This is a genomic window from Actinomadura sp. NEAU-AAG7 (assembly GCF_018603865.1).
Taxonomy (GTDB): Bacteria; Actinomycetota; Actinomycetes; order Streptosporangiales; family Streptosporangiaceae; genus Spirillospora; species Spirillospora litoris.
This window is the reverse complement of sequence record NZ_JAHFZY010000001.1, coordinates 1-112,796: the sequence shown is the minus strand read 5'-3', so window position 1 is coordinate 112,796 and position 112,796 is coordinate 1. Positions and strand designations below refer to the sequence as shown.

101 protein-coding genes are annotated in these 112,796 nt (G+C 72.8%); 51 read left to right on the top strand and 50 right to left on the bottom strand.

The genetic code is table 11. The features are described from left to right. Positions 1 to 497 precede the first annotated feature (497 nt). Together KLI87_RS00500 and KLI87_RS00495 are read right to left on the bottom strand one after the other, a co-directional pair. The gene (locus KLI87_RS00500) at positions 498 to 1,205 is read right to left on the bottom strand and encodes a VWA domain-containing protein (RefSeq protein WP_214615415.1); all 708 of its coding nucleotides are present in this window, start codon (positions 1,203 to 1,205) and stop codon (positions 498 to 500) included. 422 nt (positions 1,206 to 1,627) lie between these two features. Next, positions 1,628 to 4,081, bottom strand: a complete 2,454-nt coding sequence (locus KLI87_RS00495) for a hypothetical protein (protein ID WP_214615414.1) — start codon at positions 4,079 to 4,081, stop codon at positions 1,628 to 1,630. A gap of 129 nt (positions 4,082 to 4,210) precedes the next feature. On the opposite strand from KLI87_RS00495, the gene KLI87_RS41375 reads away from it, so the two are divergent. Together KLI87_RS41375 and KLI87_RS00485 are read left to right on the top strand one after the other, a co-directional pair. After that, positions 4,211 to 6,082 carry a histidine kinase gene (locus KLI87_RS41375; protein ID WP_214615413.1) on the top strand — a complete coding sequence of 624 codons (1,872 nt, stop codon included), beginning with the start codon at positions 4,211 to 4,213 and terminating at the stop codon, positions 6,080 to 6,082. Beyond that, the gene (locus KLI87_RS00485) at positions 6,079 to 6,756 is read left to right on the top strand and encodes a response regulator transcription factor (protein ID WP_156217444.1); all 678 of its coding nucleotides are present in this window, start codon (positions 6,079 to 6,081) and stop codon (positions 6,754 to 6,756) included. The genes KLI87_RS41375 and KLI87_RS00485 overlap by 4 nt, the downstream gene beginning before the upstream one ends. A gap of 507 nt (positions 6,757 to 7,263) precedes the next feature. Here KLI87_RS00485 and KLI87_RS00480 read toward each other — a convergent pair. Further along, a complete protein-coding gene (locus KLI87_RS00480) occupies positions 7,264 to 8,445 on the bottom strand; it encodes an MFS transporter (RefSeq protein WP_214615412.1) in 1,182 nt (393 codons plus the stop codon). A gap of 213 nt (positions 8,446 to 8,658) precedes the next feature. On the opposite strand from KLI87_RS00480, the gene KLI87_RS00475 reads away from it, so the two are divergent. Together KLI87_RS00475 and KLI87_RS00470 are read left to right on the top strand one after the other, a co-directional pair. After that, positions 8,659 to 11,451 (top strand): hypothetical protein, encoded by a 2,793-nt coding sequence (locus KLI87_RS00475; protein WP_214615411.1) that lies wholly within the window; start codon positions 8,659 to 8,661, stop codon positions 11,449 to 11,451. Next, a complete protein-coding gene (locus KLI87_RS00470) occupies positions 11,448 to 13,211 on the top strand; it encodes a hypothetical protein (RefSeq protein WP_156217446.1) in 1,764 nt (587 codons plus the stop codon). Before KLI87_RS00475 ends, KLI87_RS00470 begins: the two co-directional genes overlap by 4 nt. A gap of 4 nt (positions 13,212 to 13,215) precedes the next feature. On the opposite strand, the gene KLI87_RS00465 is transcribed toward KLI87_RS00470, so the two are convergent. Continuing rightward, positions 13,216 to 14,412: an FAD-dependent monooxygenase gene (locus tag KLI87_RS00465; RefSeq protein ID WP_214615410.1), complete on the bottom strand. Its 1,197-nt coding sequence runs from the start codon at positions 14,410 to 14,412 to the stop codon at positions 13,216 to 13,218. A gap of 94 nt (positions 14,413 to 14,506) precedes the next feature. Here KLI87_RS00465 and KLI87_RS00460 point away from each other — a divergent pair, with 94 nt between their 5' ends. After that, positions 14,507 to 15,019 (top strand): MarR family winged helix-turn-helix transcriptional regulator, encoded by a 513-nt coding sequence (locus tag KLI87_RS00460; protein WP_214615409.1) that lies wholly within the window; start codon positions 14,507 to 14,509, stop codon positions 15,017 to 15,019. A 192-nt stretch (positions 15,020 to 15,211) separates the two neighbouring features. Then, positions 15,212 to 16,078 carry a helix-turn-helix transcriptional regulator gene (locus KLI87_RS00455; RefSeq protein WP_214615408.1) on the top strand — a complete coding sequence of 289 codons (867 nt, stop codon included), beginning with the start codon at positions 15,212 to 15,214 and terminating at the stop codon, positions 16,076 to 16,078. Between the two features lie 8 nt (positions 16,079 to 16,086). On the opposite strand, the gene KLI87_RS00450 is transcribed toward KLI87_RS00455, so the two are convergent. Then, positions 16,087 to 16,917, bottom strand: a complete 831-nt coding sequence (locus tag KLI87_RS00450; RefSeq protein WP_308165791.1) for an SAM-dependent methyltransferase — start codon at positions 16,915 to 16,917, stop codon at positions 16,087 to 16,089. A gap of 69 nt (positions 16,918 to 16,986) precedes the next feature. Continuing rightward, positions 16,987 to 17,808 carry a DUF5753 domain-containing protein gene (locus KLI87_RS00445; RefSeq protein ID WP_214615407.1) on the bottom strand — a complete coding sequence of 274 codons (822 nt, stop codon included), beginning with the start codon at positions 17,806 to 17,808 and terminating at the stop codon, positions 16,987 to 16,989. A 475-nt stretch (positions 17,809 to 18,283) separates the two neighbouring features. On the opposite strand from KLI87_RS00445, the gene KLI87_RS00440 reads away from it, so the two are divergent. Continuing rightward, entirely contained in the window at positions 18,284 to 19,048 is a 765-nt protein-coding gene (locus KLI87_RS00440; protein ID WP_156217450.1) for a hypothetical protein, read from the top strand. 37 nt (positions 19,049 to 19,085) lie between these two features. On the opposite strand, the gene KLI87_RS00435 is transcribed toward KLI87_RS00440, so the two are convergent. The 5 genes from KLI87_RS00435 to KLI87_RS00415 form a co-directional block, all read right to left on the bottom strand. Then, positions 19,086 to 21,110: a SpoIIE family protein phosphatase gene (locus tag KLI87_RS00435; RefSeq protein ID WP_214615406.1), complete on the bottom strand. Its 2,025-nt coding sequence runs from the start codon at positions 21,108 to 21,110 to the stop codon at positions 19,086 to 19,088. Positions 21,111 to 21,192: 82 nt separating this feature from the next. After that, a complete protein-coding gene (locus KLI87_RS00430; RefSeq protein ID WP_214615405.1) occupies positions 21,193 to 22,365 on the bottom strand; it encodes a cytochrome P450 in 1,173 nt (390 codons plus the stop codon). Then, positions 22,362 to 23,195, bottom strand: a complete 834-nt coding sequence (locus tag KLI87_RS00425) for an SAM-dependent methyltransferase (RefSeq protein WP_214615404.1) — start codon at positions 23,193 to 23,195, stop codon at positions 22,362 to 22,364. Before KLI87_RS00425 ends, KLI87_RS00430 begins: the two co-directional genes overlap by 4 nt. A gap of 74 nt (positions 23,196 to 23,269) precedes the next feature. After that, complete coding sequence (locus KLI87_RS00420) at positions 23,270 to 23,497, bottom strand: hypothetical protein (RefSeq protein ID WP_214615403.1); 228 nt, start codon at positions 23,495 to 23,497, stop codon at positions 23,270 to 23,272. A gap of 20 nt (positions 23,498 to 23,517) precedes the next feature. Continuing rightward, entirely contained in the window at positions 23,518 to 23,925 is a 408-nt protein-coding gene (locus tag KLI87_RS00415) for an ATP-binding protein (protein WP_214615402.1), read from the bottom strand. Between the two features lie 113 nt (positions 23,926 to 24,038). Between KLI87_RS00415 and KLI87_RS00410 the strand changes: the two genes are divergently transcribed. The 3 genes from KLI87_RS00410 to KLI87_RS00400 all read left to right on the top strand — a co-directional run bounded on the left by KLI87_RS00410 (position 24,039) and on the right by KLI87_RS00400 (position 25,960). Further along, positions 24,039 to 25,190 (top strand): hypothetical protein, encoded by a 1,152-nt coding sequence (locus tag KLI87_RS00410; RefSeq protein ID WP_156217455.1) that lies wholly within the window; start codon positions 24,039 to 24,041, stop codon positions 25,188 to 25,190. Positions 25,191 to 25,253: 63 nt separating this feature from the next. Further along, positions 25,254 to 25,739 (top strand): DUF2975 domain-containing protein, encoded by a 486-nt coding sequence (locus KLI87_RS00405; protein ID WP_214615401.1) that lies wholly within the window; start codon positions 25,254 to 25,256, stop codon positions 25,737 to 25,739. Next, positions 25,739 to 25,960, top strand: a complete 222-nt coding sequence (locus KLI87_RS00400) for a helix-turn-helix transcriptional regulator (protein ID WP_156217457.1) — start codon at positions 25,739 to 25,741, stop codon at positions 25,958 to 25,960. The genes KLI87_RS00405 and KLI87_RS00400 overlap by 1 nt, the downstream gene beginning before the upstream one ends. A gap of 45 nt (positions 25,961 to 26,005) precedes the next feature. Here the strand turns inward: KLI87_RS00400 and KLI87_RS00395 are convergent, their stop codons facing one another. After that, complete coding sequence (locus KLI87_RS00395) at positions 26,006 to 26,650, bottom strand: fasciclin domain-containing protein (protein ID WP_156217459.1); 645 nt, start codon at positions 26,648 to 26,650, stop codon at positions 26,006 to 26,008. Between the two features lie 42 nt (positions 26,651 to 26,692). Beyond that, entirely contained in the window at positions 26,693 to 28,213 is a 1,521-nt protein-coding gene (locus KLI87_RS00390) for a molybdopterin-dependent oxidoreductase (RefSeq protein ID WP_308165790.1), read from the bottom strand. Positions 28,214 to 28,311: 98 nt separating this feature from the next. On the opposite strand from KLI87_RS00390, the gene sigK reads away from it, so the two are divergent. Together sigK and KLI87_RS00380 are read left to right on the top strand one after the other, a co-directional pair. Continuing rightward, positions 28,312 to 28,902, top strand: coding sequence for an ECF RNA polymerase sigma factor SigK (gene sigK, locus KLI87_RS00385; RefSeq protein WP_156217460.1), 591 nt, complete (start codon positions 28,312 to 28,314; stop codon positions 28,900 to 28,902). After that, positions 28,899 to 29,603, top strand: coding sequence for an anti-sigma factor domain-containing protein (locus KLI87_RS00380; RefSeq protein ID WP_156217461.1), 705 nt, complete (start codon positions 28,899 to 28,901; stop codon positions 29,601 to 29,603). Before sigK ends, KLI87_RS00380 begins: the two co-directional genes overlap by 4 nt. A gap of 50 nt (positions 29,604 to 29,653) precedes the next feature. Here KLI87_RS00380 and KLI87_RS00375 read toward each other — a convergent pair whose 3' ends face one another. Further along, a complete protein-coding gene (locus tag KLI87_RS00375; RefSeq protein ID WP_214615400.1) occupies positions 29,654 to 30,622 on the bottom strand; it encodes an NmrA family NAD(P)-binding protein in 969 nt (322 codons plus the stop codon). A gap of 91 nt (positions 30,623 to 30,713) precedes the next feature. Between KLI87_RS00375 and KLI87_RS00370 the strand changes: the two genes are divergently transcribed. Further along, on the top strand, positions 30,714 to 31,280 hold the full coding sequence (locus tag KLI87_RS00370) for a TetR/AcrR family transcriptional regulator (RefSeq protein ID WP_214615399.1): 567 nt from the start codon (positions 30,714 to 30,716) through the stop codon (positions 31,278 to 31,280). Here the strand turns inward: KLI87_RS00370 and KLI87_RS00365 are convergent, their stop codons facing one another. Next, the gene (locus KLI87_RS00365; protein ID WP_214615398.1) at positions 31,281 to 31,826 is read right to left on the bottom strand and encodes a 4Fe-4S cluster-binding domain-containing protein; all 546 of its coding nucleotides are present in this window, start codon (positions 31,824 to 31,826) and stop codon (positions 31,281 to 31,283) included. A gap of 180 nt (positions 31,827 to 32,006) precedes the next feature. On the opposite strand from KLI87_RS00365, the gene KLI87_RS00360 reads away from it, so the two are divergent. Next, entirely contained in the window at positions 32,007 to 32,837 is an 831-nt protein-coding gene (locus KLI87_RS00360) for an FHA domain-containing protein (RefSeq protein ID WP_214615397.1), read from the top strand. Positions 32,838 to 32,848: 11 nt separating this feature from the next. Here KLI87_RS00360 and KLI87_RS00355 read toward each other — a convergent pair whose 3' ends face one another. Then, positions 32,849 to 34,813, bottom strand: a complete 1,965-nt coding sequence (locus tag KLI87_RS00355; protein WP_214615396.1) for a serine/threonine-protein kinase — start codon at positions 34,811 to 34,813, stop codon at positions 32,849 to 32,851. 1,003 nt (positions 34,814 to 35,816) lie between these two features. Here KLI87_RS00355 and KLI87_RS00350 point away from each other — a divergent pair. Continuing rightward, on the top strand, positions 35,817 to 37,370 hold the full coding sequence (locus tag KLI87_RS00350) for an acyl-CoA dehydrogenase family protein (protein ID WP_156217467.1): 1,554 nt from the start codon (positions 35,817 to 35,819) through the stop codon (positions 37,368 to 37,370). A gap of 20 nt (positions 37,371 to 37,390) precedes the next feature. Here the strand turns inward: KLI87_RS00350 and KLI87_RS00345 are convergent, their stop codons facing one another. Genes KLI87_RS00345 through KLI87_RS00325 form a run of 5 tightly spaced genes read right to left on the bottom strand, consistent with a single transcriptional unit; the run spans position 37,391 to position 41,015 of the window. Next, a complete protein-coding gene (locus KLI87_RS00345) occupies positions 37,391 to 37,966 on the bottom strand; it encodes a GAF domain-containing protein (RefSeq protein ID WP_214615395.1) in 576 nt (191 codons plus the stop codon). 25 nt (positions 37,967 to 37,991) lie between these two features. After that, positions 37,992 to 38,579 (bottom strand): ATP/GTP-binding protein, encoded by a 588-nt coding sequence (locus tag KLI87_RS00340; protein ID WP_156217468.1) that lies wholly within the window; start codon positions 38,577 to 38,579, stop codon positions 37,992 to 37,994. After that, positions 38,560 to 38,949, bottom strand: coding sequence for a DUF742 domain-containing protein (locus KLI87_RS00335; protein WP_246249895.1), 390 nt, complete (start codon positions 38,947 to 38,949; stop codon positions 38,560 to 38,562). Before KLI87_RS00335 ends, KLI87_RS00340 begins: the two co-directional genes overlap by 20 nt. 8 nt (positions 38,950 to 38,957) lie before the next feature. Next, positions 38,958 to 39,392: a roadblock/LC7 domain-containing protein gene (locus KLI87_RS00330; protein ID WP_242883750.1), complete on the bottom strand. Its 435-nt coding sequence runs from the start codon at positions 39,390 to 39,392 to the stop codon at positions 38,958 to 38,960. Between the two features lie 30 nt (positions 39,393 to 39,422). Continuing rightward, positions 39,423 to 41,015: a sensor histidine kinase KdpD gene (locus tag KLI87_RS00325; RefSeq protein WP_214615394.1), complete on the bottom strand. Its 1,593-nt coding sequence runs from the start codon at positions 41,013 to 41,015 to the stop codon at positions 39,423 to 39,425. Between the two features lie 692 nt (positions 41,016 to 41,707). On the opposite strand from KLI87_RS00325, the gene KLI87_RS00320 reads away from it, so the two are divergent. From KLI87_RS00320 to katG, 5 genes are all read left to right on the top strand, one after another. Next, on the top strand, positions 41,708 to 43,147 hold the full coding sequence (locus KLI87_RS00320) for a hypothetical protein (protein WP_214615393.1): 1,440 nt from the start codon (positions 41,708 to 41,710) through the stop codon (positions 43,145 to 43,147). A 103-nt stretch (positions 43,148 to 43,250) separates the two neighbouring features. Then, the gene (locus KLI87_RS00315; RefSeq protein ID WP_214615392.1) at positions 43,251 to 44,819 is read left to right on the top strand and encodes an alpha/beta hydrolase; all 1,569 of its coding nucleotides are present in this window, start codon (positions 43,251 to 43,253) and stop codon (positions 44,817 to 44,819) included. Then, positions 44,816 to 46,015, top strand: a complete 1,200-nt coding sequence (locus KLI87_RS00310) for a serine hydrolase (protein ID WP_214615391.1) — start codon at positions 44,816 to 44,818, stop codon at positions 46,013 to 46,015. Before KLI87_RS00315 ends, KLI87_RS00310 begins: the two co-directional genes overlap by 4 nt. 144 nt (positions 46,016 to 46,159) lie before the next feature. Further along, on the top strand, positions 46,160 to 46,591 hold the full coding sequence (locus KLI87_RS00305) for a Fur family transcriptional regulator (RefSeq protein WP_308165789.1): 432 nt from the start codon (positions 46,160 to 46,162) through the stop codon (positions 46,589 to 46,591). Between the two features lie 27 nt (positions 46,592 to 46,618). Next, entirely contained in the window at positions 46,619 to 48,847 is a 2,229-nt protein-coding gene (gene katG, locus KLI87_RS00300) for a catalase/peroxidase HPI (RefSeq protein ID WP_156217476.1), read from the top strand. A gap of 58 nt (positions 48,848 to 48,905) precedes the next feature. On the opposite strand, the gene KLI87_RS00295 is transcribed toward katG, so the two are convergent. Continuing rightward, positions 48,906 to 49,340, bottom strand: coding sequence for a Fur family transcriptional regulator (locus KLI87_RS00295; protein ID WP_214615390.1), 435 nt, complete (start codon positions 49,338 to 49,340; stop codon positions 48,906 to 48,908). 142 nt (positions 49,341 to 49,482) lie between these two features. Here KLI87_RS00295 and KLI87_RS00290 point away from each other — a divergent pair, with 142 nt between their 5' ends. After that, the gene (locus tag KLI87_RS00290) at positions 49,483 to 50,907 is read left to right on the top strand and encodes an AAA family ATPase (protein WP_214615389.1); all 1,425 of its coding nucleotides are present in this window, start codon (positions 49,483 to 49,485) and stop codon (positions 50,905 to 50,907) included. Next, entirely contained in the window at positions 50,904 to 51,773 is an 870-nt protein-coding gene (locus KLI87_RS00285) for a hypothetical protein (RefSeq protein ID WP_214615388.1), read from the top strand. Before KLI87_RS00290 ends, KLI87_RS00285 begins: the two co-directional genes overlap by 4 nt. Positions 51,774 to 51,776: 3 nt before the next feature. Here KLI87_RS00285 and KLI87_RS00280 read toward each other — a convergent pair whose 3' ends face one another. The 5 genes from KLI87_RS00280 to KLI87_RS00260 all read right to left on the bottom strand — a co-directional run bounded on the left by KLI87_RS00280 (position 51,777) and on the right by KLI87_RS00260 (position 57,800). Further along, on the bottom strand, positions 51,777 to 53,063 hold the full coding sequence (locus KLI87_RS00280) for a serine/threonine-protein kinase (protein WP_214615387.1): 1,287 nt from the start codon (positions 53,061 to 53,063) through the stop codon (positions 51,777 to 51,779). A gap of 3 nt (positions 53,064 to 53,066) precedes the next feature. Further along, a complete protein-coding gene (locus KLI87_RS00275; protein WP_214615386.1) occupies positions 53,067 to 55,079 on the bottom strand; it encodes a PQQ-binding-like beta-propeller repeat protein in 2,013 nt (670 codons plus the stop codon). Between the two features lie 183 nt (positions 55,080 to 55,262). Further along, complete coding sequence (locus KLI87_RS00270) at positions 55,263 to 56,237, bottom strand: alpha/beta fold hydrolase (protein ID WP_214615385.1); 975 nt, start codon at positions 56,235 to 56,237, stop codon at positions 55,263 to 55,265. A gap of 85 nt (positions 56,238 to 56,322) precedes the next feature. Next, the gene (locus KLI87_RS00265; RefSeq protein ID WP_214615384.1) at positions 56,323 to 56,808 is read right to left on the bottom strand and encodes a flavin reductase family protein; all 486 of its coding nucleotides are present in this window, start codon (positions 56,806 to 56,808) and stop codon (positions 56,323 to 56,325) included. Beyond that, positions 56,805 to 57,800, bottom strand: a complete 996-nt coding sequence (locus KLI87_RS00260) for an LLM class oxidoreductase (protein ID WP_156217480.1) — start codon at positions 57,798 to 57,800, stop codon at positions 56,805 to 56,807. The genes KLI87_RS00265 and KLI87_RS00260 overlap by 4 nt, the downstream gene beginning before the upstream one ends. An 84-nt stretch (positions 57,801 to 57,884) precedes the next feature. On the opposite strand from KLI87_RS00260, the gene KLI87_RS00255 reads away from it, so the two are divergent. Continuing rightward, complete coding sequence (locus tag KLI87_RS00255) at positions 57,885 to 58,478, top strand: TetR/AcrR family transcriptional regulator (RefSeq protein WP_156217481.1); 594 nt, start codon at positions 57,885 to 57,887, stop codon at positions 58,476 to 58,478. Here KLI87_RS00255 and KLI87_RS00250 read toward each other — a convergent pair whose 3' ends face one another. Further along, complete coding sequence (locus tag KLI87_RS00250) at positions 58,479 to 59,339, bottom strand: formylglycine-generating enzyme family protein (RefSeq protein ID WP_250903514.1); 861 nt, start codon at positions 59,337 to 59,339, stop codon at positions 58,479 to 58,481. Between the two features lie 139 nt (positions 59,340 to 59,478). Here KLI87_RS00250 and KLI87_RS00245 point away from each other — a divergent pair, with 139 nt between their 5' ends. After that, positions 59,479 to 59,865, top strand: coding sequence for a VOC family protein (locus KLI87_RS00245; RefSeq protein WP_214615382.1), 387 nt, complete (start codon positions 59,479 to 59,481; stop codon positions 59,863 to 59,865). Between the two features lie 19 nt (positions 59,866 to 59,884). On the opposite strand, the gene KLI87_RS00240 is transcribed toward KLI87_RS00245, so the two are convergent. Genes KLI87_RS00240 through KLI87_RS00215 form a run of 6 tightly spaced genes read right to left on the bottom strand, consistent with a single transcriptional unit; the run spans position 59,885 to position 67,301 of the window. After that, positions 59,885 to 60,877, bottom strand: a complete 993-nt coding sequence (locus KLI87_RS00240; protein WP_214615381.1) for an NAD(P)-dependent oxidoreductase — start codon at positions 60,875 to 60,877, stop codon at positions 59,885 to 59,887. Further along, a complete protein-coding gene (locus KLI87_RS00235; protein WP_214615380.1) occupies positions 60,874 to 62,205 on the bottom strand; it encodes a nucleotide sugar dehydrogenase in 1,332 nt (443 codons plus the stop codon). Before KLI87_RS00235 ends, KLI87_RS00240 begins: the two co-directional genes overlap by 4 nt. Before the next feature lie 8 nt (positions 62,206 to 62,213). Then, on the bottom strand, positions 62,214 to 63,455 hold the full coding sequence (locus KLI87_RS00230; protein WP_156217486.1) for a cytochrome P450: 1,242 nt from the start codon (positions 63,453 to 63,455) through the stop codon (positions 62,214 to 62,216). A 19-nt stretch (positions 63,456 to 63,474) separates the two neighbouring features. Next, complete coding sequence (locus tag KLI87_RS00225) at positions 63,475 to 64,569, bottom strand: hypothetical protein (protein WP_214615379.1); 1,095 nt, start codon at positions 64,567 to 64,569, stop codon at positions 63,475 to 63,477. Positions 64,570 to 64,596: 27 nt separating this feature from the next. Continuing rightward, complete coding sequence (locus KLI87_RS00220; protein WP_156217488.1) at positions 64,597 to 65,964, bottom strand: condensation domain-containing protein; 1,368 nt, start codon at positions 65,962 to 65,964, stop codon at positions 64,597 to 64,599. Positions 65,965 to 66,017: 53 nt separating this feature from the next. Further along, on the bottom strand, positions 66,018 to 67,301 hold the full coding sequence (locus KLI87_RS00215; RefSeq protein WP_156217489.1) for a cytochrome P450: 1,284 nt from the start codon (positions 67,299 to 67,301) through the stop codon (positions 66,018 to 66,020). Positions 67,302 to 67,927: 626 nt separating this feature from the next. Between KLI87_RS00215 and KLI87_RS00210 the strand changes: the two genes are divergently transcribed. Continuing rightward, positions 67,928 to 68,476, top strand: a complete 549-nt coding sequence (locus KLI87_RS00210; RefSeq protein WP_246249896.1) for a helix-turn-helix domain-containing protein — start codon at positions 67,928 to 67,930, stop codon at positions 68,474 to 68,476. Between the two features lie 87 nt (positions 68,477 to 68,563). On the opposite strand, the gene KLI87_RS00205 is transcribed toward KLI87_RS00210, so the two are convergent. Next, the gene (locus KLI87_RS00205; protein ID WP_173390796.1) at positions 68,564 to 69,022 is read right to left on the bottom strand and encodes an enediyne antibiotic chromoprotein; all 459 of its coding nucleotides are present in this window, start codon (positions 69,020 to 69,022) and stop codon (positions 68,564 to 68,566) included. A gap of 510 nt (positions 69,023 to 69,532) precedes the next feature. Between KLI87_RS00205 and KLI87_RS00200 the strand changes: the two genes are divergently transcribed. Both KLI87_RS00200 and KLI87_RS00195 read left to right on the top strand, forming a co-directional pair. After that, a complete protein-coding gene (locus tag KLI87_RS00200; RefSeq protein ID WP_214615378.1) occupies positions 69,533 to 70,843 on the top strand; it encodes an NAD(P)/FAD-dependent oxidoreductase in 1,311 nt (436 codons plus the stop codon). 42 nt (positions 70,844 to 70,885) lie between these two features. Beyond that, positions 70,886 to 71,278, top strand: coding sequence for an SgcJ/EcaC family oxidoreductase (locus KLI87_RS00195; protein WP_156217492.1), 393 nt, complete (start codon positions 70,886 to 70,888; stop codon positions 71,276 to 71,278). 32 nt (positions 71,279 to 71,310) lie between these two features. Here KLI87_RS00195 and KLI87_RS00190 read toward each other — a convergent pair whose 3' ends face one another. Together KLI87_RS00190 and KLI87_RS00185 are read right to left on the bottom strand one after the other, a co-directional pair. Beyond that, positions 71,311 to 72,195, bottom strand: a complete 885-nt coding sequence (locus KLI87_RS00190) for a DMT family transporter (protein WP_156217493.1) — start codon at positions 72,193 to 72,195, stop codon at positions 71,311 to 71,313. A 22-nt stretch (positions 72,196 to 72,217) separates the two neighbouring features. After that, positions 72,218 to 72,940, bottom strand: a complete 723-nt coding sequence (locus tag KLI87_RS00185; protein ID WP_214615377.1) for an iron-containing redox enzyme family protein — start codon at positions 72,938 to 72,940, stop codon at positions 72,218 to 72,220. Positions 72,941 to 73,629: 689 nt separating this feature from the next. On the opposite strand from KLI87_RS00185, the gene KLI87_RS00180 reads away from it, so the two are divergent. The 3 genes from KLI87_RS00180 to KLI87_RS00170 are packed head-to-tail and all read left to right on the top strand — an operon-like array spanning position 73,630 to position 77,206. Beyond that, a complete protein-coding gene (locus KLI87_RS00180) occupies positions 73,630 to 73,800 on the top strand; it encodes a hypothetical protein (RefSeq protein ID WP_156217494.1) in 171 nt (56 codons plus the stop codon). Further along, the gene (locus KLI87_RS00175; protein WP_308165788.1) at positions 73,797 to 74,672 is read left to right on the top strand and encodes an ABC transporter ATP-binding protein; all 876 of its coding nucleotides are present in this window, start codon (positions 73,797 to 73,799) and stop codon (positions 74,670 to 74,672) included. The genes KLI87_RS00180 and KLI87_RS00175 overlap by 4 nt, the downstream gene beginning before the upstream one ends. Further along, a complete protein-coding gene (locus KLI87_RS00170; RefSeq protein WP_214615376.1) occupies positions 74,669 to 77,206 on the top strand; it encodes an ABC transporter permease in 2,538 nt (845 codons plus the stop codon). The genes KLI87_RS00175 and KLI87_RS00170 overlap by 4 nt, the downstream gene beginning before the upstream one ends. 65 nt (positions 77,207 to 77,271) lie before the next feature. Here the strand turns inward: KLI87_RS00170 and KLI87_RS00165 are convergent, their stop codons facing one another. Next, positions 77,272 to 77,925, bottom strand: a complete 654-nt coding sequence (locus tag KLI87_RS00165) for a TetR/AcrR family transcriptional regulator (RefSeq protein WP_156217496.1) — start codon at positions 77,923 to 77,925, stop codon at positions 77,272 to 77,274. A 161-nt stretch (positions 77,926 to 78,086) separates the two neighbouring features. Here KLI87_RS00165 and KLI87_RS00160 point away from each other — a divergent pair, with 161 nt between their 5' ends. Beyond that, positions 78,087 to 78,794 (top strand): hypothetical protein, encoded by a 708-nt coding sequence (locus tag KLI87_RS00160; protein ID WP_214615375.1) that lies wholly within the window; start codon positions 78,087 to 78,089, stop codon positions 78,792 to 78,794. Positions 78,795 to 78,863: 69 nt separating this feature from the next. Here the strand turns inward: KLI87_RS00160 and KLI87_RS00155 are convergent, their stop codons facing one another. After that, entirely contained in the window at positions 78,864 to 79,127 is a 264-nt protein-coding gene (locus tag KLI87_RS00155; protein ID WP_156217498.1) for a hypothetical protein, read from the bottom strand. A 466-nt stretch (positions 79,128 to 79,593) separates the two neighbouring features. Between KLI87_RS00155 and KLI87_RS00150 the strand changes: the two genes are divergently transcribed. The 3 genes from KLI87_RS00150 to KLI87_RS00140 all read left to right on the top strand — a co-directional run bounded on the left by KLI87_RS00150 (position 79,594) and on the right by KLI87_RS00140 (position 82,855). Further along, a complete protein-coding gene (locus tag KLI87_RS00150; RefSeq protein WP_214615374.1) occupies positions 79,594 to 80,640 on the top strand; it encodes a hypothetical protein in 1,047 nt (348 codons plus the stop codon). A 247-nt stretch (positions 80,641 to 80,887) separates the two neighbouring features. Then, complete coding sequence (locus tag KLI87_RS00145) at positions 80,888 to 82,153, top strand: chaplin family protein (protein WP_214615373.1); 1,266 nt, start codon at positions 80,888 to 80,890, stop codon at positions 82,151 to 82,153. Positions 82,154 to 82,303: 150 nt separating this feature from the next. Continuing rightward, a complete protein-coding gene (locus tag KLI87_RS00140; protein ID WP_156217501.1) occupies positions 82,304 to 82,855 on the top strand; it encodes a class E sortase in 552 nt (183 codons plus the stop codon). 9 nt (positions 82,856 to 82,864) lie between these two features. Here the strand turns inward: KLI87_RS00140 and KLI87_RS00135 are convergent, their stop codons facing one another. After that, positions 82,865 to 83,278, bottom strand: coding sequence for a hypothetical protein (locus KLI87_RS00135; RefSeq protein ID WP_156217502.1), 414 nt, complete (start codon positions 83,276 to 83,278; stop codon positions 82,865 to 82,867). A gap of 287 nt (positions 83,279 to 83,565) precedes the next feature. On the opposite strand from KLI87_RS00135, the gene KLI87_RS00130 reads away from it, so the two are divergent. Both KLI87_RS00130 and KLI87_RS00125 read left to right on the top strand, forming a co-directional pair. Continuing rightward, positions 83,566 to 84,573: a DUF2382 domain-containing protein gene (locus KLI87_RS00130; protein ID WP_214615372.1), complete on the top strand. Its 1,008-nt coding sequence runs from the start codon at positions 83,566 to 83,568 to the stop codon at positions 84,571 to 84,573. 526 nt (positions 84,574 to 85,099) lie between these two features. Beyond that, a complete protein-coding gene (locus KLI87_RS00125; protein WP_156217504.1) occupies positions 85,100 to 85,516 on the top strand; it encodes an RNA-binding S4 domain-containing protein in 417 nt (138 codons plus the stop codon). 19 nt (positions 85,517 to 85,535) lie between these two features. Here KLI87_RS00125 and KLI87_RS00120 read toward each other — a convergent pair whose 3' ends face one another. Beyond that, positions 85,536 to 86,180: a class I SAM-dependent methyltransferase gene (locus KLI87_RS00120; RefSeq protein WP_308165787.1), complete on the bottom strand. Its 645-nt coding sequence runs from the start codon at positions 86,178 to 86,180 to the stop codon at positions 85,536 to 85,538. Between the two features lie 89 nt (positions 86,181 to 86,269). Here KLI87_RS00120 and KLI87_RS00115 point away from each other — a divergent pair, with 89 nt between their 5' ends. The 4 genes from KLI87_RS00115 to KLI87_RS00100 all read left to right on the top strand — a co-directional run bounded on the left by KLI87_RS00115 (position 86,270) and on the right by KLI87_RS00100 (position 89,398). Then, positions 86,270 to 87,352 carry a DUF6745 domain-containing protein gene (locus KLI87_RS00115; protein ID WP_214615370.1) on the top strand — a complete coding sequence of 361 codons (1,083 nt, stop codon included), beginning with the start codon at positions 86,270 to 86,272 and terminating at the stop codon, positions 87,350 to 87,352. Between the two features lie 9 nt (positions 87,353 to 87,361). Continuing rightward, entirely contained in the window at positions 87,362 to 87,817 is a 456-nt protein-coding gene (locus KLI87_RS00110) for a hypothetical protein (protein ID WP_250903441.1), read from the top strand. Between the two features lie 110 nt (positions 87,818 to 87,927). Continuing rightward, positions 87,928 to 89,055 carry a zinc metalloprotease gene (locus KLI87_RS00105; protein WP_214615369.1) on the top strand — a complete coding sequence of 376 codons (1,128 nt, stop codon included), beginning with the start codon at positions 87,928 to 87,930 and terminating at the stop codon, positions 89,053 to 89,055. A gap of 16 nt (positions 89,056 to 89,071) precedes the next feature. Further along, positions 89,072 to 89,398, top strand: coding sequence for a hypothetical protein (locus KLI87_RS00100; RefSeq protein ID WP_214615368.1), 327 nt, complete (start codon positions 89,072 to 89,074; stop codon positions 89,396 to 89,398). A 7-nt stretch (positions 89,399 to 89,405) separates the two neighbouring features. Here KLI87_RS00100 and KLI87_RS00095 read toward each other — a convergent pair whose 3' ends face one another. After that, positions 89,406 to 89,999: a helix-turn-helix domain-containing protein gene (locus tag KLI87_RS00095; RefSeq protein WP_214615367.1), complete on the bottom strand. Its 594-nt coding sequence runs from the start codon at positions 89,997 to 89,999 to the stop codon at positions 89,406 to 89,408. Positions 90,000 to 90,092: 93 nt separating this feature from the next. Here KLI87_RS00095 and KLI87_RS00090 point away from each other — a divergent pair, with 93 nt between their 5' ends. After that, positions 90,093 to 91,049, top strand: a complete 957-nt coding sequence (locus KLI87_RS00090; RefSeq protein WP_214615366.1) for an NAD(P)/FAD-dependent oxidoreductase — start codon at positions 90,093 to 90,095, stop codon at positions 91,047 to 91,049. Between the two features lie 7 nt (positions 91,050 to 91,056). Here the strand turns inward: KLI87_RS00090 and KLI87_RS00085 are convergent, their stop codons facing one another. Next, positions 91,057 to 92,643: a glycosyltransferase family 39 protein gene (locus KLI87_RS00085; protein WP_214615365.1), complete on the bottom strand. Its 1,587-nt coding sequence runs from the start codon at positions 92,641 to 92,643 to the stop codon at positions 91,057 to 91,059. 105 nt (positions 92,644 to 92,748) lie between these two features. Here KLI87_RS00085 and KLI87_RS00080 point away from each other — a divergent pair, with 105 nt between their 5' ends. Beyond that, entirely contained in the window at positions 92,749 to 93,525 is a 777-nt protein-coding gene (locus KLI87_RS00080; protein ID WP_214615364.1) for a hypothetical protein, read from the top strand. On the opposite strand, the gene KLI87_RS00075 is transcribed toward KLI87_RS00080, so the two are convergent. The 5 genes from KLI87_RS00075 to KLI87_RS00055 all read right to left on the bottom strand — a co-directional run bounded on the left by KLI87_RS00075 (position 93,522) and on the right by KLI87_RS00055 (position 97,903). Further along, the gene (locus KLI87_RS00075; RefSeq protein WP_214615363.1) at positions 93,522 to 94,499 is read right to left on the bottom strand and encodes an LLM class flavin-dependent oxidoreductase; all 978 of its coding nucleotides are present in this window, start codon (positions 94,497 to 94,499) and stop codon (positions 93,522 to 93,524) included. The two genes, KLI87_RS00080 and KLI87_RS00075, sit on opposite strands and share 4 nt — an antisense overlap. Positions 94,500 to 94,552: 53 nt before the next feature. Further along, positions 94,553 to 95,623, bottom strand: a complete 1,071-nt coding sequence (locus tag KLI87_RS41365; RefSeq protein WP_214615362.1) for an NAD/NADP octopine/nopaline dehydrogenase family protein — start codon at positions 95,621 to 95,623, stop codon at positions 94,553 to 94,555. A 90-nt stretch (positions 95,624 to 95,713) separates the two neighbouring features. Then, positions 95,714 to 96,934 carry an RNA polymerase sigma factor gene (locus tag KLI87_RS00065; protein WP_214615361.1) on the bottom strand — a complete coding sequence of 407 codons (1,221 nt, stop codon included), beginning with the start codon at positions 96,932 to 96,934 and terminating at the stop codon, positions 95,714 to 95,716. Then, complete coding sequence (locus KLI87_RS00060) at positions 96,931 to 97,266, bottom strand: YciI family protein (protein WP_156217512.1); 336 nt, start codon at positions 97,264 to 97,266, stop codon at positions 96,931 to 96,933. Before KLI87_RS00060 ends, KLI87_RS00065 begins: the two co-directional genes overlap by 4 nt. 10 nt (positions 97,267 to 97,276) lie before the next feature. Continuing rightward, complete coding sequence (locus KLI87_RS00055; RefSeq protein ID WP_214615360.1) at positions 97,277 to 97,903, bottom strand: dihydrofolate reductase family protein; 627 nt, start codon at positions 97,901 to 97,903, stop codon at positions 97,277 to 97,279. 118 nt (positions 97,904 to 98,021) lie between these two features. Between KLI87_RS00055 and KLI87_RS00050 the strand changes: the two genes are divergently transcribed. Beyond that, positions 98,022 to 99,698 carry an SWIM zinc finger domain-containing protein gene (locus tag KLI87_RS00050; protein WP_214615359.1) on the top strand — a complete coding sequence of 559 codons (1,677 nt, stop codon included), beginning with the start codon at positions 98,022 to 98,024 and terminating at the stop codon, positions 99,696 to 99,698. A gap of 7 nt (positions 99,699 to 99,705) precedes the next feature. On the opposite strand, the gene KLI87_RS00045 is transcribed toward KLI87_RS00050, so the two are convergent. Then, positions 99,706 to 100,794 carry a helix-turn-helix transcriptional regulator gene (locus KLI87_RS00045; RefSeq protein WP_214615358.1) on the bottom strand — a complete coding sequence of 363 codons (1,089 nt, stop codon included), beginning with the start codon at positions 100,792 to 100,794 and terminating at the stop codon, positions 99,706 to 99,708. Between the two features lie 142 nt (positions 100,795 to 100,936). On the opposite strand from KLI87_RS00045, the gene KLI87_RS00040 reads away from it, so the two are divergent. From KLI87_RS00040 to KLI87_RS00015, 7 genes are all read left to right on the top strand, one after another. Continuing rightward, complete coding sequence (locus tag KLI87_RS00040; protein WP_214615357.1) at positions 100,937 to 102,334, top strand: FAD/NAD(P)-binding protein; 1,398 nt, start codon at positions 100,937 to 100,939, stop codon at positions 102,332 to 102,334. A 117-nt stretch (positions 102,335 to 102,451) separates the two neighbouring features. Continuing rightward, on the top strand, positions 102,452 to 102,805 hold the full coding sequence (locus tag KLI87_RS00035) for a CU044_2847 family protein (RefSeq protein WP_214615356.1): 354 nt from the start codon (positions 102,452 to 102,454) through the stop codon (positions 102,803 to 102,805). After that, positions 102,768 to 104,612, top strand: coding sequence for a trypsin-like peptidase domain-containing protein (locus tag KLI87_RS39595; RefSeq protein ID WP_250903440.1), 1,845 nt, complete (start codon positions 102,768 to 102,770; stop codon positions 104,610 to 104,612). The genes KLI87_RS00035 and KLI87_RS39595 overlap by 38 nt, the downstream gene beginning before the upstream one ends. Then, a complete protein-coding gene (locus tag KLI87_RS00030) occupies positions 104,609 to 105,604 on the top strand; it encodes a MoxR family ATPase (RefSeq protein WP_250903439.1) in 996 nt (331 codons plus the stop codon). The genes KLI87_RS39595 and KLI87_RS00030 overlap by 4 nt, the downstream gene beginning before the upstream one ends. A 2-nt stretch (positions 105,605 to 105,606) precedes the next feature. Further along, complete coding sequence (locus KLI87_RS00025) at positions 105,607 to 109,431, top strand: SAV_2336 N-terminal domain-related protein (protein WP_250903438.1); 3,825 nt, start codon at positions 105,607 to 105,609, stop codon at positions 109,429 to 109,431. A 143-nt stretch (positions 109,432 to 109,574) separates the two neighbouring features. After that, positions 109,575 to 109,997, top strand: a complete 423-nt coding sequence (locus KLI87_RS00020; RefSeq protein WP_156217520.1) for a hypothetical protein — start codon at positions 109,575 to 109,577, stop codon at positions 109,995 to 109,997. Between the two features lie 32 nt (positions 109,998 to 110,029). Then, complete coding sequence (locus KLI87_RS00015; protein WP_156217521.1) at positions 110,030 to 110,533, top strand: DUF1269 domain-containing protein; 504 nt, start codon at positions 110,030 to 110,032, stop codon at positions 110,531 to 110,533. A gap of 61 nt (positions 110,534 to 110,594) precedes the next feature. Here the strand turns inward: KLI87_RS00015 and KLI87_RS00010 are convergent, their stop codons facing one another. Next, complete coding sequence (locus KLI87_RS00010) at positions 110,595 to 111,533, bottom strand: sulfotransferase (RefSeq protein ID WP_214615354.1); 939 nt, start codon at positions 111,531 to 111,533, stop codon at positions 110,595 to 110,597. Between the two features lie 338 nt (positions 111,534 to 111,871). Between KLI87_RS00010 and KLI87_RS00005 the strand changes: the two genes are divergently transcribed. Next, the coding region (locus KLI87_RS00005) for an acyl-CoA dehydrogenase family protein (RefSeq protein WP_214615353.1) at positions 111,872 to 112,796 on the top strand (925 nt) is incomplete at its 3' end.

Below are 112,796 nucleotides of genomic sequence, written 5' to 3'. Positions count from 1 at the left end.
CCGACGCTCGCGCCTCCCGGCCCGCATGCCAACCGGCCCGCATGGCCTATGGTCCGCACATCGCACCGCCTCCCGTGCGCCGCCTCCCGTGCGCCGCCTCCCGTGCGCCGCCTCCCGTGCGCCGCCTCCCGTGCGCCGCCTCCCGTGCGCCGCCTCCCGTGCGCCGCCTCCCGTGCACCGCCTCCCGTGCACCGGCTCCCGTGCACCGCCTCCCGTGCGTGTCGCCGCCGTCCGCCTCGCTTGCGGACCGTGGACCCTTCCCGCGCGCTCTCCCACGTGCGCAGCACACGCCGCTTCGCGCCATCACCCTCCCGCTTTGACACATGCCATGCGGCCTCATCCCGCCCGTGTGCGTAACGCCAGCTGCGTACCACTTATGGCGCGCCGCTCACGGCGCACGTCCCGGCACCTGACACAGCCCCCAGCTCAACGCTCGGGCAGTTGCCTGGTCTCCTCGGCTTCTTCACCTCCGGCACTGGCCTCTGCGGCGTGGCCTCCTACTTCACGATTCCGGCGGCGCGTGCGTCGGCGGGCCATGAGGGGAACTCGGTCATCAGTTGGTGGTAGAGGTCGTCGTCGGCGATCGCACGCGGCTCGGGGCCGGCGGGGAAGAACGCCGCATTGTCGATCATGCGCTTCTGCGGGACGGGAAGGTCGTCGAGCTTGTGCAGGAACCGGAACTCGTCGTTGCCGAAGCCGATGAAGTGCCAGAAGATCGGCAGCGTGGACGCGCCGCAGAGGACCTTCTCCGCCGCCGTCTTCGAGTCCGGCGACCCGTCCGTCTGGAAGATCACGAACGCCGGTGCGGCGGGGGCGGTCCCCTGGTAGTGGGCGATGACCGCCTCCATCGCGGCGGCGTAGTTCGTGGTGCCCATGTGCCCGAGGCGTTCGTGCTCCTCGTTGATCCGGCCCTGGTACCGGGTGAGGCCGACCTCCACCGGCGGGTACGCGGACTTGTCGAAGAACACCACGGGGACCTTGCCGTCGTCGTCCAGGTGCGCGGCGAGCGCCAGGGCCTGTTCGGCCAGGTGCTGGACGGTGCCGTCCTTGTAGTAGCGCCGCATCGAGCCGGACCGGTCGAGCACCAGGTAGACGGCGGCGCGCTCGCCGCCGAGACCACGCTTTTCGAGGTTGACTCTGGCGGTCTTGTAAAGGTCGACCAAGCCGGGGGCCGTGGCATTGACCTTCTCCAGGCTGATGGGCATCGAGTAACGCTCCTAGCTGGGGTGGGACGGTTCGGAGCCTCTCAGCATGCACTCGTCGGCGATCTTCTGAGGCGCGATGGCCGACTGCGGCTAAAACGGTCCAACCGGGAGTTCCCGAGTGGTTGGAGCCGCGATGGTCAGCTGGGGCAAGAGCGGTCGGACTGCGCATCCCTGGGTGTAGTCGGGGTTGCGATGGCTGTTCGTAGTGGTCGGACTGCCGCTGCTGTGTGATTGAGGCGATGGTCGTCGTCGACAAGGGCGGTTCGATCGCTCGTTTTTGGGTGTTGGGGCCGCGGTGGGTCGGTTTGGTTTGGGGCTGTCGAGCCGCTCGTCCATGTGTGGTTGGGATTGTGTGCTGGTTGGGCATGGGCGGGGCCGTTGGATCGCTGGTTCTTGTGTGGTCGGGGTGATCGTGGGCGTGGTCATCGTTTGAGTTGGATCCAGGAGGCCGAAGGCGGGATCGGACGGCCCGCGAGTGTGCCGGTGAAGGTGAGGTCGTAGTCGATGCCGGGGCGGGGACGGGTACCTGCGGTGATGGTGAAGGGCACGCTGACACGACCCTGTGGGGGGATCGTGATCGTCGTGGCGGCACCGGGGCGGATCGTCCAGCCGTTGGAGACACGGCCGGACAAGCTGATCTTTTGTGGACGGTCACCGAAGTTGTAGGCGTCGAGCCACATGCGCGTGGTGGTGCCCATTCGGTAGCCGACGGGCGGTTCGGTGTTGCCGTTGTCCTTGCCGGGGGCGGCGTTGGCGGCGGCGTACCGCTGGCTGAGCACGACCTGCTCCGCCGCAGACGGGACGCGCCGGAGCCGCTGCTCGCCGTGCGGACGGTGCGGTCGGCGTTCGGTGCGTTGCGACACCAGGTAGATCGGGTCGGGTGAGGCTGTGATGTGCAGGGTTCCGTCCGTGGCGCGCTCGGCTGGGCCCTGCGGGGCGCCCATCAGGTCGTAGCGGTCCACCCGTCCGGATATCGGGAGTTTCACCTGGGTGGGTTTGGCCGCCCACAGCACCGTGACGTTCTGCGTACCGCTGTCGAAGACGTGCCCGCTGGCTCCCGCGGGCAGGCCCGGCAGCCGCCGGACGAAGTCCGCCCTTCCCAGCAGTCCGGTGAGGGCGGCGTGCGCGCTGTAGGCGGGCAGCGGCTGAAAGGCTCGGCTGAACATCGAGAACGTGAACCCGTCATCGGTCAGCGGCGGCCCGGCGAACCAGAAGTGCTTGTCCACCCCGTCGGCGAGATCCTCGACGGCCGAACGGACCAGGTACCGCGCCTGCTCGGACTGCCGCGCCCCGGTGGGATCCTGCCCGGGCTGGACCGGCAGGAAGATCCCGGATTCGGTCATCCACCTCGCGGTCCCCTCACCGTGGCGCCGCCAGAGTTCGTGTTGGTCGCCGGCGGAGCTCGGGACATCGGGGTCGGGCGTTCCTGGAGGCCAGGGGTAGCCGTGGAATGACCAGATGTCGGCGTACCGGACGACGTCGCTCCGCAGCATCAGCTGTTGGTAAGGCCCTATGTCCGCGATGCCCGGCAGTGCGATGAGCGGACGGTCGCGGCGGGCCGCCACGCCGAGGGCGGCCGCTTTCACGTAGGCGGCCTGCTGGTCGCCGGTGCTCGCGGTGTCGTCCACGTCGGGTTCGTTCGACATCTGGACCACGTCGGGCCGGACCCCGGAGGGTTTGCCCGCGACGTGCCGCCCGTATCTGTAGGCGTCGCGCAGGTCGGCCGGGAGCGGGACGGAGGTCGGTGTCATCGCCCACTCCGGCGGACCCTCGATGACCTCCAGCGACTTGAGGCCGTGGCGGTGCATCGCGGCGATGACGCCGTCCTGCGGGGTCGGAGCGTAGCGGCCCCGGCGCGGCTCGGTGGCGGGCCAGGACCGGCCGTCGCGCACGTAACCCGCCCCCATCTGCCGCAGCGCGTCGGCCAGCGCGTCCCTCCGGGCCGACGGCACCACCGCGTGGGCCCAGGTGTTCACGCCGAACCGATTGCCGGAACCCTGGACGGGTCGCTGCTCCGGCAGCCTCGCGAAGCGTCCGACCAGTGTCTTCCCGGAAAGCGTCGCGCTCGCTGTGTAGTGGCCCGGCGGCAAGTTCGGCAGCGCGAGGGTCACCGTCGTGGCTCCGGCGGGGATCGTGGCGGTCCCCGAGGCGACCTGGGAGGAGCGGTGGTCACGGATGTCGTACCGGACGGTTTGGGGGGCCGCCGTGTGCGCGTTGAGGCGGAAACGCAGATCCGCCTTTGAGCGGTAGATGCCGAGATTGGTGGCGGGATCCTGGATATGGACGTCCGACAGGGCGAGCGGCGTCGGCGTCAGCGTGAAGGAGTCGAGGAGGAAGCGGTGGAGCACCGCCCCCTCGAAGGCGACGGGCTCGTCGATCCTGAAGGTGATCTCGTTGACGCCGCGATGCAGCTCGACGTCGCCGAGGCCCAGCCGGTAGAGGTCGCCCCAGGCTCGGGGGGCGTCCGACCAGTACGCCTGGGATTTGGAGACCTGGGTGGAGGGACCGCCGTTGACCGCCAGGTTGATCGGGGAGCCGGTCTCGGTGTCCTCCGCCTGTTCCAGCGGGGAGGACATTGTCGCCTCCAGGCGGTAGGGGCCGGCGGCCGGGGCATGGACGGTGTAGGTGGCGTACCAGCCCCGTCCGTCCGGACGGCGGGCCGTGGCCAGCGCCAGATATCTGCCGCCCGACGCCCGCCGGTCGGACGCGGACGGGATGTCGGCCCGGGTCGGAGCCTCGCCCTCGATCTTGATCGCCGTCGCGGCGGCGCGTGCGTCCGCCTGCGGCCCGGCCGTGCCGATCAGGCCGAGCGCGAGCGCCACAGTGATCGCGGCGGCCACCTTGCCGTGGGCGCCGGGTGTGTTGATGACCTTCATGCCGTCGAGCACACCACCGGGGTCCGGGTCGCGTCCTCGGCCAGGCGGCCATCGATTCTGGCCAGGTGGCCACGACCAAAGGCCGATCGGCTACTGCCCGTCCGCTCGGACCGTCCCTAGGCTCGGCTCATGCACCGAATTCGCGAAGCCCTCGCCGCTACGGGCGGGACGTGGTGGACGCCGCCCGCCGGGCTCAGGCACCGCCGCGTCATGCGGGACTGGGCGGTCGACATCGCCCTGCTCGGCGGCGCGTGGCTGGTGTGGGCGGATGTCCAGCGGACCCTTCCGCAGCAGGACGGCCTGCCCGGCTGGACGGTCACGGCCGACCCCTGGTTCGGCGCCGTCGCCTGCTTGGCGCTGTGCCTGCGGCGACGCTTCCCGCTGGGGCTGGCCCTACTGATGGCGCCACTGCTCGCGGTGACGGCCGCCGCGACCGGTGCCGCCGCCGTCGCCGTGCTCACCGTGGCCGTCCACCGGGAATGGCCCGCCGCCGCGCTGGCCACCGGCCTCAACCTGCTGGTGGTCGTGCCCTTCGGGCTGCTGTTCCCGCCGCCGGGCAGCTCCGGCGGGCAGAACGCGGTGGCGCTGTTGCTGATCTTCACTGCGCCGCTCGGGTGGGGCGTGGCCGTCCGGGCCCGGCGCCGCCTGGCGGAGGGAGCGCGCCTGGAGGAGGAACGGCGACGGCGCGAGCACGCGCTGCGGCTCGCCGACGCCCGCCGGGCCGAGCGTGCCCGGATCGCCCGCGAGATGCACGACGTGCTGGCGCACCGCGTCTCCCTGCTGGCGATGCACGCCGGAGCGCTGGCCTACCGGACGACCCAGGCCGAGACGGGGAAGGGGCCGCCGCTTGAGGCCGCCGAGGTGCGGGAGGCGGTCGAGGTCATCCGCGGCAACGCCCGCCTCGCCCTCGACGAACTCGGTGATGTCCTCGCGGTGCTGCGTTCGGACGACGCCGAGGATCCCGACGACGCCTCCGCGTCCCTCGCGCGGCCACAACCGCGCATGACGGAGATCGCCGGTCTGGTCGAGGAGGCGCGGGCCGCCGGGCAGCGGGTCGCGTTCGACGGCGGGGACGTCCTCGACGCGCCGGTCCCGCCGCGTCCGCAGGTACAGCGCACCGCCTACCGCACGGTCCAGGAGGGCCTGACCAACGCCCGCAAACACGCCCCCGACGCCCCGGTCACCGTCCGCCTCACCGGCCGACCCGGCACCGGCCTAGAGGTGGTGGTCACCAACCCGATACCCGACAACGCTTCCATGCTGACTGAGCCCGCCCCCACGCTGACCGATGGCGCCCTGGTGGTGGCGGGCTCCATCCCTGGGTCGGCGGAGGCTGCCGCTGTGCCGAGGGTTCCCGGTGCCGCGCTAGGGGATGCCGCTGCTGCGTTGGAGGAGATTGCACCCGCGCTGGCGGTGTCTGGCCCTGTGACCATCGGCGCCACGTTGACGGATGGCGCCTTGATGGTGACGGCCTCCACCCCTGCGGCGGTGGAGGCTGCCACCGTGCCGGCGGAACCCGCTGCCGTGTTGGGGGATGTCGCTGCTGTGCTGGGGGAGGCCGTATCTGCGTCGGCGAAGGCCGTCGCTCTGCCGAAGGACCCCGCTGTCTCTTCGGCGGATTCGGCTGCTGCGGTGGAGGTGGCTGTACCCGGGGTGGCTGAGGCTTGCCCTGCGGCGGTCGACGTCGCGTTGGCCGGTTCCGCTGGCGCCGCGATACCGGGATCGACGACGGGACGGGGCGTGCCGGCGAATGCTGCCGCTGTCAGGGGGGAGGCTCGGGCGACCGTGGTGGCCGAGGCTGTGACGGCGATGACCGGGGCGGCTGTCGGGTCGACAGGTGAGGGCGCCGCGTTGGTTGATGCTGGCAGCGTGGTTCTGCCTGGTGCGGGGCGGGGGCTGGCCGGGTTGGGGGAACGGGTGGCGCTGGACGGTGGGACTCTGGAGCATGGGCCGCGCGAGGGGGGTTTCCGGTTGGCCGTCCGGTTACCGTGGCCGGCATGACCGATCGGCCGTCCGCCCCGGTACGGGTACTTCTCGTTGATGACGACCCGCTGGTGCGCACCGGGCTGCGGCTGATGCTGCGCGGCGCCACTGACCTGGAGGTGGTGGGGGAGGTCGCCGACGGTACCGGCGTCGTCGATGCGGTGTCCCGCCTGCTGCCCGATGTCGTCCTCATGGATGTGCGGATGCCGTATCTGGACGGCATCGCCGCGACCCGAGCGCTCTCCGCTCGTGGGGACGGTGCGCCAGCGGTCATCGTTCTGACGACGTTCGGTGACGACGCCAACGTCGTGGCCGCGCTGCGCGCCGGGGCGGCGGGCTTCCTGCTCAAGCACGCGGGGCCCGACGAGATCGTCGACGCCGTGCGGCGGTCCGCCAGGGGCGAACCGGTGCTCTCCCCGACCGTGACCCGCACGCTGATCGACCGGCTCACCACGGGACCGGTGGAGAACGTCCGCTCCGCTGAGGCGCGCAAGCGCATGTCCGCGCTGTCGCGGCGCGAACGCGAGGTCGCCGCCGCCGTCGCCGAGGGACTCGCGAACTCCGAGATCGCCGAGCGCCTCTACATGTCGGTGAGCAGCGTCAAGGCCCACATCTCCAGCGCGCTGACGCGGCTGGATCTGTCCAACCGCATCCAGCTCGCCATCCTCGCCCACGACGCCGCCGACCACTGAAGACCACGCTCCGGCGAGGAGCGAGGAGCGAGGAGCGAGGAGCGAGGAGCGAGGGGGCGGTGCGAGGGGGCGGTGCGAGGGGGCGGTGCGAGGGGGCGGGGTGATCAGGGTGCGGGGCGTTGTGATGGTCGATAGGTGGTTGTGGTGATGGCGGCTCGGTTCTAGAGGGCGCGCGTCTGTGGGTGGGGGTTGGGTGGTCGGGTGAGTCGTGGTGGGACGGGTTGTGGTGGGGCGGGGGGTTGATTCACAGCAGGTGAGGTTGTTGGGCGCGGGGCGAGGGTTGTGGTGGGCCAGCGCGAGCGCAAGAAGGCGGCCACCCGCCGCTCGATCGCGGACACGGCGCTCCGGCTGTTCCTGGAGCGCGGCTACGACGGGGTGGGTTGTTTATCGCGGGGTGAGTTTTTGTGGGGCGGGGTGGGGTTGTTTGGTGTTAGGGAGGTTGCGGGGCGGGGCGGGGGAGGTGGGGTGGGGTGGGTTTTGTGGGGCGGTTGTTTGTTGTTGTTGGGGTTAGGTGGGGGTTCGGATTGGGGTTTTTAGGGCGGTTAGGGCTGTCAGGGTGCAGAGGGTTCCGGCTGTTAGGCAGGCTGGTTTTATGCCGTAGCGGGAGGCGGCGCCGGTTAGGGCTGCTACGCCTAGGGGGCCCAGGGTGTTGTGGATTGTCCAGAAGGAGGCGGTGACGCGGCCTAGGAGGTGGTCGGGGGTTACCTCTTGGCGGAAGGACATTGAGCAGATTCCGGCTGTACCGGTGGCGAACAGTTGGACGACCGCGAGGGCGCCGACCAGGAGGACGCCGGGGGACAGGCCCAGGAAGGCGATCGCGGTGCCGCACAGGGCCCATGAGCCGATCCAGCAGGCCGCGAAGCCCAGGTGGCGGCGTGCGGACGCGACGGTCGTCGCGGCCAGGAGGGAGCCCAGGGTCGCGGCGGCCAGGACGTAGCCGACGGTCCTGTCGGAATGGCCGAGGTCGTGCTTCAGGTAATAGATGATGAGGTCGGTCAGGCCGTAGGTGATGAAGATGAGCAGTGAGAGCAGGGCTGTGAGGGCGCGTAGTGCTGGGTGGCGCCAGAGGAATTCGGCTCCTGCCAGAAAGTCTTTGAGGGGGGTTTGGTGGGGTGGGGTTTGGGGTGTGGCGCGGAATTTTATGAGGGTCAGGACGGCGGCGGAGAGGGCGAAGCTGGTCCCGTCCACGGCTATTGCCATTGCGGGGCCTACGAGGGCGGATACCAGGCCGGCGAGTAGGGGGCCGGCGACGCCCGCTACCGAGTACGCCGAATAGAGGTGGCCGTTCGCCTTGGTTATCTGGTCCTCCTTGACCAGGCCGGGCACCACCGTGACGTAGGTGACCTGGAACTGCATCGCGAAGGCGCCGGTGAGGGGCATGATCGCGTAGAGGAGCCAGACCTGGGGGGAGAAGAGCCAGACCAGGGGGATCAGGCCGTAGAGCAGGCAGCGGGCGATGTCGCAGGTGATCAGCAGGGCGCGGCGGTCCACGCGGTCGGCGAGGTATCCGGCGAAGAGGCCGGTGAGGATGGAGGAGGCGCCGACCAGGGCGGTGACCGCGCCCATCTGGACGAGTGACCCCGTCGCCCGCAGCACCAGCAGCGGAATCGCCACGAAGGAGAAGGCGTCGCCGAGGGCGGAGAGGGTCTGCGCGGTGAGGAAGATCCGGAAGTCCCGTCCGGAGTGCATTCGGCTCCCGTCGTGGTGATCAAGCCGCCCACGAAGAAGTGGAGCAAGATCGCGTCGCGTTGTCGAGGGGGCGGTGGCCGGGAGTGGTCGCGGGACCCTGTGAAGCGTGATCGTCACGCTACGGTGCGTGCAGGCTCTGGCAGGGGGTTCGCTATGGCGTTGGTGGTCACGTTCGCCGGCAAGGCGCCTTTGGGCGCGGATTCGTCTCTTCAGGTGTGGTCGTACACGGTGGCGGGGAGCCCGCCGGATCTGATCCCCGGGCAGCGGATCGCGATCGCGCTCCCGGCGGACGTGGACGTGCGCGACCCCGCGTCCTATCCCGCCGTGCCCGCGCTGCGCGGCATGTTCTTAGAACGGTCCGCCGCGATCAGCAGGCAGTACGCCGGACGGACGATCTCCCCCGGCGGCGGCCAGCAGACGATCGCGTTCGTCGCGCCGCCCGGCCAGGCCGACCGGGAGCTGTTCGTGGTGACCGCCCAGGGCGGGCGGCCGTGGGCGGTGCAGCCGTTCGCGACGAGTGCGGGCGGGACGTCCGACAACGTCCAGACGATGGCCTCTCCGGCGCGGGCGTCCGGCACGGGGAGCGGCAGGCCGGTCGGGGAGTTCACCGGGACGCTGCCCTATGCGAGCGAGGTCTTCGGCGTGTACCAGCCGCTGGCCGGGTGGTTCGGCAACGACGCCTCGCTGCGGGTCGCCGCCGCGCTCGGCCTCGACGTGGGCAGGGACGCCTTCGCCGGGGACGCGGCGCGCGAACTCGCCCATCCGGCCCTCGCGGAGCTGGCCGCGCAGGACCCGCCCACGGACGGCATCCTGTCGCCGGTCGGGCTGGTCAACCTGTTCCGGCAGTACTTCTTCGAGTTCGACACCTTCCTCGGCCCGCCCGCCGGGCACCTGTGGCTGAGCCCGGGCGGCACGGTCGAGGTCGTGGAGACCAGCACGCGGCGCACGCTGGTGGAGCGGACGGCCGAGCAGTCCGAGGAGGCGACCCGCAAGTCCGAGGAGAGCCTGACCTCGCAGGACGACGTCGCCGACGCGGTCAAGGAGGAGAACGCGAACGACACCAAGCTCGGCGCGAGCGTCAGCGCGGGCGGGAAGTTCGCCGGGATCTACCACGCCGACGCGAGCGCGAGCTTCAGCACCGAGAACACCACGAAGCGGTCGTCGGAGGAGACGCACAAGCACACCAGGACGCAGAGCTCCAAGGTCAGCAGCGAGATCAAGCGGAACTTCAGGACGACGTTCAAGACCGTCACCGAGACCACCGACACGACGAGCCGCCGCTACGTCGTGCAGAACACCACGGGCAAGCTCCTCAACTACGAGCTGCGCCGCAAGATGCGCAAGGTCGGGGTGCAGGTCCAGCACATCGGCACGCAGCTGAGCTGGCAGGTGTTCCTCGGGCCGGGCGCGGCGCCGTCCCCGGGCGCGCCGTCCCCGGGCGCGCCTGCCCCGGGCGCGCAGCCCCCGGGTGCGCCGTCCCCGGGCGCGCCCGCCCCGGGCGCGCCGCCCCGGACCGTCGTCGCCCCCGGGCGGCTGCTCGGGCTCGGCGAGCTGGTCCACGTCGTCCCGGCGCCGGACCTCACGTCGCTGCGCGAGCCGGTGAAGCCGCCGAAGCTGGAGCGCAAGGAGGTGAACTACACCTGCGTCTACAACATCCAGATGTTCCCGATCGCCAACAACAACCCGCCCCACAACGACGCGTTCTGGAGCCGCATCGACGAGAACACCGGACGGATGGGACGCGGCGAGGAGGACGAGTACATCGTCGGGAACCTCCAGGTCAGGCCGAGCCCCCCGGCCCCCGGCTACACCCTCGACCCGAACACGGCGCTGATCCGGTTCATCTCGTGCAAGTCGGCGAACGGCTCCGACACCGCGTTCGACGCGCACTACAGCATCGACGGCACCGACCCCGCCGCGATCACGATCAAGTGCGACCATGTGAGCTTCGGCGGCACCGGCGCGGTCACGCTCGTCCACTCCCTGACCTGGAACCCGCCCCGCGTCGACCCGGCGCAGCAGGAGTACGAGGCGGCGAAGAAGCTCTACGACGAGCAGGTCGCGGAGTTGCAGCGCAAGGCGTACGGGGAGGCCGTGCGGACCCGGCTGAACCTGGTGAGCGGGATCCGGCCCCGGCCCGCCGCCGAGCTGCGCGAGGAGGAGCGGCAGGCGGTGTTCGCCAGCCTGATCAGGCAGCTCCGGTTGATCCCCTCCGACCCGCATCTGGAGTCGGAGATCATCCGGCAGATCTTCGACATCGACCAGATGCTGTACTTCGTGGCGCCCGACTTCTGGCGGCCCGACTACCTGTCCGACCCGGCCGGGCCCGACACCTCCGGCCGCTACCCGGTGCCCCAGCCGGTCTGGACGACGACCGCCGCCGATCCGCTGGCCGGGGAGACGGTGCTGAGCTGGTACTCCCACACCAGTTCCGACACGCTGCCGCCGTCCGCGCCCGCGCCGCCCGCGCCCGGCGAGCCGCCCACGCCGCCGCCCGCGCAGCAGAAGGAGTGGCGCGTCAACTACCTCGTCACCGAGAACACCCAGCCCGCGCCGATGGGCAGCTCGCTCGGCTGGCTGATCCAGGCCGACGGCGACGAGCGCCGCAACGAGTTCCTGAACGCGGCGTGGGTGAAGGCGGTGCTGCCCGTCCGGCCGAGGCACGAGCTGGACGCGCTGTCCTGGCTGTCGAAGGCGAACGTCGAGGGGGAGGCGGGGCTCGGCCGTCCCTACCCGTGGCAGCCCGGCGACCCGGACGAGTACCGGGGCAAGAAGGTCGGCGAGGTCCTCGTCCTGCTCGCCAAGGAGCTCCAGACCAAGAACGGCGACGTGGCGGTGACGCTGGCGACGGAGAAGGTGTTCGAGACGGGCTTCGACCCGCTGGACGGCGGCTTCCGGCCCGCGGAGCCTTACCAGATCTTCGACCAGTGGGTCGAGGTGCTGCCCACCGACCAGGTCGTCGCGGTGGAGGTCGAGTACGACCCGAAGACCGGCCAGCAGCGGTGAGGCTGCGGGTGGCGTGGGCCGACAAGGCCCACTTCCTCCTCGACCGCCGCTCCCCGGCGGGCAGGCCCGACGGCGCCGTGTCGCTGGAGGTGTTCGGCGACCTCCCGGCGGACGCGCCCTGGCACACCCCGGGCAGCGGCCTGCCGTCGCTGGCGGTCGATCCGGGCGACACGGCGGTGGCGTTCGACGTTCCGGCCGACACCCCGCTGCGGCTGGAGTTCACCGTCGACACGGTCGTGGACGGCAAGCAGTGCCGGTCGCTGGAAGTCGTGCAGTTGTTGCGCGTCTCGCCCGATGGGGCGGTCACCTTCGTCGAGCACGCGCTGACCCGGTTCCATGTGGACCTGCGCCCGTCGGGCGGGCCGGGGACGGTGCCGGGGCGCAGGCCGTTCGTGCACGCCGGGGGGACGTCGCTGTTCACCGGCCGCCACCCGCTGCTCACCACCGACGGGCGCGGCCAGCCGCGCGTGCGCGCCGACTTCCTCGACGTCACCGCGCTCTGGTGGGACCTGCATTTCCAGGACACCACCGTGCCGCCCGGCCAGGGCGTCTCCACCTGGGACTTCTGCCCCTGGTACCTCGACCCCGCCTGCGCCGGACGCCCCGACGGCCTGCGCGTGCTCGCCAGCACCTGGGGCGCGCCGCTGGTGTGGTTCGCCGTGATCCCGCCGTCGGCGGGGAAGGAGCTGCCGCCGCGGACGAGGCTGGGCGGCGCGGTCCTCTTCCGTCCGGTGGCGAGCGCCTACGCCTATTCGTCCACCGACAAGTCCGGGCTCGGCGACCGGACGCACGCGAAGCTCGGAATGGAGCAGCTCGCGCATTACCTGTTGCGCGGGCGCAACCGGCAGCAGGCGGCGAGCATCGTCCACTACAGCCCGCGTTCGCCGGAGCTGTACGACTTCGCCTCGGCGTTCCACAAACCCGAGGAGCCGTTCCCGAGGCCCAGCGACCGGCTTCCCTCCCTCCCGATCGGCGTGGAGGACAACCTCGCGAGGTCGGCGGCGCGGCTGCTGCCGGAGGCCGGGGAGCAGCGCGTGCTGTTCCTGCCGTGGCCCACCGCGCGCGGCCTCGACCCGGCCTACGCCGCCGCGCTCGCGCCCGGCCTGTCCGCGCGCGTCGAGCGGGCGCTGCACCTGCTGGCGGCGCGCGGCGCGGTCGGCGGGCGGAACCAGGCCATGGCCGGACGGGACGGCATCGCGCCCATGTCGCTCGGCGGCGCGTCCCCCGCGTTCGCCCTCGACCCGCTGCTGTGGATCGCCGGGTACAGCCTGGGCGGCGCGGCCGCGAGCAAGGCGGTGGCGGCCAACCCCGCCGACGTGGCCCGCATGATCTCCCTCGACGACGGCCGGCTCGCCGAGCACGAGCAGGGCCTGGTCAACGCGGCGCGGCAGGCCGCCCGCGCGGGGCGCCGGATGCGGGCGATGATCGTGCATTCGCCCTACACCGGCGGCCCGCCGCAGGCGACGATGACCGCGCTGCGCGGTGCCGGGGCCGAGGTGACGATGCTGCCGCGCGGCGACTACACCGCGTTCTGGGCGGCGCCGCCGTTCACCGCGCCGTCCTGGCGGCAGTACGTGCTCGCGGAGTGGGACAAGCAGCCCGATGTCGTCCGCAAGGACGTCCGCGAGCAGGCGGGGAAGGAGGCGAACCGCTACGCGGCCTGGCAGCACGAGGTCGCCGCCTACGGCGGGGACGTGTTCGCGGTGGAGCCGCAGAACCCGGGCAGCCGCGCGTTCCTGGAGGAATGCCTCGGCCCCTGACCCCTTACAGGGCGGGCGCGGGGTAGTCGGGGAGGACGTAGGAGTCGTTGGCGCCCCGCACCGCGTTCCCCGAGGGGATGCTCGACGGGTCGCGCAGCGCCCGGTCGCGGAGCGCCAGCTCCTCCTCGGTCGCCGGGTTGAGGACGGGGCGGGAGACGTCGGCGATCGCCTGGTTCCTCTCCACGAACGTCCGGAGCCCGCTCTCGTACGCCTCGAACGCCTCGGTGTGGGAGGGGCGGGCGGCCAGCTCGTTCGCGAGCACGTACGCGCCGATCAGCGCGATGCCGGTGCCCTGCCCCGACAGGAACGAGGGCGCGTAGGCGGCGTCCCCGACCAGCGCGACGCGTCCGCCGGACCAGCGCGGCATGTGGATCTGGCCGACCGAGTCGTAGAACAGGTCGCCCGCCGCGCGCATGGCCTCGACCAGGCCGGGGATCCGCCAGCCGAGACCGGCGAACGCCTCGGCGACGACGGCGCGCTGCGCGTCCGGGTCCCGGTGGACGGCGGGCGAGGGCGAGCTGAAGCCGAGGATCGCGAACACGCGGTCGCCGTCGCCGGGCGCGTAGAGCGCGGCCATCCGGCCCGGCGTGTTCCAGATCAGGCTCTCGTGGGCGAGGCCCAGCTCGTTGGAGGAGCTGAAACCGGCGAACGACCAGCCGAGATGGCGGTGGAAGCGCTCCTCGGGCCCGAACGCCAGGCGCCGGGTGCGGGAGTGGACGCCGTCGGCGCCGACGACGATGTCGAAGGTGCGCCGCGTTCCGCCGCGGAACGTCACGTCCACGCCGCCGTCGTGGTCGTGGAGGGTCTCGATGGAGTCGTCGAAGATCAGCTCGACGCCGTCGGGCACGGCCGAGTGCAGGGCGGCGGCCAGCTCGCCCCGGGGGATCTCCAGGTCGCGTCCGTGTACCCCGCCGACGAGGTCGCCCGTGTCGATGACGGCGACCGGACGGCCGTCCGCGTCGAGGAAGGTGCTCTGGCGCGTGTCGACGTGGAGGGCCTCCAGCCGCTCGATCAGGCCCATGCGGCGGACGACGTCCAGCGCGGGCCCCCGGATGTCGACGGGGTAGCCGCCGTCGCGGATCGCGGGCGCCTTCTCGACGAGCGTGACGTCCCAGCCGTGGCGGCCGAGCCAGTAGGCGATCACGGGTCCGGCGATGCTGGCCCCGGACACCAGGGCCGTGCGGCGTGCGGTCGAGTCCATCGTGGTGCCTCCTCCGGAACTAGATACCTACCTTAGGTATCTTTCTGCCGTCTCGGCTACCATATACCTAACTTAGGTATGTATTGGAGTGACGATGGACACCCGCGACCCCGGGACGGGAGGCGACGACGCCGGACGCGACCGCTACCTGCGAGAACTGCTCCCCCGCCTGACCCAGCTCAGCAACGCGCTCAACCGCGGCCGGCTGACCGAGCGCGCGCTGGAGGCGGCGGGGGGCTCGGTGGACCGCCCGGCGATGTCGGCGCTGCTCGTCCTGCATATGGCGGACGAGCCGCTGCGCGTCGGCGAGATCGCCGCGCGGATGCAGGTCGTCGGGCCCCACGTCACGCGGCAGGTGAACGAGTTGGAGCGGCGCGGGCTGGTCCGCCGCGTCACCGACCCCGGCGACCAGCGCGCCCGCCTCGTCGAGCCGACCGGGCAGGGCCGCGAGGTGACCGACCGCTACATGCGCACCATCTTCGGCTGGTTCGGCGACGCCCTCGCGGGCTGGCCCGAGGACGACCGCCGCGCCTTCGAGCGCCTCCTCGGCCGGTTCGTCGACGACCTCACCGTCCACCTGGCGACGCTCGACGACGACGCGACCTGACGTCCGGAGCCCGGGCCCGAGGGGGCGGAGAGGATCGTCGCCTCCGCGGGGGGCACCGGTCCTCAACGCGCCCAGGCCCGCCGTCGTGACCAGGACGTTCAGTCCCGGGTGCGGCCTCGGCGCTCACCGGGCCCGCTATCGGGGGATCCGCGCTCCCTGGTTCGCCCGCGCCGTCCGCGGATAATGGAGCGCATGGACCGTGCAGCGATGGCCGACTTCCTGCGGCGGCGGCGCGAGGCGCTGCGACCCGAGGACGTCGGGTTCAACCCGGGCCCGCGCCGCCGGACCCGGGGACTGCGGCGCGAGGAGGTCGCCTCGCTCGCGGTGATGTCGACCGACTACTACACGCGGCTCGAACAGCGGCGCGGCCCGCAGCCGAGCGAGCAGATGCTCGGCTCGCTGGCCCGCGCGCTCCGGCTGAACGCCGACGAGCGCGACTACCTGTTCCGGGTGGCCGGGCACAGCGCCCCCGACGCGGTGTCGGTCGCGACGCACGTCGCCCCCGGGCTGCTGCGGGTGATGGACCGCCTCGCCGACACCCCGGCGCTCATCCTGTCGAACCTCGGGGAGGCGCTCGTCCAGAACCGGATGGCGGACGCGCTGCTCGGCGACCGGTCGTCCTACACGGGCCTCGCCCGCAGCTCGACGTACCGCTGGTTCACCGACCCGCGGGCGCGGCGGGTCTACCCCGAGCGCGACCACGCCCGGCACTCCCGCTCGCAGGTCGCGAACCTGCGCGTCGCCTACGGGTCGATGGGGGCGAGGTCGCGCGCGGGCGACCTCGTCCGCGCGTTGCAGAAGGAGAGCGCCGAGTTCTCCGGCCTGTGGGAGCGGCACGAGGTCGGCAAGCGGTTCGAGGAGCACAAGACGCTCGTCCACCCCGAACTGGGCGAGATCGAGCTGGACTGCCAGTCCCTGTTCACCGAGGACCAGTCGCAGGTGCTGCTCGTGCTCACCGCCCCGCCGCGCACCGAGGGCCACGAGAAGCTGCGGCTGCTCTCGGTGCTGGGCGGGAGCCGCTTCCCCGACACGACCGCCGCGGCCCAGGAAGCGCACTGACCCTTTTCTCAGGCGTTTTTCCGTGCGATTCCCACCAGCGGCTGGACGGTGGGCGGCGCCGCCACGGGGGCGACCTCGGGACGCCATTCCAGGCACGGGACGAGCCCCGGCTCGACCAGCTCCAGCCCCGAGAAGAAGCGGCGGACCTGGTCGGCCGACCGCAGTTTGTAGGGGACGGAGCCGCCCTCGTCATAGTCGTGCTGCGCCTGGGAGAACTCGGTGGAGATGTTGTTGGAACCGTCCGCGACGGCGAGCCAACTGCCCGGGGCGAGACCGTCCATCAGCCGCGCGACGATCGCGGCGGCCTCGTCGTCGTTCTCGATATGGCCGAGCACGCCCATGACCGTCAGCCCGACGGGGCGCGAAAGGTCGAGGGTCCGGTCGGCGCCCTCCAGGATCGCGTCCGGGTCGTGCAGGTCGGCCTCGACGTAGTCGGTGGCCCCCTCGGGCGTGCCGGTGAGCAGGATATGGGCGTGCAGCAGGACGAGCGGGTCGTTGTCGACGTAGACGACGCGGGCGTCGGGCACCAGGCGCTGCGCGACCTCGTGGGTGTTGTCGACGGTCGGCAGCCCGGTGCCGACGTCGAGGAACTGGTCGATCTCCGCCTCGTCCGCCAGGAAGGCGATCGAGCGTTTGAGGAAGTAGCGGGTGAGGCGCGCGATGTCGATGATGCCAGGGAATGTCTGGACATACTGGTCTCCCGCCGCGCGGTCCACGGGGAAATTGTCCTTGCCGCCGAGCCAGTAGTTCCATATCCGCGCCGAATGCGGGACGGAGGTGTCGATACCGCCGGCATGCTCCTTCGCCGCCTCGCTGAAGAACTCTTCTTCGCTGCCCACGTCGCCTCCCCAGGTTCCGCTTCCATACTGGGCTTGTCCGTGGGTGCGGGCAACTCGCGTAGCGAGAGTTCAGAGTTCGTTCTCGATACTGCGCAGCAATGCCCGGGACGGTTCGGGCAGTAGCGCCGCGAGGCCGAGTTCCTGGATCTTCTTCTGGTAGCGCGCGCGATCTTCCTCGTCCGACGGGTAGAGCGCGCTGTCGGGGTCCTCGATAAAGATCAGGTCCTGGAGCTTGAAGGAGCCGAAACGCAAGATCGTGATGGGCTTGGCGGCCTCGTCGTGGGCGGGGTGGGAGATCGGCAGGATCTGTAGGCGGACGTGCGGCCCGCTGTGGAGGAGGCGCCGGACCTGGCCCCGCATCGTCGCCGGTTCGACCAGGGGGTTCCGCAGGGCGCCCTCGTTGATGATCGCCCACATCTGCGGGCGCCCGTTGGTGCGTGCCAGGTGCTGTTGGCGCAGCATCCGGAGTTCGATGCGCTGGAGGAGGCGGTCGGCGGGCTCATGCCCGTAGGTGCCGCTGATGACCTCGGTCGCGTACTGGCGGGTTTGGAGGAGGCCGGGCACATAGAACGGCTCGTAGCCGATGATCAGGTCTGACAGCGGCTCATGGGTCAGGTAGCTCCTGAACCAGGGCCGTACGACACCGTGGAAGCGGTACCACCAGGTCGGCGGGCCGGTGACCACGGATCCAGGGGCGCCGGTGTCCCCCGTGGCCGGCACGGGCGTCAGATCGGGGCTGGACGCCGGGGTCAGGCGGTAGGCGGTCACGGCCACCTCGTGGCGGGCCTTCCACTCGGCCAGCGTCCCCACCTCCTCGACGGGAATACGCCGCTCGACGGCGGCCGCCTGGAACACGCGCGCGAGCAGGGAGACCTGGTCCCAGGACGGCATGCGCTTGCGCCTTCCCCGGAGAATCGCCCAGGCGGCTGTCCGGCTCAGGTGGGTCCTCCGGCCGGGCTGGTCCGCGGCCTCGACCTTGTCGAGCCTCCTCGCCAGCTCCCGGTAACTGCTGATTGCGGCCCTGTGGTAAGCCGCTTCCAGTTGACGTGAGAAAGCTTCGACGATACGCACGCGCTCATCCGGCATAGGTGTGCCTTTCTAGCGATCTCCACGGCCGCGCTGGGGGGCAACAATACCGTGCAACCGTACACGGGGTGCAACTGTGTGATAAATCAACAAACGACTCTTTCGTCCGAGTTGCCGAACGAGACTCGGTTTATGACCATTCAGTCATGATCGGATTCAGGGGTGCGGCGGGTTTGGCGTTCTTCTTTGTCCGAGGTTGCTCCAGTCGCCCACATCCGCTCCTTCGTATGAGCAGGATCTGTCTTGTAAGGCCGATCCGCCCGGAGGGGGAATTCGACCGATGCCGCGTTCACTACCGATCTTCGATGAGGACGACCCCGTATGGCGTGAGGCGGCGAAGGCGCTGTTCGTGGTCTGGGCGACCCGGACCGGGCGGAGGCTGCGGCACGTGCCCGTCGAGCACCTCAGCGCCTGGGAGCTGGAGGACTTCTGGGCCGACGACCAGCTCGACGACGTCCCCCTGCCGCGTCCCACGCACAAGGCGCTGGTCGCCGTCGACATCGTCGCCTTCGGCGCCCCCGGCCGCGACACCCGCATCCAGATCAGGCTGCGCGAGAACATGTACACGCAGGTCGAACGCGCGCTCGGCGCCACCGGTCTCACGCTGTCGGACTGCCACCACGAGGACCGGGGCGACGGCGCGTTCATCGTGGCCCCCGACGACGCCGACCCCTGCGACCTGCTGGACCCCTTCGCCCACGACCTGGCCGCCCACCTGCGCCGCGAGAACCGGGACGCGGGCCCCGACCTGCGGCTCCGGCTGCGCGCCGCCGTCCACTACGGCCATGTCGACCACGACGCGCACGGCGTCGTCGGACGCGCGCCGGTCGACCTGTTCCGCCATCTGGAGGCCCCGGCGTTCCGGCGCGCGATGGCCGAGACGCCGAGCGCCGACCTCGGTGTGATCGTCAGCGACTCGCTGTTCCGCGAGGCGGGCCACCGGGACGGCCGCGTCGACCACGACGCCTACCGCCCCATCCGGGTCAGGGTGAAGGAGACCCGCACCCGCGCCTGGCTGTGGCTCCCCCCGGCGCGACCCCGGTGACCCCGACGGTCGCCTCCTCGACCCGGCCGGGGCCTGATCACGGCTCCGCCGGGATGCGGAGGGCGATGGCGGCGATGTCGTCGATGCCGGTGGTGGGCAGGCCCTCCAGGATGCCGTCGCAGAACAGCGGCAGCGGCTCGGCGGCGAGCCGGGACGCCTGGCGGAGGAGCCGCTCCAGCCCCCGGTCCAGGTGCTCGCCGGGGTGCTCGACCAGGCCGTCGGTGTAGAGGAACAGGGTGCAGCGGGGCGGCAGCGCCTCGACGGCGCTGCGGTAGGGGCGGTCGACGAGGAGGCCGAGCAGGGGGTTGCCCGCGTCCTCCAGCAGGCGGGCGTCGCCGTCGGCGGTGACCAGGAGGGGCGGCGGGTGCCCGGCGACCGAGTAGGTGAGCCGCCACCCCTCCGCCTCGGCGCACACCCGCGCGAGGGCGCAGGTGGCGGTGCTCTCGGGCGACAGCGTCTCCATCGCGATGCACAGCCGGCGCAGGACGTCGCCCGGGGCCTCCCCGCGGTCGACGGCGAGGGCCCGCAGCATGTTCCTGAGCTGGCTCATCGCGACCGCCGCCGCCAGGTCGTGCCCGGCGACGTCGCCGATCGCGAGGACCGTCTCGCCGCCGGGGAGCACGAACGAGTCGTACCAGTCGCCGCCCACCTCCGCCGCCGCCGGGCTCGCCCGGTACCGGGCGACGATGTCCAGGCCCGGGACGTCCGGCGGCTCGGCCAGCAGCCCGTGCTGGAGCGCCAGCGCGACCCGCTGGGTGCGGTGGTAGCGCAGGGCGCTGCTCAGCGCGTCGTGCGCGTGGTCGAACATCTGCCCGATCAGCACGACGTCCTCCGGGCTGATCGGCGGGCGGTCGCCGCAGGACGCGGCGGTCACCACGGCCGCGACCTCCCCGTCCACGGTCACCGGCAGCAGCACGACGCTGTTGGCGCCCGCCCGCGTCAGCCAGCCCGCCGTGCCCTCGGGCACGATGTCGGCCGGGGGCCGCCCCGCCTCGAACGTCCGGTACACGGGCCGCCGCCGCTCGACCGCCCGGGTGAAGCCGCTGTCGGCCGGGAACGACTCCTCGCCGCCCGGCGGCAGCCTCGGCAGCCCCTCCCGCGCCCCGGTCGCGATGCGCTGCGCGGTGACCGGCCCGCCCTCGGGACGGTCGGTGAAGTCCGGCAGCAGGTGCACGCCGCAGCCGTCGGCCAGCGCGGGGACGAGCACGTCCGCGAGCGCGCCGAGCATCTCCCGCAGGTCGGAGTGCTCGGCGGTCGCGGCGGCGGCCCGGTCGAGCACCTCCCGCCGGTGCCGCTGGAGCCACTTCTGCTCCACGTCGGTGCAGGTGCCGACCCACTCCAGCACCACGCCGTTCTCGTAGACGGGCGCGGCGTTCACCTCGAAGTGCCGGTACTCGCCCTTCGGCGTCCGGAGCCGGTAGACGTGCCGCCACGGCCGCGAGAACCGGCGCGACTCGGCCCACGACCGCACCGTCGGCTCCTGGTCGTCGGGGTGCAGGGCCCGCACCCAGCCCATCCCGCGGAACTCCTCCCAGGTCTGCCCGGTCACCCGCTCCCATCCAGGGCTCGGCTCGATCGGCGTGCCCTCCGGCCCCGTCACCCACACGATCTCCGCGCTCACCCGGACGAGGCTCTGGAACCTGCGCAGCATGCGCCGCTGCGCCTCCGCCGCCCACCGGGCCTGCCGGTCCGCCGTCACCCGCTCGGTGACGTCGACGGCGACGATCAGCACCCCGGGCTCCCCGGTGATCCGGGAGAGGCCGAAGGAGAAGAAGCGCTCCTCGCGTCCGGCGCCCGGGTAGGCGAGGCTCACCGGCACGTCCTCGCGGCTGACCGCCTCCCCGGTGGCGAGGACGTGGTCGAGCATCTCGAAGTAGTCGCGCTGGAGGAGGTCGTGGAAGGCGTCCCGCATCGGCCGCCCGAGCGGCCGGTCGCCGAAGCTCGCGCGGTAGGCCATGTTGGCGTAGACGAGCCGGTGGTCGCTCCCGCTCGTCACCGCCACCCCGACCGGCGCGAGATCGAAGACCTCCAGCGTCAGGTCGCCGCCGCCGGCGCCCTCCATGCAGTCCCCTCCTGACCTGCGCTCCCCCCTTGTTCGCCTACCCGGGAGAAAACCCAGTATGTGTGGACAGGGGTGCGCGCGGTCAGCGGGCGGGCGGCCAGCTCAGCGGCAGGGCGTCGAGGCCAAGGACGAGGCTCGCGTGCTCCGTCGGCCGCGCGCCCGGCGCGATGCCGTAGTCGGGGATGCGGGCGTGCCACTCGGTGAGCGCGACCTGGAGCTCCAGCCGGGCGAGGTGCGCGCCGAGGCAGCGGTGCGGGCCCGCGCCGAAGGCCAGGTGCGGCGCCGGTGGCCCGCCGATGTCCACGGACGCGGCGCTCGGGAACGCCCGCGGGTCGCGGGTGGCCATGGAGATCGGCAGCATGACCATCTCGCCCGCCCTCATCGGGCATCCGTGCAGGTCGACGTCCTCGGTGAGCCTGCGGGCCGGGAGCGGCAGCGCGTAGACGCGCAGGAACTCCTCGACCGCGCCGGGGACGACCGCCGGGTCGGCGGCGACGCGGGCGCGGTCGTCCTCGTGCGTGGCCAGATGCCAGAACGTGTAGGAGAGCTGCGCCGCGACGGTGTCCAGCCCCGCGAGGAACAGCAGCACGCACAGTTGCAGCAGCTCGGCGTCGGTCACGGGACGCCCGTCCAGGACGAAGGTGGTCGCGGCGCTGACCAGGTCGTCGCGCGGGTCCGCGCGGCGGTCCCGGATCAGCTCGGTGAAGCAGTCCGCGACCTCCCGCAGCGCCTCGGCCCGCCCGGCGCCGGACGGCGGCGGATGCAGCACCGCGTCCTCCCAGGCCAGGAACTCCTTCAGCCGCCCCGTCGGCAGGCCGACCAGCTCCAGGAAGATGATCGTCGGGAACAGCCGGGCGAAGTCGGTGACGAAGTCGCACGACCCCCGCCCGGCCAGGTCGCCGATCAGCGCCGCGCAGTGCCGGGTGATCCGCTCCCGCATCGCCCCGGCGGTCGCGGGCGTGAACAGAGGGCGCAGCAGCCGCCGCCACGCCGTGTGGAGCGGCGGGTCCAGCATGACGGGAATCCACTGGTAGGCCGGGTCGGGGTCGATGACGGCGATCGCGCGGCTGGAGAACGTCTCCGGGTTCTGGAACGCCGCGAGAATGTCGTCGTGCCTGGTGAGGACCCAGAATCCCTGCTGCCCCGTACTGCGGAACGCCTCGTGGCGCTCGCGCAGGCCGTCCAGCATCGCATGCATGCGCCCGGCGGGCCCGGACTCCGCGAACGGGTCGAAATCGATCTGCGGCACGCTCACCGCGTGATCATACGCGCCACTCCGCAGAGATAGGTGGCCGGAAGCTCGCACATCGACGTCGGCTCCGGACAGGGGTCGGGCCGCCAGTCCGGCAGGTTCACCAGCCCCGGCGGCAGCACCTCCCAGCCCCGGAAGAGCTCGACGAGCTGCTCCCTCTCCCGGAACGTCATGCTCATGTTGACGCCCAGGTCCTTGTAGGTCCGCGCGCCCTGCTCGGCGTTCCGCCGGTACGCCGAGGACGCGGTCGGACGGGTGATGTGCGAGACCGCCAGGTAGCTCCCGGGCGCGAGCACCTCGCGGAACCGCCGGACCGACCGCCGGACCGGCTCGTCGTCGGGGACGCAGTGCAGCACCGACAGCATCAGCAGCGCGACCGGCCGGTCCAGGTCGAGGACGGACCGCAGCTCCGGATCGAGCAGGATCGCGTCGGGGTCGTGGAGGTCGCCGCCGATGACGACCGTCCGGGGCTGCGTCGCCAGGAGCGCCCGCGCGTGCGTGAGCACCATGGTGTCGTTGTCGACGTACACGACACTGGCGTCCGGCCGCGCAGCCTGCGCCACCTCGTGCACATTGTGCTGGGTCGGCAGCCCGCACCCGATGTCGAGGAACTGGTCGATCCCGGCTTCGAGTGCGAGGAACCGCACGACACGGGCGAGAAAATGGCGATTCGCCCAGGCCGTGGCACGGGTGGCGGGCGCGGCCCTGATGATCTGCTCCGCCGCCTCGCGATCGGCCGCGAAGTTGTCCTTGCCGTTCAGGAAGTAGTCGTAGATCCGCGCGACGTTGGGAGTGCTCACGTCAACGCCGGTCGGCGCTGCTTCCAGGGTCATGGTGCCCTCAATCTCGGCGACGGAGGCCCATGATGATACGCAGACCCCGGTGCCGGGGGGAGCCCCTCGCGGCCCTACTTCACCCCGCGATTTCGTTCGTCCTGCAACAATCCGAGGTGAAAGCAGTAGTCGACCGCCATGATCTCCCGCCGCACATCATCGGCGCTCCCCAGGACATACCGCCGGGCGGGCTCCCGGACCGCCCGCCAGGCCCCCTTCGCGGCCTGCGTGATCTCCCAGTGCGGAAACTCGCGCCGCAGGCGCAGCAGCTCCTGCTCCCTCCGCCGCCGTATCGCTTTCAAGGAACCCGCCCTTCTACTAACTAGCGAACCATGAATTCGAACCAGGAGTTCTGGCCCTCGGGATCGGTGAACGTACCCCGCGCGGCGCACAGCCGCTCCACGATGAACAGCCCCCGCCCGGTCTCCGATCCGAGGTCCACCCCCACGCCGACGCGCGGCCTGTTCACCGTGGATCCGGAGTCCAGGACCTCGACCCGCACCCGGTCCGGATACTCGATGGCCAGGACCATGATCGTGTCCCCCTTCGCCCCGGTATCGGAGTGAAGGATCGCATTCGTAACCAACTCGGTCGCGCACAACTGGATCAGATAGGTGAGATTCTCAGAAAGGCCCGGAAGGGCGGCATGGACGAAGCGGCGCACCACTCTGAGTTCGGCGAGATCGCAGCCGACTAGTATCCCTGTCATGCGGGGCGCCGACGTTTCCATGATCGCTCCTGTGTGATCTTTCCTAACCCTCTGGCCGGTCGATGCCCGGCATCCTGACAAGCGGCGAAAACAAAACGTAGGCGCGCGGTCGCGGCGTGTTATAGCGTGGCCGCATGGACGGATCGATCATTCCGGCGCCGCTAAAAGCGATCATGGCCGAGCGCGAGTGCAGCCAGGTCGTCCTGGCCGAGGATCTGGGAATCAGCCAGGCGTTCGTGTCGCAGTTAGTGGGCGGTAAGCGGGACTACGGAATCAACAAGATGAACCGCTGCCTGGCGAGCGTAGGGTGGGAGGTACGCATCGAACCCAAGGCCAAGGAGAAGGTCCCCGTGGAACGACGCCGGTTCATCGCAGGTGCCGCGTCCGTGACGTTTGTGGCCGGTCCGAAAACCTTCCCGTTCCAGAACCCCGATTATGTGCATGGTTTGGCCGTCCGGCTAACGGATTCGACGGAGCAGCTCGGCGGCACCTCACTGGTTCCGACGGTGCTGCGCTACATGGGCAACCTGCGCCGCATAACGAGCAGCCGCGATGAACGGCTTCTGGAGGCGGCGGCCGAACTCAGTCGAGTCTCGGCCCACGCCCTCTATGACGCCCGGCAGCGGAACTCCGCCGAAGAGGCGGGCAGGCTCGCACTCGTGTTCTCGCGTCGTTCCGCCGACCCCGCGGAAATCGCGCAGGCGTACGAGAGTCTGTGCCTCATGACCACGGCCCTGGACGCGAACCGCGCGGCGCACTATGCGCAGCTCGGCCTTCAAGTCCCCGATGTCCCGGAGGAGCAGCGCGCCCGCCTCAACGCGCGGCTCGGAACCGCGCTGGCGCGCAACGCGCACACCTCCCGCATCGCCGCACGGTCGGTATGCGCCGTGATCGACAAGGCGTGCAGTGTCAGCGGGCTGCCCAGCGAATCGACCGCTCTGATCCTCGGAAGCGCTGGGATCTCCAACGCGAGCCTTCACCGCTACGAAGAAGCGGACGCCGCACTGGCGGCCTCCGTGCGCACGTTCGGCGAGCGCCCGCTATACGTCGCGCTCTGGCGCGCACGCCAGATCATGACGACTCTGAGTGCGGGGGATGTCGCGAAGGCGGCGCACCAGATGTCGGCCCTCTCCGGAGTCGTCCCCCTGGTGGCCTCCGGGCGCCTCGACACCAAGGTCCAGCAGATCCTGACCGTCGCGGAGCGCTGGAAGCGCGTCCCGGAGATGAAGGACGCGACCCTCCAGCTCCGCTCGGTGGCGCCCCCGACCCCTGCCCGGTCCGTCTGACGCCCTTGTCTCACCTATCGAACTTCGATAGATTTCCATCGTGATTCGATGGAAGGGTGGGTTATGGGAAACCTGGCAGTGCGCGCGCTGCGCGCCGTGCTCGCGGTGGTGCTCATCGGCACCGTGCTCGTCCAGATACTGATGGTGTGGGCGCTGGCCACCGACCCGGAGGACGGGTCGCTCCCGCTGACGCCGCTGCGCGTGATCACGATCGTGGGCATCGGGACCGTTCAGGTCGCCCTGGTCTGCGTATGGCGGCTGGTGGCGATGGTGCGGCGCGGGACCGTGTTCTCCGACGCCGCCTTCCGGTACGTGGACGTCATCATCGGCGCGATCGTGGCGGCGGCCCTCGTGTGGTTCACGGTCACGGCCGTCAACGCGCCGGACCAGCGGGACGACCCCGGCGTCACCGTCATCATGGCCGGGGTCGGCGTGGCCATCCTGGGCGGCGCGCTGCTGGTGCTCGTGCTGCGGATGCTGCTCGTCCAGGCCGTCGCGCGCGATGTCGAGGCGACGCGGATGCGGGCCGAGCTCGACGAGGTGGTCTGATGCCGATCGCCGTCGACATCGACGTGATGCTGGCCAAGCGCAAGATGTCGGTGGGCGAGCTGGCGGACCGCGTGGGGATCACGCCCGCCAACCTGGCGGTGCTCAAGAACGGCCGCGCCAAGGCCGTGCGCTTCACGACCCTCGCCGCGCTCTGCGAGGTGCTGGAGTGCCAGCCGGGCGACCTGCTGCGCTGGGAGGCCGAAGTCCCCGTGGACGGATGACGACGGCCGAGACCTGGTGAGGTCTCGGCCGCCGTCCGTGCCGGGTCACTTGGGCGGCATCAGGACCGTGTCGATGATGTAGACGGTGGCGTTGGCGGTGTGGACGTTGCCGCAGACCACCCGCGCGGTGCCGCCGACCGTGAACGACTCGCCGGAGCCGCTGGTCTTCAGGGTCGCGCCGTTCAGGGTCTTCTCATCGGCGTTCGCGAGGGCGCTCGGCGTGATCGGCTGCCCGACCACGTGGTAGGTCAGGATCGCGGTGAGGGCCTTCTTGTCGTTCATGACCTTGTCGAGCGTCGCCTTCGGGATCTTCTTGAACGCCTCGTCGGTGGGCGCGAACACCGTGATGTTCTTCGCGGAGTTGAGCGTGTCCACGAGCCCGGCCTGCTTCACGGCGCCGACCAGCGTGGACAGCACCGGGTTGTTGGACGCGGCGGTCGCCACGGGGTCGGCGGACATGCCGCTGAAGCTGCCCTTGCCGGACGTCGGGACGGCCGAGCAGGCGGGCCCGAACGGCTGGTCGGCGGACGGCGCGGCGGACGGCGCGGCGCTCGTCGGGGCGGCCGGGGTCGCGGGGGCGGCGGCGGTGCCGCCGTCCTTGTCGTCGTCGGAGCAGGCGGCGGCCGTGGTCACGACGGCCGCGGCGGCCAGGACGCAGGCGGCGACGCGGGTGTGCGGGATGCGGTACATGGTGACTCCTTGGATCCGGTGTTGTCGTTGGCGGATGTTCGGTCAGGTGACGGTGACCACCACCGAGTGCCAGCCCGTCGCGCCGTCGGGGAACGGCGGGGTGCGGTGCTCCGGCTGGGTGTGGCCGGTTCCGTCGGTGGCGCGGCAGCGCAGCGTGTGGGAGCCGGGCGCGGCGTCCCACTCGGCGGTCCACTGCCGCCAGGTGTCCAGGCCGGGGACGGGCGCGAGCCGCGCCTGCCGCCAGGGCCCGTCGTCCACCTGCCATTCGACGGCGGCGACGCCCCGGTGCTGCGCCCAGGCGGTACCGGCGACGGCGACCCGTCCGGCGCGTACCGTGGCGAGCGGCTTGGGGACGTCCACGCGGGAGAACGTCTTGACCGGGGCGCGGTCGGCGTAGCCGCGCCTGGTCCAGTAGGCGTGGTCGGTCGCGAACCGGGTGACCTTGAGGTCCACGACCCACTTGGTGGCCGACACGTACCCGTACAGGCCGGGGACGACGAGCCGCGCGGGGAAGCCGTGGGCGATCGGGAGCGGCTCGCCGTTCATGCCGACGGCGACCATCGCGTCCCGGCCGTCCAGGACCGCCTCGATCGGGGTGGACAGCGTCATGCCGTCCGCCGAGCGGGACAGGATCTGGTCGGCGCCGGAGGTGACCCCGGCGCGGCGCAGCAGCGGCGCGAGCGGCGCGCCGAGCCAGCGGGCGTTGCCCGCGAGGTCGCCGCCGACCTGGTTCGACACGCACGACAGCGTGATGTCGCGTTCGATCAGCGCCAGGCGCAGCAGGTCGTCGAAGCCCAGCTCGACCGGGCGGGCGACCATGCCGTGGATGCGCAGCGTCCACTCGCGCGGGTCGACCTGCGGCAGCGTGAGCGCGGTGTCGACCCGGTAGAAGTCGCGGTTGGACGTGCGGAACGGCGTCATCCCGGGCGCCCGCGCCTGCGCGGCCGGGGGCACCGGACGCGCGGGGCTCGCCGGGCGCGGCAGCCGGGTGTCCGCGCGGACGGCGGAGACGTCGCCGCGGCGCAGCAGCCACCGGCCCGCCGTCCCGCTCGCGGCGGCGACCGCGACCACCCCGGCGCCGGTCAGCAGGGCGCGGCGGTCGGGGGCCTCGCGTGCGCCGCCGCGCACCAGCACGACCAGGGCGGCCATACCGGCGAGCGCGCCGATCGCGGACGGCGCCGCGTCCGCCGGTCCGGCGACCGGGCGGGTCAGCGCGGCGGCGACCCCGGCGGCGCCGAAGGCGGCGAGCCCGGCCAGCGCGTAGCCGAGCCGGATCCGGCTCACCAGCCCGACGGCCAGCGCGGCGAGGGTGACTCCGACGCCGAGCCCGACCAGCAGGGCGGTCTTGTCGTCGTCGCCGAAACGGCGGATCGCGAAGTCCTTCAGCCACACCGGGGTGAGGTCGATGAAGGCCGCGCCGACGGCGAGCAAGGGGGAGGACGAGGCGCGTCCGAGCAGACCGGCGGCCAGCTCCGCGACCCCCAGCGCGGCCACGGCCGCCAGGAGCCCGCGCAGCGCGGCGGTCACCCACCGCGTCGGTCCGATCGCTCGTTCGGCTGTCACGACCGGTGTTCGGGGCGGGACGGGCGGTGGATGGGTCGAATTCTTGACGGTCCCGACCCCATCCGCCGAGCCGTCCGCGCCGAATCACTTGTGTGGAGATGAACGAGCCAGGCGGCGGCCGGCGGGGGGCGGGGGCGGTCGGCGCGGAGCCGCCGGACCTCGCCGAGCTGCTCGGCCGCGTCGCGCGCGGCGACCAGGACGCGTTCGGGCAGGTGTACGAGCGGCTCTCGGGGCCGGTGTACGGGATCGCGCTGCGGGTCGTCCGCGACCCGGCGCAGGCGGAGGAGGTCGCGCAGGACGTGCTGGTCGAGCTGTGGCGCAAGGCGTCGCACTACCGCCCGGACCGGGGCGGCGCGACGGCGTGGGCGCTGACCGTGGCGCACCGCCGCGCCGTCGACCGGGTCCGCTCCAGCCAGGCCGACCGCGACCGGGAGGAGCGGGCGGGGGCGCCGCCGCGCGAGTACGACGAGGTGGCCGAGGAGGTCGGCACCCGGCTGGAGCACCAGCAGGTGCGCCGCTGCATGCGCGGCCTGACCCCGACGCAGCGCGAGTCGATCACGCTCGCCTACTACGGCGGCTACACCTACCGCGAGGTGGCCGAACTCCTCGGCGTCGGCCTCGCCGCCGTCAAGAGCCGGATGCGGGACGGGCTCATCCGGCTGCGCGACTGCCTGGGGGTGCAGCCATGAGCCACGAGCCGCACGACCTCGCCGGGCCGTACGCCCTCGACGCGCTCACCGAACCGGAACGGCGCCGCTTCGAGCGCCACCTGACCGGCTGCGCGGCCTGCGCGGAGGAGGCCGCCGGGCTCCGCGAGGCCACGGCGCGGCTCGCGCTCGCCGCGTCCCGCCGTCCGCCGGAGCGGCTGCGCGGACGGGTGCTGGCCGAGATCGCCCGGACGCGGCAGTCGCCGCCGCCGCTCGCGCGGCGCCTGCCGTCCCCGCGCACCCGGGGACCGGCGTGGCTCGCCGCCGCGGCCTGCCTCGTCCTGGCGCTGACCGGCGGCGGCGCGGCCTGGCACTTCCACCGGGACGCCGAGCACGCGCGGGCCCTGAACCGGCAGGTCGCCGCCGTGCTGACCGCGCCGGACGCCCGCACCTCCACGGTCTCGGGCCAGGGCCGCGTCACCGTCGTGTCGTCGCGTTCGGCGGGCAAGGCGGTCGTCACGGCGTCGCGGCTGCCGCGCCTGCCGTCCACCCGGACGTACCAGATGTGGTGGCTCGGCCCCTTCGCGCCGCGCTCGGCCGGGACGCTGGACCCGGGCGGGGAGGCGCGTCCCGTCGTCACGGCGGGCCTCGGCGACGCGCGGCGCTTCGGCGTCACGGTCGAACCGGCGGGCGGCTCGCCCCGGCCGACCGGCGCGCCGATCCTCACCCTTCCGCTGGGCTAGGCCGTGCCCTGGCGGGCGCGGCATCGCTTCGCGATCCTCCGGCGTCACCCTCACCGGTCAGCCGGCGCGCCCGCGGGACGGCCGAGGCCACTGCGAAACGCGCCCTGGCGCATGTGCTCGCGGGCCCAGGGCTCGAAGCCGGTCGGCGGGAGGCCCAGGGCGCGCGCGTACTCGGGGCGGGCCGGCTGCCCGGCCGCGTTCAGCCATTCGTGCGTGGCGCCCATCGGCGGCATCCCGGCGGCGAGCGCCTCGTCCACGGTCATGTCGGGGGCGGGCAGCCGCCTGCCCAGGACGCGGGAAAGGGTCTCGGCGATCCGCTCCATCGTCAGGTGGTCGCCCGCCAGTTCCAGTTCGACCCGGTTGAAGCCGTCCGGCGCGGTGAGGGCGGCGGCCGCCGCGGCGCCGATGTCGGCGACGGCCACCAGGGACAGGTGGGTGCCGGGCTTCAGGACGCTGACCAGGCCGCCCTCGATGCCGCGCGGGAACAGGAACGCCATGGAGGGGAGGAAGTTCTCCATGAAGAAGCCCGGCTTGAGGAGCGTCCAGTGCGGGAACCCGGCCGCGCGGACGTGGTCCTGGACCGCGGTCTTGGCGCCGAGCGTGGGCTCCAACGCGGACCAGCGGCCCTCGGCCCAGCCGGGGACCCCGGTGTGCTGACCGGCGCCGCTGACCGAGGTGTGCACGAACGTCGGGACGCCGGCGGCCTTCGCGCCCTCGACGAGGTTGACGCCCTGGGCCACCTCGCCCGCGAAGTCGAAGCCGTCGCCGGTCATCGCGGGCATCTGCACGGAGAAGACGGCGCGGGCGCCCTCGGCGGCCCGCGCCACCGAGTCGCGGTCGAGCAGGTCGCCGGTGACCAGCTCGGCGCCGAGAGCGGCGATCGCCCCGGCCCGGTCGGCGGAGGGGTCGCGCACCAGGGCGCGGACGGGGACGCCCGCCGCGAGCAGGGCGCGGGCGGTGGCGCCGCCCTGCCTGCCGGTGGCGCCGGTGACCAGGACGGGTGCGGACGCTGTGGACATGATCCCCTCTCCAGAAATGGCGGGGCCCGCCGTTTTCTACTCGGGTACGATACGGCGGGCCCCGCCACTTAACAACCCGGGAGAGCACGCCATGACCGAGCGCCCGCGCGCGGACGCCAGGCGCAACCGCGCGCGCATCCTGGCCGTGGCCGAGGACGAGGTCGCCGCGCACGGCCCCGACGCCTCGCTGGAGCAGATCGCCCGGGTGGCGGGGGTCGGCTCGGCGACCGTCCGGCGGCACTTCCCCACCCGGCGCGCGCTGCTGGAGGCCGTGTCGCGCAGTCAGATGGAGGCGCTGTGCGGGCGCGCCCGCGACCTGGGCGGGGACGGCGGGGGCCGGAGCGCGCTGGTGGAATGGCTGGCCGACGTCGTCGCGCACTCGGCGTCCGCGCGGGGCCTCGTCGCGGCGCTGGCCTTCGAGGGCGCCGAGCCGGGGCAGGAGGACGGCTGCGCGGCGATGATGGAGGAGGCGGTGGAGCCGCTGCTGCGCCGCGCGGTGCGCGAGGGCGCGGTCGCGGCGGACGTCACCGTCGCCGACCTGGTCACGCTGGTCGTCGGCGCCGTCCTCGCGACCGAGCACCACCCTGACCCGGTCGCGGCGGCCGACCGGGTGTTCCGGCTCGCCGTCGCCGGGATCGGCCCGCCCGGTGCCCGGTGATCAGGTGTTCGGAGGAGGGGCCAGGTCGGCGGCGGTGTACCGGTCGGTGAGGAGGTGGACGGTCTTACCGGACGAGCCGCGCAGCCCCTCGCCCAAGTGCCGGTCCTCGTCGCCGCGCCCGGACAGGAGCACGTCGACCCGGTCGCGCAGTGCGGTCGCACCGGGCATGCGGACGAGTTCGGGCCAGGGGTAGCCGGTGAACAGGATGACCGACAGGGACGTCTCGTCCCGGATCCGCGCGAGCAGCCGCAGCACCGGGCGGCGTTGCAGCAGCGGTTCGCCGCCGCGGATCGTCACCCCCTCGATCCAGCCGGTGAGCAGCGCGATGTGCGCGAACATCTCCTCGCCCGTGACCTGGTGGCCGCGCCGGGCGTGCGTCTTCGGGTCGCGGCAGCTCGGGCAGCCCAGCGTGCGGCTCTGGAGCCAGAGCACCGCGCGCGTGCCGGGCCCGTCGGTCTCGCTGAACGGCTCGAAGGCGTGCACGCGCAGCGGACGCGGCGGACGCGGCGCCCAGGTCAGCTGCCGAGGCCGGAGTTCGTCACTCACGCCGTGATTACACTCCGGCCGCACCGGGACCGGTCCCGGGCGGCGCGGGGGACGGGCGGATGCCGAAGTTCGGCGACCGGGCGTCGGGGCCGGGGCGAGGCGGTACAACGTCGCAGACGGGACCCCTCCCGCCGGGGCACGCTTACGGTGAGCGCCGCGGGGCCGGAGAGGACGGTGCACATGGCGTCGACGATGCGGAAGCCGCCCGGCAAGGTCGACATCCTGCCGAAGGAGATCGGCAGCCTGGCGACCGGGCTGCCCCCGGCGCAGCCCGGCACGCTGTTCGTCATGGGCGCGAACGGCGGGATGCGGGTGTCGCCCGACGCGGGGTTCGACGTGGTGTTCGGACGCTGCGAACCCGACGTGCACGTCTGTGTGGGGCCGTCCGACCCGCGCGTCAGCAGGCAGCACGGCTACATCACCCGCGAGCACTCGCGCTGGGTGCTCTACAACCTCGGCAAGCTCGCGATCCGCTTCCCCGGGTCGCGCCTCGTGCTCGGCGGGCACCGCGCCGAGCTGCCGGTGGCCTACACGCCGCTGTTCATCGTCGCGCCGGGGCAGGAGCACCTGCTGGAGGCGCGGATCGCCGCCGGTCCGGTCACGCCGGGCCCGGTCGACCTGCACGAGGTCCCGACCTACGACCCCGACAGCCCCGAGCACCCCGACAACCGCGGGCCGGGCGCCGACCGCTGGCGGCTGAACCCGCTGGAGAAGCTCGTCCTGGTCTGCCTCGCCCAGCGCTACCTGCGGCAGGAGCCGTGGCCGCAGCCGCTCACCTGGGCGCAGGTCGCCGACGAGCTGGGCCGCCTGCGGCCCGGGGAGAAGTGGAACGAGCGGCGCGCCGCCCGCATCGTCACCGGGGTGCGGATGCGGCTCAGCGCCGAGGTCCCCGGCCTGCTGGAGGAGCAGATCCCGCCGCCGATCGGCAACGCGCTCAACCACAACCTGATCAGCGCGCTGCTCGTCCGCACCAAGCTCCGCACCGAGGACCTGGACCTTCTCGGCGGCTGACCCGCCGCGCGTCAGGCGGGCGGCAGCTGCGCGGCGGCCGCGTCGGCCAGGGACGTCGCCATCGCGCAGAGCTGCTTGGTGGGCGGGTCGCCCTCCACGACGAGGTACAGCATCTCGATCGCGTCCTTGCCGTTCTGGTCGGGATAGTGCCGGTGCACGACCCGCGCCAGGCACGTCCCCTCGCCGTCGCCGTTCGCCTCGATGAAGGTCTCACGGCCCCGGAGCCGGGTCGGGCTGCCGTCCCTCGGGCCGAGCGGCTCGCCCCGGTCGAACCGCAGCTTGACGAAGATGCGGCGGGTGGTGCTGCGCCAGCGGCAGTCCCAGCCGCCGAACCCGGTCTTCGGGTCGGCGGCGTCGATGCCCGGGACGAGGTCGAGCGCGCGGGCCCCGAGCAGCACGCAGGCGTTCCGGTTCGCCAGCGACGCCGCCGGGAACGGCGCCGCGCGGCGGGGGACCGGGCCCGCGTTCAGCACCGCGACCGCCTTGGTGACGGCGGCGTCGGCGATGCCGCACAGGGGCGCGGCCCTGCCGTCGTCGAGCTGCGCGTCGACCGAGATCGTGGTGCCGACGTCGGGGGAGGGCAGCAGCAGCCGCCGGCCGCAGTGGTCGTCCTCCTCCGGGTCCTGGACGACCTGGACGCGCCCCATCGCCTTCACCGGACCGGCCGTCTCGGGCGCGGACTCGGCGGCGAGGTGGACCTCAAGATCGACCACCGCCTCGCCCGCGCCCTTGCCGATCGTCAGCACGACGTCGCACCGGTCGAAGTTGCCGTAGTCGATGTCGAGTTCGGTGTCGCCGAACCGGCCGAGCGCGGCGGGGTCCAGCAGCCGGCACGGGTCGATCGTGTGCGGGTCGCCGATCAGCGACACCGGCGTCGCGCGCTTCGGCGTGGCGCCGCCGTCCCTGTAGAGGGGGCTGAACGGGAGCGCGATCAGCGCCGCGAGGATGACCGCGCCCACCGCGAACCGCCGCGGATACCGGCGGATGAGCACGGCCGAACGCGTCCACGGCGACGGGTGCCCGCCCGGCCCGCGGCCCCCGGACCCGCCCGGCCCGCCCGGCACCGGCCCGCCCGGCACGGGGCCGCCGCCGGGAGGATCCGACGCCGGGGGCCAGGTCTCCTTGGCGTAGTCGGGCGGCTCCAGCGCCACATCGCCGGCGACCTCGTCCAGCATCCGCCGCGCCTCGCCGGGGGTGGGCCGGTCGGGCGGGTCGGCTCGCAGCATCGCCGCCAGCACACCGCCCAGCGGCCCCGCCGCGACGGCCGCCGCCTGTGCGGAGGGCCCGGCCTCCGGCGCGTCGCCCGGGGGCTCGTCGGCGCGCGTCCCGCCGGTCAGCTCCTCGCCGGTCCTCGGGCCGGGCGGCGACCCGGTGATCAGGGCGTAGACGGTGGCGCCGAGCGAGTACACGTCGGACGCGGGTTCGGGCAGCCCCCGGACGACCTCCGGCGCGGCGTAGGCGGGGGTGTGGCTGACGGGCCCGTTCTGGGTGGTCGTCTCCAGCCCCGCGAGCCGGTAGGCGGCGCCGAAGTCGGCGAGCTTGACCGTGCGCTTCTCGGTCATGACGATGTTGCCCGGCTTGACGTCGCAGTGCACGATGCCCGCCGCGTGCAGGGCGACCAGCGCGTCCGCGATCTCGGCGCCGATGCGGGCCGCGACCCGCGGCGGGGCGGGCGGCCACGCGTCCAGGCTCCCGCCGCGCACGTACTCCAGGACGAGCCAGGACGTGCTCCGCCACAGGCTCCGCACCTGGATGGCGTCGAACAGCGTGACCACGTGCGGATGGCTGAACCGCGCCAGCGCGTGCGCCTCGGCCCGGAGCTGTTTGAAAGCGTGCGGGCCGCTGCCGCCGAATTTGGGCCGCTTCAGCACCACATGGCGCGGCAGGACCAGGTCGTCGGCCACCCACACCTCGCCGGTTCCCCCGTGAATGGGCCCTTTGACCAGCCGGTACCGTCCGGCGATCACCGCTCCCATGCGCACCGTGACTCCTCTCACCGGAACGCCCACAAGCCGCGCGAGATCAAACCTACTGGGTGACAGTCCAGACACACACCGTTTCGGCGTTACCCGTCCTTGGCCGGTCCGGCAAGGAGCTACCGCGAACAAATGATCATTACCAGGGGCTTTCCCGGCCCGGCTCCACTTCCGGAGGGGAGCGCCGTTTCTCCTAACCGCCTTCCCGGTTGGACGTTGGACGCCGCCCGGCGCGCGGCCCCCCTCCTCCAGGGCAGGGCCAAAAGGGGCCCTATCAGATCAGGACGCTCAATGCAATCACTTCGGCTTGGTAGCTCGCCCGGCCGTCACTTGGACTGTCCAAACGGAAAATCAGTGCCGCGAGCAGGGGGTTTCACCTCCGTCGGGCGGCCTCGCGGGCAAACGTCACGGGCCGGGACTTACCCTCGCCTTTGCGGGCATCGAGAGAAATGGTTTGTGCCGGAGGCGGGTGACCATAACCCGCGTGCACGCCAACGGCTCGCGGGTCGGCGGCAGGTGTGTTCACTGTGCCCGGCAACGCTATGTCTGTGCAGGTCAGAGCATATTTCGAGGGCGATTGAAGGGCCCCTGAAAACGCCGTCCAAGGCGGGCTTGCCGCCATCTGCCGGGGCCCGCGCAGCCTTGGCGGAGCATGCCGGTGATCTGACTACCGGCCTGGAATCTCTCTACTTTTAGTGTCAGGGTGGCAAATCGCGGTGGTACTGTGATCGTCGCGGTTCCCGGCCCTGGCCCGGAAAGCCCCGGCCGTGCCGCGAGAACGCGCAGGTCGCAGCAGGTGAAACGGTTTTTCGGACCGGCCGCGGTAAGCGAGATGTCCCTTGCGGGTGGCGACCGGGACGATTAACCATGACGATGTCCAAGATTGGACGATTCGGGAGGTGCTTCGTAGTCTGCCTTAGCACAGTGAATCGGACGAGCTCTTGATTGCCGGTACCTGACGCTTCCCCACGCACTGACAGGCCGACCCGTGAGAGCGGACACCATGTTGCATGATCTACTCCCTCTGTCGACGAACGAGTTCATCGCCGGGATCGAGGCGGTCGCGCCCCGCTTCGATTCCGCGACCTACCCCCAGCGGAACCTGCCCGCCGACGACTGGACCCTGCTGACCAAGGCGGGAGTGCTCCTCCCGACATTGCCCAAGGAGTTCGGCGGGCGCGACAGCCATATCGAGATGTGCCGGGTCGTGGAGACCCTGTCCGAATGGAACCTTCCGCTCGGCATGTACGTGACGATCGTCAGCGCGGTCGCGCTGCGTCCGATCGTGCTCTGGGCCGGTGAGGAGGCCCGCCAGGAGGTGCTGCCGCACTACGCCGGCGGCGACCCGATGATCGCCGGGTTCGCCTCGACCGAGCCCGGCTGCGGCTCGGCCATGTCGGCGATGACCACCACCTTCGAGGAGGTGACGGGCGGGTACCGGATCCGCGGCCGCAAGCACTGGCAGGCCTTCAGCCTCAGCGCGCAGTGGTGGCTGGTCAGCGCGAAGAACGACGACCACGGTCGGCGCGAGTACGGCTACTTCATCGTCAAGCGCAGCGAGGGGTTCCGCACCCTCCAGACCTACGAGCCGCTCGGCCTGAAGATCATCGACTACGGGTTGAACGAGATCGACGCGGTGATCCCCCGGCACCGGCGGATCGCCGCCGACGGCGGGTCGCTGCGCCCAATGGCGGAGATGCTGATGGCCTCGCGGTCGATGATGGCGGCGATGGGCACCGGGTTCCTGCGCCGCGTCAGCCGGGAGGCGCACGCCTACGCGGCGCGCCGCCGAATCGGTCCGGCGCCGCAGTCGGCGATCCGGTTCGTCCAGTACCGGCTGGCGGCGATCGACGCGTCCTACGCGATCTGCGCCGCGCTCAACCACCACCTCCAGACCGACCTGGACATGAAGGGCGCCATGCTCGGCGCGTTCCCGGCCGTCCACGCCATCAAGACCGTCGCCACCGAGCGGATGCTGAGCGCCGCCCACCACTACCAGCAGCTCGTCGGCGGCGAGGGGTACCGCAGCGGGTCCCCCACCAACATCTCCGCGCAGGCGTTCCTCGACGCCCGCGTCTACACGATCTTCGACGGCACCAACGACCTGCTCAGCCAGCAGCTCACCGAGTGGTGCCTCGCCCGGACGGCCGGGCGCCCGCTCAGCCGGTTCCTGGCCGAGTGGCCGCCCACCGCCTCCGCCGTCCGCGCCTGCCGCCTCGACCTCGGCTTCCTCGACCAGCCGCTCCGGCAGGAGCACCTCGTGCTCGCCGGGCGCGCGATCGCCTACCTGTTCACGGCGGGCCAGGTCATGCGGTGGACCGCCGAGACCGGCGCCGACCCCGTCCGGTCCCGGGCGGCGGTCGAGTTCCTCAAGGCCGACATCGCCTGCGTCCAGACCGAGTTCGGGCTGCTGGCGGCGGGCGTGATCCGTCCCGTGGACGGGCTCGACAACGGGCCGGGGGACATGGCCGCGGACGCGGGCGGCGCACCCGCGGCCGCGCCGTCCGCGGCCGGGGTGCTGTTCTCGCGCTCCGTCCCGGTCAGCACCGAAGCCTGACCTTGGGCCCGGGCGGGAACTCAGATGCCCTCGCGGCGGCGGATCAGCTCGACCAGGTCCGCCGCCCGTTCCTTGATGAGGTTCAGGCCGGGATGCCCCCACGGCTTCGGGTCGCGGTCGACGATGCAGACCGTTCCGAGGACCGTGCCAGTGTGGTCGATGAGGGGGGCGCCCGCGTAGGTGCGGATGCCGAGCCGGTCGACCACGGGGTTGCCCGCGAAGCGCGGATAGTCGCACACGTCGTCCAGGACGAGGGCCTTGCGCCGCATCACGACGTGCGGGCAGTACCCGTGGTCGAGCGGGACCTCCCGGCCCAGCTCGACCGCGCCCGTCGCGTCCGACCCCGGGACGGGCGGCGCGTACAGGCCGCTCAGGTACTGCCGGTCGGTCACGAAGTTCACCATCGCGAACGGCGGGTGCTCGGAGCCGACGAGCCGCCCCGCGGTCTCGGCGAGGTCGCGGGCGAGCGCGTCGAACTCGCTGTCGGGCCCCTGCCCGAGGCCGAGTTCGCGCAGCCGCGCGACCCGCTGGGGGACCTCGGGGTCGACGGGCGTGAGGAGGTGGCCGGGCGGGTCGTAGAGCGGCTCATGGGTCACGGGGTTCTCCCTGAGTGGTGGAACGTCAGTTGGGGGAAGCGGGGGCGGGCGCCGCGGCCAGGAGGTGCAGGATCAGCTCGCGCAGCACCGAGGTGGCGGACGGCCGGTCCCGCGCGTCGCACGGCACGACCGGCACCGCCGGGTCGAGGCCGAGCGCGGAGCGCACCTCGTCGGCGCCGTAGCGGAACGCCGAGTCGAACTCGTTGACCGCGACGAGGAACCGGGTGCCCCGGCTCTCGAAGAAGTCGACCGCCTCGAAGGAGTCCTGGAGGCGGCGGGTGTCGGCGAGCACGATCGCGCCGAGCGCTCCGGCGGACAGCTCGTTCCACATGAACCAGAAGCGCCGCTGGCCGGGCGTCCCGAAGAGGTAGAGCACGATGCCGTGCTGCTCGATCGTGATCCGGCCGAAGTCGAGCGCCACCGTCGTGGTGGACTTCTGCTCCACCCCGCCGAGGTCGTCGACGCCGACGCTGGCCGCGGTGATCAGCTCCTCGGTGCTCAGCGGCTCGATCTCGCTGACCGCGCCGACGAACGTCGTCTTGCCGACGCCGAAGCCGCCCGCGACGAGGATCTTGACCTGGGTGGGGGGTTCCTCAGGCTCGTTGTAGGCCATCGAGCAGCTTCTCCAAGAGGGCTCGGTCGGTCGGATCGGCGGCGATGTGGGTCGCCTGCGTGGTCATCGCCCGGCGATCCAGCAGGTCGGACAGGACGACCTTGGTGACCACCACGGGCAGCCGTAACTGCGCGGCGACCTCCGCGACGGAGGTCGGCGTACGGCACAGGTCGAGGGCCCGCGCGTACTCGGGGTCGACGCCGGGCGGCGGCCGCTCGGCCGCCACCACCAGCGAGAGCAGGCCCAGCTCGACGGAGGGGCGGGTGCGGCCCGCCGTCACCGTGTAGGGCCGGACGAGCCGTCCGGCCGCGTCGTCGAGCCAGACCTCGTCGTCGGCGGGGTCACCGCCGGGGGGCATACCGGGCGTCATGCCGGACGTCATGCCGGACGGCGCGGATCGGCGGCGGCGGCCGGGGGGCGCGCCGCGGTGTGCAGGAACGGCCGGACGGCCCTGATCAACCGGGCCATCTCGAAACCGACGACGCCTGGATCGGCGTCGCCCCGCGCCAGCACCGCCAGCACCGAGTTGAAACCGGCCCAGGAGATGAAGAGCTGGCTGGACTGGAGTTCCGCCACCACCTGCCGGACCTCGTTGCTGTTGTCGAACTTGGTGCCGGTGCTCCGCGCGATGGAGAACAACCCCGACGCGAGCGCGGCGAGGTGTTCCGCGCTCGCCCGGTCGAAACCGTCGGATGCCTTCAACATGCCGTCGGAGGACAGCAACACGCTCCCGCGTATCACCGGAACCTCCTCGCCCAGCCCCCGCAGCAGCCAAGCGAGATCCTGCGCCTGGTTCGGGGAGACAGCACTCAATGGACGCTCCTTCTCGTTAGTCATGTCTCGTCAGTTCGCGCCGCCGGAGCCGTCCGGGGCGCCGTCGGTCTCCTCGGCGCTGCGGACTCCCCGCTTGAACGCGGCCATCAACCCGGGGTTGTGCTCGATCTCCCGCTCGTCGTCCACGGGCGCGGACATCTCGACCTGCTCGGCCAGCTCGGGCGCGATGTGCGTCTGGGCCTGGCGGCGCGGCAGGGGCGGCCGCTCACCGGCGCTCGCGGCCGGGGGCTGCTGCGGCGCCGCGGGCACGTGGCCGCCGAGGACGTCGCGCTGCTCCGGCGGGGCGCTCGGCCGGGTGGACGGCTGGGCCGGCGCCGCCGCGGCGACCGGGACCGGAGCGGGGACCGGTGCCGGTACGGAGGCCGGGGCGGCTGCGGGCGCGGGTTCGGGCACGGGCTGCGGGGGCGCGGCGTGACGGGCGCCCGACCGCCTGGGCTGGGGCTGCGCCGGGGCCTGCGGCTGCGCCGGGGTGTGGGCGGGGGCCTGAGCGGGGGCCTGCGCCTGGACGGGGGCCTGCGGCTCGGGCCGCGCGCCCGCCTGCGGGCCGGTCTCCTCCGGGCCCCGGCCGTCCAGCTCCTTGGGCACCACGACGACGGCCTGCGTGCCGCCGTAGACGTTGCCCTGGAGCTGGACGCGGACCTTGTGGCGGCGCGCGAGCGCGGACACGACCAGCAGCCCGATCCGGCCGTCCTTCAGCAGCTCCTCGGTGTCGGCGCGCTCGTGGTCGGCGAGCAGGTCGTTGAGCCGCCGCTGGTCGCCGCGCGGGATGCCGAGGCCGCGGTCCTCGACCTCGATGGCGAGGCCCGCGCTGACGGTCTCGACGCGGATGTGCACCTGCGTGCTCGGCGGCGAGAACTTGGTGGCGTTCTCGATCAGCTCGGCGAGCAGGTGCACGACGTCGGCGACCGCGCCGCCGTGCAGCTCGCCCTCGATGGGCGGCACGACCTTGACGCGGTTGTAGTGCTCCACCTCGGCGATGGCCGAGCGCAGCACCTCGAAGACGCTGACCGGCCGCGTCCACTGGCGGCGGGACGCGGCGCCGCCGATCACCGCGAGGCTCTCGGCCTGGCGGCGCGTGCGGGTGGTGAGATGGTCCACCTTGAACAGCCCTTTGAGGAGGTCCGGATCCTCCACCTGGTTCTCCAGCTCGTCGAGGCCCTGGATGGCCCGGTGGGACAGCGACTGCATCCGCCGGGCGAGGTTAACGAAGACGCCGACGCGCTGGTTGGCGCGGTCGGGCTCGCGGGTGGCCGCGCCGAGCACGGTGTTCCAGGCGGCGCCCTGCGCCTGCCGCACCTCGTACGCGAGCGCGATCACGGGGTCGGCGTCGCCCGGGGGCGGCTGGTCCTCGGTGTAGGGCATGGCCGTCTCCCCGGCGCTCAGCCCCTCGGCCAGCCGCTGCAGGTCGCGGCGGCCCCGGCTGACCAGCAGCCCGAGCTCACCGAGGCGGCGCCGCGTCGCCTCCTGCTCCCGGGCGAGCGCACGCGCGCGCTGCTGGAGCACCCGGCGGGTCGCCGCGTCCGCCGCCACCGCGGCGATCGCCAGGGTGATCACCGCGCCGCCGGCAGCCAGGGCGAGGACCAGGCGGGTCTGCCGGGCCACGTCCGCGTCGCGGTACAGGACGCCGACGGCCGCCGTCCCGAATAGGCCGACAATGGCCGCGGGAAGGACGGAAATGGACAGATGAAAGGCGCGTATACTGCGATGGCGACGCTTAGCACGGGTCTGGGACCTGCCGGTTCGTCGACCATCCTGGTGCTCGGCGCCGGCGGCAGGTTCGAAGAAGTCAGGCATCGGCGTCCTCAGTGCGTTGACAGCGGAGATCACGATACTGAGTAATACGTACTCGTATGGGTACAGCTCGGATCTAGGCTGGCACAACGCCTCATCGGGGAAGCACGGATTGCTGAGATTCCACCGTCCCGACGACTCTATCAGGGTGTCCGTCCGCCGATGTCCCTTTCGCCGGCCTATTCGTCCCCTCGATCGTCATCCCCTGTTCACCTGCGCCGATGTCGCGATCCGCTGGTTCGGACGGCTGAAAACGGTCGGAACGGCCAGTCCCTAATGCGCCACGTTGAGATCATCCCTGGTGTCCCCTTATCGGCGTTGCTGACCTGCGGAAATCCGCGTCCAGAAGCCGTCCCGGGACCCGTCCCGCCGTCGCCGCCGAACAATTGGTGACGGTCCGCCGACAGCCCGTTTCGCGCCGAAGGACGACGATGTATCCCCCAAGCCAGGGCACGCCACCACCGCCCCCGCCCCCTCCTCCCTCTCCGCCGCCGCCCCCGTCGATGCCGCCGCCGCCGATGCGCCCGCGCCGCCCCCGGCCGCCGCGCGACCCGCTGGCCGTCGCGCTCGCCAACGCGTCCTTACTCAACGTCGGCTACCTGATGCTCGGACGGTACGGCCGCGCCGTCGCCACGGGGTTCGTCACCCTGGTCCTGCTCGACATCCTCGTCCAGTCCGGCCATTCGCTGTGGTTCGAACTCGTCGTGCTGCTGTGGTGGGCGGCCCTCGTCGCGAACGGCTGGTTCCTGGCGGGCGGGCGGAACGCGTGGGCCGGATGGTCCGGCGCGGGCGCGGTGCGCGGGCAGCTCGCGGTCGCGCTCGCGGCCACGCTCCCGGTGCTGCTGGCGCTGGGCCTCCTCCGCTACGACGCTGCCACGATCGGCGGGTCACTCGCGGACGCCCGCCGCACCGGCGACTGCGCCAAGGCGCTGCGCGCCGAGCGCGACATCTGGTTCGGCGACCGGCTCGCCGACTCCCCGCTCGCCGCCGACGCCGAGCGGACGGCCCGCGCGTGCCGGGAACTGGGGCGGGCCAAGGCCGACCTGACGACCGCGCTGACCGGCGACACCGGCGCGCTGCGGCGGGGGTTCGACGGCCTCGCGTCCGTGCTCGCCCATGAGCCCGGCCACAGGCGGATGGTCGAGGTCGTGCTGGACGGCTTCCTGCGCGGCCTGCCCGCCAGGGACCACTGCGACACGGTCCTGGTCACCGACTGGCTCGGCGCGCGGCGCGCGAGCCACGACGCGCTCGACCGGTCCGCCGCGACCGTGGCGCGGACGGCGCCCGCCGCGCTCATCGGATGCGGCGACCAGCTCATGTCGGCCAAGGAGTGGGCGACGGCGCGCATCCAGTACCAGAACCTGCTCGACCGCTATCCGGGTTTCGCGCGGGCCGCCGAGGCGCGCGAGGGCGTCAGAAAGGCCACGCTCGCCATCGAGCTGGCACAGGTCACCCGGCTGCTGGAGGAGTCCGACGACGCCACCGACCTGGAGACCGGATATTGCGCCGACCCGGTGAAATACAGCGGCGCGCCCCGCTACCGCAAGGGGGCCAGCAAGGCGTATTTCACCGGCGACTCCGAATACGTCGGCAAACTGCCCGGGTCCTGGAAGACCGGCGACGCCGCCAAAGCCTCGCTGGTGGTCTGCGTGGGGGAGAAGGGCATGGGGGAACGCGTCCAGACCTGCCCTTATGAGCCCGAGTCGGGCTCGGGGGGCATCACCAACGTCACCTTCCGGAAGATCGCGGTGCCGGTGCGGGTCTATGAGTTGCGGACCGGAAAGCGCGTGATCGACCGGAAGCTCCAGATCGGCGGGTCGAGCTGCCCGTCGAGGATCCACTACCAGAGCTTCCTCAGCGGCGGGCCCCCGCCGGACGAGATGTACGTCGACGCGTCCACCTCCGACATCCGCGGCGCTTTCCAGTCGCTCGTCTCCCGCTGACGGGAATGGCCGGGAGCGCGTGAGGGGTTCGGGTTATCCCCACCCCCGGGCCAGGTGCCAGCCGTAGTGATGGCGCGGTGGTCCGGGCGGTGGGATCGGACGCATGACCATCCCACGCATCGCAACGGCCGTCACGGCGCTCGGCGTCGCCGGGCTCGTCGGCTGGACGGGGCCGGCCTCGGCCTCGATATCGGCGTCCCGGCCGCCCGCGCCCGGCCTGGGGCGCTACCTCGGGCAGCATCCGGACTGGGGCGCCTGCCCGTCCGACGCGCCCGAGCTGACCAAGGCGGGCGCGGAGTGCGCGAAGGTGCGGGTGCCGCTCGACTACGCGGCGCCCGGCGGGCCGTCCGTCGAGATCGCCGTATCGCGGATCAAGGCCAAGGACCGCGCGCACCGGCGTGGAATCCTGCTCGCCAACCCGGGCGGCCCCGGCGGGGCCGGGCTGGAGTACACGGCGCTGATGCGCCCCGCGATGAAGGACGCGGCGGACCGCTACGACCTCATCGGCTTCGACCCGCGCTTCGTCGGCCGCAGCACCCCGATCCACTGCGGGAACGGCCCGAAGCCCGCCGACACGCACTCGCGGCGGGAGGCGTTCGAGGCGTCGGCGCGGAACGCGAAGGACACCGCCGAGCGCTGCTACGCGCACGGGAACAACGCGGCCCTGCTCCCGCACGCGTCCAGCCGGAACGTCGCCCGCGACATGGACCTGATCCGCGCCGTCCTCGGTGAGCGCAAGCTGTCCTACTACGGCATCTCCTACGGCGCGGACCTCGGCGCCGCGTACACGCAGATGTTCCCCCGGAACGCCGACCGCATCGTGATCGACAGCGTCACCGACCCCGCGAAGACGCAGTACGAGAACTTCCAGGCCGCGGGTCCCGCGCAGGAGCGGGGCCTGTCCGAATGGGCGGCCTGGACGGCCGAGCGCTCAGCCGAGTACAAGCTCGGCGGCACGCCCCGGCAGGTCAGGGCGACCGTCGAGCGCATCAGCGCCCAGACCGACAGGGGCCCGCTCACCCTCGGCGAGTACAAGCTGCACCCGAGCGTGCTCGGGCTGTTCCTGCGCCAGATGGTCGGCCTGGAGGAGAACAACGACGTCCTCGCGCGGAGCGTCCAGAACCTGGCCGACGCCGCCGCCGGGCGGCAGGTGACGCCGATCCCCGAACTCGCCGGCTGGCTCGGCCTGTTCAACGACCCGAGCCCCGAACTCGACAACCTGTTCAACAGCGGCAACGCGTTCCTCTGCGGGGACGGCGGCTGGCCCGCCGGGGGCTGGCCGTCCGAACCGGAGCGGTACTGGCGGAACATCGAGGCGGCGCGGCCCACCCAGCCGGTCTTCGCGGCGACCGCGAACGCGATCTTCCCGTGCCCGTTCTGGAAGACGAAGCCGCGCGAGCCCGGGGTCGCGGTCGACAACCGGGTGCCGCTGCTCCTGCTCCAGGCCACGCGCGACAACAACGTCCCCTACGAGGGCGCCGTCGCGCTGCACCGCAGGCTGAGGGGCTCGCGGATGATCACGGCGGACCTGCGCTCGCACGGCGTCTACGGGCGCGGCGTGGACGGCCTCACCCCCGTCCCCTGCGCGGACGACGCCGTCAACGCCTACCTGCGGACCGGCGCGCTGCCCGCCACCGACCGCACCTGCGCCCACCCCGAGGAGCGACGATGAACAGGCACGTCACCGCGACCCTGGCCGCGGGCGCGCTGCTGGCCGCGCTCGCCCCGGCCGCCGCGTCCGCCGCCGCTCCGTCCGCCGCCGCTCCATCCACCGGCGACCTCCAGCGGGACGCGGACGCCATCCACGCGACGGGGGCCACCGGCGTCCTCGCCGAGGTGCGGACCGACCGCGACAGCCGCACCGCCCGCGCCGGGGTCGCCGATCTGAAGACCCGGCAGCCCGTCCCGTGGGACTCCTACTACCGGATCGGCAGCGACACCAAGACCTTCACCTCGACCGTCGCGCTGCAACTGGTCGGCGAGGGCAGGCTCAAGCTCACCGACACCGTCGAGAAATGGCTCCCCGGAGTCGTCACGGGCCACGGGAACGACGGACGCAGGATCACCGTGAAGAACCTGCTGCGCCAGACCAGCGGCCTGAACGACTACGTCGCCGTCGAGCTGGGCGACGGCAGCGGCCTGACCCCCGAGAAGTTCAGGGAGAACCGGTTCCGCCCGTCCTCGCCGCGCGACCAGGTCGCGACGGCGATGACCGTGGCCCCGCAGTGGGTGCCGGACGCGGCCGACCCCGCCGAGGAGACCCGCTGGGGCTACTCCAACACCAACTACGTCCTCGCCGGGATGATCATCGAGAAGGCCACCGGGCACCCGTGGGCGCAGGAGGTCCACGACCGGATCATCGAGCCGCTCGGGCTGCGGCACACGATGACGCCGGCCGGGTCCTCCTACGTCCCGCAGCCGAGCGCCACCGCCTACACCCGCTTCCCCGGGCGGACGGACCTCACCGACACCTCCGTCAGCATGGGCGCCGGGGCCGACGGCGGGATCATCAGCACCACCCGCGACCACGGGACGTTCCTGCGCGCCCTGATGGGCGGGAGGCTGCTGAAGCCCGAGCAGCTCGCCCAGATGAAGCAGACCGTGGCGGTCACCGACTGGGTGCCCGCGCCCGGCGTCCGGTACGGGCTGGGCATCGCGTGGCGGCCCGCCGGGAGGTGCGGCGGCGGGATCTGGTTCCACGGCGGCACCAGCTTCGGCGTGGTCTCGGAGTCGGGCGTGACCCCGGACGGCCGCCGCGCCGCCAACGTCGCCGTGTCCACGTTCCGGCTCGGCGGCGACGGCCAGGACGCCCAGGACAAGGCGTCCATGCGGCTGGTCGAGGACGCCCTCTGCCCGGCTGCCCGCTGAGTCGCAGGTCAGAGCCCCGCCGCGGTCCGGAGCACCCCCCGGGCCGCGGCGGTCCGCCGTCCTGCCGCGAGCGCGGGCAACGGCTGGGCAAAGATGGCCGTTCCAATCTTGACTCGTTCAAGAAAGCGCGCGAGTCTGTGGTGCGTGGCGACGCCCATGGACTTCCGGCAGATGCTGCGCGGGGCCGCGCTGCGCGTGACCCGTCCCCGCCTGGCGGTGCTGAGCGCGGTGCACGCGCATCCGCACGCCGACACCGACTCGATCATCGGCGCCGTGCGCGCCGATCTCCCGGCGGTGTCCCACCAGGCGGTGTACGACTCGCTGCGCGCGCTCACGGCGGCGGGTCTGGTGCGGCGCATCCAGCCGTCCGGCCATGTGGCCCGGTACGAGTCACGGGTCGGCGACAACCACCACCACGTCGTCTGCCGGTCCTGCGGTGAGATAGCCGACGCCGACTGCGCGGTCGGTGAGGCGCCCTGTCTCAGCGCGTCCGACGACAGCGGCTTCTCGATCGACGAGGCCGAGGTCATCTACTGGGGCCTGTGCCCCGGGTGCGCCACCGCCCAGAGTTCCTGATGCGCACTGCTTAGCCCTGGAGGAACCATGTCCGAGAACAACGAGAGCATCGCCAACGACAAGGCCGCCGAAGCCGGAGGCGGGTGTCCGGTCGCGCACACGCGCGCGCCCCACCCGACCCAGGGCGGCGGCAACCGGGGCTGGTGGCCGGAGCGGCTCAACCTGAAGCTCCTCGCCAAGAACACCTCGGTGGTCAACCCGCTGGGTGAGGACTTCGACTACGCCGAGGCGTTCAACAGCCTCGACCTGGACGCCGTGAAGCAGGACCTCGCGCGCGTCCTCACCGACTCGCAGGAGTGGTGGCCCGCCGACTTCGGCCACTACGGCCCGTTGATCATCCGGATGGCGTGGCACAGCGCGGGCACCTACCGCGTCAGCGACGGCCGCGGCGGCGCCGGGGCGGGCCAGCAGCGCTTCGCGCCCCTCAACAGCTGGCCCGACAACGCGAGCCTCGACAAGGCCCGCCGCGTGCTGTGGCCGGTCAAGCAGAAGTACGGCCGGAAGATCTCGTGGGCCGACCTGATGATCCTCGCCGGCAACGTCGCGCTGGAGACGATGGGCCTGAAGACCTTCGGCTACGCCGGCGGCCGCGAGGACGCCTGGGAGGCGGAGGAGGACGTCTTCTGGGGCCCGGAGACCACCTGGCTGGACGACGAGCGCTACAGCGGCGACAGGGAGCTGGAGAACCCCCTGGCGGCGGTGCAGATGGGGCTCATCTACGTCAACCCGGAGGGCCCGAACGGCAACCCCGACCCGCTCGCCGCCGCGCGCGACATCCGCGAGACGTTCGGCCGGATGGCGATGAACGACGAGGAGACCGTCGCGCTGATCGCCGGCGGCCACACCTTCGGCAAGGCGCACGGCGCGGCCCCGGGCGACAGCATCGGCCCCGAGCCCGAGGGCTCCCCGCTGGAGGACCAGGGCCTCGGCTGGAAGGGCACGCACGGCACCGGCAAGGGCCGCGACTCCTACACCAGCGGCCTTGAGGTCACCTGGACGGCCACCCCCACCACCTGGGACAACACCTTCTGGGACAACCTCTTCGGCTACGAGTGGGAGCTGACCAAGAGCCCCGCCGGGGCGCACCAGTGGCGGCCGAAGGACGGCGCCGGGGCCAACACCGTCCCCGACCCCGAGGACGGCACGCTGAACCGGCAGCCGATGATGCTGACGACCGACCTGTCGCTGCGCTTCGACCCGATCTACGAGCCGATCTCGCGCCGCTTCAAGGACAACCCCGAGGAGTTCGCGGACGCGTTCGCCCGCGCCTGGTTCAAGCTCACCCACCGCGACATGGGGCCGGTCGCCCGCTACCTCGGCCCGGAGGTCCCCGCCGAGACGCTGATCTGGCAGGACCCCGTCCCCGCCGTGGACCACGAGCTCGTCGGCCCGCAGGACGTCGCCGAGCTCAAGGCCCGGCTCCTGGACTCCGGCCTGTCGGTCTCCCAGCTCGTCGCCACCGCGTGGGCGTCGGCCGCGTCCTTCCGCGGCACCGACAAGCGCGGCGGCGCCAACGGCGCGCGCATCCGGCTCGAACCGCAGCGGAGCTGGGAGGTCAACAACCCGAGCGAGCTGGCGACGGTGCTGCGGACGCTGGAGCGGGTGCAGGAGACCTGGAACGCCGAGCAGACCGGCGGCAAGCGGATCTCGCTGGCCGACCTGATCATCCTCGGCGGGTCCGCGGGCGTCGAGCGGGCGGCCAAGGACGCCGGCCACGACATCGAGGTGCCCTTCACCCCCGGGCGCACCGATGCCTCGCAGGAGCAGACCGACGTGGAGTCGTTCGAGGTGATGGAGCCGGCGCACGACGGCTTCCGCAACTACCTCAAGAAGGGCCACCTGCTGCCGGGCGAGTTCCTGCTGATCGACCGGGCGAACCTGCTCACGCTGAGCCCGCCGCAGATGACCGTGCTGCTCGGCGGCCTGCGCGTCCTCGGCGTGAACCACGGGCAGTCGTCCCTGGGCGTCCTCACCGACCGTCCCGGCACCCTGACCAACGACTTCTTCGTGAACCTGCTCGACATGGGCACGGTGTGGAAGGCGACGTCGGAGGAGGCGGAGACCTTCGAGGGCCGCGACGCCTCGGGCAAGGTCCGGTGGACCGGCAGCCGCGCCGACCTGGTGTTCGGCTCGAACTCCGAGCTGCGCGCGGTCGCGGAGGTCTACGCGAGCGACGACGCCGAGGAGAAGTTCGTCCAGGACTTCGTCGCGGCGTGGGTCAAGGTCATGAACCTCGACCGCTACGACCTCGCCTGAGCGTCCCGGCGGCGTCCAGGCCGGCCCGGTTCCGGGTCGGCCTGGACGTTTCCGCTGTTCAGGGGGTCTTCGGGCGGCAGTTCGGGCACAGGCCCCAGAACGTCACGTCGGCCTGGTCGACCAGGTAGCCCTCGTCGTCGGACGGGTCGAGGCAGGGCGCGGCCCCGACGACGCAGTCGACGTCCTTGACCGCGCCGCAGTTCCGGCACACCAGGTGGTGGTGGTTGTCGCCGACCCGCCCCTCGAACCGGGCGGGGCCGCCCGCCGGTTCGATCCGGCGCACGAGGCCCGCCGCCGTCAGCGCGTGCAGCGCCTCGTAGACGGCCTGGAGCGAGATGTGGCCGACGCGGTCGCGCACGCCGGAGGCGATCGTCTCGGCGTCGAGGTGGTCGCCGGCGCGGACGGTGTCGAGCAGCGCGACGCGTCCGGCCGTCACCCGGAGGCCGGCACCGCGCAGTTCCTCGGCGATGGACGGGGCGGACGGAGCGGTCACGGCAACCGAACCTGCCCTTCACGAATCATGAACGACTCAAGTCAACAAATGACATCAGTCTAAGTCACTTTTCCCATGATGCGCCGTCGGCGGGATCGGGCGCGGGAGGGGTCCCGGCGCCGTTCGGGGAGGCTTGGCGGCCATGCGCGAGACATTCAGGGCGGAAGTCCGCCAGATAGCGGGGGCCATCGCCTTCGAGACCGTGATGCGGCACGGCGACGCCCTGGCCAGATCCCCCCATGCCGAGCGGCTGATCGAGGCGATCGCGCGCCGGACGGCCGCCGAGATCGCGCACGAGATCGCCGACGAGCGCGCCGCCCGCGCCGAACAGCTCCTGGCCGCCGCGCGGGAGGCGGCCGGGGAGACGGCCGCCGCCACCGCGCGCGAGATCGCCGGGGCCGCCGCCACGGCCGCCGCGTCCGAGGCCGCGGCGGCCTCGCTGGCGGAGGTGCGCGCGGCCGTCGAGGAGGACGTGCGCGCGGCGCGCGCCGCCGCCGAGAACGACCGGAAGAACGCGTGGGCCGCGCTGCGGGACGCGCGCGAGGGCGCCAAACGGGACCTGCGGGCCGGCCGGGACTCGCTCAACGAGGCGCGCTCGGCCGTCGAGGAGGAGGTGAAGGCGGCCCGCTCGGCGGTCGGGGAGGAGCTGAAGGGCGCCCGCGCGTCGCTGGCGCGGACGCGGGAGGAGATGACGCGGCACATCGACCGGTTCGCCCGCGAGGAGGCCGCCCGCGTCGTCGCCGAGGTCGTCGCCGGAAACGTGCCGCCCGTCGTGGAGGTCAACGTCGAGGGCGCCCTGGCCCCGGTCCGGGTCGGCGGCCACACCCACCGGCTGCTCCCGGACGTGCTGCTCGCGCTCGGCGCGGGCTGCCACGTGCTGCTCGTCGGCCCCGCCGGGACCGGCAAGTCGATGATGGCCCAGCAGGCGGCGGAGGCGTTCGAGCAGGAGTTCCACGCGCTCTCGCTCGGCCCGACGACGCCGATGAGCAAGATCTTCGGCTACTACGACGCGCACGGCCACTACCACGGGACGCCGTTCCGCCGCGCGTTCGAGCACGGCGGGCTGATGCTGCTCGACGAGCTGGACAGCGGCCACCCCGGGCTGCTGGCGGAGCTGAACCAGGCGCTGTCGATCCGGTCGTGCGCGTTCGCCGACGGCATGGTCGAGGCGCACCCGGACTTCCGGCTCGTCGCCACCGCGAACACCTACGGCACCGGCGGCGACCGGCAGTACGTGGGCCGCCAGGCGCTCGACGCCGCGACGCTGGACCGCTACATCGTGATCGACGTGCCGGTGGACGAGGGCCTGGAGGAGCGCCTCGCGCTCGGGTTCGCGCCCTCGCGGCAGGACGAGGCGATGCGGGTGGTCGAGGAGGTGCGGCGGCTGCGGGCGACCGCCGCCGAGAAGCGGCTGCCGGTGATGTTCTCGCCCCGGGCCAGCATCGACGCGGCGCGCCTGCTCCAGGCGGGCGCGAGCGTCGAGCAGGCCATGCGCTGGCGGGTGGTGCGGGGCATGTCGGCCGCGCACCGCTCGGCCCTCGGCCTCGCCGAGGACGGCGCGGCGTGACCGACGCGGCGCCCCGGCACGGCGACACCGTCCACGCGCTGCCGCCGATGTGGTCCTGGCAGGAGTTCGTGGACCGTGCCCGCGCCCCCGACACCATCGAGGACGGCGAGGGCCGGGGCTGCGCGGACGACTGGGCCGGGGCGACCTGGGAGGAGGCGCTGCGGCTCGCCGAGGACGGCTGGACGACCGTCCTGCCCGAGGTCGACGCCGAGGTCGCCGAACTGCGCGAGCGGGTCGGCGCCGAGGTGCTGACCACCGCGCTCGTCCCCGCGTGGGATGTGACCGGCAGCGAGGTCGACATCGGCGCCTACCTGAGCGGCGAGCCGGAGTGCATGGTGGACGCGGTGCCGCAGCGCATCTCGACCCGCGGCCGCGTGGTGACGTTCTTCGTTCCGGCCGGATACGTGCACACGACCCCGCACTCGGCCGTCCACCACCGGGGCGTGGCGCTGGCCGCGCTGTGCTCCTCGATCATCGCCGCCGGGCACAGCGTCGAGATCTGGTCGGGCTTCTGCCCCTACGTGAGCGCGACCGACCGCTACGCGTCCATCGCGCGGGTGGTCTCGGCGGCCGAGCCCTTCGACATGGGACGGCTGATGTTCGTGATGGCGCATCCGGCGATGCTGCGCCGCCTGTGGTGCGCCGTCTGGGACAGCGCCCCCACACCGAACGCCCTCACCATGTGGAGCGAGAACTACGGGCACGCCTCCTACGAGTGCTTCCCCGAAGACCTCCCGGAGGGCATCGAGGACCCGTACATCCTCCCGTTCCTGTCCCCGGCCGACCCGCAGTGGAGAACGGCGGAATCAGCGATCGCGTGGTGCCGAGAGATGTTCACCAGCCTCGGCCTGCTGCGCGCGGCCTGACGGCTAGGCGTCGCCTTCGCCGCCGCCGCTGGTGCTTCCGCCTCTGCCGCCTGACCCGTTGAGGATCCGGTCCACGAACACGCGGTAGTCGACCTCGCCGTTCGGGTGCCGGTACCGGATGCGCCACGGGACGGACGGCGGGTACGCCGGGATGTCCACGGCGGTCTTCCAGGGCAGCGCGACGTTCCGGAGCGTCGTGCTCCTCCCGCCGACCGTGTAGGTCAGCGACGTCAGCCGGACGTCGCCGGTCAGCCGGATCTCCAGCACGCGGGACCGCGCGGCGGGCACCGCCGACGCCGTCCTCAGGGGCGTCGGGGCCGCGCTCCCCGGCTCCCGCGCCTCCTTCTCCGGCGGCTCGCCGTTCTGCTGGAGGAGCAGCGCGCCGGCGGCGCCCCCGGACAGCGCCGCGACCAGCACGCCCGCGCCCGCCAGCAGCACGCGCCGCCGCGCGGGCTCCGGCGCCCGGGGCGCCGGGGGGTTCTCGATCTCGGTGATGTGCCGGTGGATCTCGTCCCGGATCGGCGGCGGCCATGCCGAGGGCGCGCCGGGTGCGAGCGATCCGGCGAGGTCGCGCAGCCCGGGACGGGACGCCGGGTCGGGCCGCAGGCACCCGGCGACCACCGCCCGCAGCGCCTCGTCGGGGACGGCCGCGGGGTCCCCGGGCGGCTCGCCGGTGCATGCGAACGCCAGCGTGGCGCCCAGGGAGTAGACGTCGGACGGCGGCCCGGTCGCCGCCCCGGCCTCCTGCTCGGGCGAGGCGAACCCGCGCGACCCCGCCGGGCACCCCGCGACCGGCGCGCCGTCCCGCGACCCCTGGGCGATGCCGAAGTCGATCACGCGCGGGCCCTCGGCGGTGAGCAGCACGTTCGCCGGTTTCAGGTCGAGGTGCGCGTACCCGGCGCGGTGGATCAGCGTGAGCGCCTCGGCCAGCCCGGCCGCCAGCGCGCGCGCCGCGTCCGGCGGCAGCGGGCCGAACCGCCGGACGGCGTCGCGCAGCGACACCCCCGGCACGAATTCGGTCGCCATCCAGGGGCGCCGCCCGCCGGGGTCCGCGTCGAGCAGGCCGGGCCCGTACAGGCCGCCGACCGCGCGGGTCGCGGCCACCTCGCGGTGGAAGCGTGCGCGGTGCTCCGGGTCGTCGACGAACTCGGCGTGCATCATCTTCACCGCGACCGGGCGCCCACCGGCGGACCGGCCGAGGTAGACGACCGCCATGCCCCCCGACCCGGCGCACGCCATGATCCGGAACCGCCCGACCGACCTCGGGTCGCCCTGCTCCAGCGGTCGCACCGGCTAGACCCCGTCCGGCGGGGTGAGGGCCAGCACCGACCCGTCGGCGGTGCCGACGAACACCGACCCGCCGACGGCGACCGGCGCGGACGTCCGGATGGTCACATCGGCCGGGTACCGCCACCGCGTGTGCCCGTCGGCCGCGTCCAGCGCGTAGACGTTGTGGTCGGCGCAGCCCACGTACACCGTGCCCCCGTCGACGCCGAGCGCGTTCCACTGGTTCCGGGACGTGGTCGCGAACAGCCGCCGCGACCACAGCGGCTCGCCGGTCGCGGCGCGGACGGCGAGGACGTCCCCGGCGGCCGTGCCGAAGCAGACCAGCCCGTCCCCGGCCGCGAATCCGGAGCTCTCGTAGACGTCCTTGCCGATCTGCCGCTTCCACACGAGCGCCCCGGTGTCGGCCCGCAGCGCGTGCACCGTGCCGGGGCCGTCGCAGACGAACACTTGGCCGTAGCACGCCTGCGGGTAGTGGGCCCAGGTCGCCGGGTACCTCCACCTGAGCCGTCCGGTGCCCGCGTCCAGGGCGGATACCGCTTTCCTGTCGGCCGCGACGACGAGGTCGCCGTCCACGGCGATGCCCATCTCGGCGCCGACGCGCGTGGTCCAGCGCCGCCGCCCGGTGCGCGTGTCCAGGGCGGTGACGGTCTCGTAGCCGAAGCAGGACACGTCCTCGCCCGCCACCGGATACATCGGGACCGCCTCGGACGACCAGGGATACCCCCACCGCTCGGCCCCGGACGAGGCGCGCACCATGCGGATCTGTTCGAAGAAGTGGTCGTACAGGAACACCTCGTCGCCGACCACGCTGAGGTGGTCGATGCCCCACGAGTTCCGTTCCCAGAGGGTGCGGCCCGTTCTCGGGTCGAGCGCGTGCAGCCGGCCCTCGGAATGCGCCAGCACCACCCCGCCGGGGGCGGCGAGGTCGGGGTAGTAGTCGCCCACGCTCGCCTTCCACCGCCGCACCGCGAGCGGCGGCGGCCGGGTCGGCGAGGGCCGGGCGGTCGGCGACGCCGGCCCGGGTGCCTCCCGCCCGCCGCCTCCGCCCCGCGACAGCGCGACCAGCGCCGCGCCCACGCCGGCGAACGCCAGCGCCGCCGCCGCGCCGCCGACGAGCAGGGCGCGCCTGCTCACCGGGGGCTCGCCGTCCTCGGCGGGCGGGCGCTCGGGCGGGTTCCGGGCCTCGTGCGCGCGGACGTCGATGGCTGCGGCGATCCCGTCCGGCAGCCACCGGGCGCCGTGCGCGGGGCCCGCCCCGTCGAGCCTGGCCAGCAGCTCGCCGGCGGACGGCCGCAGCTCCGGCTCGGGCTGGAGGCAGTCCTCGATCAGGTCGCGCAGCCACGCGTCCTCCAGGTCGCCGAGCCGGGCGTCGACCCCGTCGCGGGACGGCTCGGCGCCGGTCGCGGCGAACGCGAGCACGGCGCCGAGCGAGTACACGTCGCTGGACGGCCCGACCCTGCGCCCCGCCGCCTGCTCGGGCGACATGAACCCCGGGGTGCCCGGGTTGAAGCCCACCCGGGTGATCGTGACGGCGTCCTCGGGCCGGGCGATCCCGAAGTCGATCACCCGGGGTCCCCCGGCGGTCAGCATGATGTTCGCGGGCTTCAGGTCGCGGTGGGTCAGCCCCGCCCGGTGGATGTCGACCAGCGCCTCGGCGAGCCCGGCCGCCAGCGTGCGGACGGCCGCCGCCGGGAGCGTGCCCTGCCCGGCGACCGCCTCGCGCAGCGTCACCCCCGGCAGGTAGGCGGTGACCAGCCAGGGCGCCGCCGCCTCCGCGTCGGCGTCCAGCACCGGCGCCGTGAACGCGCCGCTGACCGTGCGGGCCGCGCCGATCTCCCGCCCGAACCGCGCCCGGTACGTCGCCTCGCCCGCGTGCCGGGCGCCGATGACCTTGACCGCCACCGTGCGGCCGCCGGGCGAGCGGCCGAGGTAGACCACGCCCATGCCGCCGGTGCCCAGCCGGGCCAGCAGGCGGTAGCGGCCGACCCGTCCTGGATCGTCCGGCCGCAACCGCTCCACGCCCCTGCCTTCCCCACGCGCGTCCTGAGATCACACCGCCCCCATAATGGCGCCCGCACTCCCGGTCCGGAAGCCGGGACGCCCTGGTTGGTAATTCGACTCACAAGCGCGAGCCGAATTGAGCCGGACGATCACTTGGGGCGAATATCGGCGGGCCTCCAAGCCGCTTTTGATTACTCGGTGTCAGCGCGCGAGGGTGGCCAGGGCGTCGATTACCGGGGCGGGGTCGAGCGGGCCGAGGTGGGAGGCGCCCGGGAAGTCGTGGACGCGGAACCGGTTGCGCGGCGTCAGCTCGTCAGCCTCGGCGATCATGCGGTCCTGGAGCGCGGTGGCGATCGTGCGGTCGTCACCGAAGCGCAGGTAGGTGCGGGGGAGGCGGCCCCAGGTCTCGGCGCGGCCGACCGCCCGCCCGGCGTAGGCCCTGGTGGGCTCGTCGGTCTGGATCATGCCCAGCACGCGGCGGAAGGCGTCGTCGGGATAGTCCGCGCACATCATCGCCTTGAGCGCCGCGAGGTCCTTGGCGTCGCCCGTGCGCGGATTCAGCCGCATCACGCCGAGCCGCTCGGAATCACCGATGATCTGGTCGTAGGGAATGAGCGCCTCCTTGTTCTCGGGCGCCGCCGTGCAGTCGTCCGGACTGGGCATGCTCCGGCTGGGGCAGAACGCGGCCATGTAGCAGATGTGGTGCAGCAGGTGCGGGACGGCGTCGCCGACCCGGCTGACCGAGGCGCCGCCCAGGCTGTGCCCGACCAGCACGACCGGGCCGAGCGCGGCGGCCCGGCGCACGACGCCGGTGACGCGCCGCTCGTAGTCGTCCAGGCCGAGGCCCGCGAGCGGCGACGGCTCGGTGGCGAGGGCCGCGAGGTCCTGCCGCTGGTAGGACTCGGGGACGAACGCCTCCGCGCCGTGCATGGGCTGGTCGATCGCGACGACCCGGTGCCCCCGCAGGGAGAGTTCGCGGGCGATCGGGAGCCAGAAGGCCCCGGCGCTGTGGGTTCCGTGCACGAGGACGTAGGTGGTCGGCCTCCGGCGCGTTTCCGCCCTGGCCTCCGGTGCGCCGAGCCCCGCCGCGAGCGCGGCGCCCCCCGCGGCCAGTCCGAGCCCTCGCATCGCCGCCCGCCGACCGGGCAGCGCCGGTCCGGTGTGATCTGTGGTCATGGCCACGACGCTAGGGAGCGGCCGGACGCCCGGATATGGGCCTGGCCTCCCCCGCGGGGTGGGCCTGGCACCACATCCGGTCGCGTCACGGGCCCGCCGTCACGTAGCCGCCGCCGGTGAAGATCAGCGGGGGCTCCGCGACGCGCGCGGGGATCACCTCGACGACCTCGCCGACGAACAGCGTGTGGTCGCCGAGCCGGATGCGCCGCCGCACCCGGCAGTCGAAGGCGACCAGGCTGTCCAGCAGCAGCGGGTTCCCCGTCGCCAGCGTCGGCCGCCACCGGATCCCCGCGAACTGGTCCGCCTCCATCGGCGCGCTCGCGGCGAACCGCTCGGCCTGCTCCCGCTGGTCGCGGGCCAGGACGTTGACGGTGTAGGAGCCGGTGTGGTGAAGGATCTCGTGCGTGCGGGCCTGGACGCCGACCGACGCCAGCAGCGTCGGCGGGTCGGTCGAGACCGAGAGCACGGCGTTCATCGTCATCGCGTGCGGCCTGCCCTGGCAGCGGGTGGTGAGCGCCACGACGCCGGTCGCCAGGTGCCGCATCGCCCACCGGTGCTCCTCGCCCGTCACCACACGGGCGCCTTGGGCGCGGGCCCGGTGAGGGCCGGGAAGTGCGGGACCACCTCGGTGGCGATCTGCTCGACGACCTCGGCGGCCGGACGCGAGCCGTGCTGGACGCCGAGCGCCGCGTGGTTGATCCCGACCTCCTGCCAGCGTCCGAGCAGGTCGATGAGCCCCTTGGTGCCGGTGCGCATGACGAATCCGGCGCGCAGCGGCGTGGGCGGGTGGTTCGCGTCCTCGACGAGGTCGATCCACTCGTTGGTGGCCACGGGCTTGAACCGCCCGCCGGGGACGAGGTCGCGCCACTTCTTGGCGCTGCGTCCGAGGGCGCTGGTGCCCATCGAGGTGTAGGGGTCGCCGGGGTAGGTGAGCCAGCCGTCGGCGTGCTCGGCGTTCCACTCCGCCTTCTGCTGGGACGACCCGGTGACCAGGATCGGGATGCGGCGGCTGACCGGCTTCGGGAGCAGATCGACGTCCCGCATCTGGCCGAGCGGGGACGACACGACCGGGCTGCGCTTCTCCAGCAGCGTGCGGAACATGTCGACCGCCTGGCGGAAGCGCTCGCCCCGCGTCTCGTAGTCCACGCCGTAGGCGGGGAACTCGGCGGGCCGGTCGCCGCTTGCCGCGCCGAGGATCAGCCGGCCGCCCGACAGGTGGTCGATGGAGGCCGCCTGCTTGGCGAGGTCGATGGGGTGCCGCAGCGTGAAGATCGCGCTGCCCGCCGCCAGCGCCGCCTCGCTGGTGTGCGCGGCCAGCCAGGCGAGGTAGGTCCAGGGGTCGTAGACCTGGCCGATGTCGCCGAAGCTCGGGACGGTCAGCGGGACGTCGCGGACCCAGATGGCCGAGAACCCCGACCGGTCGGCCAGCTTCACCGCCTCGCCCTGGCCGGACATCTTCGCCATGTCGCCGGAGTAGGGCCACAGGGGCAGGAACAGGCCGACGGTGAGGCGGCCGGGCGCGAACATCCGCTGGAATCCGGGGTGGTCGTCCAGCAGGGTCATCACGGGCCTCCAAGTAGAGCGTTCGTTCTAGTGACGGTCCATGAGTAGCACTAGAACGAACGTTCTATCAAGTACGATGAGGCGATGGACGCACCTCCGGCCCCCCGCGCCCCCGCCGACGGCACCCGTACGCGGATCGTGCGCGCCGCCGCCGTGCTGATGCAGCGGCAGGGCTACGAGGCGACCGGCATCAAGCGCATCGCGCAGGACGCCGGTGCCACGCTCGGCTCGGTGTACCACTTCTTCCCCGGCGGCAAGAAGGAGCTGGCCGTCGAGGCGCTGCGGCACGGGGCGCAGGAGTTCACCGACCTGCTCCGCACCGGGCTCGACAGCAGCGACGACCCCGCCGAGGCCGTCGCCGAGTGCGCCCGGCTGCTGGCGCGGACGCTGCGCGACTCCGACTGGACCGACGGCTGCCCGGTCGCCGCGACCGCGCTGGAGTTCATCGGCCGCTCGCCCGCGATCCAGCTCGCCTCGGAGGAGGCACTGGGGAGGTGGCGCGAGCTGCTGGCGGGCAAGCTCGGCGCGGCCGGGATCTCCGACGAGGTCGCGCGCGAGCTGGCGTGCTCGGTGCTCAGCACCCTCGAAGGCGCCGAGCTGCTGTGCCGCGTCTCGGCGAGCGAGGAGCCGCTGCACATCGCCGGCCGCCACCTGGCCCGGCTGATCCGGTCCTTCTGATCAGTCGTCCCGGGCGCAGCGGAAGCCGTGCGCGAACGACGACCAGCCGGTCGGGTCGCCGTGCATGCGCTCGCTGCACCGGGTCTGGTAGCGGAAGTTCATCCAGGAGCCCCCGCGGATGACCCGGTAGCGGCCCATGGCCGCCCGCAGCGTCGGGTCGCATTCGGTCGAGGCGTCGTAGAGGTGGGAGAGCGTCGAGGTCCATTCGTAGACGTTCCCGGCCATGTCGGCGCAGCCGTACTCGCTGTCGCCGCGCGGGGAGAACGCGCCGACCGGGGACGTCCGCGGGACCGGGCCGTCCTGCGCGCACGTCGTCCGCCACCACGCCTTCCACGCCGCGAGCGTGTTCAACGCCCCGGCGTGGAACTCGGCGGTGTTGGCGTTGCCGGTGTCCCACTTGTCGCCCCACGGCCAGATGCGGAATCCCGGGCCGCCGCGCGCCGCGAACTCCCATTCCGCCTCGGTCGGCAGCCGCTTCCCCGCCCACGCCGCGAAGGCGACGCAGTCCTCCCAGGAAACATGGACGACGGGGTGGTCCCGCATTTCCGCCGAGCTGGTCCCGGGCCCGCCCGGCGCGCGCCAGCACACGCCGTCGATCTCCTGCCAACCGCGCTCGGTGTAGACGAGGCCGTAGCCGCGCGCCTCGGCGTCGGTGACATGGCCCGTGCTCTCGGTGAACCGGGCGAACTCGGCGACCGTGACGGGATGGCGGTCGATCCGGTAGGGGGCGAGGGTCTGGACGAACTGGGGCGTCTCATCGCCGAACCAGATGCGGGGCAGCGGCTGGTCGTTGTCGTCCAGCCAGTCCAGCAGCCACGGCGGCGACCCCTGGAGGAATTCGCCTCCGGGGACCCGTACCATTTCCCCCACCGCGTCCTCCCAAAGGTCGTTGGTGCCTTTCCAAGAGCACCATGGCCGCGCCGTTCCGGACATCTCCCCGATTGCTCGCCACCGCCGCTATGATCGCGATTTCCGAGCGCAAAGGATGGCCCTCGTGGAGATGAAGATCGAGGTTGTCCCGGTTCCCGTCTCCGACCTGGACGCGGCGAAGGACTTCTACGCGAACAGGATCGGATTCCACGTCGACATCGACAGGGTCGTCCCCGGCGGAAGGCGCGTCCTGCAACTGACGCCGCCCGGGTCGGGATGCTCGATCCACCTGGTCGAGGGCGCGAACCCCGTGGTCGGGCTGACGGTCGTCGTGCCCGACCTCCGCGCGACCCACGCCCGGCTCACCGCGTCCGGCGCCCCGGTGTCGGAGGTCATGCACCACGAGGGCGGCGAGCGGGTGCCGGGCTACAGCGACGAGCCGTGGAGCGCCATGGCCTCCTTCACCGACCCGGACGGAAACCACTGGGTCGTCCAGGAGCGTCCGTCCGGCCCGTGAGGCTCAGGTCCCGTGAGGCTCAGGTGGCGCCGCTGTCGAGCTGCGCCAGCCAGCGCGGGTTCGCGCGGGCCCACTCGATCGTGCGGGCCAGCCCCTCGCGCAGCGTGGTGCGCGGCGTCCAGCCGAGCAGCTCGCGGGCCTTGGTGTTGTCGGGGACGCGGCGCGGCAGGTCCTCGTAGGTCGCGCCGAACGACCGCGAGGTGTCGACCGGGATCGTCGGCGCCTCGGTCCCGGTCAGCTCGGTGATGAGGTGGACGGCGTCGGTGATCGTGGTCTCCGTCGTGCCGCCGACGTTGATGGCCTCGCCGGGCGAGTCCGGGTGCGTCCCGGCGAGGAACGTGCCCTCGGTGACGTCGTCGACGAAGGTGAAGCAGCGGGTCTGCTTGCCCTGGTCGTAGACGATCGGCGGCAGCCCGTTCAGCGCCCGGTGCACGCTGCGGCTGACGAGGTAGGCGGGGCGCTGGCGCGGCCCGTAGACGTTGAAGTAGCGGACGATCGTCGCGTCCAGGCCGTGGGCGCGCGCGAACGCGAACGTCAGGTGCTCGGTCAGCGCCTTGCTGGAGGAGTAGGCCCACCGGTCGGTGGTGGTCGGGCCGAGGACGCGGTCGTCGTCCTCCCGCCAGGGCACGTTGGGGTTCTTGCCGAACACCTCGCTGGTGCTGGCGACGACCAGCCGCGTCCCGGCCTTGGCCGCCAGGTCCAGGACGTTCCTGGTGCCGGTGACGTTGATGTCGATGACCTCCAGCGGCCGGGCGAGGTACTGGTCCACCCCCACCGAGGCCGCCAGGTGGTAGACGACGTCCACGCCGGACCGGATCGCCCTGCCCAGCGCGTCCCGGTCCCGGACGTCCCCGCTGACGTGCTCGCTGACCTGACCGGCGGCGCGCGAGTCGGCGGGGGACTCGGCCGCGTCGAACACCGTCACCCGGTGGCCGCTCGCGACCAGCCGCTCCACCAGGTGGCTGCCGATGAAGCCCGACCCCCCGGTGACGACCGCGTGCGGGGCGCTCATCGCCCGATCCCCCGGTACCGGTAGCCCAGCTCGCGAAGCATGGCGATCTTCTCCTTGGAGTAGTAGGCGCGGCCGTCCAGCAGCAGGCAGGAGGCGGCGACGGGCAGCGCGGCGAAGTCGATGCCGGTGAACCGCTCGTGCAGCGCCAGGACGGCGACGCAGTCGGCGTCGCGGACGGTGTCCTCCAGCGACGCGTCCGGCCGCGTCCCGACGAGCCGTTCGGCCTGGTCGGGGTCCACGAGCGGGTCGTGCGAGCGCACCGCGACGCCCGCGCCGAGGAGTTCGGCCACGACGTCGCGGACGGGGGTCGCCCGCAGGTCGCCGGTGTTGTTCTTGAACGCCAGGCCGAGGATCGCGACCGTCGACTCCGCCGGGTCCTTGCCGCGCTCGCGCAGGTCGTCCAGGATCAGCCGGGCGGTGTAGGCGGGCATCCCCGCGTTCGCCCGCCGTCCGACCTGCGGGGTGTGGATCTCCAGCCCGCGCGAGGCGGCGGTCTGCCACACCATCCACGGGTCCTTGGTCAGGCACGACCCGCCGACCCCGACGCTCGGCATCAGGATGTTGACGCTGCCCTTGCCCTTGGTGATGGAGTTGGCGGCGGCGATCACGTCGAGCACGTCGACCCCGAACAGCGAGCAGAACTGGGCCAGCTCGTTGGCGAGGGCGATGTTCAGGTCGATCCACCAGTTGTCGGCGAGCTTGACGATCTCGGCGGACTCCAGCGAGTCCTGCGGGATCACCTGCACGTTCAGGGCCTTCTGCCAGAACGCCATCGCCTCGGTGGTGCTGCGCTCGTCGAGCCCGCCGACGACGATCGGCAGCGTGCGCAGGTCGGTGAGCGCCGTGCCCTCGGCGAGCCGCTCGGGGCTGAAGGCCAGCAGGAAGTCGCGCCCGCCGACCAGGCCGCCCGCCTGGAGCAGCGGCAGCACCAGCTCGCGGGTCGTGCCCGGCGGCACGGTGCTCTTGCAGATGACGAGCTGGCCCTCGCGCAGGTGGCGGGCCAGCTCCGTGCACGCGCCGCGGAGCTGGTCCTCGGCGAGCGTCATGGCGTCGGTGATGGGCGTCCCGACCGCGATGAGCACGACCGGGGCCTCGGCGACGGCGGCGTAGTCGGTGGTGGCGCGCAGGCGCCCCTCGTCCAGGGCGCGCCGCGCCGCGCCCGCGACGCCGGGCTCCTGCGAGCGGACGACGCCCGCGCCGAGGTCGGCGACGAGGTCCGGGTCGTTGTCCACGCCGATGATGTCGAAGCCCGCGTCGGTGAGCGCCGTGGCGACGCACAGCCCCACGTATCCGAGCCCGATCACGGCGATCGTCTGTCTGTCCGGCATGACGGTCCTCACCAGGTGACGGGGAACGCCAGCAGTCGCTGGACGGTGGCGTCGTTGAAGGCGGGTATCTCGGCGACCGGGACGGCCGGGCGCAGCGAGGGCAGGCGCTTGGTGAGCGCGCGGAACGCGATCCGCAGCTCCAGCTGCGCCAGGTTGTGGCCGAGGCAGCGGTGCAGCCCGTAGCCGAACGCGAAGTGGTGGTCGGGCGGCAGCGTGATGTCGAGCGCGCCCGGGTGGCCGGTCACGCTCGGGTCGAGGTTGGCCCCGGCGAAGCTGACCAGCAGTCCGTCACCGGCCTTGATGACCTGCCCCGCGATCTCGATGTCCTCGGTGGCGACCCGCGCGAGCTGCTCGACCAGCGAGGTGTGCCGCAGGATCTCATCGACCGCCGCCGGGATCAGCGTCTCGTCCTCGACGAGCGCCTCGTACTGGCCGGGGGTGTCGAGCAGGGCCAGCGTGCCCAGCGCGATCGCGCTGGTGGAGGTGACCGTGCCCGCGACGAGGATCGCGAACGCGAACTGGACGAGCTCGCCGGGGGCCATCCGCCCCTCCGCGACCTCGGAGTCGAGCAGCTCGGTCAGCAGGCCCTCGCGCAGGTTCGCCCGCCCGTCGCCGACGAGGTCGGTGAGGTAGCCGGTCAGCTCCTCCATCGCCGCGTCCGCCCGGTCGGGGTCGAACAGCTCCCGCGCCGGCTTCTCGAACCGGTCCCGGTCCTCGTAGGGGACGCCGAGGAACGCGCAGACCACCATCATCGGCACCGGCGCGGCGAACGCGGTCATCAGGTCGGCGGGCGGGCCCTGCGCGAGCAGCGCGTCCACCCGCTCGTCCACGATCCGCTCGATCTCGGGACGGTGCGCCGCGACGCGCCGGGCCGTGAAGTGGGGGAGCAGCATCTGCCGCTGCCGGGTGTGCTCGGGCGGGTCGACGCCGAACAGCGCGCCCGCGAAGCCGCCCTCCTCCTCCTTGGCCATCTCCCTGGTGCCGCGCATGTGCAGGTGCCGCGGGTCCAGGACCGGGTAGTCGGGGAAGCCCGACCGGCTGGACATGCGCTTGTCCGACAGCAGCGCGCGCACCTCGGCGGGGCCGGTGGCCAGCCAGGTCGTCCGGCCGTCGTAGAGCCGGACGCGCTGGAGCGGCCCGGCGGCGTGCAGCGCGGCGGTCCCGTCCGGCGCCCGGTAGGGGCATTCGCGGGTGAGCGGGTAGTCCGGCAGGTCGCCGGTGGGGCTGGGGTCGACGGGTGTGGCCGTCATGGGGTCCTCCTGCCGGCGGTCAGCGGTGCGCTTCTTGGAAGCCGATGTGGGCGTAGTGGTCGGCGATGGCGTGGAACGACTCCTTGGGCTCCAGCCGGTAGTCGGAGCCCGCGTCGGCGAAGTCGTCGCGGATCGTCTTGACGATGCACATGCTGGCGGTGTCCAGGTCGAGGCTCGGGTCGAAATGGTGCGGATGCGTCGGGTGGACGAGTTCGGAGACGGTCGCGCCGCGGACCCCGGCCTCCTGGAAAATGCCGAGCATCTTCAGGTGGTAGGCGGCCTGCGCGCTCTCGTCGCGGGTGTAGGAATCCAGCACGCGGGGCGGATCCTGGTAGCGGTCGACGATGTCGTAGAAACGGAACGCCATCTTCTCGGCATCGGTGTAGGTGGCGGTTCCGTATTCCGCGATGTCGATCGGCTTGTTCCATTTGCGGTAGGGGCTGATCAGGCTGATGTGGTCGGCCGCCGCGGGCAGATATGTCGGCAGGTACTGGTACATCAGCGCGATGCTGTCGAACGGCGTCCAGTCGACCTGCTCGAAGGGCGCGGCCGAATAGCTGAGCGGGCCGTCGAAGATCGAGCGGGCCGTGGCGGCGGCGCGTCCGAGGAAGTCGTTGAGCGGGCCCGCCGCCTCGGTGAAGTCGATGCGCCCGTCGGGCTCCAGCAGGTAGTGGTCAAGGTCGGCGTAGGCGTTGGCCATCCGCTGGTGGTAGGGGTGGCCTGGGGCGATGCCCGGCGTGAAGATCAGGTGGACGGCGCCGACCGTCAGCTCGACGTCGCCGCCGTCGGCGCGCAGCGCCTGCGCCAGGCGCGCGCCCTCGGCGAGGTGGTCGAGGATCTCGTCCTGGGTGTGGTCGACCAGCCGGGGCTGGAGCCGCACGCGCAGCCCGTTGTCGAGCGCCGCCGAGGCGGTCGCGGCCAGCCGGGAGTGGTCGGTGCCGTAGACGGTGACGGCGTTGCAGTTCAACTGGTCGCTGATGAGGGAGATCTCCTCGACCATGTGGTCCTCGTTCCACATGATCCGCGACAGTTCGCCTTGGCCCGTGCTGAAGTTGGTCCCGGTGTCGTAGGCGACCCCGCGCAGGGCCAGGCTTGCCGGTTCCGGCGTGGCCATTCCGCTCCCCTTTTCGCTAGGTGTTCGTTAGAGGTTCTTCAGTTCCTGGTCCGGACGGGAAAGCACCCGCGACAGGACGCGCTGGAAATCGATGGTCAGCTCGACCATCGACTCGCTGGTGAAAAGGTTGCTGAGATAGCCGACGCTGCCGACGATTCCGGGGGCGTTCAGCTCCAGGTTCCACAGCGCGCCGTCGGGCAGCGCGGAACCGACCGGCTGCGGCAGCATCCGGCGCCGCATCGCGGTGTAGGACAGGTCGCCGACGGCCTGGTCGGCCATGATCAGCGGCGACTGGACGACCTGGAAGGCGAGGTCGGCGGTCCGGTCGGTGCCCGCCGCGTCCAGCAGCTCCGGGGCCGCCGCGAGGATGTCGTTGAACGGCAGCTCGTGCGTGTGCGCGGCCAGGCAGGTCCGCCGCACCGCGGCGAGCACGTCCGCGAACGTCCGGCAGGGCGCCAGGTCCACCCGCAGCGGGACGAAGTTGTAGAACGAGCCGACGGTGTCGAGCATCCGCGACTGCATCCGGCCGGGGGTGAACGTCGGCGCGACGATGTCCTCGCCCCCGCCGCGCTCGCGCAGCAGCAGGGCGTAGGCGGCCAGCAGCACCATGAACGGCGTGGTGCGCGTCGTCCGGGCCAGGCGCAGCACGGCCGTGCGGAAGTCCTCGGCCAGCAGGAACCGGTGCCAGGACGTCGCCGCGGGCAGCCCGGCGCCGCGCGCGTGGTCGGTCGGGACCGGCGTGATCCGCGCGCCGCGCAGGGTGTCGCGCCAGAACGCGCGCGACGCCTCCGCCGCCGGGCCGCGCTCGTACTCCCGCTGCCACGCGACGAACTCGCGGTACTGCCCAGGATCGGGCAGGACGGCCGGACGCCCCGCGCGCCGCGCCGCGTACAGCTCGGCCAGGTCCCGCACGACGAGCTGCATCGACCAGCCGTCGACGGCCGTGTGGTGCGCGGCCAGCGCGAGCACCGCGTCGCGCTCGTCGAACCGGCCGAGGACCGCGCCGATCAGCGGCGTCCGCTCCATCGGGAACGGCGTCGACTCGACCTCGTTGACCAGCTCCTCCGCCTGGAGGTCGCGCGACCCGCCCTGCCCGGAGAGGTCGTGGACGGTCAGGCTCGGCGACCCCGGCCCGCCCACCACCTGGCAGGAGTCCTCGCCGTCGCGGACGAGCGAGGTGCGCAACGACTCGTGCCGCACCACCAGGTCGTCCAGCGCGCCCTGGAGGGTCGCGACGTCGAGCGGGCCGGAGAGCCGCCAGCCGCCCACGATCGTGTACCAGGGGCCGAACGGCCCGGCGTCGGTGCCGGAGTCGATGAGCCGCAGGAAGTCCTGCTGGAGCGAGAGCGGGATCCGCTCCGCCTGCGCGGTGGCGGTTCCGTGCGGGTGTGACATGCCCTGTCCTTTCTCGTGTCACCGGGTCACGCGTCAGTACCGGGTCGCGCGCTTCACCAGGTCACGGGGAAGGAGTAGAGGCGCTGGAGCGTGCCGTCGTTGTTGTTGCTCTCCATCTCGCTGATCGGGACGGCGGGCCGCAGCGTCGGGAAGCGCTGCGTGAGCGTGTGGAACGCGATCTCCAGCTCCAGCCGGGCGAGGTTGTCGCCCGGGCAGCGGTGGATGCCGTGGCTGAAGGAGAAGCTCGGCTTGGCCGGGCGGTGGATGTCGAATTTCGCGGGCTCGGGCACGTTGCCGGCGTCGAAGTTGACCCCCGCGCAGCTGATCAGGATGCCGTCCCCGCGCCTGATCGTGGTGTCGCCGAGCGTGATGTCCTCGGTGGCGACCCGGGCGAACGCCTCGACCAGCGACACATAGCGCAGGATCTCCTCGACCGCGGCCGGGATCAGCGACGGGTCGGCGCAGAGCGCCTCCCACTGGTCGCGGTTGTCCAGCAGCGCCAGCGTGCCCAGCGAGATGACGTTGGTGGTCGTGTCGGTCCCGGCGACGAGCATCGACATCGCGATGTGGACGAGCTCGTCGCGGGTGATGTTGCCCGTGGCGAGGTGCTTGGCGACGAGGTCGTCCAGCAGGCCGGTCGTGTCGTTGTCCCGGTCGTCCTGCTTGCGCTGGATGAGCCGGTCCAGGTACTCGCCCAGCTCCTGGGTGGCCTCCTCGGCGAGTTCGGGGACGAACAGCTTGTGGGCCGGGGTCTCGAACTCGGCGGCGTCGGAGTAGGGCACGCCGAGCAGCAGGCTCATGACCATCGACGGGACGGGCTGGGCGAACATCGGCACGAGGTCGGCGGGCGCGCCGTGCCGCTCGATCTCGTCGAGCTTGCCGTCCACGATGGCCTGGATCTCCGGGCGCAGCCGCGCCGTCCGGCGCAGCGTGAACGGCGACATGATCATCTGCCGCTGCTTGGTGTGCTCGGGCGGGTCGACACCGAACAGGACGTCGGCGTAGCCGGAGTCGACGACCTTCTCCATCTCCTTGTTGAGCAGGGGATAGCCCGGGCCGCGGTTGCGGATCGACACCCGCCGGTAGTCCGAGAGCAGCGCGCGGGCCTCGGCGGCGCCGGTGACCAGCCAGGCCGTGCGGTCGTTGTAGAGGCGGACCCGGGTGAGCGGGCCGGCGGCCATGAGCGGCTCGTGGCCGGTGGAGGGCCGGTAGGGGCACTCCCGGGCGATCGGGTAGGTCGGCAGCTCGGCCAGGTTCGCCGGCCTGGCCGGTTCGGGCAGCTCGGCCGGGCTCGCCTGGCTCGCCTGGCCGGCTGGTTCCGCGGGTGACAAGGCCATGGGTCACAACCCCTCGCGTCGTGGGAGACGGCTTCCCCCGCACATCCTTGGCCCGACCCGACGGCGCCTCCATCCTCCAGAATGCGGCCCCCCGGCCGCCCGCTCCGGTGCGTCCGGCGGGCGCTCGCGGCACATCGGCCCAGGGCTGTCAAGGCCCAGGCAAGCGGACTCTCACCCCTTCGGTCAGAACGCATTGTTTGGCCGGGAATGGCGCTCTCCCGTACTTGCGGAAGGGCGGTGACATGGATGTATCTTGTGGGAGAAAAGGGCCGGGCGAAACTCGCCGGTAACCATCGTGATCCATAACCGGTGCATCACGGTGTGATGTTACAAGTGGTGAGGTACTGATTACTGGTTCCGGTCGAGCGCGAATGACGGCCCTGGCCCGAGTGCGGAGTGGGGGGTAATTCATTGGCCGATCAATGCGAAGTCGACCCATTCTGACGTGGGCAGACCCTCGGCGGGATCCCTGGTCGAGTCCGAGGGCGACGGCTGCGCCCGCGCCGCTGAAATCATTTCTACATAAAGATCGGGCCGCCAATGGGAATTCCGCGGCGGTGAATCCGGGAGGCGAAGATCCAGACCCTTTGAAGGTCGGAGCCTGGTAGATCGGCAATGGAAGGCACATGGACGACGGGCTGGGTGATGTGATGAATCCGCGCTGGGGCCGGGAGGCCGATGATCCCGTTGACGCCGCCACCGAGCGGGCGGTCGAGGACGCGATCGAGATCATGCGGGAGAAACTGGGGGAGCACATCACCGTCGACGACCTGGCGCGCGCCACGATGTTCAGCAGATTCCACTTCTCCCGCGCCTTCCAGCGGATCACCGGGATGTCGCCCGGACGGTTCCTGTCCGCCATGCGGATCCAGGAGGCCAAGCGCCTGCTGCTGGGTTCGCCGCGTCCGGTCGCGGAGATCGCCCGTCTCGTGGGCTATCCGGGTGCCGACGCCTTCGTCGCGGGGTTCAGCGAGGCCGTCGGGCTGTCGCCGGGCGAGTACCGCCGGCTGAACGGGCTCGCCGGCGCCATCCCGCGCGACTGCCACCGCTGGATGGCGGGCGTCGCGTCGGTGTGGACGGCGCCCGCCGCGCCGGCCCCGGCGGTCGCCCCGCCGCCCACGGCGGTCACCGGGCCGACCACGGCCGTCGCCGGGAACGTGAGCGCGTCCGGCTGAGGCGCCCGGTTCCGGCCGCAGGGTGAGGCCGGGCCGTACGGGAGCGGCCCGGCCTCGGGCTGGGGAGCTGGTGGGACCAGATCCGGGTTACTGGAAGAAGATCTCCGCGCCGCCGCCGACGCCGCCCTGGCCGCCGTCGTCGGAGACGCCGATGAAGCACGGCGTGGCGGTGCCGCACTCCACCGTGCCGTAGGGGGTGTCACCGATCTTGGCCGCGAAGGTCTTGTGCACGACCAGCGAGGTGTTCAGCGTGCCGTCGGCCTCGGACGAGAGCGTCCCGAGGTCGAGGCAGGCGGGCACACCGGACGGGGTGAGCGTGCACTCCCCGAGGTGCTGGGCGGCGCTCGGGGTCAGGCCCGTCGCCGACAGCGCGACCGTCTGACCGTCCTGGAGCCCCGAGGCGGGGGTGACGGTGACGGTCGCCGCGGCGGCGGCCTGGGCCGGTCCCGACAGGGCCGTGACGGCCAGGCCGAGCGCCAGCGCCCCGCCGACGCCGAGCTTGGCGAGGAGCCTGTTCCCGCTGGTGACTCTGGTCTTGTCGAACAAGATCCCGGTCCTCCTTCTGCATACCGCCGCGCGCCGTACGCGGCGTGTCGTTAATTGAGACGGCGGTCGCCGGAGAAAGTCACCGCACCAATCACCAAGATCATTTAATGGGCGTCGATGGCGCCCCGCCCCGGCGCGATCCTCGTTTCCTGGAAGTCCGCAGGTCAGAGGCGAGATGACGGCGCGGATCGCAATGATCGCGCACGGCTTCAAACGTGTCATTGATCACTTCCTGGGGGTTCCGGTCGGGGCGCGGAGGGGTGCCCGAAAGGGGTTTGGGTGCGGCCGCGGGGCCGCCGAGGCGCGGCCGACCAGGCCCGGCGCGGCGGCGACCTCCAGGCGGAGCGCCGCAGGATAGGAACTCCACCCCCAATCCGCATCTTCTCGCGTGCCCTTTGGAATTCGCGGTTCCAGCGCACTCCTGGAGAAGGGGGAATGCGTGCTTCATCCAATACTGAGGTCGGTAGGGCGCATGTTCCGCACTGCTTCGCTATTTACAGGAGGAAGCACATGACCGACCGCCAAAACCACCCGGAGAGCGTCGACGTCGTGGTCATCGGCGCGGGCCCGGGCGGGTGCTCGACGGCGACCAGACTCGCCCAGGCGGGCCGATCTGTGCTGGTCCTGGAGGCACGTGCGCTGCCGCGTTTCCACATCGGTGAGTCGCTGCTGCCGCCGACGATGGCCCTTTTCGAGCGGCTCGGGCTGCTGGAGCGCGTCAAGGAGCAGGGGTTCGTCCCCAAGCACGGCGCGGAGTTCAGCGGGCCGTCCCCCCACCGGTTCGGCCGGGTGCCCTTCGCCAAGCAGGGGCCGGGCCGTTACCCCTCGGCGTACCAGGTGGAGCGCGAGCGCTTCGACAAGATGCTCGCCGACTTCGCCCAGGAGCACGGCGCGCAGCTCATCGAGGAGGCGACCGTCCACGACCTCGTCCAGGAGGACGGCCGGGTCGTCGGCGTGCGCTACGAGCACGAGGGGGTCTCCCACACCGTCCGCGCCGAGTGGGTGGTGGACGCGGGCGGCCGCGGCAGCAAGATCGCCAAGTCGTTCGGGCTGCGCCACTACGTGGACCGGCTGCGCATGGTCGCGGTGTTCCGGCACTTCGCGAACCTGGACGAGTCGAAGAACCCCGGGTACGAGGGCGACATCCAGATCGGCCGCCACAAGGACGGCTGGATCTGGGCCATCCCGATCCGCGAGGACGTCATCAGCGTCGGGTCGGTGATGCGGCGCGAGGTGCTCCAGGAGGGCGACCCCGCCGCGCTGCTGGACGACCACGTCCAGCGCGTGCCGCGGATCATCCAGCGGATCGAGGGCACCTCGCCCGGCGAGGTGCACGTCGAGACCGACTACTGCTACTACGCCGACACGGTCGCGGGGCCCGGCTGGTTCATGGTCGGCGACGCCGCCTGCTTCTTCGACCCGATCTTCTCCGGCGGCGTGCTGCTGGCGACCGCGACCGGGGTGCGCGCGGCGGAGACCATCGACACGCTGCTGAAGGAGCCGGGCCGCACGGTCGAACTCCAGACGGCCTACAGCAACTTCCTCAAGACGGGTTACGACACCTATTCGCGCATCATCCACGCCTACTACGAGCACGGCTACAACGTCCGCCCCTACCTGGAGGCCATCGGCCTGGACCGCGAAGAGCTGCGCTGGTACGACAACCCGTGGGTGGTCCGCCTGCTCAGCGGTGACCTGTGGAGCAAGAGCGAGCTCAACCAGGAGCTTCGCAAGGTGTCCCGGTGGGACACCTTCGCCCCCTTCGAACGCGACCTCGAATGCCCCTTCTACGCCGAGCTCAACGCGGCCGAAGGCGTCTGACCGCCCGGCCGGGCGCCCCCCATTCCACGAGAAAGGCACGCCATGTCCATTGACCTGATGGAAGTCCAGCAGGTGCCCAACCGCATCGTCGCCGCGTGGGCGAAGAACGACGCCGGCGCCTTCGCCAAGGTCTTCGCCGAGGACGGGACGCTCGTCCTGCCCGGCGGGGTCTTCCTCAAGGGCCGCGAGGAGATCCGCGCCCACATGGCCGGGCTCTACGAGGGCGAGCTCAAGGGGACGACCGTCACCGGCTCGCCGCAGCTCATCAAGCCGCTCTCCGACAGCATCGTGCTGCTCATCAACAAGGGCGGCGTCCTGCACCCGGGCGACACCGAGCCGTCGGAGAAGGAGGCGATCCGGGCCACCTGGCTGCTGGTCAAGCAGAACGGGGAATGGCTCATCAGCGCCTACCAGAACACCCCGCTCGCGAGCTGACCAGGGGAGCGCCCCGGTTCGGGAACCGGCCGTCATCGCGGCGGCCGGTTCCCGGCTCGTCTCCGGGCCTCGGCCGGGGCGGCGGGGGAGGGCGGGGTCCGCCGGACGACGCCGACCGCCGCGACGGAGATCAGCGCCATGCCCGCGAGCTGGCGCCCCCCGGGCGTCTGGGAGAGCGCCAGGTAGCCGACGCCGAGCCCGATGACCGGGCTGAGGCCGAGCAGGATGCCGAACGTGTGCGGGGAGACGTGGCGCAGCGCGACGAGGTCGAGGCTGTAGGGGATCGCGGACGAGAAGAGGCCGACGGCGAGCGCGAGGACCAGGACGGCGGCGTCCAGCAGCCGCGAACCCCCGGTGGCGGTGCCGACGGGCAGCCACAGGGGGACCGCGAGCAGCAGCGCGGCGACCAGCCCGGTCCGGTCGTGGTGACGGCGTCCCAGCGAGCGGGTGAGTAGGACATAACCGGCGCGAAAGGCCGCCGCCGCGACCGCGAACGCCAGCCCGGTGCGGGACGTGCCGCCCGGCGTGGTGAGCAGCGCGAGCCCGGCGAGGGCGAGCGCGACCCAGGCGATGTCGACCGCTCCGCGCGCGGCGAGCAGCGCGATGGCGAGCGGGCCCAGCAGCTCGATCGCGGTGGCGACGCCGAGCGGGACGCGGCCGATCGCGGAGAAGTAGGCGAGGTTCATGCCGGAGACGACGAGCGCGTAGGCGGCGATCGCGGGCAGGTCGCCGCGCCCGATCCGCCGCAGCCGCCTGCCCGGCAGGACGGCGAGCACGAGCGCGGCGAACAGCACGCGCAGCGACACCGTGGCCCACGTGCCGATGTGGTCGAACAGGCGGGTGGCCACGGCGGCGCCGACCTGGAGGCTGGTGATCTGGGCGAGGACCAGCGCGGGTGCCCACCGGGCGATCGTCATCGGGTCCTCGCCCTGATCGGGGTCAGGCGGCGAGCATCGCGCCGTGGACGCCCGCCCAGTACTCGGCGGTCAGGTCGAGGAAGCCGTCGAAGCCCTTCCGGACGCGCGCGAGGTCGGCGTCGTCCCGGCAGACCCGCGCGGCGGACACGACGGCCTGTTCCTTGTGCTCCTTCTCGGCCTCGCCGATATGGATGTAGAAGTACTCGCAGGACTCGTGGAACTCGTCCTCGCCGTAGAGGTGCTTGTAGTTGCGCACGCCCTCGTAGAGCCGCACCAGCATGGAGTAGGCCAGGTGCTCCTGCCCGAGCAGGGCGCCCTGCACGACCCGCTGGTCCTCGTCGGTGAACAGGGCCCGCTGGCCGGCGCTGAACGCGCTGGTGGAGGGCAGCGGATCCGAGCCCCGCAGGTCGCCGGCCCCGTGGGGGCGGTCGCCGAGGCGGGTGAGCAGATCGGTCAGGAACTGTTCGAGCAGCAGCAGGTGCGCCTTCGCGGCGTCGCCGTTGCCGTATTCGGAGTACAGATTCTTCACGCATTCGACCCGGGCGGCCAGGTCCTCGGTGTGCAGGACCGACAGCGCCACCATCACCGCGGTGTTGACGGTGCGCGCGTAGAACTCGTGGGCGAATACGCTGACCTGCGGATAGGGGAGCGGTCCCGATCGCCAGTGCCGGTAGAAGTCGTTGTCGAGGGCGGGATGCCTGCCTGTGGTGGCGGCGAGTTCACGGACGGGAGCTTCGTAGCGCACGGACTCTGTCCTCCAGACTTCCTTGCTGTGTTCAATCCGCTACTGCCTCGATCCTGCAATAGCAACGGCCATTTTTGAAGGGCCGCTTCCGGCCTTTGCAAGATCATCTAGTGGGCCGGGTTCGTGTCGCAGCCGGGGATAGGCCCGGTTTCGGCAAGATCAGCGCGAGATGGCGCGCATTCCTTTGCCGTATTTCCGTTCGACGTCGTGTGGCGGGGTGACCGGGGGGCGGCGGAGCATAAGACGAGACGTTCCGTCTTGACGTGCCGGGGGCGCGGGTTTACTGTTCGGCTACGTGACGGTACGTCTCGTCTCGTCACGGACACACCCCCTAGCACCACCATCGATCGGGTCCTAGCCCTCCTGGCCTGGGTGTTCGCAGAGCGCAGGCTGTACAGGGCCGCGGCCGGCCCTGGTGGCCCGCCGAGCCGGAACACGAACCCGATCACCCCCACCCGATTGGTAGTAGAGAGATGAAAGACGATTTCTACGGTCCGCCCTCGACGGTCAGCGCACCGCCGCACCAGCACTCCACGCCTCCGCACGCCACCGTGTACGACCCGTCTCGCCCGCCTCACGAGGCTCCTCCGCGTGAGGCGCCTCGTGACACACGGCGTGGCGCCCCTCGTCCGCGCGCCTCGGTCGACCCGCGGGTCGCGCTCCGGATCGCCACCGGCCTCTGGATCGCCGTGACCGCGATCCAGTTCGTCGTCTGGCTCGCCATCGCCGTCATCGGCGGGAACCTGCTCGACCCCTGGTGGCTCTACACGACCGTCCCCACCGGCGCCCTGCTCGGCGGCGCCTGGATGATGTTCGGCCGCCGCGACGGCTCCGCGACGAGCGGCCGGGAGGCGCGGTGAACGCGCCGGTGGACCCGGCGGTCCAGCTCAGGGACCTGCGCAAGCACTACGGCGGCGGCGGCCAGGTGACCGCGCTCGCGGGAATCAGCGTCGACTTCCCGGCGGGCAGCTTCACCGCGGTCATGGGCCCCTCGGGCTCGGGCAAGAGCACGCTCCTGCACTGCGCCGCCGGGCTGGACGAGCCCACCTCCGGGACGGTCGCGCTCGTCGGCGTGCCCCTCGCGGGCATGAACGAGACCGAGCTGACCCGGCTGCGGCGCGAGCACGTCGCGTTCGTCTTCCAGTCCTACAACCTGATGCCCGCGCTGACCGTCTGGCAGAACGTCACGCTGCCCGCGCTGCTGGCCGGGCGCCGCCCCGACAAGGAGTGGACGCGCCGGGTGATCGAGCGGGTCGGCCTGGGCGAGCGGATGGGGCACCGGCCCGGCGAGTTGTCGGGCGGCCAGCAGCAGCGGGTGGCGATCGCCCGCGCGCTGGCGAGCCGGTCCGCCGTGGTCTTCGCGGACGAGCCGACCGGCGCGCTCGACACCACCACCGCGCGCGAGGTGCTGAACCTGCTCACGCAGATCGCCCGGATGGGCCAGACGGTGGTGATGGTCACGCACGACCCGGTCGCCGCGTCCTACGCCGACAGCGCGTTGTTCCTGGTGGACGGGCAGATCGTCCGGCAGCTTCCGAACCCGACCGCCAAGGCCGTCGCCGACGAGCTGGCCGGGCTCGCGAACCGCCCGCAGGCGGGCCCCGCCCCGCGGACCTCCGCGTTCCAGGGCCCCGCGCCCGACGGGGCCGCGTTCCAGGGCGCCGCGTACCGCGCTCATGCGGGGGGCCAGGCGATGGCGGCCGGATTCCGGGAAGGGACGGCGCGGCGATGATCCGGCTCGCGTTCGCCTCGCTGCGGCACCGGGCCGCCGCGTCCGTGGCGACGTTCCTGGCGGTGGCCTTCGGCACCGCGCTGCTCCTCGCCTGCGGCGGGTTGTTCGAGACGGCGATCCGGCTCGACGCCGAACCCCAGCGGCTCGGCGGCGCGCCGATCCTCGTCACCGGGCCCGCCGGGTTCAAGCCGCCGGGCGGGTCCCAGCGCGCCGCCTACGCCGAGCGCGGCCGCGTCGATCCGGCGCTCGCGGCGCGGCTGGCCGGGACGCCCGGGGTCGCCGCCGCCGTGCCGGACGTCTCGTTCCCGGCGGTCCCCGTCACCCGCGGCGAGGCGGCCGCCACCGGCGACGACGTGCTCGCCGGGCACGGCTGGGACTCGGCCGCGCTCACCCCGTACGCGCTCCGCGAGGGCGCCGCGCCGCGGGGCAGGGGCGAGGTCGTGCTCGACAGCGCGTCCGCCCGGCGGCTGAAGGCCCGCGCCGGGGACCGGGTCCTGATCGCGGTCGCCGGTGCGCCGGAGACGTTCACGGTGACCGGCGTCGCCGCGCCCGGCAGGCACGTGGACGCCCCCGCCTACTTCTTCTCCGGCGCCGACGTCCAGCGGCTCGTGCCCCGGGGCGCCGACGCGATCGGGATCCGGCTCCGGCCCGGCGCCGAGGTCGAGGACGTCGCCGCGCGGGTGGCGGCGAGCCTGCCGCCCGAGCCGAAGGTGCGGACCGGCGGTGACCGGGGCGCGGCCGAGTTCACCGGCGTCGAGGCCGGACGGCTGCCGCTGATCCTGCTCGCGGGCGTCTTCAGCGGCATGGTCGTCGTCGTCATGGCGCTGGTGGTGTCGGCGACGATCGGCCTGTCGGTCCGGCAGCGGCGGCGGGAGCTCGCGCTGCTGCGCGCGGGCGGCGCCACACCGCGCCAGGTGTACCGGATGGTGATGGTCGAGACGATGGCCGTCGCGGTGCTCGCCACCGCGTGCGGGCTGGTACTCGGCCGGTTCACCGGCGGCTGGATCTGGGACGCGACGACCGGCCGCGGCGCGGTCTCGCCGGCCCTCGACTTCCGGCTCGGGCCCATCCCGCTCGCCGGGACCGCGCTCGTCGCGCCGCTGGCCGTGTGGATCGCCGCCGCGTTCGCCGCGCTTCCGGCCGCGCGCACCCGTCCGATCCAGGCGTTCGCCGAGGCGGCCCTCCCCTCGGCCAGGGTCGCGCCCTTCCGGCGCCTGCTCGCCGCCGTCTTCGCGGCCGGCACCGTCGCGCTCGCCGGGACCACCATGTTCATGGGCCCGGAGGCGGCGCAGGCCGTCGGCGGACCCGCGGTGCTGACCGGCTCGATCGCGGTCGCCCTCATCGCCCCCGAACTGCTGGACCGCCTCACCGGCCGGACCGCCGCCCTCATCCGGCGCGCGGGCGGCCCCCTCGGCATCCTGGCCGCCATCAACATCCGGGCCCGCGCGGGCCAGTTCGCGGCGGTGCTCACGCCGCTCACGCTGGGCGTCTCGATCGCGCTCGGCAACGTGTACTCCCAGACCACGGCCGCCGAGGCCGCCAAGGACGGCTACCTGCACCAGTTCAGGGCCGACACCGTCGTCACGTCCTCGGCGGGCGGGATCGCCCCGGCGCTCGTCGAGCGCGTCCGCCGGGCCGACGGCGTCGCTACCGCGTCCCCGCTGGTCACCAGCCACGGCTGGATCGAGGAGCCCTACGACGGCAAGGGCACCGACCCCGCCACGCTGATCGGCGTCGGACGCCAGGACGCGGCGCCCGTCCTCACCGCGCCCGCCGCGTCCGGGACGCTGCGGAACTTCACCGGGAACGTCGTCGCGCTGCCCGAGCCCCTCGCGCGGCGGCTCCACATCGGCGTCGGGCAGCGGATCGTCATGCGCCTCGGCGACGGCACCCGGGCGCCGGTCACGGTCGCGGCGCTGCTGCGGGACTCCTCCGACTACGCGGGCATCATGCTGCCCGCCGACCTGCTGGCCCCGCACACCACGAACGGGCTGCCCACCCACCTCCTCGTCCGCGCCGCGCCGGGAACCAGTGCCGGGAAGATGCGGAAGGCGGTGGAGGAGCAGGTCGGCGCGTTCCCCGGGAGCGGCGTCGGCGGCGACGGGGTGCTCGCGGAGACGGTCGAGCGGGGGCTGGACGTCCAGGCGTGGATCAACTACCTGATCGCGGCGCTGGCCATCGGCTACGCGGCGATCGCGGCGGTCAACACGCTGGCGGTGGCCGTGCTGTCGCGGCGCGGGGAACTCGCGGCGCAGCGGCTCGCCGGAGCCACCGGGGGCCAGATCCGGCGGATGCTGCTCATCGAGGGCATCGTGCTGGCGGTGATGAGCCTGGTGCTCGGGACGGTGATCTCGGCCTTCACCGTCCTGCCGATGGCCTTCGCGGGCGGCGCGGCGCTGCCGTCCGGGCCGGTCGCGGTCTTCCTCGGCGTCGCCGCCGCGGCGTTCCTGATCGTCGTGCCCGTGACGGCGCTGGCGGGACGGGCGGCGCTGCGCCCGAAGGCCGTCGAGATCATCGGTTCGGCGGCGGCATGAGCCCGCCGCCCCTGGGGCACCGGCCGGGGGCGGGTCCCGAACGGGGCTCGCCCTGGGCGGGCCGCTTACGCGCCGTCGGCCCCGCCGGCCCTGCCGTACTCGGGCTTGTCCGGGTCGGGCTTGCCGGCCTCGGGCCTGCCGGGGTCCGGCGACAGCCCCGAGAAGGCGATGTCGAGTATCTCCGACACCTGCTTGAGGGACGGCGGACGGGTGTGGAGCAGCAGGCGGTAGTACAGGGGCCCGTACAGGATCTCGACCAGGGTGTCGATGTCGAAGTCCTTGCGGATCTGCCCCTCCTCCTGCCCGCGCCGGAGCCGCTCCTCGCAGGCGCGCACCCGCGGCTCGATCATGTGCTCCCGGAGCGAGGCGGCGACCTCCGGGTCCTCCTGGGCGGCCGCGATGAGGCCGGTGTAGGGCGCGAACTCCTCGCTGCCGAACGCCTCGGCCACCCTGCTCATCTGCGTGTGCAGGTCGGCGCGCAGGTCCCCGGTGTAGGGGAAGTCGATCGTGCTGTTCACGCGCTCGTTGAGGGCCTCCTGGAGGACCGCCGCCTTCGACCCCCACCACCGGTAGATCGTCTGCTTGCCGACCCCGGCCCGCTTGGCGATCTCCTCCACCGTCATCTTCGCGAGGCCGCGCTCCCGGCACAGCTCAAGGGCCGCGTCCAGGATCGCCCGGCGGGATCGCTCGCTCCGTCGCTGCTCGTTGGGCGTACTCATGTCATGACCCTACACGAGACGAAACGGAGCGTCTTGACAGGGTTCCACGTCATCCCTATCGTCGAAATTGAGTCGAGACGAGACGTCTCGTCCACTGGTTGGGCCAGGCCGGCGCACACCCGCAGACCCGGGACCCGGAAGGCCCGCGAAGGAGGCTCGCCGTGAGCGAGGCAGCAGCACGCAGGTACACCGGCATGTTCGGTGTGATCGCCAGCCTGTTCATCGTCGTCCAGGTTCCGCTCTACTTCGTCTACTCCGGGGCCCCGCCGGACTGGAACATCCTCACCCGCAGCCTGATCGGCGTCACCGGCTGCACCTTCTACATCGTCTACTTCATCGGGCTGCGCCACCTCGTCGTCCGGGTCAGCCCGGCCCACGAGTGGGCGGCCTCGGTGATCCAGACGGCGGGGCTGCTCTGGGTCGCGATGGTGTTCGTCCCCCAGTCCATGGAGGTCGGCGCGGCGATCTCGGTGCACCACGACATCGACACGACGACCGAGGGCCCGTTCGCGGCGGCCCAGTACCTGATGCAGGGCGGGATCTCGCGGCTGCTGATGGGCCTGTTCCTGATCACCTTCGGGATCGTCGTGACCCGGACCCGGCTGCTGCCGGCCTGGGTGGGCCGCTCGTCGTTCATCGTCGCCGCCATCAACCTGGCGTTCCTGCCCGCCGTGTACTTCGGCGACGACGCGGCCGACTTCTACAGCGCGCAGGGCTGGGGGACCACCGCCAGCATGGGGGCGCTGTGGTCGGTCTGGACGCTGGCCGTGAGCGTCAGCATTCTGCGCAGCGCGCGGCGCGCGCCGGCCGAACCGGTCGAGCCGGCCGAACCGAGCCGCCACGCGCGGACGGCGGCCGGTATCGGCTGAGGTCCTCGACGTTCACCTCGGCCGGTACCAGGTGCCCGGGCTTCTCGCCCGGGCACCTTTCGCGTGGGGTCAGTGCCATGGCGGGCGGGAGCGGCGGAGCACCCGCTCCGCGCGGGCGGTGGCGGTGATCCACTCCCAGCGGGAGTAGAGCGTCCACGCCCAGGACGACTCGGGGCGCGGGGCGCGTCCCGGGTCCGGTTCGTCGGGGGCGTCCTTCCGCGCGGGGGACGCGCAGGCCGGGCGGGCGACGAAGCGACGGGTGACCCGCGCCGGGCGCCTCCGGCGGCGCCGAGCCCGTCGCAGCCGGGCGAGCGCGGACGCAGGGACGGGCATCGCTTGGCTCCTCGGGATCACCGGTCATCGCCGCTCCCGAATGTAGCGCAACGGATACCGTCCGCCATCCTTCTCCCGGCGTTCGGGTGAACGGCGGGAGAACGATCTTTCCCGAGACCTTGCCGTCCGATGGGGGTCTCCGGACCCGGTGCGGCGGGCGTTCGGCGGCATCCCCGGCATTGCGCCGCACCAAATCACGGATAGCGGACGAAGGGTCTCCTAGCGGTTTTCGTGGCCATAAAGAGATGGCCACCGGATGCCGTTATCCATGGCCGGGTAAATGATGCGCGTGGTCGGTGGACAGCCGGTCATCATGGCTATGACGTGCGGAAACGTGCCCTCGTAGTGCGATGTAACCGCCGGGCTTCCCGGTAATCCGGGATTTCTCCGGGGGCGGTGCTAACGTTCAGCCGACCGCTCGTCATCCGACCCGGAAAACGATCGAAGCCGCCAGGGAGATCCGGCAATGGGGACCGTACCGACACACCGCGGGGCACCTCGCCCCCGGAGTCGGCATGCCCTGCCGCCCACCCTGCCGGCCGCCCTTACGCGGCTGGCCGTCGTCGCGGGGCTCGCGCTCGCGGGCTGGCTCCTGCTGTCGGCGCTGAACGGGAGCGCGCACGCGGCGCAGCGCGACGGAGCGAACGGGCTCGCGGGCGGGGACGGCCTGTCCGCGCTCCGCCACCTCGTGCCGGGGACCTCCGGTGCCGCCGCGCCCGCGCCCGAGCGGGAGCCCGCGCCGCGCCCCGCCGCCGAGCCCCGCCCCGCGCCGCGCCCGGCCGCCCTCTCGCGTCCGGAGCCGCGCCCCGCCTGGGTGGCGCGTCCAGAGCCGCGCCCCGCCGCGGTGTCGCGTCCGGCGGCGGAACCGCGGCACGGGCTCGCGCGGCCGGTGTCGGCCGTGGAACGTGACATGCGTGATCTCGGCGATGACCCGAGGGGCTACGCGGCGGCGCGGGGGCGCGACGTCCTCGCCGGCGAGGGGCGCGCCGTCCTGACCGTGCGGCACCTGGCCGAGGCGACCGGTGTGCAACTCCCGGCCGTCCACCCGGAAGGGGCCGTCGGCGGGCTCGTCCAGAACGTGTCCGAGACGCCCCCGGGCCTGTCCCCGGTCCAAGAGGTGGCGCCGCCCTCGCGGAAGCAGGCGCAGCCGCGTGACCTGCCCGGCGTGCCGGGCGCCGAGGGAGCGGCGACCGGCACCACGCGGCCCGGCGCCCCGCCGGCCGCCTCCCCGCCGACCCCGGACGCGGCGCACCCCGGCGGGCAGGACGCCGCCGGCGACCGCGGCCACCCCCACCGGCGGCACCACGCCCCCGGTATGCCGACGCCGACCCCGTCGGGGCAGGACGCCCCGCGCGGCGACGGGCTCTCCGGCGGGCACGGCTCCGGGCCGGTCGCCGACCTGCGGGCCGTCCGGTACCCGGCGGTTCCGCCCGCGCACGACCAAGGCGCGTTCCACCGCGCGGCGCTGGTCGACCTGACCGCGCCCGGCGGCCCCGCGGTCGTCCCCGACTAGAGACGCCGGCTCGCCCCGGGGCGCCGCGCGCGGACGCGCGGAGACCCACGCGGACGTCGGCGGCGGGAACACCGCGCCCGTCCACGCCCGTCCACGCCCGGCCAGGCGAGCCGTCCTCCCCGCGAACCCTTTTCCCGAACCCGCAACGGCCGCTCTCACGCCGCTGCGCGCTGCGCTCACCGGACGGTGCCCGCGCAGCGACCTCCACCACCGAATCACCGAGCAGTAGAACAGGAGCACCAACAGCATGCGAATCTGGTCGAAGAACACCGGTCGCGCGGCCCTCGTGGCCGCGGCCTCGGTCGCCCTCGGGGCGGGGGGCCTCACGCCCGCCGCGTCCGCCGATCCGGGCGGCATGCACACGTCGGGGATGTTCAGCGTTCTCGGCGGCAACCAGGTCTACGCGCCGATCTCCGTCCCCGTCGAGGTGAGCGGCAACGCCATCGCCGTACTCGGCGTGGCGCAGGCCGGGTCGAAGGGCGGCGCCCACGTCAGCAACGCCCGCCACGGCGGCGGCGGTGGCGGGGGCATGCAGACGTCCGGGATGTTCAGCATCCTCGGCGGCAACCAGATCTACGCCCCGATCTCCGTGCCGGTGGACGTGTGCGGCAACGCCGTCGCCGTGCTCGGCATCGCCAAGGCGTGGTGCAAGGGCGGCGCGTCGGTCACCAACGACGGGCACGGCCACCACCACAAGGCCGGCCGGCGCGCCGGGCGGACCGGGGCCGGGAACCGCGGCGCCCAGGCCGCAGGCCGCTCCGGCGCCGTCGGGCCGGGCGCCGCAGGCCGCTCCGGCGCCGCCGGGACCGCGCGCGAGTGGAGCGGCGGCTGGCAGCACGGCGGCGGGCACGGGCACGGCATGCAGACGTCCGGGATGTTCAGCATCCTCGGCGGCAACCAGATCTACGCCCCGATCTCCGCGCCGATCAACGTGTGCGGCAACGCCGTCGCCGTGCTCGGCGTCGCCAAGGCGTGGTGCAAGGGCGGCGCCCACGTCACCAACAAGCGCTCCGGCGGCCCCGACATGAAGACCTCGGGCATGTTCTCGATCGGCGGCGGCAACCAGGTGTACCTGCCGGTGTCCGTACCGATCAACATCTGCGGCAACGCCATCGCCGTGCTCGGCGTCGCCCAGGCGTACTGCGAGGGCGGGGCGACGGTGAACAACGGCGGCAAGGAGGAGCACCCGCCGAAGGTGTGGCCGAAGAAGCCGCACAAGCCGCACAAGCCCCGCAAGCCGCGCAAGCACCGTCCCGCGACCGTGCACCACAAGCTGCCGTCCACGGACCGGCTCCTGACCGACGGTTCCGCCAAGGACCGACCCGGCACGGACCGGCCGTCCGCCGACCGCCGCGCGACGCGGCGGCTCGCCGCGCCGCGTCCGGCCGCCGAGCCGGGGCTGCCCGTTGTGCGCGACCTGACCGGCGGCACACCGCTCCCAGGCAACGGGCCCGTGCGGACGAGCCTCCAGAAGAAGGCTCCGGTGACCGTCGGCGCGCCGCTGCTCAGCTGAGCCGTCCACGATGAGCCGGCCCGCCCGGCCGCTAGCGGGGACGGGCGAAGGCCCAAGAACAGAAGGGCCGGCGAACAGGGGGCGGCAGACGTGCCGCCCCCTTTCCGTGCCGTCCCTGCCGGCATCGGCCTTTCGCGGCGACGGAGGTAAATGATGCTCTACCGAAAATCACTGGCGGTGGCGGCGCTCGCCCTCGGGTTTCTCGTGCCGGGGCCCGCCCTGCCCGCGCACGCCTCGCCGCCCAGCCGGGCGCAGGCGAAGCCGCGACACGGTGCCGTCATCGCGAGGATCGGCATCCGGCGGATCCATCTGAAAGGACGCGTGCTGCACGGCATCGAGGCGAGGGTGCTCCAGAAAGGCGTCGGCCACTATCCGGGGACGGCCTATCCCGGACGCGAGGGCAACACCGTTCTCCTCGGCCACCGGACGACCTATCTCCATCCGTTCGGACGGATCAACGAACTGCGGCGCGGGGACCCGATCGTCCTCAGGGCGGGCCGCACGTCCTATGTCTACACGGTGCGGAGCAAGCACATCATCAGGCCCGCGGACCGGCGGGCCCTGGAGGCGGTGCCGTTCAAGCGGAACAGTGTCGCGGACGGGAAATACGTCACGCTGATCTCGTGCCATCCGAAGGGGTCGAACCGGCGGCGCTACGTGGTCGTCGGGAGGTTCGACCACGCGTCCGTGCGGCCTCGCTGAGGCGGGGGGCTACGGGTGGGCCATCGCGGCGGGGTGGCAATCCACCATCAGCTCGATGTTGCGGGTGTGGGTCAGCGCGGCCTCGCCGTCGCGTTCGACGGCGGCGGCCAGGACGGATCCGACGGCGCCGGTCAGCAGCCCGCGGATCTCCTCGGGCCGCAGGTCGGCGGGCTCCCAGGAGCGCAGCGTGGCGTCGCCCGCGAGCGTGACGTGGCGGACGCCCGCCAGCAGCAGCGCCAACTCGCCGCGCCGGGAGAGCCCGGCGGCCCCGCCGGGCCCCGCCTCGCTGATCACCGCGCCGAGCCGCCGCGCCACGCCGTGCAGCGCGAGCAGGGCGGGCCGCTCGTGCGGGCCGGGCCGGAAGATCGGCGGGCGGCCGTCCTCCCGCCACCTGCCGTAGGCCCCGAAGAAATGGCTGTCCATGACACGACACTAGAGTCGCAGGGCGCCGGGCCTGTAGCGGGACGCACCGCCATTCGACTCCTTTTGACTTTTGGGAGCGGCGCATTGTCCGGGCGTTGCCGTGCGGGGGGCCGGGTAAAGAACGTGAAGGCGCGGCAATAACTCGGTAGATCGTCCCTTGCGGTCGGGCGATGGGGTTTACCGCGGGGCTGTTCGGAAAAGCAGCAAGTAATCCGGCAACTCGGGAGTAACAGAACCACGCGGTACGGTCCGGGCCACGCCGGATCACGAGAGCAGAGGTGTTCAACGTGCAGACGCAGACACAGGTGCGGGAACTGATGGGAATGAGCGTGACCGACGCCCACGGCACCAAGGTCGGCACGATCAAGCAGGTGTACCTCAACGACGACTCCGGCGCGCCCGAGTGGGTGACCGTGCACACCGGGTGGTTCGGGATGCGGGAGAGCTTCGTCCCGCTGTCCGGGGCGAACAAGGCCAAGGACATGCTCCAGGTCCCCTACGACAAGGAGACCATCAAGGGCGCTCCGAACGTGGACGCGGACGAGCATCTGTCGCACGCGCAGATCGTCGACCTCTACCGGCACTACGGCGTACGTCCCCCGAGCGGCCGCCGCTCGTCCGGCGACGCGGGCACGCGTCCCGACGAGGGATCGGGCGAGCGCGCCATGCCGGGCGGCGAAGGCCAGGGCATGGGCAGGAGCGGCACGACGGGCGCCGCGGGTCCCGTGGCCGGGGCCGCCGGGACCGCCGGGACCGCCGGTGCGGCGGGCGCCGCCGGTATGGCCGTGCACGCCGAGCGCCAGGGCAAGCGCGGGAAGGACCTGCCGCCGCAGTCGGCGCGCGAGGGCGCCGAGGCGCCGATGACCGAGATCACCCGGTGCGAGGAGCAGATGCGCATCGGCACCGAGCGCCACGAGAGCGGGCGCGTCCACGTCCGCAAGTGGGTCGAGACGGAGATGGTCGAGCGCACGATCCCGGTCTCGCACGAGGACATCAAGATCGACCGCGAGCCGATCACCGGTGGCCGCCCGGACATGAAGGCGACGCTCGGCGAGGACGACCGCGTCATCGTCCTGTACGAGGAGCGCCCGGTCGTGACGAAGGAGACCGTGCCCGTCGAGCGGGTGCGCATCCACACCGAGCAGGTGCAGGACGAGCAGACCGTGCGCGGCGAGCTGCGCCGGGAGCGCATCGAGGTCACCCGCGAGGACGGGGCGGGGAGCGAGCGGGGCTCCTCCGGCATGGGCGGCTCGTCCGGCCAGAGCGCCGAGCGCGGACCGCACACCAGCCGCTGACCGCGAGGCCCCGGCCGCGCCCCGCCGCGCCCGGCCGGGTGGCCCGCCCCGCCGCCCGGTCGGGTCTGGCCGGATGTGGACGCGCGCGGTGGCCGTTGGACGGATGTGACGGGTGGGGCTCGTGGGAGACCGCCCCCGTTCGCGCCGGTAAAGGCGGGCGCGGGTGGGACTTCCGAACCGGGCCGTGGTCGACGGTTCGCCCGCCCTTTAGCGGGACGCCCAGAGACCATTAGTTCGGTTTCTTGACAGATAGGGGATAAAGGGGGAAGTTTCACTCGACGCCGAGCCCGCGCGAGGGGTCGTGGCCTCCCCGCCACGGTTCCGCCGCAGGCGCGTGGCCCGCTCGGCGGTGGCCCCGAGGCCCCCCGCCGACCGCTCCCCCTAGGGCCGGCCGCTCGCTGGGGCGAGCGGCCGGCCGCCCCTGTTCCGCCCGGTCGAGGGGCTCCGGAAATGGCGGATCCGGCCTCTGAATTCGCGGTCGCCGCGGGCACGCGGCGGGTTCGGCGCCGCGGGTAGAGTCGCCTCCATGACCGAGCAGGTGAGGGTGGACGTGTGGCTGTGGTCGGTGCGGCTGCTGAAAACCCGTTCGGTGGCGAGCAACGCGTGCCGCGCGGGGCATGTCCGGGTGAACGACGAACGCGCCAAGCCCGCCACTCCCGTCCGCCAGGGGGACGAAATTCGCCTGCGCCATGACGGGCGGGAGCGCATCGTCATCGTCGAGCGGATCGTCCGCAAACGCGTCGGCGCTCCGATCGCGCAGGAATGCCTCATCGACAAGAGCCCGCCGCCACCGCCGCGCGAGGCGCTCATTCCGATCGGCCGCCGCGAGCGCGGCGCCGGACGTCCCACCAAACGCGACCGGCGCGAACTCGACCGGCTCCGCGCGCTCAACCAGAGCCGCGCCGCCCATGACCTCGACGTGGAACTCGGCGAACGCGAATGACCCCGGTGCGGGCGGGTTCTCAGCCCGGCCGGTGCTCCGGCTTGCGGGCGATGACACGGCCGTGCTGGAACCTTTCGGATTCCTCCGGCTCGCGGAAGGTATAGGCGTCCACGACCAGTCCGGCCTCGTTCAGGAGCCGGCCGACGAGCGGGATCGGCCAGCGGTGGGCGAGCGTCACCCTGTGGTCGAAGGGAATGGGCTCGCCGACGCCGTCCGCGCCCGCCGGGGCCTCGAAGAAGCCGATCAGGAGGCGCCCGCCGGGAGCCAGCAGCCGGTGGAATTCGGCGAGTATCCCGGGCCACCGCTCGGGCGCGGCGTGAATGGTCGAGTACCACGCGAGAATGCCGCCGAGCGTCCCGTCCGCGAGGTCCAGGTCGGTCATCGAGCCCTGCTCGAAACGCAGGTCCGGATGCGCCGCGCGGGCGATCGCGATCATCTCCGCCGACAGGTCGACGCCGAAGGCCGTCCGGCCGAGCGAGGCCAGGTAGGCGGTCATGTGGCCGGGGCCGCAGCCGAGGTCGGCGACGGGATCGCCGGCGAGTTCGGCGAACGCGGCGATGAGCGCGCGGTCCAGCGCGGGCGTGACGTCGATGTCGGCGAACATCTCCGCGTAGAGGGCGGCGACGGAGTCGTAGGCGGTGCGCGTGGTGTCGAGTTCGGTCACGGCCGCCGACGATAGCGGCTGGACACCCCGGCCGGGGTCTGCCACCATGACGCCATGATCGTTGGAAGGGACCGCGGCACCGTCGTCCGGTGACCGTGACAGCGCGGCGGGAAGCCGCGAAGATCCGTGCGGAATGGCTGGACGCGGCGTTGTCCGCGGAGCCCACCGACCGCCCCACCGCCGAAGCCGCCATTTCCCGGCTTTACCGCCTGATCGGCCTTCCGCCGCCGCGTTTCCACTGGGCGGCCTCGCCCGTGACGGCGATGGAGACCGTCCCGCCCGGTATGCGCTCGCGTGCCGCGCCACGCTTCCGCGACGTGGACGAATGGCCGATCGCGCGCATGCTCCGCACCGCGCAGGCCGAACTCACCGTGGACCTGAATTCGCGGCTCCCCTGGACCCCCGAGGCGGCGGAGACGCTGGCCCGCCTGGAGGTGCGTTTCCCGATCGCGGGATCGGTGCGGGCTTCGCTGGGAACCGCGCTGCTGACGGCGCAGAGCCCGTCCGCGTTCACCAGGAGTGCCTGGAACTCCGTGCTGAACCCGGAGTGGACGGCCTACTACGACGCCCTGCGCAGAATGTCTGGAAACAGATTCACCGCCGATCAGGGCGCACGTCTCGATCTGTGGGCGGACGTGCTCCGCTCATGCGGCCCGTGGTGGCCGCACGAGAATTTCTGCATCGCCTCCGAAAGGCCCGTCGCCCTCCACACGGAGGTGTCGGGTGAGAACGGCGAGAGGCGTCCGCATCGCGCGGACGGGCCGGCGCTGCGTTACGCCGACGGATGGGAGATGCACTTCTGGCACGGGACGCCCGTCCCCGCCTGGGTGGTGGACGAGCCGAGCGTCCAGCGGATCGAGCGGGAGCCGAACGTCGAGATCCGGCGCTGCGCGATCGAGAACCTCGGCTGGGCGTCCTACATCGACCAGGCCGGGCTGAGGCTGGTCGCCTCCGCCGCCGACCCGGGCAATCCGGGGTCGGAACTGCGCCTCTACGACCTGCGGCGGGAGACCCGGGTGCTCCTCGCCGTCAACGGGTCCGTCGAACGGGACGGGCGCCGCCGCCGGTACGGGCTGACCGTGCCCGGCTCCCTCGACGATCCGATCGCGGCCGCCGCCTGGACCTACGGGCTGTCGGCCGCCGAGTACTCCCTGCTCGCCCGCCGAACCTGAGGTGATGACATGACCGTGACCATGACCGAGGCCGAGACCCTCGCGTCCCTGCTGACCAAGACCGACCTCGCCGCGCTCGACCATCTGGAGCGCTCGGCGGTCATCCCCGTGGTGGCCGGGCTCCAGGCCCAGGGCGACCTGATCGTCGTCCCGCTCCCCATGATCGCGGACTCGGTGCGGGTGCGCCGGGACGCCGGGTGGCGGGAGGTGCCGGCCACGGGCGTCGAACTGCTCCGGAGCGCGGCGGGCGGCAACCCGCACACGCTGGTGGCCGAGCCCGGCACCTGCTGGTGGACGGCCGGGGTGTCCGACTCCGTCGGGCTGGCGCTCGGGGTCTTCGAGACCTCGGGCGTCGCCTACCTGATGCACCCCGAGCACGGTGCGAGCGGGTGCGCGCCCGGGAGCTACGTCGTCCGCCGCCAGCGCGAGCGCGACGGCGGCCGGATGCGCGTGGTCGCCGACTGAGCGATGAGCGCGCTGGAGCCGGGATTTGCCCTCTATGGGGCTTGTCATCGGAAGCGCGGTGGTAGGTAAGGGGCGTCGTGGTCCGTCAGCGCGACCGAGAGGCAGCGACCATGACTGAGACCAGCCATTTCCCGGCACCGACGCGTGATCTCTGCGGGACGATGCACGTCCACCGGAGACTGCTCAACAACAGCATGACCTACCGCGCCCAGCGCGCTCGCATCGAGAACCGGGCGCTCCAGTACAAGATGGGACGGCGCGGCGCGGCCCGCGACGAGGTGATCACGATCCCCGTCGTCGTCCACGTGGTGCACCACGCGAAGGTCCCCGAGCAGAACATCGACGACGACCAGATCCGCAGCCAGATCGACGTCCTCAACCGGGACTTCCGGGCCGCGAACCCGGACGTCTCCCAGGTTCCGGAGGTGTGGCGGCCGCTGGTCGCCGACGCCCGCGTCGAGTTCCGGCTCGCCGAGCACGACCCGCTGGGCGGCGCGACGGACGGGATCGTCCGGGTCGAGACCGACCAGGACGGCTTCGACACCGACGACGCCGTGAAGGCCGCCGCGACGGGCGGCGCCGACCCGTGGCCGAGCGACCAGTACCTGAACCTGTGGGTCTGCCAGCTCGGCGGCGGGCTGCTCGGCTACGCCCAGTTCCCGGGCGGGCCGCCGCAGACCGACGGCGTGGTGATCCTCTACACCGCGTTCGGGACGACCGGCGCCGCCGCGGCCCCCTACGACGGCGGGCGCACCGCGACGCACGAGATCGGCCACTGGCTCGACCTCCTGCACATCTGGGGCGACGACGACGGCGCGTGCGCCAGCGACGACCGCGTCCCCGACACCCCGAACCAGGCCGACTCCAACGCGGGGACACCGTCCTTCCCGCATGTGACCTGCGACAACGGACCCAACGGCGACATGTTCATGAACTACATGGACTACGTCGACGACCGGGCGATGTTCATGTTCACCCAGGGGCAGAGCGAGCGGATGGACGCCTGCCTGGAGGGGGCCAGGGCCTCGTTCGTGGTCGCCCACCACACCGGCGCGCCGGCGGCGCAGCCCGCGGCCGCGCAGCCCGCGCCGGCGAAGGCGGCGGCGGGCGCCGGCGGGAACGGGCACGCCGAGGGGCCCGTCGAGCGGCTCCTGCACGACACCGAACGGCTCACCAAGGAGGTCCTCGACGAGATCCACGACGCGCTCGGCCTCGTCACCGGCCGGACCGGCACGTGAGCGGGGAGGAGGGCGCGTGAGCGCATCCCAGGAGGCGCCCCGCGATGTCACGGGCGCCTGGCTGCACTCCTTCGAGGAGGACACCGAGACGGAGGCGGTGTACCGGCCGTCCGGGCACGCGTTCCGTCCGGCGCGGCGCCCGAGGCGCGGCCTGGAGTTCCGCCCGGACGGGACGTTCGTGGAGCGCCGGGCGGGCCCCGACGACCGGCGTGTCGGGGTCGAGGGCCACTGGGAGCGGCGCGGCGCCGACCGGGTCGCCGTGTCGTTCCCCGCGGGTGGGCGCCCGCCGTTCGAGATCACCGTCCTGTCGCGGACGGCGGACCGGCTCACGATCGCGCGCTGACCCCGGGTCAGCGCCTGCGGCGGGACTCGGGGGCCGCGCGCAGGTGGACGCGCTCGCCCTGGCGGCCGAAGAGGCTGAGGATCTCGGCGGGCTGGTCGCCGCCGGGCCCGAACCAGTGCGGCAGCCGGGTGTCGAACTCGGCGGCCTCGCCCGGCCCCATGATCAGGTCGTGCCCGGCGACGATCAGCCGGACCTTCCCCGACAGGACGTACAGCCACTCATACCCCTCGTGCGTGAACATCTCGGGGACGCTCTGGTCCGGCGGGATGATCGACTTCCACGCCTGGAGGGGGCCGGGCTGGCGGGTCAGGGGGATGTGCGTGCGGCCGTGGACGCACCGGGCCTGGAACCGGACCCGGGGGTCGCCGACCTCGGGCGCGCCGACCAGCTCGTCCAGCGGCACCTGGTGGGCCTGCGCGATCGGCAGCAGCAGCTCCAGGCTCGGCCGCCGCCGGCCCGCCTCCAACCGCGACAGCGTGCTCTTGGAGATGCCCGTCGACTCGGCGAGCGCGGCGAGCGTGACGCCGCGCTCGGTGCGCAGCCGCCGGAGCCGGGGCCCGACGTCGGCGAGCGCCTTGGTGATCGCTGCGGCGTTGTCCATGTCCCCATTCCACCCCCGTTTCCCAGAAATGGCAACAGAAGTTGTCGTTCCCGGCGACCGGGAGGCACTGTCGTGGGACGGAGGTGATCGCAGATGTACGACGTCGTGGTGATCGGCGGGGGAGCCGCCGGGCTGAGCGCGGCGCTGGTCCTCGGACGTGCCCGCCGCCTGGTCGCGGTGGTCGACGGCGGGGAGCCGCGCAACGCGCCGGCCGCGCACATGCAGGGCTACCTGTCGCGGGACGGTATGTCCCCGGCGGCGCTGCTGGAGGTGGGCCGCGCCGAGGCGGCCGGGTACGGGGTGCGGGTGATCGACGCCCGGGTGGACCACATCGAGCCCGGGTTCGACGTCCACCTGACGGGGGGCGGGTCCCTGCGGGCCCGCCGGATCCTGGTGGCGACCGGCCTGCGCGACGAACTGCCGGACATCCCCGGTGTGCGCGAACGCTGGGGCAAGGACGTGCTGCACTGCCCCTACTGCCACGGCTACGAGGTCCGGGACGAGCCGCTGGGCGTCCTCGGCACCGGCCCGCACGCGGTCTCGCACGCGCTGCTGCTCCGGCAGTGGTCGGACGACCTCGTGCTCTTCCCCCACCGGACGGAGCTGACCGGCGCCGACCGGCAGCGGCTCTCCGCGCGCGGGGTGCGCGTCGTCCCGGGGGAGGTCAAGCGCCTGGTCACGGACGAGGGCCGCCTCAGCGGCGTCGAGCTCGCCGGCGGCGGGACGGTGCCGCGCACGGCGGTCTTCCTGGCCTCGCGCATGGTCCCCCAGGACGGCCTCCTGGCCGCGCTCGGATGCGAGCGCGCGGACGGCTGGGTGCGGACGGACCCGTCCGGGCTGACGAGCGTCCCGGGAGTGTGGGCGGCGGGCAACGTCCGCGACCCGCGCGCGCAGGTCGTCACCGCGGCGGGCATGGGGTCGGCGGCGGCGATGGCCATCAACCACGACCTCACCGACGAGGACGTCGAGGCCGCCCTCGCCCCGTTCTCCGCGCGGGCCGAGGCGGCCAACTGCGCACGGGTCGCGGCCGACCGCCGCCACGGGCTGTGACGCGCGTTCAGCGGCGGAAGATCGTGATGGAGTGGCCGACCTCGTCGACCGGCCGGCCGTCCCTGAGCAGGGCGGTCAGCCGGGGGTCGGCCTTGGCGACCCAGCTGTCGGACACCACCAGCAGCCCCCGCACCCGGTCGGGCGGCACCAGGAGCGGGTCGCCCGCGTGGATCCCGTAGTAGGACGGGACGCCGCTGCCCTTGTAGGCCAGCCAGACCCGCTCGTCCGGATACCGGGTGCGGAGGCGGTCGGCGAGCCGTCCGAGGTCCTGGCCCCAGTCGACGTTGGAGTCGTGCAGGCGCAGATGGGTCCTGGACGGCCCGCCGAACGCCTCGTTGGAGTACGGCAGGTAGTAGGGGAACGTCCGCAGCGAACTCACCGCGACGAAAAGCACCAGCACCGCCGTGATCCAGCGCAGGCGGGGGACGGTCACGCACGCCGCCGCCGCGACGGCCAGGAACATCGGAACGAAGATGACATACCGGACGCCGAGATCCCGCGACCCGGTCATCGCCACCGCGAGCAGCACGGCGGCGGGCAGGAGCAGAGGGAGCGCGGCACGGCGCAGCACCCCGACCCCGACCGCCCACAGCGCGAGCATCCCCAGCGGCGTCTTCACCAGCAGTGCCGCGGGCAGGTAGTACCAGAGTGACCCGCGGTAGTGGCGGCCGAGCAGGAACCCGTCCCAGGTCGAATCCTCGAATCCGAACTGGACGCGCATGCCGTCCCGGTACGGGCGCGGGAACGGCATGAGGTCGACGAGGAGGCCGCGCGGGCCGCCGATGTCCGGCACGCCGGGTGGTGCCGTCCAGCGCAGCCGCGGGTCGACGGCCAGGTAGCACGCCCACACCACCGCGACCGTCCCGGCCAGCATGCCCAGGGCCGCTCCGGCCCGTCCCCGCCAGGAAGGCCGGGGGCACGCGGCCAACGCCATCAGCACCGGAACCGCCGCGAGCATGCTCATCTTCGTCGCCGCGGCGGCGCCCAGCGCGGCCGCCGCGAGCGGCAGGTAGGGGAGGGGACGCTCGCGCGCCCGCCGCAGCGTCCACGCCGAGGCCAGCAGGAACCCGGACGCGGGGACGTCGAGCGTCGCCAGCGACCCGTGCGCGATGACGTCCGGCGAGAACGCGTAGAGGGCGAGCGCGACCAGCCCGCCGGCCCGGCCGGTCAGGTCGGCCGCGAACGCGAACACCACCAGCCCGAACAGCAGCGTCAGCACGATCATCGGCAGCCGCGCGGCGAGCAGCACCCGCCGCGCGTCGTTCCCCGACTCATACAGCAGGTGGCGACCGGCGGCCTCCTGCGTCCCGGTGAACCCCTCGTCCAGCCGGGGCCTCGCGACCGCGAGCCCCGCGCCCATGACCAGCTTGCCCAGCGGCGGATGCTCGGGGTTGGGGCGGAGGCTGTGCTCGCGCTGGTAGACGGCGGCGGCGCCCACGTACACGGGCTCGTCGATCGTCGGGGTCTGCTGGAGCGCCGCCGTCACCATCGCGGCGGCCATCTCCGCCAGCAGGGCCGCCACGCACACCACCACGACCCAGCGCCGGAGCGCGGGCGGCGGGGCCGAGGGGGGCGCCTGGTCCGGCGAAGTCACCGAATCCGGCGAAGTCACCGCCCCACTTAACCACCGCGCCGGGAACCCCGGGGGCGGGCGGCCCGTCGAACGTCGCGACGATCACCGTTGATGGGAGTGCCCGCCGTGCCTGTGAAGCTGGAGATGTCCGACCCCGAGGACCTGTGGGCGGAGGCGTCCGCCCTGGCCATGCTCACCGTCGGGACCGAGGGGTTCGGCGCGACCGTGTACCCCGACGGCGCGCGCGGCGACGACGTCGGCAACGGCTGGCACGGGATGAGCTGGATCGGCGGCGGGCGGGCCGTCCTGTACGGCTACGACGTCGACGCGAGCAAGACCCGCCACCAGGTGCCGCCCATGGACCTCCTGGCGGGCGGGCCCGACTGGCTGCCCTGGGAGTGGCTCTCCGAGATGATGCGCCGGGAACAGCTGATCCAGTACGTCTTCTGGTGGGACGGCTCGTCCTGGGGCCGCACCGACTACCCGGACGGCCTGCGCGACGGCGGGTACGGCGACACCAGGCGCGACGACCAGGTCGAGGACGCGTTCCTGGCCTTCGCCGAGGACCCCAAGGCGGCGCGGGAGGCGTTCGAGGACCTCATCCGCGCCGCGCGGGCGCGCACCGTCGACCGGGCCGTGATCGACGCGCTCCAGCGCCATCTCGACCCGGAGAACTTCGACATCGAGCCGGACGAGCCGTTCGACACCGACGCGATGCTCGCCGTCGCCGAGCGCGCCGGGGTCACGCCCGGGTCCGCCCGGCCCGAACTGCCGCCGGGCCGGGGCGAACCGGCGGACCGCCGCGTATGGCTGCTCGACCACCTCCGGCACTGGAGCCTGTTCGAGGAGCGCCAGCTGACCGAGGGCATTCCGCCGAACCTGTGCTGGTCGCCGGGGTCCTAGCGGCCCGCGATCGCCTCGCCGATGATCTCCAGGGCGAGCGAGGTGTCGGGGCCGAGCTGGCCGGAGAACGAGACGGCGGTGTGGCCCGCCGCCTCCAGCCGGTCCAGGCCCGCGCGCAGGTCGTCCGCGTCCCCCGCGGCCATGAACAGGTCGAGGGTCCGGTCGCTGATCTCCGCGAGCCGCTCGGTGGCGCCGTCGCGCTTGGCCGCCCGCGCCGCCTCGATCTCCGACTCCGGCACCTCGTGGAAGGCCAGCGGCGCCCCGAGGTGCGGCAGGAACGTGGCGAGCAGCGAGCGCGCCTCGCGCCGCGCCAGCTCGCGGTCGGGGTGGACGAACGTCCAGTTCTCGGCGACGAACTGGACCTCGTCGGCGGCCCGCCCGGCCTCCTTCGCGCCCGCCTCCATGTGCTCCTTGAGCAGGGAGGCGTAGCCCGGGTGCCACTGCGCGGCGGCGCGCAGCCCGTCGCAGTGCGCGCCCGCGAGCCGCGCGCCCTTCGGGCCCATCGCGCCGAGGTACACCGGGACGCGGCGTCCGGTGCCGAAGTGCAGCTTCGCGTCCTTCCTGAGCTGGAACACCTCGCCGTCGTAGGGGCCGCCGCCGCCCTCGACCAGCGTGCGGATGACGTCGACGGCCTCGCGCAGGCCGTCGAGCGTCGCCGGGTTCGTCCGGCCGACCATCTCATACATCGAGCCGCGGCCGAGGCCGAGCACCGCGCGGCCGCCGGACAGCTCGTCCAGGTGCGCGAGGTTCGCCGCGAGCTGCACGGGATGGCTCAGGTAGGGGTGGGTCACGTTCGGGCCGACCAGCACCCGGGACGTCGCGCGCGCCATGTCGCACAGCACCGGCCAGACCGGCCGCCGGAACAGGACGTCGTGGAGGGAGACGTCCTCGAAACCCAGCTCCTCCGCCCGCGCCGCGAGCACCGGGTAGGCGTCGAGCGGCAGGTTCCCGTGCAACTGTAGGAAGTACTCCATGTCACTGCTTTCCCGGCACGGCCGCGGGGGCGGCGTGCCGCGTCGTCCGTCGGCTAGTTGGGGTTCACTCCGTGCGGCACGCCGGTGCGCGCCGCCTCGCGGAGGTGGTCGAGGTCGTCGGTGCCGAGGAGGGCCGCGGCCCGGCCGGGGTCGAGGAGGTCCTCGCCGAGCGCCGCGCCGAGCAGGGTGAGGATCGCGGCACCGACCGGGGCCGCGACCCCCGCGAGCCGCGCCAGCGCGACGTTCAGCACCAGGCCGCGCCGGACGTCCTCGTGGACGTAGCGGTGGTCGAGGCCGACGGTCTCGCGCCAGAGGCCGGAGGCGAGCAGCCGCTCCTTCGCGTCCGGCGGGTACATCGAGGTGTCACGTTCCAGGTAGTAGTCCTCCAGCGGCCAGTGCGGTCCGGGCAGGCCGAGGGCCTCGCGCAGCGCGACGCGCTCCGCGTCCAGCGCCCGGGTCGTCGCGAGGACGGCGGGGGACGTCCCGTCCGCGTGGATGTCGAACCGGTCGGCGAGGTTCTGGATCGCGCCGAGGTTGTGCGCGATCAGCGGCGGGTGGATCACCGGGCCCCAGTTGGTGAGCGCCGCGTCCAGCCCGTCGGAGATCCGGACGGCCGCCGGGTAGGCGGCGGCGAACCGCGCGTGGCCCTCGTCCGCCAGCGCGCCCGTGCCGGGGATCGCGCCCACCGGCAGCCGGGTCGCCGTCACCGGGATGGCGACCTCGCCCGGCGCGGTCACGCGGGTCAGGTACGGGAGCGTTCCAGTCTCCAGGAACGCGACGTCGGGCCGCAGCCGCGCGCCCTGCCAGGTTCCGAACGTCCCGGGGGTGAACGCCACCGCCTGCCCCGGCTCCAGCACCGGCGCGAGCGCCGCCAGCAGCTCGGGCTGCGCGGACGCGGGCACCGGCGCCACGACCAGCCCCGCCCCGCCGACCGCCCGCGCGAGGTCGTGCGTGACCAGCGCGGGCGTGACCGTGCCCGTCCGGTCGTGCGTCCGGTACCGCAGCCGCCCGCCGGACGGGAACGCCGCGCCGCGCCGCCACCACCGCACCTCGTGCCCGCCCAGCGTGAGATCGACGACGGCCGCGTGCGCGCCGTTCCCCCCGCCCAGCACCGTCACGATCACCGTCGGCCCTCCCCATCCCCGATCACGGGCATTCCTTGATCACGGGAGCCATCTTCCCCTGTGCGCGGCGGATCGTGCGACCGGCCCCGATCATTTCGTTTCGGCTAGGCGGCGGAGGAGGAACGCGCGTTCCGCTTCGTTGGCCGTCAGGGCGAGCGCCCGCTCGTAGGCTTCCGCCGCGTCCCGGGCGCGGCCCATCCGGCGCAGCAGGTCGGCCTTGACCGCCGGAAGGTAGCGGTACCCGGCCAGCCGCCCGTCCCGTTCGAGCGCCTCGACCTCGGCCAGCGCGGCGGGCGGCCCGCCGACCATCGCGACCGCCACCGCACGGTTCAGCGCGACCACCGGGGACGGCCACACCCTCAGCAGCGCGTCATAGAGGACGAGGATCTGGTCCCAGTCGGTGTCGGCGTAGGCCGGGGCGGTCGCGTGCAGCGTCGCGATGGCGGCCTGCAAGGTGAACCGCCCTGGGTTCCCGCTTCTGAGCGCGCTCACCACGAGGGCGTCGGCTTCGGCGATGGACTCCTGGTCCCAGGCGGAGCGGTCCTGCTCTTCGAGGGGGAGGAGGCGCCCGTCCGCCGTGCGTGCGGCGCGGCGGGCGTGGCCCGCGAGCAAAAGCGCAAGCAGGCCCCTCACCTCGCTCTCGTCCGGCATCAGGGCGTGCAGCATGCGGGCCAGGTCCACCGCGCGCCCGGCGACGTCGTCCCTGGTCAGCGTGGCTCCGGTCGGGGCGGTGTGGCCGGTGGTGAACTGCAGGTGGATCGCGGTGAGCGCCGCGTCCAGCCGGTCCGGCAGCTCGTGCGCGGCGGGCATCCGGAACGGGATCCCGGCCTTCGCGATCTTCTTCTTCGCGCGGGTGATCCGCGCGGCCATCGTGGCCTCCGGCACCAGGAACGCCCGCGCGATGTCGGGCGTCGCGACCCCGCAGGCCAGCCGCAGCGTGAGCGCGACCCGCGCCTCGACCGCGAGCGCCGGATGGCAGCACAGGAACACGAGCCGCAGGCGGTCATCGCCCGCTCCCGGCGCGGCGTCCCGCTCCGGCTCGACCAGCAGCGGCAGCTTCGAGCGCAGCGTCCGCGCCCGGCGCAGGACGTCCAGCGCGTTGTGCCGGGCGGCGGTCGTCAGCCAGGCCCCTGGCCGACCCGGCACGCCGTCCCGCGTCCACTCGGCGAGCGCCGCCACGTAGGCGTCCTGGACGCACTCCTCCGCGAGGTCGAGGTCGCGGGCGACGCGCACCGTCGCGGCGAGCACCGTGGCCCACTCGCGGCGGTGCGCGCCCTCGACCGCCCGCCGGGCCGCGTCGGCGTCGCTCACCCCGTCAGCAGCGGACGCACCTCGACGGCGCCGTCCATGATCGGCAGCAGCCTCCCGATGGCGACCGCCTGGTCGAGGTCGGCGGCCTCGACCACGAAGAACCCGGCGATGACCTCCTTGCTCTCGATGAACGGCCCGTCGGTGACCAGCCCGCCCTTGCGGATCGTCCGGGTCGCCGAACTCGGCTCCAGCGCCTGCTCGTGGACGACCCGCGCGCCCATCGCGGCGATCCGCTCCCCGGCCGCCAGATTGGCCTCCATGACCTCGGGCGGGATGTCGGCCGCGCCTCCGGGAAGCTCCGCCTCGTAAATCAGGATCGCGTACTGCGGCATTTCCGCTCCGTCACCAGTTACCGGTCTCCGGCCCCATGGCCCCGTACGCGAGCCCGCCCACCCGCGTGTACGTGCAGGCTATGACACCGGTGCCGAACGTTGTGGCGTTCTCCAGCCTGAGGCCCGCGGGAACCGTCCCTTCCGCGAACAGCCGCTTGCCCTTCCCGACGAGGACCGGAAAGACGAGCACATGGAACTCGTCGACGAGGTCGTTCCGAATGAGCGTCTGGACCAGTCCGCCGCTTCCGTGCACCTGGATCTCCCCGCCGTCGTCCTCCTTGAGCTTCCGGACCGCGTCGGGGACATCGCCGTCGAGCAGCGTCGAGTTCTGCCACTCGACGCTCCGCAACGTCCGGGACGCGACGTACTTCGGCATCGTGTTGATCTTCGCGCCGATCGGGTCGTCGTCCTCGGCGAGCGGCCAGGTGGACGCGAAGTCCTCATAGGTCCGGCGGCCCAGCAGCAGCGCCCCCGCCCGCGCCGTGACCTCGGCCATCAGCGTGATGATCGCGGGCTCGAAATGGGGGGCGCCCCATCCGCCGTGCTCGAATCCGCCGTCGTGGTCCTCCTCGGGCCCGCCGGGCGCCTGCATGACCCCGTCCAGCGAGACGAACGTCGTCACCAGCAGTTTCCGCATTGCTGTCTCCTCGGTCGAGGGCGCCCCGGTCGGGCGCCCGCACCCACACGGCGAACGGCGCCGTCCCGAATCGACGACTTCGCCGCCGCGTTTCGAGAAATCGCGGCACGATGTCGGCATGGACCGGCAGACGGTGACCGAGCGATCCATTCAGGAGCGGGCGGGCTCGGAGGCGTTCAACCGGGGGCGCGTCTATCTCGGGCAGGGACGCGTCGAGGACCTGTCGGTCACCGCGACTTCCGCGACCGCGACCGTGGACGGCACGCGGCCCTATCGCGTCCGGCTCGAACTCGCGCACTCGCGAATGGCGGCCGAGTGCTCCTGCCCGCAGGGAGGCGAAAGCGCTTTCTGCAAACACTGCGTCGCGGTGGCCCTCGCGTGGGTGGCGGAGGCGGGGCCACTGCCGCTCCCGGATGCCGCCCCTACGCCGGAACCCGAACCAGAACCGGAGCCGGGGGCCGGTGACGCCCGGTTGCGCGCGTTCCTCGCGACGCGGGACACGGCGTGGCTGGTCGAGGAGCTGATGCGCGCGGCGGCGGCCGCCCCGCTGCTGCGGTCCAGGCTGGAGGTCGCGGCGGGGGCCGAGGTGGCGGACGTCCTGGACGTCGAACGCCTGCGCCGCCGCCTGACCGGCGCGATCGAGGCCGCGTTCGCCGACCCCGACGACCCGGAGGACCCGGACGACCTGGACGAGGCCCTCGCGGAGGTGTCCGAGCTGATCGACACCGGTTTCGCGCCGACCGCCGTCGAGCTGACCGAGCACGCCATCGACGTGATCGTCTCCCATCCGGACGCCTGCGCCCTCGATGAGTTCCTGCTCTCGTCCGTCCGGCGGCTGCATCTGCGGGCCTGCGCGGGCGGCCACCCCGACCCCGCCGCCCTCGCCGACCGCCTGGTCGACCAGGCGCTCGCGGCCGGCGAGTGCGGCGAGCTCTTCCCCGACGCGCTGCCCGACTATGCCGAGGCGCTCGGCGAACCGGGAATGGCCCGCTACCGGGAACGGGTCGCCGAAGCCTGGGAGGCCGCCAAGGCGGAGGGAACGGACGCCGCCGAGGCGGTCAAGCGGTTGCGGGAGCGGCTCGCCGAGGCCGAGGGCGGCGCGGACGCGCTCATCGCCGTCCTGACGGAGACCGAGCCGTCGTATGAGGACCTCCAGCTCATCGTGCGGGCGCTGGCGTCGGAGGGCAGGGACACCGAGGCCGTCGCATGGGTCACGCGCGGCCTTGAGGAGTACGAGTACGGTGTCGACCTGCGCGAGCTCGGCGCGGAATGCCTGCTGCGGGCGGGCGACCGCCGGGGGGCCGTCGCGATGCTGTGGCCCGCCGTCATCCAGGGGCCGACCCTGGCGAGGTACCAGGCGCTCGCCGAGGCGGCGGGCGACCACTGGCCGCGATGGCGGGAACGGGCGCTGACCCTCCTGAAAGAGACCGTCAGCGGGCGGGACGATCTGATCGAGATCCTGCTCTGGGAGGACGACGTCGATGGGGCCTGGCGAGCGTCCCAGGGGATCAAGCTCTATGAAAGCCTTCACCTCAGGCTGGCCAGGGCACGCGGGGCGACCCATCCCGCCGACGCCGTTCCCGTCCTGCTGGCGCGGGCCGACCAGGAGATAGCGCGCACCGGGAAGTACGCCTACTCGCGCGCCGCGAGCTTCCTCGCCGAAGCGCAGCTTCTCGCCGAGCAGGGCGGGGAGGCCGAGAAGGAGAGGTTCGTCCAGCACATGGCGCGGCTGCGCGCCGAGCACAAGCCCAAATACTCGCTGCGGCGGTATCTCGACCGGGCCCGGCTCCCCTGAGCCGGGCTCAGGGCCCGGGGTGGGCGCGCGGCCAGTAGTGCTCGGCGAAGAGGCGCGCGACCAGCTCCCCCCGGCTCGACACGCCGGTCTTCTCGAACACGGTCTTGAGGTGGTCGCGGACGGTGTGCGGCGAGATGAACAGCCGCTCCGCGATCTCGCCGGTGGACAGCCCGCGCGCGACATGCCCGGTGATCTCCAGCTCGCGCGGGGTCAGCTCGTACGCCTCGGCGACGATCACCACCAGGTCGGACGCGGCGGCCGGTTCGATGACCAGCGCGACCGGGCCGGGCCGCCCGTCCACGCCGGTCAGCGCCGAGGCGTGGCAGACGAGCCAGCTCCCCTCGGCGGTCCTGACGCGGACCCGGGCGCCGCCCCGGTCGCGGCCCCGCGCGATCGCCCTCGCCTGGAGCGCGGTGCCGATGACCCAGATCGGCAGCCGCACGCCGAGCGCCGACGGCACGGAAGGGCCTTCCGGGACGCGCGCGAGATGCTCCCTGGCCTCGGCGTTGATCGACGTCGCCTCCCCGGACGGGTCGAACAGCACCAGTCCCGGGCTGGGCGCGTCGGGCAGCGGCTCGGCTCCCGCCGGGCGGGCGAGGCGGCGCAGCCGCGCGGCCAGCGGGCCCGAGAGACCGGCGACGACGTCCACCTCGTCCGGCGCGAAGGCGCCGCCCGCCGAACGGAACAGGCTGACCACCGCCCAGGGGCGCCCGCCGGCGCGGAGCACGGCGCGCAACTCGTCGTGGACGCCCTGGCCCTCCAGCAGCCGGCGGAAACGCGCGCTGCGGCCGGGCAGGTCGCCGGTGGCGGCGCGCAGCCCGGCGGCGGGCACGGCGGCCCGCGCGAGGTCGCGGAACGGGACGACGTTCTCCTCCAGGATCTCGCTCTCCCAGTAGTCCGCGCACCGGTCGCGCCCACCGAGGCCCTCGACCAGCATCGGCGCCGTGACCAGCCCGGTCTCGGGGTCGGTGGCCGTCCAGACCGCCGAGTCGAACGGCACCGTCCGGCGCAGCCGCGCCGACGTCCCGCGGAACAGGTCCTCGGCGCTCGCGGCCCGGTCGAGCCCCGCCGTGAGACCGGCGCTCCGTCCGCCCATGGGCCCTCCCCGCGATCCGCACACGCGCCCAGCCTGCGCGTTCGTCCCCTCCGCGCCAACCCCCCAATTGAGGGGGAGATTCCCGGAAGGTCCCCCCGGCGGGGGGATGGGGGCCGCGCCCGCGCGCGGCGACGCTCAAGCCATGGACATCGCCATCATCGGCGGCGGCGCCGCCGCCACCGCACTCTTGGACGCACTCGCCGCCTGGCCCCCCGGCACCGGAACGGTCACGGTGTTCGAGCCGTCCCGCCACCTGTGGCGGGGCCGCCCCTACGCCCCCGACCTCGAATCGGTGCTGGTCAACGCCCCACCCGCGATCATGTCGATCCGCTCAGGCGACCGCGACCACTACGGCGCCTGGCTCGGGACGCGCGGCGCCGCGCACATGGACGAGCGGTTCGGGAAGCCGCTCGTCCCGCGCGCCCTCTACGGCGAATACCTGGAGCAGACCGCCGAGAAGGCGCTGGCCCGGCTGCGCGAATGCGGCTGGCGCGTGAGCGTCGTCTCCCGCCGGGTGGTCGGCGTGACGCGCGCGCGATCCCTCACCGTCCACACCGACGACGGACGTGAGCACACCGCGGACCAGGTCGTCCTCTGCGTGGGCGGCGGCCGCCCGCACGACCACTACGGCCTGAAGGACGCCCCCGGATTCGTCGGAGACCCCTATCCGCTCGCCCGCACGCTGACGACGATCCCGCCGGAGGCGGACGTCGCGATCATCGGCAGCGGGCTGACGGCCGTGGACGTGGCCGTCTCGCTCGCCGCCCGGGGCCACACCGGACGCATCAGCATGGTGTCGCGGACGGGAATGCTCCCCTACGTCTGGCAGCGCCCGCTCAACCACCGTCCGCGCCACGTCACCGCCGATCACGTGAAAGCGCTCCCCGACGTCACGCTCGACGCTCTGGTGGAACTGCTGCGGACCGAACTCGCCGAGGCCGGGGAGGATTTCGACGAACTCATCGCCGATATCCGAACGGCTCCGTCCGAAGACCCCGTCCACCGGTTGCGGCGCCAGATCGCACTGATCGACGCGCCGGAGATCGGACGCCGCGTCCTCCAGGAAACGGCGCACTCCGTCGGCCCGATCGCGTGGCGACGGCTCAACGAGCGCGACAAGGACCGCCTCCGCGCGGGGTTCCGCGTCGCCACCGGGCTCGCGTCACCGATGGTGCCGGTGAACGCCGTCCGGCTGCTCGAACTGCTCGACTCCGGGCAGCTCGACATCGTCCGCGGCGTGACGGGAATCGAGCACGCCGACGGGCGATTCCGTGTGCACGCCCGCGATACCGCGAGAAGCGCCGCGCGGGTCGTCAACGCCGTGAACCCGCCGCCCCACGCGCTCCCGCAGGACGCGTCCGCCCTGGTCGGCAGCCTGGTCGAGGGGGGAATGGCGGCGCGGCACCCGGCGGGCGGCGTCGTCGCGTCCGACCCGCGCGTGCATATCGTCGGCGATCTCGCGGGGGACGGGTCCTTCATCACGTCGGGAATTCCGGGGGTGGCGGCCCAGGCCGCGGCCGCCGCCCACCGCATCGCGTAGCGGGCGGCCGGATGTGGACGAACGGGCGAGTGAAGGCGTGCGGCCGTCGCCTTTCGCTTGCCGTCCCCCGGGTTCCGGGACAGGCTTTTCACCGGACGGCGAAGGGGGACACGGCGCGTGGGCGAAAGCAGAACCGTCGAGTTGGAGTTGCCGGAGGGCGGGAGCGTTCTCGTCCGCGCCGAACAGGTGGACGGCGGCGGCCGGGGCGGGCCCGCCAACATCGGCGTCAAGGAGGCCCTGTCGTTCTCGGCGGTCGGCTCGGCCCTGCGCGGCGTCGCCGCCGAGGTGCACCGCGCGGTCGCGGCCGTCCGGCCGGACGTGGCCGAGGTCGAGTTCGGGCTGGAGATCGCGGTCAAGAACTCGAAGGTCATGTGCCTGCTCGTCGACGGGGAGACCAAGGCGACCCTCAAGGTCCGCCTCGAATGGAACGCGAATGGGAAATCCGATCGGGGCGGGTCCGCTCCCGCGTGACGGCGCGGCGGCGAAAGCGCTCACCGACGCCCGCACGGGTATCGCCCGACTGCTGGACGCCTGCGTCGTACTGATCCCCGCCGGTGGTCTGCGCGGCGGCAGCGGCTTTCTTGTGGCTCCCGGTGCCGTGCTGACGTGCGCCCATGTGGTCGCGCGCACGGAGGACGGCGCGACCGCGTGGGCCGCGCGCCAGGCGGAGTTCCACTGGAACGGCGGCGTCTATTCGGGGACCGTCCGCGCCGTCCCGGAATATCGCGGCGACGGCGACCTGTGGGCCCATCCCGACCTCGCGCTGATCACCTGCGACGGCCTTCCCGACGGGCACCCCTACGCCTGGCTCGATGACCGCCTGCCCAACGACCACACGCGGCTGTACGCCACCGGCTACAAACCGACCTACGGCGCGATGGAGGTCGGCGGCGTCTGGGTGGACTACGACTCTCCCCATGACGTGTTCGGGCAGCCGAAACTGTCCATGTCGAAAGGCGAACTCGCGCCGGGAATGTCGGGCGGGCCCATTCTGGACCCGGCCACCGGCGCCGTCTGCGGCATCCTGACCACCGCCCGCGAGCCGGACTCGCCCTACGGCGGCCTCGGGACGCCGATGAGCGCCGTCCGGGAGCGGTTCCCCGAGATCTGGGCGTCTGGCCGGCCGCCGCGGGACGCCCGCTGGCGGGCCTTCCGCGACGAGCTCCTCGCGCGCGAGCGGTTGCGGAACATCGGCGTCGAGTCGCTCCTGGCCGTCCTCGCCGCGATGCCCGAGGAGCACTACGACCTGCTGTTCGACCGCGTCTTCGACGGTCTGCGGCCGCTGCCCGAACGGCCGCTGCGCACCCCGGAGGACCTCATCGACGAGGTCGCCGACTCGGTCCCGGCGGCGGGGCGGCCGCACCCGCTGGAGCGCCTGCGCGCCGAGGCGACGGCGTTCGCCGAACGGCCGCCCGGCCCGCGCGCGGCGCGGATCGAGATCCACCTCAGCCCGGCCGGGCACGACGTGCGGAAACTGCTGCTGGCGATCTGGAGCCACCGCGTCGGCTCCGAGCGGTGCGCGGTGCTGGAGCACTGCGACGACACGGCGATGCCGATCACCGACGTCCGCGAACGGCTCGCGACCGTGCTGGTCGAGGTGATGCGGCGGCTGGGCGGCGACGACGCCGCCATCGAGGACCTCGTCGTCGAGTTCGTCATGCCGTTCGAGTTACTCGGCGGACGCGACGGCCACGACGCCGTCGACGAATGGTACGTCGGCAAGCCCTACCGGCTGCTCGGCGTGCAGTTCCCGGTCATCGTCCGGACCTGCGACCGCCCCTACGACGCGCTCGTGCACTGCCGCCGCCGGTGGCGCAGCCTCCAGGAAAGGCCGCCCGTTCTGCGCTGGGCCGACTGCCGCGCGCGGGACAGCCTCGAACAGCTCTACGCGTCATTCCAGAACTCCGAGCCGCACGCCATGCTGATGGTCGGCTACCTGCCCGGCGACGGACGCCGCAGGGAGGTGCTGGAGGCCGCCTTCGACGCGGGCCTGCCCGCCGCCATCTGGCGCCGCACCCCCTGCGAGCTGGACGGCCGGACCTGCGGGAAGGACGGCGAATGCGCCGTGGCGGCCTTCCAGAAGGCGATCTCGGACCGCTTCTCCGGCCGTTCCTTCATCGAACTCCCCGGCCTCATCAGGACACTGCGCGCGGAGGCGCGGGCGCAGGCGCGCGACGTCGACCACTGCGGCAAGGCCCTCACCGTGCTCTGGGACGACCCCACCCGGCCAGACCCCAACGGCGCGGCGCTGTCCGCCCCCCAAGGAGCGACCCGTTGAACGACGACTGGCGGATCTACGAGGGGACCGGCTCCCCGCACGACGGCATCGACCGCCTGCCACCGGCCCTGTCCTGGCGGCGGTTCGAGGGAGAGGTTCCAGGCGATGCCGTCCCGCCGCCCGAATGGCGGCCCGGCGACCGCGACCGCGCCCGCCACTTCCTGCCCAATCAGACGACCGTCGACCTGACGAACGCGGCCCTTTATCTGCGGCGCCCTCTGCTTGTGACCGGACAGGCGGGGGTGGGGAAATCGACCCTCGCGTTGTCGATCGCACACGAACTCGGTCTCGGGCCCGTCCTGCGGTGGCCCATCACCAGCCGTTCGTCGTTGAAGCAGGGCCTCTACACCTACGACGCCATCGGACGGCTCCACGATGTGAACCTCAGGGAGCAGGCCGCCCAGTCCGACATCGGGCGCTACCTCACGCTCGGGCCGCTCGGCACCGCGCTGCTTCCCCGCGAGCGGCCGCGCGTCCTGCTGATCGACGAGATCGACAAGAGCGACATCGACCTGCCGAACGACCTGCTCACCATCTTCGAGGAGGGCGAGTTCGACGTCCCCGAGCTGGTCCGCGTCGCTCCGGACCGGCCGCGGGTGCAGGTCACCACCGCCGACGGCGCGGGCCGCCGGGTGAGCGTGAGCGGCGGCCGGGTGCGCTGCGCCGCCTTCCCGGTCATCGTGCTGACCAGCAACGGCGAGCGCGAGTTCCCGCCCGCGTTCCTGCGCCGCTGCGTCCCGCTGACGATCTCGCCGCCCACCCGCGAGCAGCTCGCGAACATCGTCCGCGCCCGACTCGGGGAGGAGATGGAGAACACGGGCGAGGACCTGCTGGCGCGCTTCGTGGAAAGGCAGCAGAACGGCCGCGAACTCGCCACCGACCAGCTCCTCAACGCGGTCTACTTCCGTTTCGAGGCGGCGCGCAGGCAGGGCACCTGCATCGAGGACGTCGCCGAGAAGCTCATCGAGCACCTGCGGACGGCGACGGACTGACCATGGCGTCCATCGAGGATCTCCTGGCCGCGCTGGAGGCGCTCGGCGTCCGGGGCACCGACCGGGAGATCGCCGAGACCCTGTGGCTGGCCGAGCGGTTCGGCCCGGCCGCGCCCGCGGCCCGGCGCGCCCGCGATCCCCACCCGCCCGCCGAGCCGCCCGAGCCCGGCCCCCCGGCGCCGCCCCGCCCGCCGCTCGGCGAACCCGCCGGGCCGCGCCCGGTCGAGAACCGCGTCGCGCTCCACCCGCCCGAGCCCGCGCCCGAAGACGCCGCCCGCGCGACCGGACGCGCCGTGGCCGCCCGCGCGCCCGCCGTCACGCCGCTGCCCCAGGGCCTCGACATCCTGCGGGCGCTGCGCCCGCTCAAGCGGCGGTTCCCCTCCGCCCACGCGCTCGTGCTGGACGAGGACGCCACCGCCGACCGGGGCGCCGACGAGAAGGTGCTGCTCCCGGTGCTCGTCCCGGAGCCGCGGCGCTGGCTCGGCCTGTCGCTCGTGGTCGACACCGGGCCGTCGATGGAGGTGTGGCGGCCGCTCGCCCTCGAACTGCGCCGGCTCCTGGAGACGCTCGGAGCGTTCCACGACATACGGCTGTGGTACCTGCGGCGGCAGCCGGGCGGCGGGCTCGGCCTGCACGCCGGCCCGGGAGCCGGGACCGCGCCGCGCAGCGCCAAGCAGATCATCGACCCGTCCGGGCGGCGGCTCACGCTGGTGCTGAGCGACTGCGTCGGCGATATCTGGCGCGACGGCGAAGCCCTCACGGTGCTGGACGACTGGGGACGCCACGGGCCGGTCGCGCTCCTGCAACCCTTTCCGCAGCGGCTCTGGCAACGGACCGGGCTGAACCTCGCCCCGGCCCGTTTCAACGCGTGCGAGGCGGGTGTGCCGAACGTCCGGCTCACGGTGGAGAGGCGCGGCCGTCGCCCACCCACGGGCGATGTCCCGGACGGGCGGGGCGTTCCCATTCCCGTCCTCGAAATCGAACCGGAATGGCTCGCGCCCTGGGCGAGACTGATCACCGCGAACGCGCCGGGCGGCATCGACGGCATGGTCGCCTGGACGCGTCCCGTCGCCCGGCCCGCCGAAGCGGAACCGCCCGGCCTCGTCGTCCCGGGCGATCGCGACGCGGCGCCGGAACAGCGGGTCGCGGCGTTCCGGGCCGCGTCACCGCAGGCGTACCGGCTCGCCGGATACCTGTCCACGGTGCCGCTGTCGCTGCCGGTGATGCGCCTCGTCCAGCAGTTGACGCTGCGCGACAGCCGTCCGTCCCACCTCGCCGAGGTGCTGGACAGCGGCCTGCTGCACATCGTCGGCGAGGCCGCCGCGGACCCCGACGAGACCCGCTACGCCTTCGACGAGGGCGTCGCCGAGGTGCTCCAGTGCACGATCCGCCGGTCCGAGGCCGTCCGGGTCATCGAGGAGGTCAACGCCTTCGTCACCGCGCGGCTGGGGCAGCCCCGCGCGACAGGCGCGCTCCTGGACGCGCCCGGCGGGGACCGTGCCTTCTCTCCGTCCAGCAGACCGTTCGCCGAGTTCTCCGCCGACCTTCTCGGACGCCTCGGCGGCGACTACGCGGAACTGGCCAGGCCCCGTGTCACCGCGGCCCCGCGAAAAGCCCCGCGAAGCCTGGTCGAGCACGTGGACGTCGTGGTCGTCGGCTCCGGATTCGGCGGCTCCGTCGCCGCGTACCGGCTGGCCGAGGCGGGCCGTTCCGTGGTGCTGCTGGAACGCGGCCGCCCTTACCCGCCGGGCGGTTTCCCCCGCTCGCCGGATGAAAGGGACAGGGCGTTCTGGCGGCCGGACGCGCGGCAGTACGGATTGTTCGACATCTGGACCTTCGACGGCGGAGACTCGATCGTGGCGGCGGGCCTCGGCGGCGGTTCCCTGATATCCGCCAACGCCATGCTGCGAAAGGACGAGCGCTGGTTCGAGTCGTGGCCGATGACGCGGAACGACCTCGACCCGCATTACGACGCCGTCGAGCGGATGACGGGGGCGACGCCCTACCCGTTCGACCGAGCGCCGTTCGACTTCACCTCGAAGACGCACGCGATGCGGGACGCCGCCGCCGAACTCGGCCTCGACTTCACGCTCCCACCGCTGGCGGTCAGTTTCGCCCGCGAACCGGGCGCGACGCCGGGCCTCAGCCTGCCCATCGTCAACCGGGAGTTCCCAGATCTGCACGGCCGCCCCCGCCGGACCTGCAAACTGTGCGGCGAATGCATCATCGGCTGCAACGAGGGCTCGAAGAACACGCTCGACTTCACCTACCTCTCGGCCGCCGCGCACCACGGCGCCGATCTCCGCACGTCCCACGAGGTGAAGGGGATCCGCCCCCGGCCGGGCGGCGGATATGAGGTCGATTACGTCCACCACGTCGAAACGGGGAGGAAACGCCCCCGGATCCAGACGCTGTCATGCGACAGACTGGTGCTCGGCGCGGGCACATACGGGACGACGTTCCTGCTGCTGAAGTCCCGAGCCGCCTTCCCGGGCCTGAGCGATGCGCTCGGCACCCGGTTCGGCGGCAACGGCGACCTGCTGACCTTCTTGCAGAGGACCAGGGACCACAGCCGGATACGACCGCTCGACGCCGGTCGCGGCCCCGTGATCACCAGTGCGATCCGGGTCCCGGACGGCCCCGGCGGTGTTCCCGGCGCCTATATCGAGGACGGGGGCTATCCGGGATTCGTCGACTGGCTCGCCCAACCCGCCGACAACGAATTCCAGCGCGCGGTGAAGTACCTGGTGGGCAATCTCACCGACCTCTTCAGGCGCGAGCCGGCTTCTCGCCTCGCCCGGGAGCTGTCGGAGCTGATCGGCGACGGCGCCCTGTCCGCCGGTGCGCTGCCGCTGGTCGGCATGGGGGACGACGCCGCCGACGGCCGGCTGCGGCTGGAGCGCGGGCGGCTCGCCGCCGACTGGACGGCGGAAGGCGGCGAGGCCCATTTCACCCGGCTCCGCCAGACGATGCAGCGTATGGCGAATGTCCTCGGCGCCGAGTACGCCGACAATCCCGCATGGTTCCGCCCCCGGATTCTGACCATTCACCCGCTGGGCGGCGCGCCCATGGGCCTGCATCCCGGCGTGGGCGTCTGCGACGCCTACGGTGAGGTCTTCGGATATCCGGGCCTCTACATCGCCGACGGCGCCGCGATGCCGGGCGCGGTCGGCCCGAACCCGGCCCTGACCATCGCCGCCCACGCCGACCGCATGAGCACGCGCATCGCCGAATCGTCCCCGGCCCGGGTGCTCCCCGCGGCCGGACCCGACGCGACCTCGCTCTCGTTCACCGAGGAACTGCGGGGCTATTTCACCTACGGGAAGACCGAACCCAGGGCCGGTGAGAGGTCGGCCGCACGCGAACGGATGAAGGTCAGGCTCAGCGCCGTCATCGACGACACGAGACGCTTCCTCGGCGAACCGGGGCAGCGGGCTCCCGCCACTGGACGGGTGGAGATCGGCGGCCAGAGGTTCGCCGTGGAGGGGACCCTCACGCTGGATTCCGAGAACGGCACCGAAGATTCTCCGCAGTTGAAATACCGCCTCCATGGCGTCGACGGGGAAGCCGCCCACCGCACGGTGGTCATCCTCAGGAGCGCCTCGAACCTTTCGTCGGGACAGCCGGTTCGGATCTGCCTGGACCCGGCAGAGGGGGAGGACCACGCTCAGATCATCGGGGCGGGAATCCTGTACGTGGAGGCCGAGGACTTCGTGCGGGATCTGATGGCCTTCCGGACGAGCGGCCCCCGGGGCATCGAGGCCATGAGCCGTGTCGGAAGCGTCCTGTACGGAAACCTCTGGGAGACCTACGGTCCGACCGAGTGACGCCGGTCCACCGCGGCCAACTTTCGCAAAAGCCCTGGTCAATTGGGTATTGATCGTGGTTTGTCCACGGTCGGCTCCGGACATGTGGGGCTTTGTGGGCATTAGTCCGTGGGACTTGTGGCCATGGACGAGGGGAGGTTCCGATGACCAGCAGGGCCATGCACGACCGCACGCAGGCGCACCACCCGCATCGGACGTCCGGTTGGCTGACGTTCGCGGGCACGCTGGCCATGGTGGTCGGCGCGTTCAACGTCATCGACGGGCTGGTGGCGCTGTTCAACGACGACTACTACCTCGTCGCCCAGAACAAGATAATGGTCTTCAACTTCACCGCCTGGGGATGGTTCTGGCTGATCCTCGGCGCCATCCAGGTCGTGGTGGGCCTGAGCATCCTGACCGGCAAGTTGTGGGCCCGCGCGACCGGGGTCCTGTTCGCGGTGCTCGCCGCGATCGGGCATGTCGCCTTCCTGCAGGCGTACCCGCTGTGGTCGGTGCTGACCATCGCGCTGTGCGTCCTGCTGATCTACGCGCTCACCGCGCCGCCCGCCGGAGCGACCGGGGCCTAGGCGCGCGGTGAACCGTCAAATGGGGGAAATCCATGAGTGACCTGATCGCCGTCGCCTACGACGACCTGCCCGCCGCCGAGCGGGCGCGCGACAAACTCGTCCAGCTCCAGAAGGAGCACGTGATCGAACTCGCGGACCTGGTCGTCGTCGAACGCAAGGACAACGGCAAGGTCAAGCTCCACCAGGCCCGGAACCTGACCGCCGGAGGGGCGCTCGGCGGTGCCGCCTGGGGCGGGCTGATCGGCCTCATCTTCTTCATGCCCCTGCTGGGCATGGCGATCGGCGGCGCGACCGGGGCCGCGCTCGGCGCCGCGTCCGACATCGGCGTGGACGACGCCTTCATGCGGGACCTCGGTGAGCACCTGGTGCCCGGAGCGGCGGCGGTGTTCGTCCTGGTCGACAAGCGCAACCCGGACAAGGTCATCCCCGAGATGGCGCCGCTCGGCGGGCGGATCCTGAGGACGTCCCTGTCCGACGAGGCGGAGCAGCACCTGCGGGACGCGGTCAAGGCGGCCCGCACGCCGCAGCCCGCCTGACCCCCTGCCGGCGCGAAGTCCCGGGCCCCGCCGAGAGCGGAGCCCGGGACCTCACGGCGCGTCACATGTAGCCGAGGTGCCTCGCGAGCCTGCCGATCTCCTCGACCATGGCCTGGGGGAGGCCGGTGAACGCCTCCCGCGGGCGGGCGTCGGGCAGGGACGGCGGGAACGTCTCCGGTGAGCGGAGAAAGCCGAGGTCCTCGCCGTAGGCCGAGTCGTCGTCCCCGGCTCCGGCGAACACCCATTCCTGCGTGGGCTTCATCAGGGCGACGTCGCCGCCGTCGAGCCCGAGCCAGTCGAGGACGCCGGGCAGGTGCGAGGCCGGGTCGGCGAGCACGTCCTCGGCGCGCAGGCCGATCCAGCGCCCGGTGGGAAGCGACGCGAGCGCGGACACCGCCCGCAGATGCCCGCGATACCAGGCGGACGCCCCCCGCTCCAGCAGCTCGCTCTCGCCGTCGGACGGGAACAGCTCACGCCACTGCTCGCGCATCGACCGCGCGGTGGTCACCGGATGCCGGACGAGATGGATGTACCGCGCGTCCGGGAACGCCGCGAAACAGCGGCGGAGCCCTTCGGGGTGCATCAGCGTCTCCGTCGACTTCTCGACCGCGATGCATCGTTCCAGGCGCGCGCCCAGGTGATCGAACAGGCGCGGGGTGGGCCAGTCGCGGCGCTCCTCAAGCCATTCGCGCGCCCGCTCCACGGCGGGCGCGTCCTGGCGGCCTTCATGGATCTCGGCGACCGCGCGGAGCGGGCCGCTCAGCCGGGCCTCCACCCGGCTCTTGGGGAGGTTCGGACGGCGCGTCGCCTCGTCCAGCAGTTCCGCGACGGTGGTCGCGCCGAACAGCAGCAGTTCCGGGAATCCGTAGATCCGGTCGTGTCCGGAGAGCATGGCGACAAGTGAGGTCGAGCACGAGCGTGCCGGGGCGAGGACGAACACGGGGCTCTCCCGGGTCCCGCGGTCTTGGGCGTGGCCTTCTACAGGGGTTGGCGCAGGCATGACGGCTCCTCGGCCCGCCGCTCCATCATGTGGGCGGCCGGGCGGTCGGGCGAGCGGATCGGGGTGGGTCGAGCTCGTCGGGGGCGGGATGGGCCGTCCGGCCGCCGCATTGGATCGGTGGGGGTGGGGGCGGAGGGCCGGGATCATGACCCACTCGCATCGTAGGCCGACCGCCCCGGTTTCGGGGGCCCTCTGGCCGATGCGGGGGTTTCGGCCACCGGAGATTCGGCGCATTCGGGAGGATGCCCGGCCCGGCCCGCGGATGGAACCGTCGTGTGTGGCGGTGCGGGGCGCCGCCGGTCGGTCGTCGTTCGTCGGGGTCGTGCGAGGAGGATGCGATGTTGGCCAGGGATGTGGTGGGTCAGGAGGAGTTGGTCGGGCGTGCCGGGGAGGCGGCGCGTGCGGCGGGTGCGTTTGTGGGGTGGTCGGATCGGCATGGCCGGCTGGCCGATGAGCAGATCCAGGTGCTGGCGGAGGCGGGGATCTTCAGGCTGCGTGTCCCGGCCCGCTTCGGGGGTTTCGAGGCGGACACCTCGACGTTGGTGCGGGTGGGTGCGGAGTTGGCGGCGGTGGATGGGTCGTTGGGGTGGACGGCGCAGGTGTATTGGATTCCGACGTGGATGGTGGGGTTGTTCCCGGAGAAGGTGCAGGAGGAGGTGTTCTCGACCCCGGATGTGCGGGTGTGCGGGACGCTGAGCCCCTCGGGGATGGCCACGCGGGTGGATGGCGGGATCGTGGTGAATGGGCGGTGGGGGTTCATCACGGGGGCGCATCATGCGCAGTGGCAGGAGATCATCGCGGTGGTGGTGAGTGCGGAGGCCGAGCCGCAGCCGGTGATGGCGCTGGTGCCGATGTCGGATTTGCAGGTGGCCGATGACTGGGACACCTACGGTCTGCGGGGGACGGGGAGTGTGAGTACCTCGGCCACCGATCTGTTCATCCCCTCCGAGCGCGTGGTCCCGTTGGGCGCGGTGTTGGAGGGACGCACCGGCACGGAGGGCGCGGCGATGTACCGGGCGCCGTTGGTGCCGGTGGCTTCGGCGTCCTCGGTGGGGGTGGCTGTCGGTCTGGCGCGGGCGGCGCGGGATCTGTTCGGGGAGCGGTTGCCGAACCGGAAGATCACCTACACGGGGTATGACCGGCAGGGGGAGGCGCCGGTGACGCATCTGCGGGCGGCGCGGGGTGAGCAGTTGTTGCAGGAGGCGTCTTTCCACGCCCGTCGTCTGGCGGATCTGGTGGATGGGGGTGCGGCTTCGGGTGCGC

What these genes read in the sequence shown, in the direction of transcription:
- KLI87_RS00500 (WP_214615415.1), bottom strand. Translation starts at nt 1,205, where the DNA reads ATGCCCATCAGCCTGGAGAAGGTCAATGCCACGGCCCCCGGCTTGGTC.
- KLI87_RS00495 (WP_214615414.1), bottom strand. Translation starts at nt 4,081, where the DNA reads ATGAAGGTCATCAACACACCCGGCGCCCACGGCAAGGTGGCCGCCGCG.
- KLI87_RS41375 (WP_214615413.1), top strand. Translation starts at nt 4,211, where the DNA reads ATGCACCGAATTCGCGAAGCCCTCGCCGCTACGGGCGGGACGTGGTGG.
- KLI87_RS00485 (WP_156217444.1), top strand. Translation starts at nt 6,079, where the DNA reads ATGACCGATCGGCCGTCCGCCCCGGTACGGGTACTTCTCGTTGATGAC.
- KLI87_RS00480 (WP_214615412.1), bottom strand. Translation starts at nt 8,445, where the DNA reads ATGCACTCCGGACGGGACTTCCGGATCTTCCTCACCGCGCAGACCCTC.
- KLI87_RS00465 (WP_214615410.1), bottom strand. Translation starts at nt 14,412, where the DNA reads ATGGACTCGACCGCACGCCGCACGGCCCTGGTGTCCGGGGCCAGCATC.
- KLI87_RS00460 (WP_214615409.1), top strand. Translation starts at nt 14,507, where the DNA reads ATGGACACCCGCGACCCCGGGACGGGAGGCGACGACGCCGGACGCGAC.
- KLI87_RS00455 (WP_214615408.1), top strand. Translation starts at nt 15,212, where the DNA reads ATGGACCGTGCAGCGATGGCCGACTTCCTGCGGCGGCGGCGCGAGGCG.
- KLI87_RS00445 (WP_214615407.1), bottom strand. Translation starts at nt 17,808, where the DNA reads ATGCCGTCCTGGGACCAGGTCTCCCTGCTCGCGCGCGTGTTCCAGGCG.
- KLI87_RS00440 (WP_156217450.1), top strand. Translation starts at nt 18,284, where the DNA reads ATGCCGCGTTCACTACCGATCTTCGATGAGGACGACCCCGTATGGCGT.
- KLI87_RS00435 (WP_214615406.1), bottom strand. Translation starts at nt 21,110, where the DNA reads ATGGAGGGCGCCGGCGGCGGCGACCTGACGCTGGAGGTCTTCGATCTC.
- KLI87_RS00425 (WP_214615404.1), bottom strand. Translation starts at nt 23,195, where the DNA reads ATGACCCTGGAAGCAGCGCCGACCGGCGTTGACGTGAGCACTCCCAAC.
- KLI87_RS00415 (WP_214615402.1), bottom strand. Translation starts at nt 23,925, where the DNA reads ATGGAAACGTCGGCGCCCCGCATGACAGGGATACTAGTCGGCTGCGAT.
- KLI87_RS00410 (WP_156217455.1), top strand. Translation starts at nt 24,039, where the DNA reads ATGGACGGATCGATCATTCCGGCGCCGCTAAAAGCGATCATGGCCGAG.
- KLI87_RS00405 (WP_214615401.1), top strand. Translation starts at nt 25,254, where the DNA reads ATGGGAAACCTGGCAGTGCGCGCGCTGCGCGCCGTGCTCGCGGTGGTG.
- KLI87_RS00400 (WP_156217457.1), top strand. Translation starts at nt 25,739, where the DNA reads ATGCCGATCGCCGTCGACATCGACGTGATGCTGGCCAAGCGCAAGATG.
- KLI87_RS00395 (WP_156217459.1), bottom strand. Translation starts at nt 26,650, where the DNA reads ATGTACCGCATCCCGCACACCCGCGTCGCCGCCTGCGTCCTGGCCGCC.
- sigK (WP_156217460.1), top strand. Translation starts at nt 28,312, where the DNA reads ATGAACGAGCCAGGCGGCGGCCGGCGGGGGGCGGGGGCGGTCGGCGCG.
- KLI87_RS00380 (WP_156217461.1), top strand. Translation starts at nt 28,899, where the DNA reads ATGAGCCACGAGCCGCACGACCTCGCCGGGCCGTACGCCCTCGACGCG.
- KLI87_RS00375 (WP_214615400.1), bottom strand. Translation starts at nt 30,622, where the DNA reads ATGTCCACAGCGTCCGCACCCGTCCTGGTCACCGGCGCCACCGGCAGG.
- KLI87_RS00370 (WP_214615399.1), top strand. Translation starts at nt 30,714, where the DNA reads ATGACCGAGCGCCCGCGCGCGGACGCCAGGCGCAACCGCGCGCGCATC.
- KLI87_RS00360 (WP_214615397.1), top strand. Translation starts at nt 32,007, where the DNA reads ATGGCGTCGACGATGCGGAAGCCGCCCGGCAAGGTCGACATCCTGCCG.
- KLI87_RS00355 (WP_214615396.1), bottom strand. Translation starts at nt 34,813, where the DNA reads ATGGGAGCGGTGATCGCCGGACGGTACCGGCTGGTCAAAGGGCCCATT.
- KLI87_RS00350 (WP_156217467.1), top strand. Translation starts at nt 35,817, where the DNA reads ATGTTGCATGATCTACTCCCTCTGTCGACGAACGAGTTCATCGCCGGG.
- KLI87_RS00340 (WP_156217468.1), bottom strand. Translation starts at nt 38,579, where the DNA reads ATGGCCTACAACGAGCCTGAGGAACCCCCCACCCAGGTCAAGATCCTC.
- KLI87_RS00335 (WP_246249895.1), bottom strand. Translation starts at nt 38,949, where the DNA reads ATGACGCCCGGTATGCCCCCCGGCGGTGACCCCGCCGACGACGAGGTC.
- KLI87_RS00320 (WP_214615393.1), top strand. Translation starts at nt 41,708, where the DNA reads ATGCCGCCGCCGCCGATGCGCCCGCGCCGCCCCCGGCCGCCGCGCGAC.
- KLI87_RS00315 (WP_214615392.1), top strand. Translation starts at nt 43,251, where the DNA reads ATGACCATCCCACGCATCGCAACGGCCGTCACGGCGCTCGGCGTCGCC.
- KLI87_RS00310 (WP_214615391.1), top strand. Translation starts at nt 44,816, where the DNA reads ATGAACAGGCACGTCACCGCGACCCTGGCCGCGGGCGCGCTGCTGGCC.
- katG (WP_156217476.1), top strand. Translation starts at nt 46,619, where the DNA reads ATGTCCGAGAACAACGAGAGCATCGCCAACGACAAGGCCGCCGAAGCC.
- KLI87_RS00290 (WP_214615389.1), top strand. Translation starts at nt 49,483, where the DNA reads ATGCGCGAGACATTCAGGGCGGAAGTCCGCCAGATAGCGGGGGCCATC.
- KLI87_RS00270 (WP_214615385.1), bottom strand. Translation starts at nt 56,237, where the DNA reads ATGACCACAGATCACACCGGACCGGCGCTGCCCGGTCGGCGGGCGGCG.
- KLI87_RS00260 (WP_156217480.1), bottom strand. Translation starts at nt 57,800, where the DNA reads ATGACCCTGCTGGACGACCACCCCGGATTCCAGCGGATGTTCGCGCCC.
- KLI87_RS00255 (WP_156217481.1), top strand. Translation starts at nt 57,885, where the DNA reads ATGGACGCACCTCCGGCCCCCCGCGCCCCCGCCGACGGCACCCGTACG.
- KLI87_RS00250 (WP_250903514.1), bottom strand. Translation starts at nt 59,339, where the DNA reads ATGGTACGGGTCCCCGGAGGCGAATTCCTCCAGGGGTCGCCGCCGTGG.
- KLI87_RS00245 (WP_214615382.1), top strand. Translation starts at nt 59,479, where the DNA reads ATGAAGATCGAGGTTGTCCCGGTTCCCGTCTCCGACCTGGACGCGGCG.
- KLI87_RS00240 (WP_214615381.1), bottom strand. Translation starts at nt 60,877, where the DNA reads ATGAGCGCCCCGCACGCGGTCGTCACCGGGGGGTCGGGCTTCATCGGC.
- KLI87_RS00235 (WP_214615380.1), bottom strand. Translation starts at nt 62,205, where the DNA reads ATGCCGGACAGACAGACGATCGCCGTGATCGGGCTCGGATACGTGGGG.
- KLI87_RS00230 (WP_156217486.1), bottom strand. Translation starts at nt 63,455, where the DNA reads ATGACGGCCACACCCGTCGACCCCAGCCCCACCGGCGACCTGCCGGAC.
- KLI87_RS00225 (WP_214615379.1), bottom strand. Translation starts at nt 64,569, where the DNA reads ATGGCCACGCCGGAACCGGCAAGCCTGGCCCTGCGCGGGGTCGCCTAC.
- KLI87_RS00220 (WP_156217488.1), bottom strand. Translation starts at nt 65,964, where the DNA reads ATGTCACACCCGCACGGAACCGCCACCGCGCAGGCGGAGCGGATCCCG.
- KLI87_RS00215 (WP_156217489.1), bottom strand. Translation starts at nt 67,301, where the DNA reads ATGGCCTTGTCACCCGCGGAACCAGCCGGCCAGGCGAGCCAGGCGAGC.
- KLI87_RS00210 (WP_246249896.1), top strand. Translation starts at nt 67,928, where the DNA reads ATGGACGACGGGCTGGGTGATGTGATGAATCCGCGCTGGGGCCGGGAG.
- KLI87_RS00200 (WP_214615378.1), top strand. Translation starts at nt 69,533, where the DNA reads ATGACCGACCGCCAAAACCACCCGGAGAGCGTCGACGTCGTGGTCATC.
- KLI87_RS00195 (WP_156217492.1), top strand. Translation starts at nt 70,886, where the DNA reads ATGTCCATTGACCTGATGGAAGTCCAGCAGGTGCCCAACCGCATCGTC.
- KLI87_RS00190 (WP_156217493.1), bottom strand. Translation starts at nt 72,195, where the DNA reads ATGACGATCGCCCGGTGGGCACCCGCGCTGGTCCTCGCCCAGATCACC.
- KLI87_RS00170 (WP_214615376.1), top strand. Translation starts at nt 74,669, where the DNA reads ATGATCCGGCTCGCGTTCGCCTCGCTGCGGCACCGGGCCGCCGCGTCC.
- KLI87_RS00165 (WP_156217496.1), bottom strand. Translation starts at nt 77,925, where the DNA reads ATGAGTACGCCCAACGAGCAGCGACGGAGCGAGCGATCCCGCCGGGCG.
- KLI87_RS00155 (WP_156217498.1), bottom strand. Translation starts at nt 79,127, where the DNA reads ATGCCCGTCCCTGCGTCCGCGCTCGCCCGGCTGCGACGGGCTCGGCGC.
- KLI87_RS00150 (WP_214615374.1), top strand. Translation starts at nt 79,594, where the DNA reads ATGGGGACCGTACCGACACACCGCGGGGCACCTCGCCCCCGGAGTCGG.
- KLI87_RS00145 (WP_214615373.1), top strand. Translation starts at nt 80,888, where the DNA reads ATGCGAATCTGGTCGAAGAACACCGGTCGCGCGGCCCTCGTGGCCGCG.
- KLI87_RS00140 (WP_156217501.1), top strand. Translation starts at nt 82,304, where the DNA reads ATGATGCTCTACCGAAAATCACTGGCGGTGGCGGCGCTCGCCCTCGGG.
- KLI87_RS00135 (WP_156217502.1), bottom strand. Translation starts at nt 83,278, where the DNA reads ATGGACAGCCATTTCTTCGGGGCCTACGGCAGGTGGCGGGAGGACGGC.
- KLI87_RS00125 (WP_156217504.1), top strand. Translation starts at nt 85,100, where the DNA reads ATGACCGAGCAGGTGAGGGTGGACGTGTGGCTGTGGTCGGTGCGGCTG.
- KLI87_RS00110 (WP_250903441.1), top strand. Translation starts at nt 87,362, where the DNA reads ATGACCGTGACCATGACCGAGGCCGAGACCCTCGCGTCCCTGCTGACC.
- KLI87_RS00105 (WP_214615369.1), top strand. Translation starts at nt 87,928, where the DNA reads ATGACTGAGACCAGCCATTTCCCGGCACCGACGCGTGATCTCTGCGGG.
- KLI87_RS00095 (WP_214615367.1), bottom strand. Translation starts at nt 89,999, where the DNA reads ATGGACAACGCCGCAGCGATCACCAAGGCGCTCGCCGACGTCGGGCCC.
- KLI87_RS00090 (WP_214615366.1), top strand. Translation starts at nt 90,093, where the DNA reads ATGTACGACGTCGTGGTGATCGGCGGGGGAGCCGCCGGGCTGAGCGCG.
- KLI87_RS00075 (WP_214615363.1), bottom strand. Translation starts at nt 94,499, where the DNA reads ATGGAGTACTTCCTACAGTTGCACGGGAACCTGCCGCTCGACGCCTAC.
- KLI87_RS00060 (WP_156217512.1), bottom strand. Translation starts at nt 97,266, where the DNA reads ATGCCGCAGTACGCGATCCTGATTTACGAGGCGGAGCTTCCCGGAGGC.
- KLI87_RS00055 (WP_214615360.1), bottom strand. Translation starts at nt 97,903, where the DNA reads ATGCGGAAACTGCTGGTGACGACGTTCGTCTCGCTGGACGGGGTCATG.
- KLI87_RS00050 (WP_214615359.1), top strand. Translation starts at nt 98,022, where the DNA reads ATGGACCGGCAGACGGTGACCGAGCGATCCATTCAGGAGCGGGCGGGC.
- KLI87_RS00045 (WP_214615358.1), bottom strand. Translation starts at nt 100,794, where the DNA reads ATGGGCGGACGGAGCGCCGGTCTCACGGCGGGGCTCGACCGGGCCGCG.
- KLI87_RS00040 (WP_214615357.1), top strand. Translation starts at nt 100,937, where the DNA reads ATGGACATCGCCATCATCGGCGGCGGCGCCGCCGCCACCGCACTCTTG.
- KLI87_RS39595 (WP_250903440.1), top strand. Translation starts at nt 102,768, where the DNA reads ATGGGAAATCCGATCGGGGCGGGTCCGCTCCCGCGTGACGGCGCGGCG.
- KLI87_RS00025 (WP_250903438.1), top strand. Translation starts at nt 105,607, where the DNA reads ATGGCGTCCATCGAGGATCTCCTGGCCGCGCTGGAGGCGCTCGGCGTC.
- KLI87_RS00020 (WP_156217520.1), top strand. Translation starts at nt 109,575, where the DNA reads ATGACCAGCAGGGCCATGCACGACCGCACGCAGGCGCACCACCCGCAT.
- KLI87_RS00015 (WP_156217521.1), top strand. Translation starts at nt 110,030, where the DNA reads ATGAGTGACCTGATCGCCGTCGCCTACGACGACCTGCCCGCCGCCGAG.
- KLI87_RS00010 (WP_214615354.1), bottom strand. Translation starts at nt 111,533, where the DNA reads ATGCCTGCGCCAACCCCTGTAGAAGGCCACGCCCAAGACCGCGGGACC.